Genomic DNA, 111,781 nt, shown 5'->3' on the forward strand with positions numbered 1-111,781 from the left:
CGCGGTCGCCGCCGCGACCCTCGCCCTCAGCGGCTGCTCGTCGGCCGTCGAGGTCTCCGCCGCACCGAAGGCGTCAGATCCGTTGTGCGCCAAGGCTGCTCAGCAGTGGCCGGCCTCCGTCTCCGGTGAGGAGCTGCGCGAGGTCAGCGTCGACTCCCCCACCGTGCGCGCCTGGGGAGACCCGGCGATCATCGCCCGCTGCGGCATGACCTCCCCGGCCCGACCACCAACGACTGCATCGGCGTCTCCGGGGTCGACTGGGTCGCTCGCAAGCTCAGCGACGGCATGGCGTTCACGACGTACGGCCGCGAGCCCGCCATCGAGGTCCTCGTCCCGAAGGACTACGCGCCCGAGCCGTTGGTGCTCGGCGCGTTCACCGAGGCCGCCCAGCAGATCCCCCAGGGCCCACGCCGCTGTTCGTGACTTTTTGGCCTCAGCTCCTCCTCCGGCACCCGTCGCACGCTCCGGTCTGCCGGCATCGTCGCCGAGGCGTCCGTCCCGGGCAGAACGGGTCGATATCGACCCCACATGACCCGCGAACGGCCCGATTCGCGGGCAGAACGGGTCGATATCGACCCCAGACGTACGCCCACCCCGGCCGACCCGGGCCAGTCGCGTCAGCGCAGGCCGGTGCGGCGGTCCAGCGCCAGCTCGATCAGCTCGGTGATCAGCTGCGGGTAGTCCAGGCCGCTGACCTTCCACACCTGCGGGAACATCGAGCTGGGCGTGAAGCCGGGCAGGGTGTTGATCTCGTTGAGCACGAGCCGGCCACCGGGCTGGTAGAACCAGTCGACGCGCGCCAGACCCTCGCAGCCGGCGGCGTCGAACGCCTTGACCGACAGCTCCTTGACCTCGGCCGCGACCTCCGCCGGGATGTCGGCGGGGCAGGTGAGGCGGACGTCCTCGGCGTCGATGTACTTCGCCTCGAAGTCGTAGAAGTCGTGGTTGGAGACGACCTCGATCTCGCCGATCTCGCTGGCCCGCGGGAGGCTGTCGCCGCGACCCTCGAGCACGCCGCACTCGATCTCGCGACCGTCCACCGCGGCCTCGACGATCACCTTGGGGTCGTGCTCGCGCGCGGCCTCGATCGCCGGCCGCAGGTCGTCGAACCGCTCGACCTTGGAGATCCCGACGCTGGACCCGGCGCGCGCGGGCTTGACGAAGACCGGCCAGCCCAGCGCCGGCACGGCGTCCATCGCGAGCTCGGGGTCGCGGCGCCACTGCTTGTCGGTGATGACGACGTAGGGCCCCACCGGCAGCCCGGCGGCGGAGAAGACGACCTTCATGAGGTGCTTGTCCATCATCACCGCCGACGCGGCGACGCCCGAGCCGACGTAACGCACGTCGGCGAGCTCGAGCAGGCCCTGCAGCGTGCCGTCCTCGCCGAACGGTCCGTGCAGCAGCGGCAGCACCACGTCGACGCCCGCGAGCTCGGTCGGCGGCTGCCCCGGCTCGCGCACGATGAGGTTGCGCGGCCCGGACCCCGCCGGCACGACCACGTCGGTGTCGCCGGTGACCTCGGGGCGGTTGGTCGCCGTGAGCCGCAGCGGCTCGGGGTCGTCGGCCATGAGCAGCCAGCGGCCGTCGCGGGCGATGCCGATCGGCACCACCTCGAACCGCTCCCGGTCGATCGCGCGCAGCACGCCGGCCGCGGTCGCGCACGACACGGCGTGCTCGGAGGACCGGCCGCCGAACACGATGGCCACACGGGTCTTGGGTGCGCCCTGCTCGGAGCCCGTCGGGGCCGGCGGTGCGGCGTTGCTCTCAGTCATCGTGGTCGAGGGTAATGCCCGGATCCTGGTGCCCGGCGCAGGCTGCGCCGCGGCCGTGCGACGCTGCGACCATGCCCGACCTGCCCCTGTCCCCCGCCACCCGGCTCGTCGCCGGCGGCCGCCCCGCCCACCAGCCGGGCGCCTCGCTCAACGCACCGGTCGAGCTGACCTCGACGTACGTGGCCGGCGCCCCCGTCAACTACGCGCGGGTCGACAACCCCACCTGGCGGGCGTTCGAGGAGGTCCTGGGCGAGCTCGAGGAAGGGTCCGCGCTGGCGTACGCCTCCGGCATGGCGGCCATCTCGGCCGCCCTGTCCCTGGCACCGGTCGGGGCGGTGGTGGTGGCGCCGCACCACGCGTACAACGGGACGGGGGCGCTGCTCGCCGAGCTGGCCGAGCAGGGCGCTGTGCAGGTGCGCCGGGTCGACATCGCGGACACCGACGAGGTGCTCGCCGCCCTCGACGGCGCGGCCCTGCTGTGGACCGAGTCGCCGACCAACCCGATGCTCGAGATCGCCGATCTGCCAACGCTTTTCGCTGCTGCTCGCGAGCGCGACGTGGTGTCGGTCTGCGACAACACCTTCTCCACGCCGCTGCTGCAGCGCCCGCTCGAGCTCGGCGCCGACGTGGTGGTGCACTCGGTCACCAAGTTCCTCTCCGGCCACTCCGACGTGCTGCTCGGCGCCGCGATCACCGCCGACGAGGGCCTGCGCGAGCGGCTGCACACGCACCGCACGCTGCGCGGTGCGATCCCCGGCCCGATGGAGACCTGGCTCGCGCTGCGCGGGCTGCGCACCCTGCACCTGCGGCTGGAACGCTCGTGCGCCAACGCGGCGGTGCTGGCCGAACGGCTGCGCGAGCACCCCGCGGTCCAGCGGGTGCGTTATCCCGGCACGGGCGCGATCGTGGCGATCGAGCCGGTCGGTGGCCGCGACGCGGCCGAGCGGGTGGAGCAGGCGGTGCGCGTGTGGACGCCCGCGACCAGCCTCGGCGGCGTGGAGTCGCTGCTCGAGCGCCGTCGCCGCCACCCGGCAGAGCCGCCGACCGTGCCCGAGCAGCTGGTGCGGCTCAGCGTCGGGGTCGAGGACGTCGAGGACCTGTGGCGCGACCTGGACCGGGCGCTGTCCGACTGATCGCGACCGGGCGCTCGGCCCGCGTCAGCTGCGCTCGTGCTTGCGGCTGCGCGACATGAGCTGCTCGACGACGTCGGCGGGACGGCGCCCCTCGAACACCACGGCCGCGACGTTCTCGACGATCGGCACCTCGGCGCCGACGCTGGTGGCCAGCTCGAGGATCGACCGGCACGACTTCACGCCCTCGGCGGTCTGCTTGGTGCTGGCCTGTACCTCCTCCAGCGTCTGCCCCTGGCCGAGCTTGAAGCCGAACGTGTAGTTGCGCGACAGCGGCGAGGCACACGTCGCCACCAGGTCGCCCACGCCGGCGAGACCGAGGAAGGTCTGCGGGTCGGCGCCGAGCCGGATGCCGAAGCGCGCCGTCTCGGCGAGCCCCCGGGTCAGCAGGCTGGCCATGGTGTTGTCGCCCATCCCCATGCCCTTGGCCATGCCGACGGCGAGCGCGATGACGTTCTTGACCGCACCGCCGATCTCGACGCCCACGACGTCGCCGTTGGTGTAGGGGCGGAAGTACGGCGTGGCCGACGCCTCGGCCACCCTGGCCCGGGCCATCGCGTTGGTGGAGGCGACCACCGCGGCCGCCGGCTGCTTGGCCGCGATCTCGCGCGCCAGGTTGGGCCCCGACACGACCACGATGCGCTCGGGGTCGACCGACGCCGCCTCGGCGATGACCTCGCTCATCCGGCGGGTGGTGCCGAGCTCGATGCCCTTCATCAGCGACACGACGTAGGCATCGTCGCCGATCGCGTCGCCCCACTGCGCGAGGTTGTCGCGCAGCGTCTGCGAGGGCACCGCCAGCACCGCGACCTGCGCGCCCTCGGCCGCCTCGCGCGGGTCGGCCGTCGCGCGCACCGCGTCGGGCAGCTGCAGGTCGGGCAGGTAGCCACCGTTGCGGCGGGTGCTGTTGATCTCGTCGGCGACCTCGGGCCGGCGGCTCCAGATCGTCACGTCGCACCCGGCGTCGGCCAGGATCGCGGCGTACGCCGTCCCCCAGCTGCCGCTGCCGAAAACCGTTGCGCGGGTCATGATCTCGCCTCTCCGTCCGCGCGTCCGGGACCGGCCGGGCGGAACCGCTCGGCAGGTGCCCGCTCGCCGCGGATCGTCTCCAGCTGGGTGGTGATGGCCGCCATCAGCCGCTCGGTCGCGGTGCGCAGGGTGGCACTGTCGTACGGCCGGGCCAGGTCGGACAGGTCGACCGGCGGACCAGCCTGGATGCGGATCGTCTTGCGCGGCAACAGCTTCGGGACCTTGCCGCGATAGGGCCACAGCAGGTCCTGGGTCCCCCACATCGCGACGGGGATCAGCGGGCAGTCGGTCTCGAGCGCGATGCGCGCCGCGCCGGTCTTGCCGGCCATCGGCCACAGCCCGGGGTCGCGGGTGAGCGTGCCCTCGGGCATCACCACGACGCAGGCGCCCTCGCGCACGGCCTGGATCGCTGCGGTCAGGGCGTCGACCGCGCGCACGGTGTTGCGATAGACGGGGATCTGCCCGGTGCCGCGGATGACGTGCCCGAGGCCCGGCACGTCGAGCAGGCTGGACTTCGCGAGGTAGTGCGGGGCGCGGCCGTGGTCGACCAGGAAGTGCCCGAGCGTGAGCGGGTCGGTGTAGGAGACGTGGTTGGCGGCGAGCACGAACCCGCCCTCGCGCGGCAGGTGCTCGCCCCCGCTCCACTCCTGGCGCGTGACGCCCTGCATCACCGGGCGCAGACCGCCGATGATGCGTCGGAACAGGGGCGTGATCTCCTCACGCATCGGCTCTCGGGGCACCGGTCTCCTCCACGTGGCGGCGGGGTCCCGGTCATCCTGCCACGCGGCGCGCCGCCGGACCGGCCGCCTCGGACATACCCCTGCGTGTGTGTCGTCGGCAGGCTGTCACCGGGCGATGAGACGATGGCCGCGTGAGCGTCTCGCCCCCGACCGCCGCCCGCACCTCGACCTGGCACGTCGTCGTGCCCGTCAAGAGCCGGTTCCGCGCCAAGTCGCGGCTGCACGCGCCCGCCGGCGTCGACAAGCCCGGCCTCGCGCTGGCCCTCGCGCTCGACACCCTCGACGCCGTGCTCGACGTCGTGCGCGCCGACCGGCTGATCGTCGTCACCGAGGACGACCTGGTCACCGCCCACCTCGCCGAGCGCGACGTGCGCACCGTCCCCGACCCGGCCCGCGGTCTCAACCCGGCCGTCCAGGCGGGTCTCGCCGAGGCCGTCCGGCGCGACGCGGGCCTGCCCACCGCCGTGCTGCTCGGCGACCTCCCGGCGCTGCGCCCGGCCGAGCTGCTCGCGGGCCTGCGCGCGTGCGCCGCGACCGAGAGCGCCCTCGTGCCCGACCACGACGGGCACGGCACCGTGCTGCTGACCCATCACGACCCGCGCGCGCTCGCGCCCCGGTTCGGTCGCGGCTCGGCCGCGCGCCACGCCCGGCGCTGCACGGTGCTCGACCTCGACCTGCCGACGCTGCGGCACGACGTCGACGACCTCGCCTCGCTCGACCGGGCCGCCGAGCTCGGTCTCGGCGAGCACAGCGCCGCGGCGCTCGGTGCCGAGCGACGGAGCGCCTGACGTGCAGGCCACCGTGCACACCTTCGACCTCGACACCGCCTCGGGCTCGGTGCTCATGGACAACGGGCGCGAGCTGCGCTTCGGGCAGACGGCCTTCGCCGCGAGCGGGCTGCGGCACCTGCGCCCCGGCCAGCGGGTCAGCGTCGAGATCGGCTCCGACGGCGGGGTGTCCCGGCTGTGGATCGTCGGCATCGGCGCGGGTCAGATCATCCGCTGACCTGACCTGACCTGACCTGACCTGACCTGACCAGCCGGGGCGGCGCACCCGGACTCACCTCGGGCACCCGGACACGCCACGAGGGCGGCCCCATCGGGAGCCGCCCTCGCTGACGTACGGGGTCTGTGCCGCGCGCTCAGCGCTTGGCGGTGCGCGTGGTCTTCTTCGCCGGGGCCTTCTTGGCCGTGCTGCGCGTCGTCGTCTTCTTCGCGGTGCTGCGCGCCGGCGTGGCCTTGGTCGTGGCCTTCTTGGCGGTCGACTTCTTCGCCGCCGTGGTGCCGCTCGCCTTCTTGGCGGTGGACTTCTTGGCCGCGGTGGACTTCGTCGCTGCACCCGTGGACTTGGCCGCGGACTTCTTCGCCGCCGTGGTGCCGGTCGCCTTCTTGGCGGTCGACTTCTTGGCCGCGATCTTCTTGGTGGCGGCCTTCTTCGTGGTGGTCGACGAGCCGGCCGCGGTCGCGCGGCCGCCGGCGTTGCCGGTCTTGGGCAGGCTGCGCGGGTCGGCGACGACGGTCTTGAACGCGGTGCCCGGCTTGAACTTCGGCACCGCAGTCTTCTTGATGCGCACGCTCTGGCCGGTGCGCGGGTTGCGACCGGTGCGGGCCGCACGGGACACCTTCTCGAAGGTGCCGAAGCCGGTGATGCCCACCTTGTTGCCCTTGGCCACCTCGCGGATGATCACGTCGAAGACCGCCTCGAGGGCGTCGTTGGCCGCCTTCTTGCTGCCGAGGCGACCCTCGAGGTTCGCGATGAGTTCTGCCTTGTTCACGATCCCAACCCTCCGGGGATTCTGCCGGCGCCACCGCCGGACTCTCACACTGCCGGGCAGGTGCTCGGCTTGACATCAGACGGTATGACCGCGCGAGGCGCACGTCCACTACATCGCGCCGGAGATTCGTTGTGGCCGAACGACTTTGGGCGCTCGAGGCTGGGCGCCGCCCGACGGCAGCCCGCGCACCGACCGGTCCGCGTCGGCCCGACGCCCCCGGCTCCGACCCCGCACCGGCGGCTGCGGCGACGGGCGCGCGGAGGCGGCGAGGGCGTACGGCGGGGGATGCGAAAGCCCGGGTCCCGTTGCGGCGCAACGGAACCCGGGCTTCGGTGCAGAGTCGGTCAGCCGGCGACCGTGGTGGTCGGCTTCCACGGGTGGCGCTGCGACTCGTAGTCGTCGATGGCGTCGGCGTGACGCAGCGTGAGGCTGATGTCGTCGAGCCCCTCGAGCAGGCGCCACCGCGTGTAGTCGTCGATCTGGAACGGGACGGTGAGGTCGCCGCCGGTGATCACCCGGCCCTCGAGATCGACCGAAAGCGGTGTGCCCGGGTGGTTCTCGAGCAGCTTCCACAGCAGCTCGACGTCCTCCTGAGCGACCTGCGCGGTGAGCAGACCGGCCTTGCCGGAATTGCCGCGGAAGATGTCGGCGAAGCGCGAGGAGATGACCACGCGGAAGCCGTAGTCCATCAGCGCCCACACCGCGTGCTCGCGCGAGGAGCCGGTGCCGAAGTCGGGCCCGGCGACGAGCACCGATCCCTGGGCGTAGTCGGGGTTGTTGAGCACGAACGACTCGTCGCCCCGCCAGGCGGAGAACAGCCCGTCCTCGAAGCCGGTGCGGGTGATCCGCTTCAGGTAGACCGCGGGGATGATCTGGTCGGTGTCGACGTTGCTGCGCCGCAGCGGGACTCCGACGCCGGTGTGGGTCTCGAACTTGTCCATCGTGGGCTCCTCCTACAGGTCCGCCGGGCTGGACAGCGTGCCGCGCACCGCGGTCGCCGCCGCGACGAGCGGGCTCACCAGGTGGGTGCGGCCGCCCTTGCCCTGGCGGCCCTCGAAGTTGCGGTTCGACGTCGAGGCGCAGCGCTCCCCCGGCGTCAGCTGGTCGGGGTTCATGCCGAGGCACATCGAGCATCCGGCGAGGCGCCACTCGGCGCCCGCGTCGGAGAAGATCCGGTCGAGCCCCTCGTCCTCGGCCTGCAAGCGGACCCGGGCCGACCCGGGGACGACGAGCATGCGCACGCCCTTGGCGACCCGGTGGCCGCGGATGACGTCGGCCGCCGCGCGCAGGTCCTCGATGCGCCCGTTGGTGCACGACCCGAGGAAGACCGTGTCGACCGCGATGTCGCGCAGCGGCGTGCCCGGCTCCAGACCCATGTACGTCAGCGCCCGCTCGGCGTCCTCGCGGTCACCGTCGTCGCCGAAGGACTCCGGGTCGGGCACCGTCGCGCCGAGCGGCAGGCCCTGGCCGGGGTTGGTGCCCCAGGTGACGTACGGCGTCAGCTGGGTCGCGTCGATGCGCACCTCGTGGTCGAACTCGGCGTCGTCGTCGGTGCGCAGCTCGGTCCAGGCGGCGACGGCGGCGTCCCAGTGCTGCTCGTCCGGAGCGTGCGGGCGGCCCTTGAGGTAGTCGAACGTCGTCTGGTCGGGCGCGATCATGCCGGCGCGGGCGCCGGCCTCGATCGACATGTTGCACACGGTCATCCGCGCCTCCATCGAGAGCGACTCGATGGTGCTGCCCCGATACTCCAGCACGTAGCCCTGGCCACCGCCGGTGCCGATCTCGGCGATCACCGCGAGGATGATGTCCTTGGCCGTGACGCCCTCGGGCAGCTCGCCGTCGACCGTGATCGCCATGGTGCGGAACGGCTTGAGCGGCAGCGTCTGGGTGGCCAGCACGTGCTCGACCTCGCTGGTGCCGATGCCGAAGGCGAGCGCGCCGAACGCGCCGTGCGTCGAGGTGTGGCTGTCGCCGCAGACGATCGTCATGCCGGGCTGGGTAAGCCCCAGCTGCGGACCGATGATGTGCACGATGCCCTGCTCGGCGTCGCCCATCGGATAGATCGGCACCCCGAACTCCGCGCAGTTCTGCCGCAGCGTCTCGACCTGGGTGCGGCTCACCGGGTCGCTGATCGGCCCGGCCGTGGTCGGGACGTTGTGGTCCTCGGTGGCGAGGGTCAGCTCGGTGTGACGCACCCCGCGACCGGCCAGGCGCAGCCCTCGAACGCCTGCGGGCTGGTCACCTCGTGGAGCAGGTGGAGATCGATGTAGAGGAGGTCAGGCTCGCCCTCGACCCGGCGCACCAGGTGCTCGTCCCAGACCTTCTCGGCCAGTGTGCGTGCCATGACCCCTCCCGGAATCCGCTCTTCGTGCTGCGTCCGCCACATGGTGCGCCGCTGTTTTTGCGGTTGAACTTGCGTCTCGTCCTCTGAGACGGCAGTATCAACTCATGGACAAGTCTAGCGGTGTGGGCGTCCTGGACAAGGCGGCCATCGTTCTCTCGGCCCTGGAAGCGGGTCCCTCGACCCTCGCCCAGCTCGTGGCGTCGACCGGTCTGGCGCGCCCCACGGCGCACCGGCTCGCCGTCGCGCTCGAGCACCACCGACTCGTCGCACGCGACATGCAGGGACGCTTCGTGCTCGGCCCGCGCCTGGTCGAGCTGGCCTCGGCGGCGGGCGAGGACCGCCTGCTCGCGGCCGCCGGCCCGGTGCTCGGCGCGCTGCGCGACCACACCAACGAGAGCGCCCAGCTCTTCCGCCGGCAGGGCGACCAGCGCATCTGCGTCGCCGCGGCGGACCGCCCGGTCGGCCTGCGCGACTCGATCCCGGTCGGCGCGACCCTGTCGATGCAGGCCGGGTCTGCCGCGCAGATCCTGCTCGCCTGGGAGGAGCCCGAGCGGCTGCACAAGGGGCTGCAGGGCGCGAAGTTCACCGCGACGATGCTGTCGGCCGTGCGCCGCCGCGGCTGGGCGCAGAGCGTCGGCGAGCGCGAGGCCGGCGTCGCGTCGGTGTCGGCCCCGGTGCGCAACCCCGCCGGCAAGGTCATCGCGGCCGTGTCGATCTCGGGCCCCATCGAGCGCGTGTCCCGCCAGCCGGGTCGGCTGCACGCCGCGACCGTGATCGCCGGCGCCAACAAGCTCACCGAGGTGCTCGCCCGCGCCCAGGCCCCGGTCATCCGCCACGAGAGTGCGTGAGCCGCGCCCGACGTACGCCATCGGCCGGCACCGCACGCCCGCTCACTCCTGCGGGTCGAACACGTCCTCGATCGTGACGTCGAACTCGCGCGCGATGCGGAAGGCCAGCGGCAGCGAGGGGTCGTAGCGCCCCTTCTCCAGCGAGATGACCGTCTGCCGCGAGACGCCCAGCGCCGCGGCGAGGGCGGCCTGCGAGAGCCCGCGGTCGCGGCGCAGCTGCGGGATCCGGTTGCGCACTCAGGCCTCCGCGCGCCGGGCCTGGAGGTAGGCCAGGCCGAAGCTCGCCCCGGCGAGCAGCAGCACGTGCACGATCGTCACCGGCGCCAACCAGTCGACGCGCAGCGCCCGGCCCAGACCCTCGAAGAGCAACGCGCCGCCGATCGTGCAGCAGAACGCCGTCGACGCCGCGCGCTCGAACCAGGACCGCTCCACGTCGTCGCGCCCCGCCCGGTCGGTGGCCGCGACCTCGGCCCGCCCGAGCCACAGCATCCACGCCAGCCCGGCGACCGCCGGGCCGCACACGAGCGCGAACACCACCACCCACAGCACGGTCGCGTCGTCACCGCCGCCACGCACCGCCGCGAGCAGCCCCAGCAGCCCGCCGCCCAGCAGCCCGATGCCGCCGGCCACCGCGACGCGTGCGGTCCGTGTCATGCCCTGGTTCATCGTGCCCCCCGAAGTAGTCAAGCGTGCTTTACGCCGCCACCCTGCACCGCGGGCCCCGACATGTCAAGCGTGCTTGACTACGCCGCGAGCACCTCGTCCAGCCGCTCCGGGGTCCACGTGGGTCGCACGCCGGGCGCCGGCAGCAGGTAGTCGCGGATCTGCGGCGTCGACAGGCCGTGCGCCTCGCGCAGGCCGGCCGCGATCATCGCGAGGTAGGCGCCGCTCGGCGCGTTGACGGCCGGCCGGGCGTCGTCGTCGGGGCAGGTGAACGTGACCACCGGCTCGCCCTCGAGGTCAGCGACGACGGCGAGCGTCTCGTACCGGCCCGGCCCGAGCACCAGCCGCCGGGCGCCGATCAGCTCGTCGACGTCGAGCGCGTCGCCGGGGTCGCGGTGCATCTCCTGCGCGACGACGTCGGCGAGCTGCTCGTGGGTGATGCGGTACGCCCGCACCAGCGCCTCTCCCCCGGCGGCGAGGTCGAGGAACGCGATGCCGCCACCACCCCAGGTCGGTGAGTCCCAGCCGAAGAAGATCTCCCCGGGCACGTGCAGCGCGCGGTCCGCGACCGGCGGCGTGGCGTCGCGCGCCCCGGGGTAGGTCCGGCTCGCCCCGGGCGGGCGGCCGCCGGACAGGTAGAACCCGAACCGGGCGGCCGACAGGTTCGAGCCGTAGGAGGCGTACCAGATGTGGTCGGTGGTCATCAGGGGCAGCATGCCAAACACACGAAGAAGCCCGGACCCTCCGAGAGGGTCCGGGCTTCTCGCGATACGTAGCCCCGACGGGATTCGAACCCGCGCTACCGCCTTGAGAGGGCGGCGTGCTAGGCCGCTACACAACGGGGCCGCACGTGGTGCTGATCGAGATCAGCGGAGAGAACCATACCGCGAGGAGTGGAACTTCTCCGAATCGCCTGAGCCGGAACGGCTTTCGGCGACTCGCTGGGGTACCAGGACTCGAACCTAGACTAACTGAACCAGAATCAGTCGTGCTGCCAATTACACCATACCCCAAGGGGTATCACTCCATGCGCGCCGGGAACCGGCCTTCATGGGGTGAACCGAGGAGAAACCTTACCGGCCGCCCCCGCGTGGGCCCAAATCGGGGTGGCCCGTCGAGGCGCGGCTCACAGCTGGTCGCGCAGCGCCCGCAACCGGGTCATGGTCGAGTGCTTGCCGAGGATCTCCATCGACTCGAACAGCGGGGTCGAGATCTTCTGTCCCGCGATCGCGACGCGCAGCGGACCGAACGCGAGCCGCGGCTTGATGCCGAGCCCGTCGACGATCGCCTCGCGCAGCGCGGCCTCGATGCGCGGGGCCAGCCACTCCACCCCGGTGCCGTCGGGGTTGCCGATGCCGCCGTCGATCGGCTCCAGCGCCGCGATGGCCGCGTCGAGCACGTCGGCCGCGCCGTCCTTGAGCGTGGCGCGCGCGTCGTCGGCGATCTCCAGCTCGTCGTCCGCGACGTAGAACGGGCGCACCAGCGGCACGGCGTCCTGCAGCGTCGTGATGCGCGTCTGCACCTGCTCGGCGACCAGCTTGAGGCGCCCCAGCTCGGGCAGCGTCGGGTGCGAGCCGACGAGCCCCTCGGCGTGCAGGAACGGGATGAGCCGGCTCGCGAGGTCGCCCGCGTCGAGCTCACGGATGTAGTGCCCGTTGAGCCAGTTGAGCTTGTCGAGGTTGAACACGGCACCAGCCTTGTTGACCTTGGCCCACTCGAAGCGCTGCGTGAACTCCTCGAACGTGAAGACCTCGCGCTCGGTGCCGTCCGCCTCGACGATCGGCGGATACCCCTGCAGCGCAAGGAAGTTCAGCAACGCCTCGGGCAGATAGCCCTGCTCCTGGAACCAGGTGAGCCGGGCGGCGGGGTTCTTGCGCTTGGAGATCTTGGCGCGCTTCTCGTCGCGCAGCAGCGGCATGTGCGCGAAGCGCGGCGCCGGCACCTCGAGCCACTTGTAGAGGAGCAGGTGCTTGGGCGTGCTGGAGATCCACTCCTGGCCGCGCACGACGTGGGTGATCGCCATCTCGTGGTCGTCGACGACCACGGCCAGGTGGTACGTCGGGAAGCCGTCGGCCTTGAGGATCACCTGGTCGTCGGGCCGGGGCGCGCTCGTGCGCCCCATGATCAGGTCGTCCCACTCCAGCTCGACGTCGTCGGGGATCAGCATGCGCACGACCGGCTTGTCGCTGAAGCCGGGCAGCGCGGCCCGCTCCTCCTCGGTCTTGCCGTAGCAGAGCCGGTCGTAACCGGTCGGCTGCTTCAGCGCCTGCTGCTTCTCGCGCATCTCCTTCAGCCGCTCCGCGGAGCACCAGCAGTAGTAGGCCTTGCCCTCGGCCAGCAGCTTGTCGACATAGGGCTGGTAGGTGTCGAGCCGCTCGGACTGCCGGTACGGCGCGTACGGACCGCCCACGTCGGGCCCCTCGTCGTGGCTCAGCCCGAGCCAGGCGAGGGTGTCGTAGACCTGCTGCTCGCTGCCCTCGACGAACCGCGCGCGGTCGGTGTCCTCGATGCGCAGCACGAACTGGCCGCCGTGCTTGCGGGCGTACGCCAGGTCGAACATCGCCATGTAGGCGGTGCCGACGTGCGGGTCGCCGGTCGGCGACGGCGCGACGCGCAGCCGCGGCGGGGCCACCGGGGCGTCGGGGTCGGGTGAGGAGGCAGCAGCAAGGGTGTCGGACGCGCTCATGATGCGGCGATCGTACCGAGGCGCCGACGGCGCGACCTCAGGAGAACAGCTTGCCCGGGTTCATGACCGCCTGGGGGTCGACGGAGCCCGCGGCGGCGCGCAGCAGCCGGATGCCCAGCTCGCCGACCTCGTCGGGCAGGTAGGCCTGGTGGTCGACGCCGACGGCGTGGTGGTGGGTGATGGTGCCGCCGCGCTCGACGATCGCGCGGCTCGCGGCCTCCTTGGCCCTCCCCCAGCGCCCCAGCGGGTCGTCGCCCGCCTCCCCGATGACGGTGAGATAGAGCGAGGCGCCGGTCTCGTAGACGTGCGACACGTGGGTCTGCACGACGCAGCGGGTGCCGTCGGCGACGAAGGCGTCGCTGATGGCGGTGCGCACCGCGGCGGCGAGCGGCACCAGGTTGCTCCAGCCCGTCGCGGTCTCGAGGGTCTCGACCAGCACACCGCGGCGCAGCAGCTCGTCGCGCAGGTAGGGCGCGCCGAACCGGTGCGCGGCCCAGGCGCGGGCGACGGCGCCGGGCAGCCGGCGGCCGTGGTGGGCGGTGAGCGCGGGCCGGGCGGCGGCGGCGCGCGCGTCGACGGTCTTGCTGTCGGGGCCGTCCCACAGCAGGATCACGAGGCACGGGTCGCCGAGGCGGCGCAGCCGGGTGAGCCCCGCAGCGCGGCGCCCGACCGGCCCGCCATCCGCAGGGTCACCCGGGTCTCCTCGGCGTCGGAGGCGCGGCAGACGTCGGGCAGGGTGCGCGACTGCGCGAGCTGGCGCAGCGCGGCGGTCGCCTCCTCGAACGACGCGAACGCCCAGGCCTCGTGCCGGGTGGCCGCCGGGCGAGGGCGCGCGCGCACGGTCACGTCGGTGATCACGCCGAGCCGGCCCTCGCTGCCGAGCACGAGGTCCAGCAGCGCCGGCCCGGCCGCGGTGCCGGGGAAGCCGCCGACCCGCAGCTCGCCCTCGGGCGTCACGACGGTCGCGGCGAGCACCATGTCGTCGAAGCGGCCGTAGCCGGAGGACGCCTGGCCCGAGGACCGGGTCGCGGCGAACCCGCCGAGCGTCGCCTGCTCGAAGCTCTGCGGGAAGTGGCCGAGCGTGAGGTCGTGGGCGGCCAGCAGCCGCTCCGCCTCGGGGCCGCGCACGCCCGCCCCGAACGTCGCGGTGCGCGACACCGGGTCGAGGTCGACGAGGCCGGCGAGGCGGCGCAGGTCGAGCGTGACGACGCCCGCGTGGTCGCCGCGCAGCGCCTGCACGCCACCGACGACGGAGGTGCCGCCGCCGAACGGCACGACGGCCAGGTCGTGCTCGGCGCAGACGCGCAGCACCTGCGCCACCTGGTCCGCGTCGGCCGGGAGCACGACGGCGTCGGGCGCCTCGTCGGCGTCGCCGCCGCGCGCCCGCACCAGGTCGCGATAGCTCTTTCCGCCGGCGTGCTCGACGCGCGCCTCGGCGTCGGTGCGCACGTGCTCCTCGCCGACGACGGCGGCGAGCGCCGCCCGGGCCGACGGGGCGAGCGGACGGTCGGGTAGGCGTACGGCGGGCAGGTCGACCGGCGGCTCGTCGACCGCGTCGACCGGCCGGCCGAGCTCGCGACCGAGCAGCGCCAGCCCGGCGCCGGACAGGCTCCGGTCGGCGTCGGCGGCACCCCAGCCCCACCAGACGGAACGGGGCGGGACGGGAGGCAGCTCAGACGTCATGTGTGACACAGTGTCACATGTTGTAACATCGCCACAACCGAGCTGGAGGTGTCATGGCGAAGCAGGCAGCGCAGGACCCCACGTCCGACGCGCCCGAGGCGCACGCCCCCGAGACGCTGGCTCCGGAGGCCGACGCCTCCGAGGTCGCGGCACCCGACCGCGCCGCGCAGCTGGTGCAGGCCGCGCGCGAGGAGGTGCTGGCCTACGGCGTACGCCGGGCGACCGCCACCTCCATCGCCCGCCGGGCGGGCGTCTCGCGGATGACGGTCTATCGCCACTCCGGCGGCATCGAGCAGCTGGTGCTGGAGGCGCTGTACGGCGAGTTCGAGCAGCTGGTCACCGCCTCCGCCGAGGGCGCCGACCTCGAGGCGTCGGCGCGCCCGCAGATCGTGCGCCGGGTCACCTCGGCGCTGCACCAGATCCGCCGCTCGCCGCTGGTGCAGGCGCTGCGCCAGCACGACCCGGAGCTGCTGCTGCCCTATCTGATCGACCACCTCGGCCGCGGTCAGGAGCTGATGCGCACGTTGCTGCGCGAGGGCATCGAGCTCGGGCAGCGCGACGGGTCGGTGCGCCGCGTCGACCCCGACGTGGCCGCGATCACCCTGCTCATGGCGCTGCAGGGGTTCGTCGTCTCCGCCACCGTCGTGGCCGATCTCGCCGACGAGCGCGCGATCGACGACGAGGTGGCGCTGCTGGTCGACCGCTACCTCGCCCCGAGGCTCGGGGCATGAGCGCGCCGAGCCCGGCCGGCGGGCGCGGCCCGCTCAACCGGACCCAGCGCCGGGGTGCGCTGGAGCGCGCGGCCGAGCGGACGTACGACGTCGTGGTCGTGGGCGGTGGTGTCACCGGCTGCGGGGTGGCGCTCGACGCAGCCAGCCGCGGGCTGAGCGTGCTGCTGGTCGAGCAGCACGACCTCGCCGCGGGCACCAGCCGGTGGAGCTCGAAGCTGGTGCACGGCGGGCTGCGCTACCTCGCGTCGGGGCACGTGGGCGTCGCGCACGAGTCGGCCCGCGAGCGCCACCTGCTGATGACCCGGATCGCGCCGCACCTGGTCGCGCCGATGCCCACGCTCGTGCCGCTCGGGCGCGACGTCGGCCGGCGCCAGGGGGCGCTGATCCGGTTGGGCGTGACGGCCGGCGACGTGCTGCGGCGCAGCGCGCGCACGCCGTCCTCGCTGCTCCCCGGCCCCGACGGATCGGCGCCGCCGCCACGCTGCGGCTCGCGCCGGGGCTCGCCGCCGACGGGCTGCGCGGCGGGGTGCTGTCGCACGACGGACGGCTCGAGGACGACGCGCGCCTGGTCGTCACGCTCGCCCGAACGGCCGCCGCGGCCGGGGCCGACGTGGTCACCCGCGCGCGGGTCGACGAGCTCGACGCCGAGCGGGTCACGCTGACCGACACGCTGACCGGCGAGCGCCTCACCGTGCGCGCCCGCACGGTCGTGAATTCCACTGGTGTCTGGGCGGATCGGCACGACGACCGGATCACTGTGCTGCCCAGCCGCGGCTCGCACCTGGTGCTCCCGGCGGCCGCCGTCGGGTCGCCCCGGGCGGCGCTGACCGTGCCGCTGCCGGGCAGCACCAGCCGGTTCCTGCTGGTGCTGCCGCGGCCCGACGACCAGGTGCTGGTCGGGCTGACCGACGAGCCGGCGCCCGGTGTCGACCCGCTGGAGCCGCCGGTGCCCGAGGCCGACGAGCAGCTGCTGCTCGAGGGCGTCTCGCGGGCGCTGCGCTCCCCCGTCACCTCGGCCGACGTGGTCGGGCGCTTCGCCGGGCTGCGGCCCCTGGTCGTGCGCGACGACAAGCCGTCCGCCGACGTGTCGCGCGAGCACCTGCTGCTCGACGAGCCGGGGCGGCCGCTCACCATCGCGGGCGGCAAGCTGACGACCTATCGCCGGATGGCCCAGGACACCGTCGACGCGGTCGCGCGGCGGCTGGGGCGCGGCGGGGAGTGCCGCACGGCGACGCTGCCCTGCTCGGTGCGGCCGAGGCGGCCGACCTCGCCCACGTGGCGGCGCCGGCCCGGCTGGTGCGCCGGTTCGGCACGCTCGCGCCCGAGGTGGCCGCCCTGTCGGCGCGCCACCCGTGGCTTGCCGACCCGATCGCTCCGGGGAGCGCGACCACGGGGGCCGAGCTGGCGTACGGCGTGCTGGAGGAGGGTGCGCTGACCGTGGACGACCTGCTGGCCCGGCGCACCCGGACCACGTTCGACCCGGCGGCCGCGGCCGCCGCCGTGCCGGTCGCCGAGCGGGTGCTGGCGACCTTCGACACGGAGGTCACCGCAGCAGCGCCTGGGCGACCGACTCCTGGAGCCAGGTGAGCAGGTCGTAGATCATCGCCGCCATGACGGCGGGGTCCTCGAAGTCGTCGGCCTCGGCGACGATCTGCTCCAGGCGGGCGGAGTCCTCGTCGGTGCGCAGGCCGAGGCGCTCGCCCAGCACGAGGCGCACGTCGGACAGGGCCATCATCAGCGCCTGCGCCTGACCGAGGTCGAGCTCGACCTTGTCGGAGGTGGCGCTGTCGAGCGCAGCGATGGCGGCGGTGATCGTGGCGACCTTGCGGCGGCGCAGCGAGTCCTCGGTCAGCGCGCGGAAGTCGCGCGCGAGGTCGTCGTCGTCGCGGCTGGCGGGGGCAGCAGCCGGCGCAGCGCCGGGTCGCGCTGCTCGACCTCCTCGGGCGTGGCGGTCGGCGCGTCGAGCTCGCGGCGCAGCCGCTCCAGCGGGTCGGCGGACTCGTCGGTGTCACCGGTCTCGTCGGCGTCGGGGTCGAGCAGCTCACGGGTGCTGGAGAGCAGCCCGGCGACGATGCCGCGCTCCTGCTCGTCGAGCCGCCCGACCACGCGAGATCCCTTGCGGCGGAATGCCGTTGCCACTCACTCGTCCTTCTGGAAGGTGGCCCACAGGCTGTAGCCGTGCATGGCCTCGGTGTCGCTCTCCATCTTCTCCCGCGTGCCCCGCGAGACCACGGCGCGCCCCTCGTGGTGGACCGCCAGCATCAGCTGCTCGGCCTTGTCACGGGAGTAGCCGAAGTAGCTCTGGAAGACCCAGCTGACGTACGACATGAGGTTGACGGGGTCGTTCCAGACGATCGTCACCCAGGGCTGGTCGAGCTGCTGGGCGAGGTCTTCCTCGAGGCCGACGTCGGTGACGGCATCGGGCGTCGCTTGATCAGGTGGGGCCACGGACACGCCTCAACCTTAGGGTGGCGGCGTGACCTCGCAGAGCCCCTCTCCCGCCGCCACCGCCTCGACCGCGCTGCTGACCGACCACTACGAGCTGACGATGCTGCAGGCGTCGTTGCGCAGCGGCGCCGCGCACCGCCGGTCGGTGTTCGAGCTGTTCGCGCGCCGGCTGCCCGACGGCCGCCGCTACGGCGTGGTCGCCGGCACCGGGCGCTTCCTGGAGTCGCTGCGCCACTTCCGGTTCGAGGAGGCCGAGCTGGAGCGGCTGCGCTCGGCGAAGGTCGTCGACGACGCGACCGTCGACTGGCTCGCCGACTACCGCTTCTCCGGCGACGTGTGGGGCTACGCCGAGGGCGAGGCGTACTTCCCCGGCTCGCCGCTGCTCATCGTGGAGTCCTCGTTCGCCGAGGGCGTGATCCTGGAGACGCTGGCGCTGTCGATCTTCAACCACGACAGCGCCGTCGCGTCGGCGGCGTCGCGGATGACCTCGGCGGCCGACGGGCGCCCGTGCATCGAGATGGGCTCCCGGCGCACGCACGAGTGGGCGGCGGTCGCGAGCGCGCGGGCGGCGTACGTCGCCGGGTTCGCGACGACGTCGAACCTCGAGGCGGGGCGGCGCTACGGCGTGCCGACCGCCGGCACGGCGGCCCACTCGTTCACCCTGCTGCACGACGACGAGCGGGCGGCCTTCACCTCCCAGGTCGAGTCGCTCGGCAAGGACACCACGCTGCTGGTCGACACCTACGACGTGACCGCGGCGGTCGAGCTCGCCGTCGAGATCGCCGGCCCCGAGCTCGGCGGGGTGCGGCTCGACTCCGGCGACCTGCTGGTGCAGGCGAAGGAGGTGCGCCAGCAGCTGGACGAGCTGGGCGCGACCAAGACCCGCATCGTCGTGACCAGCGACCTGGACGAGTACGCCATCGCCGCGCTGCAGGCCGCCCCGGTCGACGTCTACGGGGTCGGCACGAGCCTGGTCACCGGGTCCGGGGCGCCGACGGCTGGCATGGTCTACAAGCTGGTCTCCCGCGCCGACGACTCCGGCGAGATGATCGGCGTCGCCAAGGCGAGCAAGGACAAGACCAGCGTCGGCGGGCGCAAGTACGCCCTGCGCAAGATCAGCCCGCGCGGCCTCGCCGAGGCCGAGGTGATCGGCATCGGCGAGCGCCCGTTCGACGACGGCAACGACCGTGAGCTGCTGGTGCCGCTCGTGCGCGGCGGCGAGATCGTCGGCGAGGAGCCGCTCGAGGCCGCCCGCGACCGCCACGCCGCCTCCCTCGCCGAGCTGCCCCGCAAGGCCCACCAGCTCTCCCGCGGCGAGCCGGTGATCCCCACGGTCTACCTCGACGACCAGCCCTGAGCGTTAGCGTCGGACCATGACGAGCGCACTGGTGATCGTGGACGTGCAGAACGACTTCTGCGAGGGCGGTTCGCTCGCGGTCGAGGGCGGCGCCGAGGTCGCCGGCCGGATCAGCACGTACGTCGGCAGCGGCCTGGGTGGGTACGCCCACGTCGTCGCCACCGCCGACTGGCACGTCGACCCGGGCGACCACTGGTCGGACGAGCCCGACTTCACCGACAGCTGGCCGGTGCACTGCAAGGTCGGGACCGCCGGCGCCGACTTCCACCCCAACCTCGCGCCGGCGCTGGAGCAGGTCGAGACGGTGTTCCGCAAGGGTGAGCACGAGGCGGCCTACTCCGGGTTCGAGGGCGCGGCCGAGGACGGCACCGGCCTCGCCGACTGGCTGCGCGAGCGCGGCGTCGAGTCGGTCGACGTCGTGGGCCTGGCCACCGACTACTGCGTGCGCGCCACCGCCCTGGACGCCGTGCGCGCCGGGCTCAGCACCCGGCTGCTGACCGACCTGGCCGCCGGTGTTGCGCCGGAGACCACGAAGGCTGCGCTGGCGGAGCTGGCCGGCGCGGGCGTACAGGTCACCACCGCGAGCTGACCGCCCGCGCGGCGGGCTCAGGCGTCGCGACCGCCCACCCAGCTCCAGGCGTACTTCCCGTCGTCCACGGCGACGCCGGCCTCGCCGAGGTCGAGCGGGCGGAAGGTGTCGACCATGACGGCGGTCTCGTCGAAGTAGTGCACGCCCACCGAGGCCTCGTAGGCGCCGGGCTGCGGGCCGTGCGCGTGCCCGCCCGGGTGCACCGAGATCGAGCCGCGCCCGATGCCCGAGCCCTTGCGCGCCTCGTAGTCGCCGGCGACGTAGAACATGATCTCGTCGCTGTCGACGTTGGAGTGGTAGTACGGCACCGGGATCGACCGCTCGTGGTAGTCGACCTTGCGCGGCACGAAGTTGCAGACCACGAAGTTGTGGCCCTCGAACACCTGGTGCACGGGCGGCGGCTGGTGCACCTTGCCGGTGATCGGCATGTAGTCGGCGATGTTGAAGGCGTAGGGGTAGAGGCAGCCGTCCCAGCCCACGACGTCGAGCGGGTGGTAGGGGTAGGTGTAGATGGTGCCGACCACGCCGCCGGGCCCGTTGCCGCGGTGCTTGATGTAGACCTGGGTCGGCTCGGTCGCGTCGGCGCCGACGTCCTCGGCCAGCAACGGCCCCTGCGGCCCGCGCAGGTCGCGCTCGCAGTACGGCGCGTGCTCCAGCAGCTGCCCGAAGCGGGACAGGTATCGCTTGGGCGGGGTGATGTGCGAGCTCGCCTCGATGCAGTACGCCCGGAGCGGCTCGACGAAGTCGTCGTCGCCCTCGACGAGCGGGAGCCAGCGGTGGGTGGTCGCGCGCGGGACGACCAGGTAGTCGCCCTCGCGCACGTCGAACGCCCCGAACACGGTCTCGACGCGCGCGCCACCGCGCTCGACGTAGATGCACTCGTCGCCGATCCCGTTGCGATACCACGGACTTGGCGCATCGGCCTTGACGTAGAGCAGCCGCACGTCGGCGTTGCCGAGCACGAGGCGACGCCCGGTGACGACGTCGCGTCCGGTCTCGTCGTCGGGGAACAGGTCGTGCAGCTTCAGGTGGCGCGGCACGAGCGGGTGGTTGGGCGTGGTCGCCATCGAGTTGCCGAGGTTCCACACCTGGGCGTCGGTGATCGCCGACGGGAGCCCGCGGTGGTAGAGCAGCGAGGAGTCGGAGGAGAAGCCCTCCTCGCCCATCAGCTCCTCGTAGTAGAGGCCGCCGTCGGGCCGGTCGTGCATCGTGTGCCGGTGCCGGGGCACCGAACCCATCGCCTGGTAGTACGCCATCGCAGCCTCTCCTCGCGAGTGCCGATCCGCGTGCGCCAGGCGTCCGATTTTCGGACGTCGGCGTCTCATCGGCGCGACGAGGATGCAGTAGCGTGACGGGCATGTCAACGCCCTCCAGCGTGCCCCCGCGCGCCCTTTTCGCGGGCCTCATCGATGACGCGGCGGTCTTCCCGCCCGGAAACTTCCCGCTCGACGAGGCGATCTCGCGCCGGGTCGAGCGGCGCGGCAGCTCGATCAGCGACCTGGTCGGTCCGCTGCTGCTGCCGCCCACCCTGGTCAGCGAGGCGGTGGCCGGCTCCACCCCGGTCACGGTGTCGGTCGTCGGCCGCAGCGACGTCACGCTCAACCAGCTGCTCACCGCCGCCCAGCTGCTCGTCGACGCCGACGGCCACTCCCTCGCCGGGCTGGAGCTGACCTACTCCCCGACTGGCGCGCGGCGCTCGAGCTCGGGGTGCCGGTCGCGGTCGAGGTGACCCCGAGCAGGCCGTCGACGAGCCGATGGCCGACCTCGCCTCGGAGGGGTCGGAGCAGGTGCGCGCCAAGCTGCGCACCGGGTCGACGCCCAGCAACGCCGTGCCGAGCGCGTCCGCCCTGGGCGGCTTCATCGCCTCGGCGACGGGCCAGGGGCTGTCGTTCAAGCTCACCGGCGGCCTGCACCGCGCGGTCTCCCACCGCACCAGCACCGCCGACGGCGGGGAGGACCAGTTCGGCTTCCTCAACGTGCTGCTCGCGACCGACCAGATCCTGCGCGGGTCCTCGACGGCCCAGGCCGTGACGCTGCTCGAGCAGCGCGACAGCGACGTCATCGCCGGCCTGGTGCGCGAGCTCGACGACCCGCGGATCGCCAGCGTGCGCAACGCTTTTCACTCCTACGGCTGCTGCGACGTGCTCGACCCCATCCATGACCTGTCCGATCTCGGCCTGATCGAGGAGAACCTGTGACGAGCAGCTGGCTCGACCTGCCCGCCGACCACCCGTACGGCATCACCGCGCTCCCCTACGGCGTCTTCTCGGGCGCCGACGGCGTGCGCAGGGTGGGCGTGCGGGTCGGCGACCAGGTGCTCGACCTCGGCGCGGCGGCGGGTTCGACCGGCAGCGGCACCGCGCGGCTGTGGCAGCAGCCGTCGCTGAACGCCCTTCTGGCAGAAGGGAAGCCGGCGTGGGAGTCGGCTCGCGCCTGGATCGTCGGGCTGCTCTCCGACCCCGAGCTCCGCGCGGCCGTCGAGCCGCACCTGCACCACCTGTCCGACGTCACGCTGCACCTGCCCGTCGAGGTCGCCGACTACGTCGACTTCTACGCCAGCGAGCACCACGCCACCAACGTGGGCCGGATCTTCCGACCCGACGGCGACGCCCTCACGCCGAACTGGAAGCACCTGCCGATCGGCTACCACGGTCGCTCCGGCACGGTCGTGGTCAGCGGCACCGACATCCGTCGCCCGATGGGTCAGCGCAAGCCGCAGACCGAGGACCAGCCGGTCTTCGGCCCCAGCGTGCGCCTCGACATCGAGGCCGAGCTCGGCTTCGTGGTGGCCGGCGCGACCGAGCTCGGCAGCCGCGTCTCGGTCGACGAGGCGAGCGAGCACCTGTTCGGCGTCCTGGCGTTCAACGACTGGAGCGCGCGTGACATCCAGGCCTGGGAGTACGTCCCGCTCGGCCCCTTCCTCGGCAAGTCCTTCGCGTCCTCGGTCGGCGCGTGGGTGACACCCATGGAAGCGTTGCAGGCGGCGAAAACCCCTCTGCCGCAGCAGGATCCGCGCCCGATGGACTATCTGCTGGGCGATGACCTGTTCGGTCTCGACATCGCCATCGAGGTCGAGCTGAACGGCTCGGTCGTGGCGCGCCCGCCGTACTCGACGATGTACTGGTCGCCCCGCCAGATGCTCGCGCACCTGACCGTGAACGGCGCCTCGCTGCGCGATGGCGACCTGTTCGCCTCAGGCACCGTGTCGGGTCCGGAGGCCGACCAGCGCGGCAGCCTGCTCGAGCTCACCTGGAGCGGCGAGCAGCCGATCACCCTGCCCGACGGCTCGACGCGCACCTTCCTCGAGGACGGCGACACCGTCACCATCCGCTACTCCGCACCCGGCGCCGACGGCACCCGGATCGGCCTGGGCGAGGTCACCGGCACGATCCTCCCGGCCGACTGATCAGCCGGTGCCCTGCTGGCGCGCACAGGGCCCGGTGAAGATCTGCGCGCACCGCTGCTCGATCACGGCGGAGGCCCGCCGGCGAGCCTCCGCCGAGCCGCGTCCGCGCGCGAGGTAACCCGCTCGCGCCAGGCCGCGAACCGTCGCGACCAGCCCCGTCGCCGCGACGTCGACGTCGAGCCCGGGCTCGACCTCGCCGCACTCCTTGCCGTTCACGACCGCCTCGCGCACTCGCTCGGTCAGATGCGCCTCGGAGCCGCGCAGCGCGGCCAGCAGCCGGGGGCTGTCCAGCGCCAGCCCGGTGAACGTCAGGTCCAGATAGACCTCCTCGCGCCGAGCCTTGTCGAGCGGGAGGAGCTGGTGCAGCGCCTCGCCCAGGATGTGCTCGATGCGGGCGTGCTTGCGCTCGGCGCGGGCGATCCCGGCGTCGACCCGGGCGTGCATCTGGTCCAGCAGCTGCTCGTAGACCGCGACGACGAGGTCGTCCTTGCTGGCGTAGTAGTGCTGCACGAGCCCCACCGAGATGCCGGCTGCCTCCGCCGTGCGCGCGATGGTCACCGCCGCCAGCCCGTCGCTGACCGCGACCTCGCGCACCGCGTCCCGGATGAGTGCGCGACGGGCGTCGTGGTCGGCGGTGCGAGGCATGCCGGCACCCTAGACGACGCCCCTCATTTTCATACGACTATATGGTTATCGGCATGCGCACCCGCCTGGCCGTCGCCGCGTCCGCACTGCTCGCCCTGCTCACCACGCTCTGGGTGCCGCCCGCCTGGCCGGCCGCCGACCCGGCTGTCGCGCAGCAACGAGCGGTGCAGCCGCTGCGCGACCTCGACGTCCCGGGCTGGACCGCGGTGATCGTGCAGGGCGACCGGGTGGTCGCCCGGTTCGCCGAGGGGCGAGCCGGTGGCCGCCCGGTCAGCGGCAGCACACCGTTCCTCGTCGGGTCGGTGTCGAAGTCGTTCACCGCGGCCCTCGTGCTGAACCTCGTGCAGGAGGGGCGGCTCAGTCTTGACGACCGGGTGGACCGGCGGCTGCCCGACCTGCGGGGCGCCCCCAACGGCCTCGGCGCGGTCTCGGTGCGCCAGCTGCTCACGCACACCAGCGGTCTCACCCGCAGCGCGGGACTGGAGCGGGCCGACGTGGTCGACGACCGGCCCGAGGCCCTGCGCCGCCTCGCCTCGTCGCTCCGAGAGGTGACGCTCGCGTCCGAGCCCGGGACGACGTACGCCTACTCCGACGCGAACTACCTCCTGCTCGGCGCGATCGTCGAGCAGGTCACCGGCACCGGCTTCGGTCGGGCGCTGCGCGAGCGCGTCACCGACCCGCTGGGCATGTCCGGCGCGATCACGACGAGCGCCCAGGCCGACGCGTCCGGCGTCGGGGCCGGGAACCGGCTGCCGTTCGGTCGCGCGCGCCCGTTCGACCGCGGCTACTCCCAGAGCGGGGTGCCCTACGGCTACGTCGGCGCCACCCCCGACGACCTCGTGCGCTACGCCCGGTTCCAGCTCGGCGTCGCCCCGAACACCTCGGTGCTGAGCAGCTCCGGGCTGGCCACGATGCAGCGGGCGCAGGTGCGCACGTCGGCGACCCAGTCGTACGGATTCGGTTGGCGCACAACGCAGCTCGACGGTCTCCCCCGCCCCGTCGTCGAGCACACCGGGGCCACCCCGGGCTTCTTCACCCACGTGCTGCTCGACCCGGCGAACGACCGCGCGGTCATCGTGCTGGCGAACGCCTACTCCGAGGCGGCGGCGCCGGCGCTGGCCGGGGTCGGGCCCGACCTGCTGCGCGCCGCGGCGGGAGTCCCGCAGCAACCGATATCCCCCGACCCGGTCCTGTCCGCCGCGCCGTGGGTCGCGGTGGCGCTGGCCGCGGCGGGCCTGGTCTGCGCCGCGCTCGCGGTGCGCGCCGGGCTGCGCCGCGACCGGCGCCGACGGGCGGCGCTCACCGCCCTCGCCGTGCTCGGGGTCGTCCTGGTCGCGCTGGCCGCGCTCACCCCGCGGCTGGTCGGCTACGGCTGGCGAGAGGTCCGGCTGTGGGCACCTGACCTGGCGCTCGGCCTGGGCGCGAGCGTGGTCGCCTGGGGCGCTGTCGCTGTCACCGCGGCGGTCGCCGTCGTGGTGCGCACCCGCCGTGGCCGGGCCGCCCCGCCCGGGTAGACGCCGGAGGGTGGACCCGCCGGGCGCGAACTAGATTGGCGTCCATGGCATCTCAGGATCCGCGCGAGGAGCGGGTGCGGCAGGCGTACGACACCGTCGCGACGGAGTACGCCGCGGCCATCCGCGACGAGCTCGCCGGCAAGCCGCTCGACCGCGCGCTCCTGGCCGCCGTCGCGGAGATGGCCGCGGGCGGCACCGTGGCCGACATCGGCTGCGGCCCCGGCCACGTCGCCGCGCACCTGGCCGGGCTCGGCGCCGACGTCGTGGGCATCGACCTGTCGCGCTCGATGGTCGAGATCGCGCGCGCCGACCATCCGCAGGTGCGCTTCGAGGTCGCCTCGATGACCGACCTGCCGCAGGCCGACGGCAGCCTCGCGGCCGCGGTGCTGATGTACTCGATCATCCACCTCGGACCCGCCGACCGGGACCGCACGATCGCCGAGCTGCGCCGGGTGCTGCAGCCGGGCGGAATCGCGCTGCTGGCCTTCCACATCCGCAGCGAGGAGTTCCAGCCCGGCGACGTCAACCGGCTCACGACCTGGTTCGGGCACAGCGTCGACGTGGAGGGCTACTTCCTCGAGCCGGAGGTCGTGCTCGACGACCTCGAGCGGCACGGTCTCGACATCGTCTCGGTCATGACCCGCATGCCGCACCCCCAGGTCGAGCTGCCCAGCGAGCGCGCGTACGTCCTCGCCCAGCGACCCGTGTCGTGAGCCGGTCCGTCGTGCGCCCGTGGGACCAGTTCGCCACGGCCGCAACGTTTCTCACGCGGCTCCCGGTGCCGGCCCGCCCGGCGAAGGACGCCGACGAGCACGCCGCCCGGCTGCACGCCTCGGTCGGCTGGTTCCCGCTCGTCGGTGCCGTGGTGGGCGCCGCCTGCGCCGGCACGTTCTGGCTCGCCGGGCAGGTCTTCCCGCCCCTGGTCGCCGCGGTGCTCGCGGCGGTCGTTGGTGCGCTGGTCACCGGCGCCTTCCACGAGGACGGGCTCGCCGACACCGTCGACGGCCTCTGGGGCGGGTGGAGCCAGGAGCGGCGGCTGGAGATCATGCGCGACAGCCGCATCGGCACCTACGGCACGCTGGCCGTCGTGCTGTCGTCGCTGCTGCTGGTGACGACGCTCGCGTCGCTGCCGATGGCGTACGCCGGGCGCGGGTTGGTCGTCGCCCACCTGGTGAGCAGGTTCGTGGTGCTGCCGATGCTCGCGCTGGTCCCGCCGGCACGCGACGACGGGCACGGCGCGTCGGTGGCGCGCCCGCCGACCGCGGCGTCGTGGCTGGTCGCCGCGCTGACGGTCGTGGTGGTCGGCGCGGGCCTGCTCGGGTGGTGGTCGGCGGTCGTGCTGGTCGCGGCGCTGCTCACGGCGGCGGGGGTGTCGGCCGTCGCGCGGCGCAAGGTCGGCGGCGTCACCGGCGACGTGCTGGGCGCGGCCAACCACCTCGCCATGCTGGTGGGGCTGCTCGTCGTGCTGGCCCTGGTCGGGCAGGGCGCGCCGGGCCCGTTCGGCTGAGCCCGTCCGGCTCCCGACGGAGCCCGCGCCTCAGCGCTCGGCCTGGCCGAGCCCCGCCCAGAGCGCCTGCGGGGTGTCGGCGACCACGAGGCTGCCGCGCACCTTCAGGCTGAGGAAGCCGGCGTCGACCATGCCGTCGAGGGCGCGCAGCAGCGGCGTCCAGTAGCCGTGGATGTCGTAGAACGCGACCGGCTTGTCGTGCAGCCCGAGGTGCTGCCAGGTCCAGACCTCGAAGATCTCCTCGAGCGTCCCGATGCCGCCGGGGAGCGCCACGAACGCGTCGGCGCGCTGGGCCATCACGGCCTTGCGCTCGTGCATCGAGTCGACCTCGATCAGCTCGGTCAGGCCCGTGTGCGGGACCTCCTCGGAGAACAGCGAGCGCGGGATGACCCCGACGATCTCGGCCCCCTCCTCGATAGCGATGTCGGCGACCGCGCCCATCAGGCCGACCGACGCGCCGCCGTAGACGATGCCGGCGCCCTGGCGCACGAGGTAGCGGGTGACCTGCGTCGCGGCCTCGTGCCAGCGCTGGTCGGCCCCGTCGGAGGAGCCGGTGAAGATCGCGACCCGCATCACTGCATCCCTCCGTAGGGCGGTTGCGGGTACTGACCCGGGTACTGGCCGGGCGGCGTCGCCGCGGGGGCGCCCTCCGGCGGTCCGACGACCACCAGGCTCTTGCCGACCTTGTCGTGGATGGCCTGCTTGCGCGAGTCGCCGAGGGGCCACAGACCGTCGACCAGCGTGAAGATCGTCGCGAGGCCGCCGATCGCGGGAATCACGTTGACGATGCTGGAGATTCCCTTCACGAGGAACCGCTGCGCGGCCTCGGCGAGGGTGAGCTTGCGGGGGCGTCGACCGACCGCACGCTGATGCCGGTGAGCATCTTGCCGAGCGTGCGACCGCGCCAGACCACCATGGCGATCTCGTAGACCGCGTAGACCAGCGCGACGGCCAGCGCCAGCTGCACCGGCATGACCGCGAGCTCCTCGGGCACCGGCGGCGCCTGGCTCGACCCCGACGCCGCGGCGTCCATCGCGTCGTTCCAGTAGCTGCGGTATCCGGCGAACCAGTCGCTCGCCCACGGCAGCGCCAGCAGCGCGCCCACGACGAACACGACGATGCCGTCGACGAACCACGCGAAGAACCGGCGCCACCAGCCGCTCAGCCGCTGCCCCTCGGGCGTGAACGCACCGCGGGCGACCTGCTGCTGCCAGCCGGGCTGGGCGTACTGCTGCGGGACGGGCTGCCCCGGCCCGCCGTACGTCTGGTGCGGCGGAGTCTGCGCCGGCGGCACTCCCGGGCCCGCATACGGGTCGCCGGGGTTGCCGAAACGGGAGCCGCCCACGGTCGTGCCGGGCGCGGCGGCCTGCTGCTGCTCGGCCGGGTCGGGGTAGGCGCTGGGGGTGCCGATGCGCGAGCCGTCGAGGCCGGGCTTGACCTTCGGCGTGCGCCGCTCGGTCCACAAGATCCCGTCCCAGTAGCGCAGCTGGGTCTCGTCGTCGGGATCGTCGTACCACCCGGAGGGCCGTGCCGTCATGGGGCCAACCCTCCCATGCGCGCCTTCAGGACCCGTCGGCGCGGGCGAAGGTCAGCGTCTCGCCGCGCGCCCCGCCCATCCACACGTCCTGGCACGCGGCGACCATCTGCTCGTAGCCGTCGGTGATCTCGGCGAACACGTTGCCGGGCACGTAGCCCTGGTCGCCGTTGATCAGCAGGTTGTTGCGGCCGTAGAAGATCGCCAGGTCCACGATGCGCCCGGCGGCGCGATGCTCGCCCTCGGCCTCGAAGCCGTACGCCGGGTTGCCGAGGTCGTCGCCGCTGAAGCTGAACCAGCACACGTCGCGCGGGATCGGCGTGATCGTGGTGTTCTCCGGGCCGGGCTCGGCCGCCGCACAGTCGGTGACGAGGCCGTAGACCTCGTTGCGGGCGTACTTCCCGTGGAAGGCGGGCGCGGTGACCGGCAGCGCGTCCCAGACCGCCGCGCAGGTGCGCGGGGCGACCTCGTCGAGCAGCCGGGCGGTGCACGAGACCTGCCGGCGGTCCAGAGTGATGGTGATGAGGCGGGGCACGGTTCCTCCTGCGCGGGGTCAGCGGGTGCGGGGCGGGTGCCGGGTGTGCCAGGTGGTCGCCAGCTCGAACGCCCGGCCCACGCGCAGCGCCGCGGCGTCGTCGTGCCGCGCGGCCACGACCTGCAGCCCGATCGGCAGCCCGTCGCCGGTGAAGCCGCACGGCACGGTGAGCGCCGGCTGCTGGGTCATGTTGAACGGGTAGGTGTAGGGAGTCCACGAGGTCCACAGGGGCGAGGGCCAGCCGTCGGGGGCGGGTTGACCGGCGGGGAACGCCGCGATCGGCATGGTCGGGGTCAGCAGCGCGGCGTACGTCGTGTGCAGCTCCCCCATCACCCGCCCCAGGTCGGCGCGCACCGCCACCGCGTCCAGGTAGTCCGCTGCGGTGGCCCGGTCGCCGAACTCCTCCATGGCAGAACGCAGTCCGGGGTCGATGCGCTCGCGCGCGCCCGGCCCGTACGCGTCGATCACCTTGGCTGCGCCGGTGAACCACAGCGTGTGGAACGCCGCGACCGGGTCGGCGATGCGCAGGTCGATCTCGTCGACCTGCGCGCCCTGGTCGCGCAGCACGTCGACCGCTGCCCGGACGGCGGCCTCGACCTCGGGGTCGTTGCGGCCGATGCCGAGGTCGGGCGAGAAGGCGATCCTGGTGCCGGAGACGCCGGAGTCGAGCCCGTCGAGGTAGGAGCCGGGGTGGGTGGGCATCGCCGACCAGTCGCGCGGGTCGGGCCGGGCGATGACGTCGAGCAGCAGCGCGCAGTCGGTGACCGAGCGGGTCATCGGGCCGATGTGCGACAGCGTGCCGTAGGGGCTCGCGGGATAGATCGGCACCTGGCCGTAGGTCGGCTTGAGAGCGACCACCCCGCTGAACGCCCCTGGGATCCGGACGGATCCGCCGCCGTCGGTGCCCACCGACCAGGTGCCCATGCCGAGCGCCGTCGCGGCCGCCGCGCCACCGCTCGACCCGCCGGAGGTGCGGCCGGGGTCCCACGGGTTGCGGGTGACGCCGTGCCGCAGCGAGTCGGTCACGCCCTTCCACCCGAACTCCGGCGTGGTGTTCTTCCCGAAGATCACCTGCCCCGACTCGCGCAGCCGCGCGACGAACGGTGCGTCGACGTCCCACGGGCCGGTGTCGTCGACGAGGTTGCTGCCGCGATAGGTCGGCCAGCCGCGGGTCGGCACCATGTCCTTGACGGTGAGCGGCACCCCGTCGACCGGGCCCACCGGCTCCCCCGCCCGCCAGCGCCGCGCGGACAGCTCCGCGGCTCCCCGGGCCGCCGGCTCGTCGAGCATCGTGATGGCGTTGACCGCGCCGTCGAGCCGACGCACCGCGTCGAGCGCCGAGTCCAGCGCGTCGACGGGCGTCCATGTGCCGGAACGGAATCCGGCGACCAGCTCGTGCGCGCCGAGCATCGACAGGTCAGTCATCGCGCACCCGTGGCGACGAACCCGCCCTGCTTGTCGACGGCGTACGGCAGGGGTTCGTCGGCGAGCCAGCGCTCGGCGAGGTCGACGAACTGGTCGGCGAGCCGGTCGCGCCAGCCGACGACGTCGCCCGACATGTGGGCCGAGACGTGCACACCGGGCAGGGTCCACAGCGGGGAGTCGGGCGGCAGCGGCTCGGTCTCGAAGACGTCGAGGGAGGCGGCGCCGACCTGTCCCTGCTCGATCGCTTGCACCAGGTCGGCCTCGACCAGGCTGCGCCCGCGTCCGACGTTGACGACGTGGGCGTGCGCGGGCAGCGCGGCGAAGACCGTCGCGTCGAGGATGCCGGTCGTCTGCGGGGTCAGCGGCGCGGCGTTGACCAGGTGGTCGACGTCGCCGACGTGCCGGGCCAGCTCGCCGCTCGCGACGATGCGGTCGAAGTCGTCGTCGCCGTCGCGGGCGGTGCGACCGGCCCCGGTGACCCGCATGCCGACGGCCCGCAGCAGCCGGCCGGTGGCCCGGCCGATCCCGCCGGTGCCGACGACCAGGGCGTGCGACCCGGCGGTCTCGCGCGGCTCGCGGTGGCGCCAGGTGCGCTCGCGCTGCAGGTCGGCCGAGGCGTGCAGCAGCTTGTCCTGGGCGAGCACGCTGGCCAGCACGAACTCGGCGATCGGTCGGTCGAAGACGCCGCGCGCGTTGGTCAGCACCACGTCGGAGTCGCGCAGCCCGTCGAACAGGATCGCGTCGACGCCGGCGGCGGCCACGTGCACCCAGCGCAGCCGGTCGCGCCGCGGCCAGGCGGCCTCGAGCGCCGGGTTGAAGAAGTCCCACAGCAGCAGGGCGTCGGTGCCGGGCAGCGCGTCGGCCAGGCCGTCGCTGTCGCACACCCGGACGTCGAAGCGGCCCGCGAGCCGGTCGAGCCGGTCCGGGGCGTCGCCGCCGGACTCCACGAGAACAGTCAGCACCGGGGCAGCCACGGCGGCCACGCTAGGAACGCGGCCGAGAGATTGTCAACAATCTTTGGGCGCGTGGCCGTCGGGTGGCGGGCGCATCGTTCAGCCCGCGGCCGCCACCTCGCGGACCATGACGCAGTTGCCCTTCCCCTTGGGGCGGTCGTAGACGAAGCCGACGCGCTCGTACATCCGGCGGGTGCCGTTGTAGACGAACGACGCCGACATCCGGCGCCCGTCGAGGTCGTGCGGATATCCCTCGACGACGCCTCCCCGGCCGCGGCGATCAGCTCGACCGCGCCGCGCAGCGCGAGCTCGGCCACCCCGCGCCGCCGATATCGCCGGTCGACGAAGATGCAGGTCACCCGGAAGTCCGGCGGTTGCTGCTGCTCGGCGAGGTACTGCTTGCGGTGGTGCAGGTTCGGCAGCTCCTCGGGCGGCCCGAACTCGGCCCAGCCGACCGCCTCCTCCCCGTCCAGGACCAGCGCGGCGTGCGTCGCGTCCTCCTCGACCCAGCGCTGCTTCAGCGCCCGGTTGCCCTCGTAGGACTGGCGTTTCTCCGGGCAGTCGGGCCCAAAGAAGGTGCACCAGCACCCGCCGAAGATCCCGTTGTGCCGCTCGACCAGGGCGGCGAACTGCGGCCAGGTCGAGACGTCCAGGGCCGCGATGCGCAGCCCGTCGAGGTCGGGCTCGACGGCTGCTCGTGGCTGCTGGCCCCGCTTCTTCCCCGTGTCCTTCTGCTTGGTGCTCATGCGGCCAGCCTGAACCCGGTCCCGGTCGGAACGCGGACGGAACCGGGCGCAACTCGCGATCGGCAAAAGATTGTCAACAATCCACATCGGGATGCACCATGGGCGCATGCTCCCCAGCCACCCCGCCGTGCCCGACCCGGGCGACGTCGGTCTGGACCTGCCCGACGAGGCGCCGGTGGGGTCGGTGGGCATCGGGGTGGTCGCGCCCTACGACTTCGCGCTGGACCGCGAGCTGTGGCGCTGGGTGCCCGAGCAGGCCGCGCTGCTGCTGACCCGCACGCCCTTCTCCTCGCTGCCGGTGAGCGTCGAGCAGGCCACGACGGTGGGTGACCCCGACACGGTCGCCGCGTGCACCTCGAGCCTCATCGCCACCCGTCCCGAGGTGGTCGCCTACGCCTGCACGTCGGGCTCGTTCGTCGGGGGCGTCGCGGGTGAGCACGCCCTGGTCGCCTCGATGCTCGCGTCGGGCACGCCCGCGGCGGTGACGTCCAGCGGCGCGCTGCTGATGGCGCTGCGGCACCTGGGGATCCGGCGCCTCGCGGTGGCCACGCCGTACGACCAGCGCATCACCGACCGGCTGCGCGCCTTCCTGTCCGCCTCGGGCATCACCGTCACCGCGAGCACCCTGCTGCAGCTGCGCGGCCTGATCTGGCGGGTGCCCTACGGCACCACCGTCGAGCTGGTGCGCGAGGCGGTCGCCCGGGACGACTGCGAGGCGGTCTTCATCTCCTGCACCAACCTCCCGACGTACGACCTCATCGCCCCGCTCGAGCGCGAGCTCGGCATCCCCGTGCTCACCGCGAACCAGGTGACGCTGTGGGCCGCGCTGCGGCTGGCGGGCATCGCCGCGATCGGCGAGCAGCAGCGACTGCTCGCCGTGACTCACCACAGGCCGGCCGCGTGACGACGAACACCCTTCGGCCGCAACCCTTTCCGGCCCAGGAGTATGTCGCTCGCCTGCAGGCGGTGCAGCGCCGGATGGCCGAGCGCGACCTCGCCTCGCTGGTGGTCGTCGACCCGGCGAACCTGTACTACCTGACCGGCTACAACGCGTGGTCGTTCTACACCCCGCAGTGCCTGGTCGTCCCGGTCGAGGGGCCGCCCCACCTGTTCGCCCGCGCGATGGACGCCCAGGGTGCGCACCACACGGCGTCGCTGCCGCGCGAGCAGGTGCACGGCTACCCCGAGCGTCTCGTGCACCGGCCCGACGTGCACCCCTACGACTGGATCGCCGCGCGGGCGCTGGAGATCGGCGTGCTGCGCGACGACCCGGGCAGCCAGGTCGCGGCCGAGATCGACGCGCACTACTTCTCCCCGCGTGGCTTCTTCGCGCTGCACGCGCGCCTGCGTCACGCCGCGCTCGTCGACAGCCACGAGCTGGTCAACTGGGTGCGGCTGGTCAAGTCGCCGCTGGAGCAGGAGACGCTGCGCGCGGCCGGCCAGGTGACCGAGCGCGTCATGCGCATCGCGATCGAGCAGATCGAGGTCGGGCGCCGCCAGTGCGACGTGGTCGCCGAGATCCAGCACGCGCAGGCGCTCGGCGCCCACCAGATCGGCGGCGACTACCCCGCGATCGTGCCGATGCTGCCGACCGGCGAGACGGCCGGCACACCCCACCTGACCTGGTCGGACCTGCCCCTCGTCGCCGGCGAGGCGACGACGATCGAGCTGGCGGGCGTACGCCATCGCTACCACGCGCCGCTGGCGCGCACCGTCGTGCTCGGCCGGCCCCCGCACCGGCTGTCGTCGTGCGCCGACGCGGTCAGCGACGGGATGCTCGCCGCGCTGGAGCAGCTGCGACCGGGGCGCACCGGTCGCGAGGTGCACCAGGCGTTCGCCTCGACCATCGCCCGCGCCGGGCTCAGCAAGGAGTCGCGCATCGGCTACTCCATCGGCATCGGCTACCCGCCCGACTGGGGCGAGCGCACGGTGAGCCTGCGCGCCGAGGAGGAGACCGAGCTGCGGGCCGGCATGGCCTTCCACGTGATCCTCGGCATGTGGATGGACGGCTGGGGCTACGAGACCTCCGAGTCGGTGCTGGTGACCGACGACGGACCCGAGCTGCTGGCGCACGTACCCCGCGGACTGACGATCAAGGAGTGAGCGCATGACCACCACCCCGACGACCCCGATCCCGCTCGCGTCGCGAGCCTCGGACCTGGTCGGCTCGGTGATCGACTCCAGCACCTCGCTGCTGGCGCGGCAGACGCACGACATCGTGCGCTTCGCGATGGGTTCGCCTGCGCCAGAAGCGATTCCGACGCACACGTTGGCCCAGGTCGGGATCGCGGCGATGGGCGCGGAAGCACCCGACGCGTTCGACTACGCCGCGACCGAGGGCGACCCCGCACTGGTCGAGGCGCTGCTCGCGGAGCTGGCCGGCACCACCGACGCCACGACCGCCGAGCGGCTGTTCATCACCTCCGGCGGGATGCAGGGGCTCGACCTGGCGTTCAAGCTGCTCGTCGACCCGGGCGACCTGGTCGTCGTCGAGTCCCCCACGTACACCAACGGATCCGCGACCGCGCTGTCCTACCAGGCCGAGCTGCTGGAGGCCCCGGTCGACGCCGACGGGCTCGACGTCGAGCAGCTGGAGCGGCTCGTCGAGCGCGCGGGACGCACCCCCAAGGCGCTGTACGTCATCCCCACCTTCCAGAACCCGTCCGGCGCGACCCTGACGCTGGAGCGGCGGCAGCGGCTGCTGGAGCTGGCGCGCCGGTGGGGCAGCGTGGTGATCGACGACGACCCGTACGGCATGCTGCGGTTCGCCGGGGAGCCGGTGCCGTCGCTGCACGAGCTCGCTGGCGGTGACCCGCTGGTCTTCTCGGTGCGCACGTTCTCGAAGATCATCGCGCCGGGTCTGCGGGTGGGGTGGGTCGACGCCGACCCGAGCCTGCAGCCGCTGCTGATCAACGCCAAGCAGGCGATGGACACCTGCACCAACCTGCCGCTGCAGCGCCTGGTGGCCGGCTTCCTGCGCGAGGGCCACCTGCAGGACCACCTCGTGACCCAGCGCGCGTCGTACCGCGTGCGCAAGGAGGCGATGCAGGCCGCGCTCACCGAGCACCTGGGCGACCAGGCCCGCTGGACAGACCCCGAGGGCGGCTTCTTCCTGTGGGTCAGCTTCGACGAGTCCGTCGACACCGAAAGGCTTTTCGAGGTCGCCCTCGCCGAGGGCGTCGCCTACATCCCCGGCAACGCCCTCTCCCCGGGCGCCGCTTCCCGCACGACCTGCGGCTGTGCTTCGCCTCGATGCCGCCGGAGCGCATCCACGAGGGCGTGCGCCGGCTGGCCCGCGCCGTCGAGCGGGTGCGCCGATGAGCGCGCAGACCGCACCCCGCTCACGGCGGTCGAGCAGGCGCTGCTCGACCGGATCGACACCGACCGCATCGTCGCGGCGACGCAGCGGCTGGTGCGCGCCCGCGGGGAGAACCCGCCGGGCCAGGAGGCCGAGACCGTCGCCACGCTCGCGGCCGTCTGCCGGGAGCGCGACCTGGGCGTGCGCACCGAGGCCGCGGAGGCCGGCCGCGACAACCTGTTCGCCCGCACCACCGGCGACGCGGGCGGTCCGGCGCTGCTGCTGCTCGGCCACACCGACGTCGTTCCGGTCGGCGAGGGCTGGACGCGCGACCCGTTCGGCGGCGAGGTCGACGGCGGTCGCGTCTTCGGCCGCGGCACGACCGACATGAAGGGTGGGCTCGCCGCGGCCGTCGAGGCCATGGCGGCGGTGCAGGAGCACGCCCGCGCGACCGGACGCACGCTCACCGGCGGGGTCGAGCTGGCCGCGACGGTGGACGAGGAGCAGGGTGGCGTCGGCATCAGGGCGTGGGTCGCGCAGCAGCCCGCGAAGGCGTACGTCGGGTGCGTGACGGCCGAGCCCACCGACCTGCAGACCGTGATCGCGGCGCGCGGCGACGCCTACCTCGACATCCGGGTGCACGGCACGGCGGCGCACAGCGGGCGGCCCGACGACGGCGCCAACGCGATCTACGGCGCGGCCCGGATCGTCACGGCGCTGCGCGACTGGCACACCGAGCTCGCCGCCGCGCCGCACCCGCTCGCGGGTCCGGCGACCTGGAGCGTCGGCGTCGTCGAGGGCGGCACCGGCACCTCGATCGTGCCGGCCGAGTGCCGGGTGCTGGCCGACCGGCGGCTGCTCCCCGGCGAGGACGCCGAGCAGGTGCTGCGCGAGGTGGTCGCGCGCGTCGACGCGCTCGGGCTGGAGCGCGACGGGCTGCGCGTCGAGATCGACCTGCCGATGTGGATGCCGGGGTTCGAGACCGCCTCGGACAACGCGTTCGTCACCGCGGTCGAGTCGTCGCTCGGCACGGCCGGCGGCCCGGGCCTCGGGCTCGGCGGCTGGACCGCCGCGTGCGACGGCGGTTTCGTGGCGCGCGACCTCGGCGTGCCGGTGGTCGTGCTCGGCCCCGGGTCGGTCAACGAGCAGGCGCACCGGCCCGACGAGTCGGTCGGCGTCGACGAGCTCACGGTGGCCGCCCGCGCGTACGCCCTCGCTGCCTGGCGCCTCCTCGCACCGGACAGCACGGCCGGCGCCGCGCCCGACGCACCGGACGGCTCCGCGCTCGAGTTCCGTTCTCCCGGCGCAGGATCGGAGGCCTGACCGTGCCCACCGTCGGACTGCTCTACCCCGGCTACAGCGCCGAGGACGACTACCCCCGGTTCGTCGCGCGGCTGCGCGAGGCCGGCGTACGCCCGCCCGATCTGCCCCTGGTGCACACCCGGATGGACGAGGACGCCCACCGCGTCGACGCGCTGCTGGAGATCGGGCGCGCCGACCATCTCGCCGCCGGTGGTCGAGAGCTGGTCGCCGAGCACGGCGCGGAGTCGGTGATGTGGGCGTGCACGTCCGGCTCGTTCGTCTTCGGGTGGGAGGGGGCCCGCGAGCAGGCCGAGCAGCTGGCGGAGGCGGTCGGGCGGCCGGCGTCGTCGACGTCGTTCGCGTTCGTCGACGCCTGCCGGCACCTCGGGATCGAGCGGGTCTCGGTCGCGGCGTCCTACCCGCAGGACATCGCCGAGGCGTTCGTGGCGTTCCTCGGCGCGGCCGGCATCGAGGTGGTCGCGATGGGCAGCCACGGCATCGTCACCGCGGCCGAGGTCGGCACGCTCGGGCGCGAGCAGGTGCTCGCCGTGGTGCGCGGCGCCGACCTGTCCGAGCGCGTGCAGGCGGTGCTGGTGCCCGACACCGCGATGCACACGCTGGAGTGGCTCTCCGACGCCGAGGCGGAGACCGGACGGCCCGTCCTCACCGCGAACCAGGTCACGATCTGGAAAGGTCTGCAGCTGTTGGGAGTCCGGCCCTCGCTGCCTGGCTCCGGTCGCCTCTTCGCCCAGGAGCGTTGATCATGTCGAACGTGTCCCGCCTGACACCGCTGGTGCAGGAGTCCACCGCGAGCATGGTCGCGCGCACCGTGCGCGAGGCCATCGCGCGGGGCGACATCGGTCCGGGCGAGCAGCTCGGCGAGGTCGAGCTCGCCCGCCAGCTGGGCGTCAGCCGTGGCCCGCTGCGCGAGGGCCTGCAGCGCCTCACCCAGGAGGGGCTCGTCGAGTCCTACCGCAACAGAGGGCTGTTCGTCATCGAGATGACGCCCGAGCGGGTGCGTGACACCTACCTCGCCCGGCAGGCCGTCGAGCGCGGCGCGGCCGAGCACCTGCACGACACCGGCACCGCCGCGACGGCCGGCGGCTCGCTGCTGCGCGTCGTCGACACCATGGAGCGCGCGGCCGCCGACGACGACCGCGAGGCCGTGACCGACGCCGACCTCGCCTTCCACGAGCAGCTGGTGCGCGAGTCGGCCAGCCCCGGCTCGTGTGGATGCACCAGACCCTGCTGACCGAGACCCGCATGTGCCTCAACGCCCTCGAGCCGACCTACGACTCCAACGAGGACCGGGTCGCCGAGCACCGTGCCATCGCCGAGGCGCTGCAGGCCGACGACCCGACCGCCACCGACCGGCTGCTGGTCGCCCACATGCGCGACGGCGTACGCCGCCTCGTCCCCGAACCCGTCGAACCCCCGCCTGACCACGCCGCGGCAACCTCGGGTCGATACCGACCCCATCTGCCCGGAGAACCGGCCTGAACCGTGCCGTTCCGGGTCGATACCGACCCCATCTGCCCGGAGCAGCCGTACGCTCGCCGCCCCCACCTGACCAGGCCGGGCGGGGCAGGTCCGTAGGGCCGTGGACGGGTCTGGCGGGAGGCCGAGCCTGCGAGGCCGGATGGTTGGCCCGTAGGACCTGCCCCGCGTGACCAGGCCGGGCGGGGCAGGTCCGTAGGGCCGTGGACGGGTCTGGCGGGAGGCCGAGCCTGCGAGGCCGGATGGCTGGCCCGTAGGACCTCCCCCGCGTGACCAGGCCGGGCGGGGGCAGGTCCGTAGGGCCGTGGACGGGTCTGGCGGGAGGCCGAGCCTGCAAGGCCGGATGGCTGGCCCGTAGGACCTGCCCCCGCCCGGCCGGACCCAACCGGCCCGCCGCGCGTCACATCGCGATTCCGACGTACTTGATCTCCAGGAACTCCTCGATCCCGACGCTGCCGCCCTCGCGACCGAGACCGGACTCCTTGATGCCGCCGAACGGCGCGGCGGGGTTGGACACCACGCCCTGGTTCAGCCCGACCATGCCCGACTCGAGCGCCTCGGCGACGCGCAGCCCGCGCCGCAGGTCATTGGTGAAGACGTAGGCGACAAGGCCGTACGGCGTGTCGTTGGCGGCGGCGATCACCTCGTCCTCGCTGCTGAACGGGGTGAGCGGCGCGACGGGGCCGAAGATCTCCTCGTGCGCCATGCGCGCCTCGCCGGGCACCCCGGTGAGCACCGTCGGCGGGAAGAACCAGCCGGGCCCGTCGGGGGCCTCGCCGCCGGTCAGCACGGTGGCGCCGCGGCCGGTGGCGTCGGCGAGCAGGTCGATCACCTTGCGGCGACCGGCCTCGTCGACCAGCGGCCCGACCTGCACGCCGTCGTCGGTGCCGCGTCCGACCTCCAGCTGCGCCATCGCGGCCGACAGCTTCTCGCCGAACTGCTGAATCACGTTGTCGTGCACGTAGATTCGGTTGGCGGCGGTGCACGCCTCCCCCATGTTGCGCATCTTCGCCTGCATCGCTCCCGCGACGGCCTCGTCGAGGTCGGCGTCGTCGAACACGAGGAACGGCGCGTTGCCGCCGAGCTCCATCGACGTGCGCAGCACCTTGTCGGCGCACTGCTCGAGCAGCACCTTGCCGACCTTGGTGGAGCCGGTGAACGAGAGCTTGCGGGCGTCGCCGGAGCGGATCAGCGGCTCCATCACCCCGCCGGCGTCGCGGCAGGCCACGATGTTGACCACGCCGTCGGGCACGCCGGCGTCCTGCAGCACCTGCCCGAGCGCGAGCATCGACAGCGGCGTCTGGTGCGCGGGCTTGACGACGCTCGTACAGCCGGCAGCCAGGGCCGGGCCGATCTTGCGGGTGCCCATCGCCATCGGGAAGTTCCACGGCGTGATGAGCAGGCACGGGCCGACCGGCTGCTTGGTCACGAGGAACCGCGCGCCACCGGCCGGCGCGGTCTGGTATCCGCCGTCGATGCGCAGCGCCTCGCCCGAGAAGTGCCGGAAAAACTCTGCGGCATAAGCGATCTCGCCCTCGCCTCCGCGAGCGGCTTGCCCATCTCGAGCGTCATGAGCAGCGCCAGGTCGTCCTGCCGCTCCATCAACAGCTCATGCGCCCGCAGCAGCAGATCTGCCCGCTCGCGCGGTGTCGTGCGCGCGAAATCGGCCTGCGCCGCGACCGCGGCGTCCAGCGCCCGCCGTCCGTCGGCCGGGGTCGCGTCGGCGACCGAGGCGATCACCTGCCCGGTCGCGGGGTCGTCGACCTCGAACGTCGCGCCGCCCTCGGCGTCGACCCACCGGCCGCCGACGAGCAGCCTCTTCTCGACCTGGTCGACCACCTGCTGCTCGCGGCCGGAGAGGCCGCCCTGGGTCTGCGTCTGCGCCGCCGCCTGCGTGTCCGTGCTCATCCGCCGGTCATCCCTTCCGGTTGTTCGCGGGCCATGCCCTAGGCTGATTGTCGACAATCTATCAATCATGGATGGAGGCGACGATGGCCCAGCTGTCCCCCGTGCTCAAGCAGGCGACCCCGGTCGTGGCGACCCGCGGCGAGGGCGTCTATCTGTTCGACGCCGACGACCGGCGATATCTCGACTTCACGGCCGGCATCGGCGTGACCAGCACCGGCCACTGCCACCCCACCGTGGTGGCGGCGGCGCAGGAGCAGGTCGGCCGGCTGATCCACGGGCAGTACACAACGGTGCTGCACGAACCGCTGCTGCGGCTGGTCGACCGGATGGGCGAGGTGCTGCCCGAGAGTCTGGACCGGATGTTCTTCACCAACTCCGGTTCCGAGGCCATCGAGGCAGCCCTGCGCCTGGCCCGGCAGGCGACCGGCCGTCCCAACGTGATCACCTTCCACGGCGGCTTCCACGGGCGCACCGTGGCGGCGGCGTCGATGACCAGCTCCGGCACCAAGTTCAAGGCCGGCTTCGCCCCGCTCATGGCCGGCGTCCAGGTGTCGCCGTTCCCCGACCCCGGCCACTTCGGCTGGAGCCAGGACGAGGCGACCGCGTTCGCGCTCAAGCAGCTCGACTACACCCTGCAGACGCTGTCCCAGCCCGACGACACCGCCGCGTTCTTCGTCGAGCCGGTGCTCGGCGAGGGCGGTTACGTCCCGGCCTCCACCGAGTTCCTCGCCGGCCTGCGCGAGCGCGCCGACCGGCACGGGATCCTGCTCGTCGTCGACGAGGTGCAGACCGGGTGGGGGCGCACCGGAAAGTTCTGGGGCGGTGAGCATTTCGGCGCCCGGCCCGACATCCTCGTCACGGCCAAGGGGCTCGCGTCGGGCTTCCCGCTCTCGGGCATCGCGGCCTCGAACGCCCTGATGGAGAAGGCCTGGCCGGGCTCGCAGGGCGGCACGTACGGCGGCAACGCCGTCGCCTGCGCCGCGGCCGTCGCGACGCTCGACGTCATCGAGAGCGAGGGCCTGGTCGCCAACGCGGAGCAGCGCGGCGCCCAGCTGCGCCAGGCGCTCGAGAAGGTGGCCGGGCAGCACGACGCCATCACCGACGTACGCGGGCTGGGGCTGATGCTCGGCAACGAGTTCCGCGACGCCGAGGGCAAGCCGGACGGCGCGGCGGCCGCGCGGGTGCAGAGCAAGGCGGCCGAGCTCGGGCTGCTGCTGCTCACCTGCGGGCCGTGGAGCCAGGTGGTGCGGTTCATCCCCGCGCTCGTCGTGGACGAGCAGCAGGTCGACGACGCCGCGCAGCTGTGGGCCGAGGCGGTCGACGCGGCGCTCTGAGAGCCGAATCCCCTTCTGCCGACGACACGTTCGCGCCCACCTCGCGAGAAGCGGGGTGGGCGCGAACGTGTGCGGGCAGGCCGCTCAGCCCTCGGACTTCGCCAGCGCCTCCTGCTCGCGGTGCGCCTCCTCGGTGCCCGGGATCTCCGTGCCACGCAGCGACTCGCCCTTGGTCTCGATGAGGAAGAACGCGGCGATCAGGCCGATCACGCACGCCCCGACCATGTACCACGCAGGGAACAGGTCGTTGCCCGTCGCGTTGATCATCCGGTCGTTGATCGCACCCGAGGTGCCGCCGAACAGCGACGTCGCCACGTTGTAGCCGATCGCCACGCCGGCGAACCGCACGATGGTCGGGAACATCGCCGGGAAGGTCGCCGAGATCGTCGCCAGCTGCGGCGCGTAGAGGATTCCCAACACGGCGAAGGCCACGATCGCCATGCCCAGGCTCTGCGACATCAGCTGGTACATCGGGACGCACGCGATCAGCAGCGCCGCGCAGGAGAACAGCCACATCGGTTTGCGTCCGATGCGGTCGGACAGCATCCCGAAGAACGGCAACGACACGGCCATCGCGATCTGCCCGAAGAACGGCACGAGCAGCGCGTCGGACTCCTCCATGTCGAGGTTGTTCTGCAGGTAGGTGGGCATGTAGCTCAGCAGCGTGTAGTTCACGACGTTGAGCGCGATGACCAGGCCGAACAGGGTGAGGATCGGCCGGAGGTACTTGGTTAGCAGCTCCTTGTAGACGCCCTTGACCTCGTCCTCGGTCTCGTCGCGGTCCTCCAGCTCGCGGAACACCGGGGTGTCCTCGATGCGCGAGCGCAGGTACATACCGATCAGGCCGAGCGGTGCGGCGATCAGGAACGGGATGCGCCAGCCCCAGCTCTGCAGGTCGTCCGCGCTGAGCACGTTCACCAGGATCAGCGCGATGCCGTTGCCGAGGGTGAACCCGACCAGCGTCCCGACCTCCAGGAAGCTGCCGTAGAACCCGCGCTTGCGGTCGGGCGAGTACTCCGCCATGAAGGTCGCGGCCCCGCCGTACTCGCCACCGGCCGAGAAGCCCTGGACGATGCGCAGCAGGTAGAGGATCACGGGGGCCGCGATGCCGATGGTCTCGTAGCTCGGGATCAGCCCTACGCACAGCGTGGCGGCCGCCATCAGCAGGATGGTCATGGCCAGCACGCGCTTGCGGCCGATCTTGTCGCCCAGCGGGCCCCAGAACATGCTGCCGATGGGCCGGATCAGGAAGCTGATCGCGAACCCGACCAGGGTGAAGAACACCGCGTTGTCACCCTCGGGGAACAGCGCCGCCGCGATGTGGGTGGTCATGTAGGCGTACACGCCGTAGTCGAACCACTCGACCGCGTTGCCGATCGCGGAGGCGCCGATCGCCCGATGAAGCACCTTCTTGGGAACTTCGGGCTCTCCGGTGTGCTGTGTCGTCGGACTCGAACTCATCTGCCGGCCTCCCGAGGGGCTTCGATTGGATCGTAGTTTTGTCGACAATCAGACAGGCTACCGCGACGTACGTCGGCGCCGTGCGGAATCAACCTCTATCAGAGCGATCTGTTCAGCGCGAACTCAGCAAACTGCGCACAGCGCCGCGCCCGGCACACCTGGTGGGGTGTGCCGGGCGCGGCGTCGCCGGGGCCGGCGCGTGAGGTCGCGGCGAGCGACTACAGGTTCCCCCTGCGCTCCTGCTCCCGCTCGATCGCCTCGAACAGCGCCTTGAAGTTGCCCTTGCCGAAGCCGAGCGAACCGTGCCGCTCGATCAGCTCGAAGAACACCGTGGGACGGTCACCCAGCGGCTTGGTGAAGATCTGCAGCAGGTAGCCGTCCTCGTCGCGGTCGACCAGGATGCCGCGCTTCTGCAGCTCCTCGACCGGCACCCGCACCTCGCCGATGCGCGCGCGCAGCTCGGGGTCCTCGTAGTAGGAGTCGGGGGTGTCGAGGAACTCGACACCGTTGGCGCGCAACGCATCCACGCTCGCGAGGATGTCGCCGGTCGCGACGGCCAGGTGCTGGGCGCCGGCCCCGCGGTAGAACTCGAGGTACTCGTCGATCTGGCTCTTCTTCTTGGCGATCGCCGGCTCGTTGAGCGGGAACTTCACCCGGTGGTTGCCGTTGGCGACGACCTTGGACATCAGCGCGGAGTAGTCGGTCGCGATGTCGTCGCCGATGAACTCGGCCATGTTCACGAAGCCCATGACGCGGTTGTAGAACGAGACCCACTCGTCCATCTTCCCGAGCTCGACGTTGCCGACGATGTGGTCGAGCGCCTGGAAGAGCCGCTTCGGCTGCCCCTCGCGCTTGACCAGCGTGGAGCTCTGCGGGACGTAGCCGGGCAGGTAGGGGCCGGTGTAGCGGCTGCGGTCGACGAGGGTGTGCCGCGTCTCGCCGTACGTCGCGATCGCCGCGATCCGCACGGTCCCGAGCTCGTCGGTCACGTCCTCGGGCTCGCGCACGACGGTCGCCCCCGCACGGCGGGCCTGCTCGATGCACTTGTCGACGTCGGGCACCTCGAGCGCGATGTCGACGACACCGTCACCGTGCTTGCGGTGGTGCTCGACCAGCGGGCTGTCGGGGTCGACCGCGCCGTTGATGACGAACTTGATCGAGCCGGACTTCAGCACGAACGACTTGTGGTCGCGGTTGCCGGTCTCGGGGCCGGAGTAGGCGACCAGCTCCATCCCCCAGGCGGACTGGTAGTACAGCGCCGATTGCGTGGCGTTGCCCGAGACGAAGACGATCGCGTCCCAGCCGGTGACGGGGAACGGGTCCTTGTCGCCGTCGTACTCCACGAGGCCGACCAGCTGCTTGAGCTGATCGAGGTCGAGGTCTGCGTCGCGCTCGGTCTCGGTGAGGTTCACGGTGTCCGTCATGCCCGCCACTGTGGCCCCGCTCACGCCACCGGGCAACACGACGCCGTACGTCTGCGCAACCTGTGCAGAGTGCGCGGGCTTGACGCCCGCTCGCCATACACTTTGTCCATGCCCGCGCCGATCGACGACCTGGACTCCCGCCTCCTGGCCCTGCTCACCGAGCGGCCGCAGATCGGCGTGCTCGGCGCCTCGCGCGAGCTCGGCGTCGCGCGCGGCACGGTGCAGGCCCGCCTGGACCGGCTGGTCCGGCGCGGCGTGATCAGCTCGTTCGCCCCCACGGTCGACCCGCACTCGCTGGGCTACCCGGTGACGGCGTTCTGCACCCTCGCGATCCGGCAGCAGGAGGGCCACGAGCCGCTGCTGGAGCACCTGCGCGGCATCCCCGAGGTGCTCGAGGTGCACACGATCACCGGTGACGGCGACCTCATGGTGCGGGTCGTGGCCCGCGACAACCCCGACCTGCAGCGGGTCATCGACTCGGTCGTGAGCACCGGCATGGTGACCCGCACGAGCACCGTCATCGCCCTGGCCGAGCTGCTCCCCCGCCGCACCGGGCCGCTGGTGCAGGCCACCGGCGCCGGTCGCGCCACCCCGGCCCCTGCCGACCGCCGCCGCGGTTAGCGCGAGACCGCTCAGCCACCGGCGGACCCACCCGACGCCGATTCACTGCAGCGCCAACGAGATCCGCTCGGCGGTCGAGGTCACCAGCGGCCCGACGCTCGCCGGGTCGAGCGGGTGCAGCGCCACCACCCCGACCGACGCCTCCAGCCCGGGCGTGCCGCGCACCGGCGCCGCGAGGCCGTGCGCACCGGGCTGCAGCTCGGAGTCGGTGACGACGACGTCCTCCCCGACCGGTCGGCGCGCCCGAGCAGGATCGCCCGCCCGGCGGCACCGGCCTCGAGCGGGTGCCTCGACCCCACCCGGTAGGCCACGTGCAGGTCGCTCACCGTCGGCTCGACCACGGCGACGGCCAGCGCCTCGCCGTGCTCGGCGAGCGTGAGGTGGGCGGTGGCGCGCACGGTGTCGGCGAGCCGGCGCAGGTGCGGCACCGCCGCCTCGACGACCAGCGGGCGCACGGACACCGCGAGCCGCAGCAACCCCATGCCCGGCCCGACCCGCCCGTCCGCGCGGCGAGCGACCAGGTCCTCACGGGCCAGCGACGCGAGCAGCCGATAGACCACCGGCCGGCCGACGCCGAGGTCGGTGGCCAGCTCGGTGACGGTCGCGCCCTGCGAGCGGCTCGTGGTGAGCAGCCGCAACAGCGCCAGACCGCGGTCCATCGTCTGCGACGTCTCGCCGCCGAGGTCGGCCGGCTCGCTCTGAGGGCTCGGGCTCATGGAGCGCCACGCTAGCGCCGAGGCCGGATCGCTACGGTCGACCCGTGACTCGTGCGGCGCGCCCCGACCTGACCCCCTGCTGCGGCACGGCTGCCCTCCCGGTCCGCACGACACGATCACCGACGTGGCCGGTGTGCGCGTGGGCCACACCGACGTACGTCTTGGGCCGGCTCCCGACGGCGCGCACGACGTCGTCACCGGGGTCACGACCGTCGTCTTCGACCAGCTGTCGGGCGAACGTCGTTCCCTCCCAGCCAATCTCGCGGTGGGCAACGGTCACGGCAAGCTCGTCGGCGCCACCCAGCTGGTCGAGCTCGGCGCGCTCGAGACGCCGATCGTGCTGACCTCGACGCTGTCCACGTTCGCCGCCGCCGACGCCCTGGTCGACTGGGTGCTGCGCCGCCCCGGCCAGGAGGCCACGACGACGCTCAACCCGCTCGTGGCGGAGTGCAACGACGGGTGGCTGTCCGACATCCGCGCGCGGGCGATCACGGCCGACCACGTGCACGCCGCGCTCGACGGCGCGCAGGGCGGTCTCCCGGCCGAGGGGGCGGTGGGCGCGGGCAGCGGCATGGTGTGCCTCGGCTACAAGGGCGGCATCGGCACGTCGTCGCGCATTGCCCGGCTGGGTGACGACGCGGTGACCGTCGGCGCGCTCGCGCTGACCAACTTCTCGGGCGACCTGCGGGTCGGCAGCCTCGACCTCGCGGCCGGCGCGGTGCTGGGTGCGGGCGGCCCCGACGACGCGCACGGCCGAGCATCGGCGGCCACGAAAGAGCCTCACACGCAAGGAAACTCGTGCATCGTGCTGCTCGTCACCGACGCCGCTGTCGATGCGCGCCAGCTGCGCCGCGTCGCGCAGCGGGGGTGCTCGCGATGGGCAGGGTGGGCGCGGCGTTCACGCACGGCAGCGGCGACTACGGCCTCGCCGTGTCGACGGCACCGCCGGCGCCGGCCCGCCCCGACCACGAGCTCGACCCGCTGCTCGCGGCCTCGCTCGAGGCGGCCGAGGCGGCCCTGGTGCGGTCGCTGCTCGAGGCGACGACGACCCGCGGCCAACGGGGGCGGGTCGCCCAAGCGCTGCCCTGGTCGGCCCTCGGCCTCGAGCGCTGAGCGAGGCTGCCCGCCAGCCGCCCCAACCGCCGGCCGTCGTCAACCGCCCAACCGCGGTCAGCCGCGCAGGTGCGCGACCTCGGCCCAGCCCGGGTCGTCGTCGGTGCGCACCCGCGCGGTGCCGCCCCACCCGCGCACCGCCTGCTCGACGCGCGGCACGGCGTCGGTGGCGGGGTCGACGTACAGGTGCAGCCGGCGTACGCCCGCGCTGGACTCGTGCGCGACGACTCGCCCGTCGGGGCCGGCGGCCCGGCGCAGCTCCTCCTCGAGCTCGCGCAGCTCGGTGAGCGAGGGGTCGAGCGGCAGGCCGGCCTCGTTGCGGTGGCCGTAGGCCGCCTCGACGAGCACGTGCTCGGACAGCGCCGGGTTCATGGCGGCGGCCAGCGGCACCTCGGCGGCGGCCAGGACGGGCCCCATCGGTCCGTTCCCCTCCATCAACGCCCACGCGGGTTCGCCTGTGTCCGTAGTGAACTCGGCTGCAAGGTCGCGCACGACCGCGCGCAGCCCGGTCAGCCCGAAGCCGTCGAGCGGCGGCACCTCGCTGGCCGTCAGCTCGCCGATCCAGGTCTCAGTCTGCTGCTCGCCCAGGGTGACGTCGAGCATCAGGAACATCACCTGGGTGCGCACCTGCTCGGGCACCTCGGGGAACAGCGGGTGGTGCAGCACGACGTCGACGCGCGACCCGCGCCGCTGCACCCCGACCACGACCTGGCCGCCCTCGAAGCGCCGCTCGTCGATCACCAGCGCGTGGTCCTGCGGGTCGGCGACCGGCGGGCGGGAGTCGGCGTAGGACCAGACCAGGTCGGCCTCCGGCGCGGCGTCCCGCCAGCGGCGCGCGACCGCGCGCAGCTCCGGGTCGCCCTCCGGGCTCACGACCAGCACGTGCATCGACTCCGAGCCGGCCGCGGTCTCCCAGGACAGCCCCGGGTCGATGGCGTGCACCCGGCCGGACAGGTCCTCCACCGCCGCGTCGGGGATGGCGCCCTCACCGACCAGGTTGGCCCAGTTGCGCGACCCCGACTCCTGCCACCACTGCCAGAAGTCCTGGATGGCTCCCGCCTGGCGGCGCCGCGCCTCGCTCCTGCCCTGACCCTTGCCTCTGCCGAAGATGCCCACGGCGCCATTGTGTCGCCCGCCCCCGGGTCTCGATACACCGCTCGTCCCCCCACTCACGCTCGTCGAGTGCCGACGAGGCGCTAGCCGAGCCGGTGTATCGAGACGATCCGGCGCACCTGGTCTCGATCCGCCGCATCTGGTCTCGATACACCGCTCGTTCCTCGCGGCACTCGACCAGCATGGCCCCGCGGCACTCGACCAGCGTGGCCTCGCGGCACTCGACCAGCGTGGCCCCGCGGCACTCGACCAGCGCGGTTCAGCGCCGGCCGACGAACCAGTTGCGGATCTTGGCGATCCGGGCGGCGACCTCTTCGCTGCTGGCGCGGTCGAGGGTCGGCCCGCCGCACTGCTGGCGCAGGTCGTTGTGGATCACCGCGTGCGCCTGGCCGCTCTTGCGGGCGTACGCCGCGACCAGCGAGTTCAGCTCCTTGCGCTGCGCGGCGAGCGCGCGGTGGGCGGCGACCGGCTCGTCCTGCCCGCGCCGCTTGCGCCCGCTGCTGGCCTGCTTGGTCTGCCGCTCGCGCAGCAGGTGGCTCACCTGGTCGGGCTCGAGCAAGCCCGGCAGCCCGAGGTAGTCCTGCTCGTCCTCGCTGCCGACCTCGGCACCCAGCCCGAACTGCTGGGAGTCGAACAGCACGTGGTCGAACTCGGCGTCGGACTCCAGCGCCTGGAACGACTGCTGCTCCAGCTCGCCCGAGGCCTTCTCCTCGCGGTTGGCCTCGGCGAGCAGCCCCTCCTCCTCGGCCCACACGGCGTCCTCGCCGGCCGGGCCCGGGCGGTCGAGGGCGTGGTCGCGCTGGCGCTCCAGCGACGCCGCGTGGTCGAGGATGACCGGCACGCTGGGGAGGAAGACCGACGCGGTCTCGCCGCGGCGCCGCGCGCGCACGAACCGGCCGACCGCCTGCGCGAAGAACAGCGGCGTCTGGGTCGAGGTGGCGTAGACGCCCACAGCCAGGCGCGGCACGTCGACGCCCTCGGACACCATGCGCACGGCGACCATCCACCGCGCGTCCGACCCGGCGAAGTCCTCGATGCGCGCCGACGCGCCCGCGTCGTCGGACAGCACGACCGTGGGCTTCTCGCCGCTGATCGCCTCGAGGAGCCGGGCGTACGCCCGCGCACTGGTCTGGTTGGACGCGATCACCAGGCCGCCGGCGTCCTCGACGTGCCGCCGCACCTCGGTGAGCCGCTGGTCGGCCGCGCGCAGCACCGACGGGATCCACTCCCCTGCGGGTCGAGCGCGGTGCGCCAGGCCGCGGCGGTCGCGTCCTTGGTCATCGCCTCGCCCAGCCGGGCCGCGACCTCGTCACCCGCGCGGGTGCGCCAGCGCATGCTCCCGCCGTACGCCATGAACAGCACCGGCCGCACGACGCCGTCGCGCAGCGCGTCGGCATAGCCGTAGGAGTAGTCGCTCGCCGAGCGCCGCACGCCGTCGGCGCCCTCGTCGTAGCGCACGAACGGGATCGGGTTGGTGTCGGAGCGGAACGGCGTGCCGGTGAGGCTCAGCCGCCGGGTCGCCGCGCCGAACGCCTCGCGCAGCCCGTCACCCCACGACCGGGAGTCACCGCCGTGGTGGATCTCGTCGAGGATCACGAGCGTGCGGCGCGCCTCGGTGCGGCGGCGGTGCAGCTCCGGGCGGCTCGCCACCCCGGCGTACGTCAGCGCCACCCCGTCGAAGTCGGTCGCGTGCTGCTCCTGGGCGTTGGTGAAGCGCGGGTCGAGGTTGATGCCGACCCGGGCCGCAGCGTCGGCCCACTGGGTCTTCAGGTGCTCGGTCGGGGCGACGACGGTGACCTGCTCGACCACGCCCGCACCCAGCAGCTCGGTGGCCACCCGCAGCGCGAAGGTGGTCTTGCCGGCGCCGGGGGTCGCGACCGCGAGGAAGTCGCGCGGCGCCTGCTCGGCGTAGGACTGCAGCGCCTCGGCCTGCCACGCGCGCAGCTTGTCGGCGGTGCCCCACGCAGCACGCTCGGGGAACGCGGGAGACAGGTTGGAGGCAGCCGACGTAGACATCGCGGGCAACCTTAACCGGGCCCGGTGACAGGCTGGCCAACGCAGGTCGAGGGCCCCGCCACCAGCGGTGACGGGGCCCTCGATCGAGTGGGTGACGCGGCGCGTCAGGCGCGGTAGGTCACCCACAGGTTCTGCATGCGGGTCACCTGGCCGGGCGTGAACTCGTTCATGCACGCGTCGGCGGTGTAGTCCATGTAGTTGCGGATCGGGTCGAGGCCGGGAGCGGTGCAGGTGTCGCGACCGACGGGGCAGCCGGTGGCCGGCGAGGCCTCGGCCGGGGTGTCGGCGACCTGGTCGCCCTGGCCGCCGCAGCCGCCCTGGAAGGTGTGGTAGAGCCCGAGCCAGTGGCCGACCTCGTGGGTGGCGGTGTCGCCCTCGTTGTACGGCGCGGCCGTGCCGCCGGGCAGGCTCTCGTCGAGGATCACGACGCCGTCGTTGCTGCTGGTCTTGCGCGTCGGGAAGGTCGCCCAGCCGAGCAGGTCGTTGCCGAGGTCGGCGGTGTAGACGTTGAGGTCACCCTGGTCGCCCTTGCGCAGCGCCGACTTCATGGCCTGCTCCTGCGGGCCGGAGACCAGCCCGTTGTACCAGGACGCGTTGTTGGTGCTGTCGCTCGAGACGAGGCGGAAGGAGAAGCCCGAGCCGGCGTACGCGTTGTTCAGCACGGTGATCTGCGAGGCGATCTCGGCGTCGCTGATGGCCCCGCGCGTGCCGTCGGTGATCGTGTGCCAGTAGACGTCGATGACGACGGGCGTGAACGCCGTGGGGCTGCCCGGCTTCTTCGCGAGGCGACCGTCGGAGCGCTTCGTCAGGCCCTTCGCGGCGGCGTCCTTGCCGAACGCCTTCTCGCGCGCGTCGAGCTGGGCCTGGCTCAGCGCGTTCGGGTCGTGCTTGGAGGAGGACCCTCCGCGGACCTTGGCGCTGGCGGGGGCGTCGTCGGCGCAGCTGCTCGCGGTGGCGGACTTCCACCCCGAGCCACTGTCGGCCAGCTGCGCGGCCTGGCTCGACGGACCGGCGATCGCGGCCCCGCCGGTGGCCAGGGCGACAGCGGCGAAGAGCGGCATGGTGCGACGAATCATGAGTCTGTAGACCTCCATCGGGAGCCCACGGGGAGGGGGCTCGTCCGCGCAACGTATGGCACCTGCACCACGGCGTGGGGCGTTGCGCGCGCCGAATCTTGGGAGCTTCGTCCGCGCAGGTGCGCCCGGGCCGCCCGACCTACACTGGAGGGCATGTCCTCTCCGCTGAACGAGCCCACCGACCCCGGCCAGGTCCCCGAGCCCGAGCCGCTGGGGCCGAGCACCACCACCGCCGTGCTCGAGCGGGAGCAGGTCGAGGAGCAGAAGCAGGAGCCCGGCGACCACGAGCGCTTCTCGCACTACGTCCGCAAGGAGAAGATCCTCGAGAGCGCGCTGTCCGGCGAGCCGGTCACCGCGCTGTGCGGCAAGGTCTGGGTGCCCGGGCGCGACCCGAAGAAGTTCCCGGTCTGCCCCGTCTGCCAGGAGATCTACGAAGGGCTCCGGCCCCCGCAGGACGGCGGCGACGACCAGGGCTGAGCCCACCCCGACGTACGCCCTCGCCGCCTCGCGCGACGACGCTCAGTTCAGCGACGGGTCGGCCGGGAAGGTCGACACCAGCGCTAGCGTGCTGCGCTGGCGGCGCAGCACCGCGGTCCACAGCGCGTCGGGCTCGCGGCTGAACGCGTCGCCGGCCTCGGCGGGGACCACGAACCAGGCGCCCTCGCGGATCTCGCGCTCGAGCTGGTCGCCATCCCAGCCGGAGTAGCCGGCGTAGATGCGCAGGCCGGCGACCTCGGGCATGACGACGACGGGCGGCGCGTCGAGGTCGACCAGCCCGACCGACCCGAACAGCCGCTTGATGCCGATGGTCGTGTCGTCGCCGGGGATCGAGACCAGGCCGAGCGCGGAGTCCAGCTGCACCGGACCGCCCTGGAACAGCCGGCCGGGCTTGCTCACGTGCGGCTGCCACCCGAGCAGCACGGCGTCCACGTCGGCGTCGAGGGGCCGGTTGAGCACCAGCCCGTGCGCGCCGTCCTCGTCGTGGTGCAGCAGCAGCACCACGCTCCGCTCGAACATCTCCCCCATCCCCGGCTCGTCGTCCGGGTGTGGGACCGCCACGAGCAGACGCCCCGTCAGGTTCTCCACCGCAATACCTTTACCGGCTCGGCCGCGGTTGCGCGAGACCCCTGGGGAGGGGTCTCGCGCTCAGGCGTCGCGGCGCGGGCGGTGCGGACCGCGCGAGCGGCCACCGTCGTAGCGTCGCTCGCCGTCCCGGCGGGGGCCACCGCGGCGACCGCCGCCGTAGCCGCCGCCACCACCGGACCCGCCGTAGCCACCGGACCCGCCGTAGCCACCGCGGCGCGGGCCACCCCGGCCGCCGCGGCCGGCCCGGCCCCGGTTGGGCGTCAGCAGGCGGTAGAGGTCGTCCTCGCTGACCTGCTCGCCGCTCGGCGTGCTGCCGCCGGCCTGCGCGATCACGTCGTCGCCGGGCTGGGCCCGCACGAGCGTGGTGTCCACGCCGGCCTCGTCGAGCAGCCGCTGGACGACCTTGCGCTGGTGCGGCAGCGCCAGCGTGACGACCGTGCCGCTCTCACCGGCCCGGGCCGTGCGGCCCGCGCGGTGCAGGTAGTCCTTGTGGTCGGCCGGCGGGTCGAGCTGCAGCACCACGCCCACGTCGTCGACGTGGATGCCGCGCGCGGCGACGTCGGTCGCGACGAGCACGGGCACCCGCCCGTCCTTGAACGCCGACAGCACCTTGTTGCGCTGGCCCTGGTTGAGCCCGCCGTGCAGCGCGGCCGCGACGACACCGAGGTCGCGCAGCTCTCGCGCGACGCGGTCGGCGCCGAGCTTGGTGCGGCAGAACACGACCGTACGTCCGGGCCGGTTCGCGACCTCGGCCGTCACCACCTTCTTGTGCTGGGGGTCGATGAGCAGCGCGTGGTGGCTCATCGTCGCCACGCTGGCGGTGCCGTCGTCGGTCGAGTGGGTGACCGGGTCGACGAGGTAGCGGTCGACCACGGTGTCGATGCCCCGGTCCAGCGTCGCCGAGAAGAGCAGCCGCTGACCGCCCTCGGGGATCTGGTCGAGGATCTCGGTGATGGCCTCGAGGAAGCCCATCTCGGCCATGTGGTCGGCCTCGTCGAGGATCGCGATCTCGACGCGCGACAGGTCGGCGGCACCACGCTCGATGAGGTCCATCAGCCGGCCCGGCGTGGCGACCAGCAGGTCGACGCCGCGCTGCAGCGCCTGCAGCTGCGGCTCGTACGGCATGCCGCCGGCGACCAGCTTGTGCCGCAGCCCGATCACGTGGACCAGCGGCATGAGCGCGTCGCTCACCTGCATCGCCAGCTCACGGGTCGGCGTCAGCACGATCGCGCGCGGCTGGTGCGGGCGGGCCTTGCCGCCGGCCGCGAGCCGAGCCAGGGTCGGCAGGCCGAAGGACAACGTCTTGCCCGAGCCGGTGCGACCGCGGCCCAGCACGTCGCGCCCGGCGAGCGCGTCGGGGATGGTCGCCGCCTGGATCGGGAAGGGCTTGGTGATGCCGTCACGGGCGAGCCGCTCGACGATCAGGTCGGGCAGGCCCAGCGCGGCAAAACCGTTGTCCTGCATGTCGATCGGCTCGTTGCTGGATGCGGCCGGCGTCTCGACGGGAGCGGTCTGCGCGGCCGGGGCCTCTCGCTCCTCTCGGCGGGGGCGCGGTCGTCGCGACGCTGCGGGCGGTCCTCGCGCTGGAAGCGGTCGCGGCGGTCGAACCGGTCGTCGCGGCGGTCGCGTCGCTCGTCACGACCGAACCGGTCACCGCGCTCGTCGCGGCGGTCACCACGGCGGTCGTCGCGGTTGAACCGATCACCGCGATCGTCCCGCTCGAACCGGCGCGGGCGCTCGTCCCGGTCGAACCGCCGCTGCGGGCGGTCGTCCTCTCGACGGTTGCTGCGCTGCGGACGCTCGTCGCGCTCGAAGCGGCGCGGCCGGTCGTCCCGGCCGGACCGGTCATCACGCTCGTCGCGGCGGTCACCACGGCGGTCGTCCCGGTCGAACCGGCTGCCACGCTCGTCCCGCTCGAACCGGCGCGGGCGCTCGTCCCGGTCGAACCGCCGCTGCGGGCGGTCGTCGTCGCGACGGTTGCTGCGCTGCGGACGCTCGTCCCGGTCGAACCGGCGCTGCGGCCGGTCGTCGTCGCGACGGCTGTCGTCGCGGCGGTACCCGTCGCGCCGGTCCCCCGCGGGGGGCGACGGTCGTCGCGGGCTGCTGACCGACGTACGTCGTCGCGGCGGGTGTCGTCACGTCGCGGCTCGTCGCGGCGGGCGTCGTCGCGGTCGCCCGGGCGACCGCGCACCTGCTTGCGCACCTTGGCGCGCTGGGCCTCGAGCTTCTGCGCCCGGGTCCACCGGGCCTTCTTCGGGGCAGCCTTGTGCCCACGATTGGAGGACTTCACTGATCTCTCGCTTCGTGTCTTGAGTACCGGCCGCGTCGTGGGTCGGAGCGCTGCAGGGAGGCAGTCGGCTCAGGCGGCAAAGATCTCGGCGCTCAACTGAAGGAAGACAGGAAACGAACGCAAGATCGCGTACTGGGGTGTCACCAGCCTAGCGGCGCACGGGCCACCGGCAGAAATCGAACGGGGCCGATGTGTGGCGGCCCACACCGCTCAGGACTCGGCGGGCTCGCCCTTCGCGGCCGCCTCGACCGCCTCGGCGACCGACGCCGAGAGGTTGGGGTGGAACACGCTGGGGATGATGTACGCCGCGTTGAGCTCCTCGCGCGGCACGGTGTCGCTGACCGCCTTGGCGGCTGCGAGCAGCACCTCGTCGGAGACCTCGTCGGCGTGCGCGTCGAGCAGCCCGCGGAAGACGCCGGGGAAGACCAGCACGTTGTTGATCTGGTTGGCGAAGTCGCTGCGCCCGGTCGCGACGACCGCGGCGTGCTGCGCCGCGGCGGCGGGGTCGACCTCGGGCACCGGGTTGGCCAGCGCGAAGACGATCGAGTCCTCGGCCATGGTCGCGATGTCGTCACCGGTCAGCAGGTTCGGGGCGGAGACCCCGATCAGCACGTCGGCGCCGCGGATCGCGTCCTTGAGGTTGCCCTGCAGGCCGCGCTCGTTGGTGTGCTCGGCGATCCACTGCAGGTGCGGGTTGCTGCCGGTGCTCACGTCGGGTCGCTCACGGTGGATGACGCCGTTGATGTCGGTGACGACGACGTCACGCGCTCCGGCCTTGATGAGCAGCTTGAGGATCGCGGTGCCCGCGGCGCCGGCACCGCTCATCGCGATGCGCACGCCCTCGAGCTCCTTGCCGACGACGCGCAGCGCGTTGCGCAGCGCGGCCAGCACCACGATCGCGGTGCCGTGCTGGTCGTCGTGGAAGACGGGGATGTCGAGCTCGTCGCGCAGCCGCTCCTCGATCTCGAAGCAGCGCGGCGCCGAGATGTCCTCGAGGTTGATGCCGGCGAACACCGGCGCGATCGCCTTGGCGGTGCGGATGATCTCCTCGGTGTCGTAGGTGTCGAGGCAGATCGGGAAGGCGTCGATGTCGGCGAAGCGCTTGAACAGCGCGGCCTTGCCCTCCATGACCGGCAGCGCGGCCAGCGGGCCGATGTCACCGAGACCGAGCACGGCGGAACCGTCGGTGAGCACGGCCACCGTGTTGCGCTTGATCGTGAGATTCCTTGCGTCCGAGGGCTTCTCGGCGATCGCCATGCACACCCGGGCGACACCCGGGGTGTAGATCAGCGACAGGTCGTCGCGGTTGCGGATCGGGACCTTCGGCTTGACCTCGAGCTTGCCGCCGAGGTGGACCAGGAACGTGCGGTCGGACACCTTGCCGATGACGACGCCCTCGACCGAGCGCATCGCGTCGACGATCTGGTCGCCGTGGTCGGTGTCGCGCGCGTTGAGCGTGACGTCGACCTGCATCCGGTCGTTCGAGGAGGAGGTGATGTCGAGAGCGGTGACGAGCCCGCCGGCACGCTCGACGGCTCCGGACAGCTCGCTGACGGCGGTCGGTCGCCCGGGGAGCTCGAGGCGGACGGTCAGGGAGCTGGAGATCGACGGACTGGTCATGCCCTCATCTTCTCGGGTTTCGCGGGTCGGCGTGCACGCTGCGGAGACGTCCGCGGCGCAGGATCAGCAGGGAGATCAGCGCGGGAACGACGAGGAAGGCGCCGATGAAGATCAGCGAGGTCCACCCGGCGGCGGCGCCCACGACGAGCACCACGACCCCCAGCAGCAGCCACGCGATTCCGTCGCCCAGAGCACGCCGGTCATGCCGGTCGGAGGAGTCCACGGTCGCGGGAGGCACGAGGAGATTGTGTCAGTCACTGATCAGGGCGACGCGCCCGGCCGTGGATGGTGGAGGTGGCGGGAATCGAACCCGCGTCCGCTGACGGCGATGAAGGGCTTCTCCGGGTGCAGTGCGCTGTGGATTTTCTCGGCCCCAGGGCTCGCACGCACACGTTCCCTGACAGGCCCAGCCGAGTAAGAGTCCCGCGCCGCCCCTCGGCATGGCGGCGCAGCAAGCTCCCTAGCTGACGCCAGGCACTGAGTCGGAAGCTAGCTCAGGCTGACGGACTTCGAGGCTCGCTCAGGCGGCGAGGGCGAAGTCGGTGCGCTTGGAATTGGCACCTATTGGGTTTGCACGGAGCGTTGACGAGATGACCGTGCGTCCTCGACCCGCTTCCCCTGCAACGGCGATCAGCGTCGAAACCGATCACCCCCGCGAGGCACGGGCGCGTCACCACTGTTCAGTTTGTTGTCGCCTCTGCTCCTCCGCGCGGGCTCACAGGCTCACCCGCTCGGCATCGTCGAGGACGACGTCCTGCATGCTACTCGCCACAACCACGTGGGCTCGACGGATACTTCGCCGGCCGCTGGCAGGATGCGGCCCATGACCTCGCCCGCTCCGGCTCCGCCCGGTCCCTCACCGCTCACCTCGCTGCGCATCACGATGGGCGCGCTCCTGGTCAGCCCGGTGATCCTCACCCTCATGATCACGTTCGTGCTCTGGCCCAACCGTGACCCGCTGCCGTGGTGGCCGGTCCTGGCGGTGTTCGCCGCCACAGCCGCCGGCTTCCTGCTCGCGCAGCTCATGGGCTACACCAAGCGGCCGGTCGCCGGAAAGACCCCCGAGGAGCGGGGTCGCGCGTCGCTCGAGAGGTTCCGGGCCGAGCTCATACTCCGGTTCGCCCTGACCGAGACGCCGATCGTCATCTCCATCGTCCTCGCGTTCATCGTGCGCAACCCGATCCCGCTGTACGCCGGCGCTTCCCTGGGCATCCTGTCGCTCGTCTGGCACGCGTGGCCGGCCACGCGACTCATCGACGAGGCAGACGCCCGCTACTCCGCCGCCGACGGTCGACCGGCGTACCTCAAGGACGCCCTGGCCGGCCGCGCCGTCACCGCCACCTGACCCGCGCAGCCCGCCGTGCCTCACACCCCGAAGTCGGGCCGCAGCGGGTAGTCGCCCGAGCCGTCGGGCGCCAGCTTCTCGCCGAGCACCTGGTGCAGCTGGACGACGTTGCGGCGGAAGCCGAGCGAGGACCCGGCGAGGTAGAGCCCCCACACCTTGGCGGTGGCGAGCCCGGCCTCCTCGACCGCGTCGTCCCAGCTGGCGCTGAGGTTGCGCGCCCAGGCGCGGCAGGTGCGGACGTAGTGCTCGCGCAGGTCCTCGACGTGCCGCACCTCGAAGCCCTGGTCCTGCATGCGCGACACGATCGTGCCGACGCCGGTGAGCTCCCCGTCGGGGAAGACGTAACGGTTGATGAAGCCGCCGCGCGGCACCCCGTCGTGCTGGGTGTCGGGGCGGGTGATCGAGTGGTTGAGCAGCCGGCCGCCGGGGCGCAGCTTGGCGTGCAGGAACGCGAAGTAGTCGGGGTAGTTCTTGACGCCGATGTGCTCGGTCAGCCCGATCGAGCTGATCGCGTCGAAGTCGCCCTCGGCCACGTCGCGGTAGTCCAGGTGGCGCACCTCGGCGCGGTCGTCGAGCCGGTCGTTCTTGATCCACTGCTGGGCGTACGTCGCCTGCTCGCGCGACAGCGTGACGCCCAGCGCGGTCACGCCGTAGTGCTGCACCGCGTGCCGCACCATGCCACCCCACCCGGCGCCGACGTCGAGCATTCGCATGCCCGGCCGCAGCCCGAGCTTCTTGCACACCAGGTCGAACTTGTGCGCCTGCGCCTCCTCCAGGCTCGCGTCCTCACGGGGGTAGCAGGCGCACGTGTAGGCCATCGACGGCCCCAGCACCAGCTCGTAGAAGCTGTTGCTCACGTCGTAGTGGTGGTGGATCGCCTGCGCGTCGCGGCGCCGCGAGTGGCGCAGCCCCTCCAGCGCCCGGCGCCACCCCGGCACCGCCTCCACGGTCGGCAGCGGCGGCGGCACCAGCGAGCGAATCCCCAGGTCTCGCAACAGGTTCGGCAGCTCACTGAGCGCCGGACGCTGCACCTGGATCTGCTGCGGGAGCGCGTCGAGCAGCGCGGTCGGGTCGCCCATGTCGAGCCCCGGCACCTCGAGGTCGCCCTGGACGTACGCCCGCGCCAGCCCGAGCTCGCCCGGCGCCGTGACCAGGTATCGCAGCCCCCGCTCGTTGAGCAGCCGGAACACGACGGGGGCGTCAGCGCCCCCGCCGCTGGAGCCGTCGTACGCCTCGAGCCGGAAGGGTGCGTCGGCCCCGAACAGCCGGGTCGCCAGCTCTCCGATCGTCGTCGTCATCGTCGTCCCACCGCCTTCGCGTAGAGGTCGGGAAGCCGGCCGTCGGGATCGTACTTGCCCTTCACCTGCTCGTAGGTCCGGCCGCCGTAGAGCGACCAGAAGGTCTCTTCGTCGTAGTAGGCGTCGGAGTAGAGCGACTTGTGACCGCCGAGGTCGGCCACCTCGCGCTCGATCGCCCGGTTCGCGTCGCCGTCGACGGCCGGCGGCTCGATCGGCACGCTCGACCAGAACCCGACGTTGACGTACGTCTCCCCCACCTTGAGCGGATAGAGCGGCCACGGCTGCTCCCCGTGCTCGGTGTCGCGAACGGCCAACGGGCACAACCAGATCGGCTCGATCGGCACCTCGCGCAGGAACCACTCGACGAACTCGGTCGTGCGCTCGATCGGGATCTCGACGTCCTGCACGACGCGCTCGCGGGGTGGCCTGCCGCGTCGCTCCTCCAGGGCGGCCCACCAGCCGTGCCGGTTCTCGAAGCGGATCACCTTGCCGTAGGTCTCGCTGCGCAGGAACCGCCGCGGCACCGCCCGGCGCACCAGCGGGTTCTGCACGAACAGCGCCCGCGAGCACCAGAACCAGTCGGTGTCCCAGCGCCACAGGTAGTCCTTGACCGTGAGGTGGTCCTCGCGCCGCTGCTGGATCGAGCGGTAGAAGATCTGCTGCCCGGTGTAGTCGCTCGTGCGCGGCGCCTCGTCGACGAACGACGCCAGCACGAGATATGCCTCGGTCTCCGAGAAGACGACGCCATCGACGAAATCGACTGTCTCGCCTGCGTGCTCACGCTCCACCACCACGCGCTGCAGCTCCTGCACCAGGGCCGCGACGCTGGTGAACGGCGCGTGGCGCAGGTGCACGAACGGCTGCACGGGTGCCAGGTCGATCTGCACCCGGGTCGCGTAGCCGAGCGACCCGTAGGAGTTGGGGAACGCGCGGAACAGGTCGGCGTGCTCGCTGTCGCTGCAGGTCAGCAGGTCGCCCGCGCCGGTGATGACGTCGAGCTCGCGCACCGACTCGTGCGGCAGCCCGGCCCGGAACGAGGACGACTCGATGCCGAGCCCGGTCACCGCTCCGCCGAGCGTGATGGTGCGCAGCTGCGGGACGACGTACGGCATGAGCCCGTGCTCGAGGGTCGCGTCGACGAGGTCCTCGTAGCGGCACATGCCCTGCACGTCGGCGACGCGCCGGTCCGGGTCGATGGCGATGACGCCGTCGAGCGCGGACACGTCGAGGCCCGGGCGGCCGGTCGCGGCGCGCGGTCGGAACAGGTTGGACGACGACTTCGCCAGCCGCACCGGCTCACCGGCGGGGATCGCCTCCAGCTGCGCGCGCAGCTGCTGCTCCGCGGCTCGGTGACGCTCCCAGCCGATGACCTCCACCACGCCCCCGCACCTCCCGGCTCGCTTTCCGGCAATTCTCAGCCTGCCCCGAACCTCTTTCGCCCGCTAGGGGTTTCCCGCGGTGTGACCCACCAGACACGGGGGTGAGCGGTCAGGACGAGCGCCCCAGCCGGGCCAGCAGCCGCTGCTGCCGGTCGGCCCCTCGGGTGCGGTGACGCCGGGCTTGCAGATGCCCTCGGCGTACAGCTGATCGCCGAATCCCTCGACCGAGGTCTCCAGCGCGCCGAGCTCGTCGTCGGTGAACCGCTCGTCACGGCCGGCGGCCTGGGCGAGGTCCCACCGGTGCACCCTCAGGTCGAAGCCGTAGAACGTCGTCAGCGTCTCCCCCACCGTCGTGCGCCCGAAGTACCCGTCGAACTCGCGCTCGCCGACCGCATCGTCGGCGAGCGCGGACCGCACGTCGCGGTCGTGCTGGCGCCAGGCCGCGGCCGGATCGGCGAGGTCGGGTGCGTCACCCAGGTCCACGTCATGGCTGCCGAGGAACTCCCGCTGGGTCTGGACGACGTGCCCGAGCACGTCGCGCGCGGACCAGCCCGCGCAGGGCGAGGCCGCGTCCCAGTCGGTCACCTGCCCGACGACCGCGCCGAAGGGGTCGGCGAGTCGGGCGTACTGCTGCTGGTGGGTGCTGCTGTCGGTGGTCATGGTCGCGCTGCCTCTCGTCCGTGGTCGTCGGGTCGGCACGACGCTAAGGACGCGGCGGCGGCGCGGTCTTGTACTTCTCCGACAGCTCGCCGCCGCGCTGCGTAGGCTCCCCGGCGTGGACCACGTCGACCGCGCGCACCTGCGCGACCCCGACGACGACACGTTCACCATGAGCCGGTACGCCGTCGCGGACGACCTGAGCGACCTCGCCCGACGCTTCTGGATCCCGACCTGGGTCGTGCCGCCCGGGCGCGAAGCGCCCCAGCGGGTGCTGCAGTACCCCGTGTGCCTCGTGGTCGTCTCGAACACCTACGCCCGGCTCTACGGCGTGACGCCCGGCCTCGGCGGCACCACGCTGGTGGGTCGCGGGTGGGCCGTCGGCGTGATGCTGCAGCCGGCCGCCGGCGCGCTCCTCGCGACCGGCCCGGTGCCCGACCTCAACGACCGGCACGTGCCGCTGCAGAGCGTCGACGGGTTCGACGACGACCTGGTCGAGGCGGTGCGGGCGGCGATGGAGCCCGACCCCACGTCGGCCGGGTGCCACGCGCGGGCGCGCACGCTGCTCGAGGAGGCACTGCGGACACGGCTGCCCGTCGACGACGAGGGCCTGCTGGTCAACGAGATCGTCGCGGCCGTCGAGGACGACCCGCAGATCCTGCGGGTGCACCAGGTGTGCGACCGGTTCGGTCTCTCCGAGCGCGCCCTGCAGCGGCTCACCCGACGGCGGATCGGGCTGTCGCCGAAGTGGCTGATCCGGCGCCGACGGCTGCACGAGGCGTCGGGACGCCTGCGCGAGTCCGGCACCGAGCTGGCCGACCTGGCGGCCGACCTCGGCTACACCGACCAGGCCCACCTGACCCGCGACTTCCGCTCCGCGACGGGCCTCACGCCGGGGGAGTTCGCCGGCCGCTTCCGCTCCGTGGCCGGGCCGCGCACGGCTGACCCGACGGGGTGAAGTCGGTTAGGGTCCGAGCCGTGGCTTTCTCCGACAAGCTCCGCTCCGGTGTCGTCCAGCACGTCAAGCCGCTGCTCTCCGACGAGGGATGGGCCAAGCTGCGCGGCCTCGACCCCACATCTCGCACGCGCGACGTCGACCGGATGCGCGTCCAGCGCGACGAGGCCCGGGCCCGGGCCGTCAAGGCCGAGGCGATCAACCAGGCGCCGAACCACACCACCCGGCGCACCGAGGCGAGCGACGCGGCCGACCTGCGCAGCCTCGCGGGGAAGTACCGCACCGACAAGTGGAGTCACCAGCACCGCTACACCCCGCACTATGCGCGGCACATCGGCTACCTGCGCAACGAGCCGTTCACCCTGCTCGAGGTCGGCATCGGCGGCTACGCCCGCGAGCTCGACGGCGGTGCCTCGCTGCGCATGTGGAAGGAGTTCTTCCCCCGGGCGACGATCGTCGGCCTCGACATCGAGGACAAGAAGTTCGTCGACGAGGACCGGATCATCAGCTATCAGGGCAGCCAGGTCGACCCGGCGATCCTCGACCGGATCCTCGCCGACCACCCCGACATCCGGGTCATCATCGATGACGGCAGCCACGTCAACGAGCACGTCGTGGAGACCTTCCGCCTGCTGTTCCCCCGGCTGCACCCGCAGGGGCACTACGTCATCGAGGACACCCAGACGGCGTACTGGCCGCGCTACGGCGGCTCGCCCGACCTCCTGGCGACGCACACCTCGATGGCGCTCGGCAAGCGGCTGGCCGACGACATCAACTTCCAGGAGTACACCGACGCCGACCACGAGCCGACCTACGACCAGGCCAACGTCGTGGGCGTGCACTTCTACCACAACCTGATCTTCGTGGATAAGGGCAGCAACGACGAGCCGCGAACGTCGTTCCCGCACAACTGATCTCGCCGCCAACCTCACCTGACGCCATGCCCCAGCCCGACACCGTCGCCGTGCGATCCCCGTTCGCCGGGGAGCTCACGCTGCAGGTGCGCGCCGGCGACCGGGTGGCGGTCGGCGACCCGATCGGCACCGTCGAGGCGGTCAAGATGGAGGCTGCCGTGCGCTCCCCCGTCGCCGGTCGCGTGCGCGCCGCGATGACCGAGCTGCACGTGCGCGGCGGCGACCCGCTGGTGTGGGTGGAGACGACCCGGGTCGAGCCGACGCCGGACCGGACCGACTGACCGGAGCTGGCCGAGGACGTACGTCAGCGGCAGCTCCCCTGCCGGCGGTACCGGCTGCTCGGCGGCTCAGCCGCCGCGCTTGAGCCGCACCTGCATCGCCCGCTGCGCCTCGCGCTCGTCGGTCTGCCGGCGCAGGGTCTCGCGCTTGTCGTACTGCTTCTTGCCCTTGGCGAGCGCAAGCTCGACCTTGACCCGGCCGTCCTTGAAGTACAGCTGCAGCGGCACCAGCGTGTGCCCCGCCTCCTGGCTCTTGCGCACCAGCTTGTCGATCTCGTGCCGGTGCAGCAGCAGCTTGCGGCGGCGCCGCGCGGCGTGGTTGGTCCAGGTGCCCTGGAGGTACTCCGGGATGTGCACGCCCTCGAGCCACAGCTCGCCGTCGCGCTCGCTGGCGTAACCGTCGGTGAGGGTGGCGCGGCCCATGCGCAGCGACTTCACCTCGGTGCCCATCAGCGCGAGACCGGCCTCGACGGTGTCCTCGATGAGGTAGTCGTGCCGGGCCTTGCGGTTGGTCGCGACGACCTTGTTGCGCTGGTCCTCGACGGCCGGCTTCTTCTTCTTGCTCTTGGCCACGACTGCCTCCTCTCGTGCGGTGCGGGTGCCGGGCAGCGGCTCAGCCTACCCGCGCAACGACCGCGCCCCCGAACGGATTCCGCGCCGGCCGGCCGGCCGTCCCGGGCACCCCGCCCACCGCCACCCTCGCGCTCAGATCGTGCGTTGTCGTACGAAATGCAGCAGCGCCCCCGGAATCCCGCGGGCCGCCTCCTCAGATCGTGCGTTGTCGTACGAAATACGGCCTCCCGCCCCGGAATCCCGCCGGCCATCTCCCCAGATCGTGCGACAACGCACGAAATGCAGCCCCCGGCCGAGTTCCGCGCGCCGGAATCCCGCAGGCCCGGCCCCCGCCTCTCGGGCGACGATGCCGCGCGGGGGAGCCTGCGAGCTCGCGCGGAGGAGGAGCCGAGAGAAAGATCAACCGATGTAGTCGGCGGGGTTCACGTAGTTGCCGTCGGCGAGCACGATGAAGTGCAGGTGGCAGCCGGTCGAGCGGCCGGTGGTGCCGGCATAACCGATCAGCTGCCCCTTCTTCACCGTGCCGCTGCGCACCGCGAACCGGCTGAGGTGGTCGTACTGCGTCGCGAGGCTCTTGCCGGCGACGTCGCCGTGGTCGAGCACGATGCTGTTGCCGGAGATCGCGTTGGTGCTGGCCGAGACGACCTCGCCCGGGCCGGCGGCGTAGACCGGCTGGCCGCAGCCGAAGGAGAAGTCGGCGCCGCCGTGCAGCATCGGCCGGTTGAGGATCGGGTGCATCCGGTAGCCGAACGGCGAGGTGATGTTGGCCTTCGGCTCGGGACCGGTGAGGAAGAACCCGTCGTTCGCCGGGCGCGGAGCCTCGGCCGCCTGGGCGGGCGGCGGCTGCTTCTTGCGGGCGGCCGCGGCGCGGGCCTTGGCGCGCGCCGAGGCCCGGGCGCGCAGGATGTTGCCGAGGCGCACCGACTCACCCTTGAGCCACTTCAGGTCGCCCTCTTCCTTCTTCTTCTGCTTGCTGAGCACCCCCGCCGCGGTGCGCTGCGCGCGTTGCAGCCCCTCCAGCGACGTCTTGGCCCGGCGCGCGCCGTCGCGGGCCTTGGTCGCCCGGGTCACTCCGCTCTCGGCCTGCTTCTTCAGGCCGGCGACCTGCTTGCGCACGGCCCCGAGCCGGGTGCTCTGCGAGGTGGCCGTCGACTTCTGCCCGGCGAGCGTGCGCAGGACACCGCTCTGCTGGCGTACGACCACGTCGGCGAGCGCGAGGTCGTCGGTGACGTCGGGGCCGTCGGCGGTCAGCACGTTGAGCGTCAGCTGCAGCTGGCCGAGACCACCCTTCATGTAGCTCTCGCGCGCGATGCCTCCGACGAGGACCTTGGTGCGGGCCTGGGCGGTCGTGGTGGTGCTCAGCGACTTGCGGATCTTGGTCTCGGCCGCCTGGGCGGTCTTGAGCCGGCCGCCGACGTCCTTGTTGTAGCTGTTGGCCTTGCGCAGCTCGCCCTCGGCCCTGGTGAGCGTCTTCTTGGCGGCGTCGACGCGCTTGGTGGTGTTCGTCAGGTTCGTCTGGGCGGTGCGCAGCTCGCGCGAGGTGCCGTCGAGGTCCTTGCTGGTCTGGGTGATCCGGCCGTCGATCTTCTTCTTGCGGTCCTCGGGGTCGTCGGCGAGGGCGGTGCCGCACAGCCCGGTCGTGAGCGTCACGACGAGGGTGCCGGCGAGCAGCCGGCAGGCGCGCTCGCGGCGCGTGCTCTCGGGCATGGCTTCTCCTCGTCCTTGGTCAGACCTTGAGGTGGCGGCGCAGCGTGAGCCAGGAGGTGGCCAGCGCCACGACGAACCCGCCGACGGCGAGCCACGGGGCGACGGCCCAGACGTCGGAGACGCCGATGAGGCTGACCAGCCCGCCCTGCTCGCCGGACAGCAGCTGGGTGAGCCCGAAGTTGACGGCCGCCCACAGCCCGAGCACCGCGAGCCCGGCGCCGAGCAGCACGGCCAGCACGGTCTCGACGAGGAACGGCAGGTGCACCACGGTCGCCGAGGCGCCGACCGAGCGCATGATCCCGACCTCGCGACGACGGGTGTAGGCGACCTGGCGGATGGTCGTGGTGATCAGCAGCACCGCGCACAGCAGCATGATCAGCGCCAGGGCGACCGACCCGATGGACAGCACCCGCAGGAACGTGAAGAACGTGTCGAGCACCTTGCGCTGGTCGCTCACTGCCTCGACGCCGGGCGCCCCGTCGAGCGCGGAGATGATCTCGCCGACCCGGTTGGGGTCGGACAGCTTCACCCGGAACGACTCGGGGATCGAGGCGGGGCTGACGGTGGTCAGCTCGGGGCTGTTGCGGAACTGCTCCTTGAACCGGGCGTACGCCTGTGCCGACGTCTCGTGGCTCACCTGCTCCACGAGGGGCTTGAGGCTGAGCAGGTCCTGGCGGATCTGGTTGCGCTGCGTGGGGGTGACCGCTCCGTCGGCGCACGAGGGGGTGTTGCCCGACTGCGGGGTGCACAGGAACACCGAGACCTGGACCTTGTCGTACCAGTAGCCCTTGGCCAGGTCGACCTGGCGCTGCGCGAGCAGGCCGGAGCCGAGGAAGAACATCGACACCATCGACACGAGCACGACCGACACGACCATCGACACGTTGCGGCGCAGGCCGCCGAAGATCTCGCCGAGCAGGAACTGCAGGCGCATCAGCCGGCCACCCTCCGCGGCACGACGCCGTAGCCGCTCTGCTCGTCGTCGCGCATGACCAGCCCCTCGGACAGCTCGATCACGCGCTTGCGGAACTCGTCGACGATGGTGTGGTCGTGGGTCGCGACCACGACGGTGGTGCCGGCCTTGTTGATCCGCTCGAGCAGCTCGACGATCTCGGCGCTGTTCTCGGGGTCGAGGTTGCCGGTGGGCTCGTCGGCGATGACGATCGCCGGCTTCTTGACCACGGCCCGGGCGATCGCGACGCGCTGCTGCTCGCCGCCCGAGAGCTGGTGGGGGCGCCGGTTCCCCTTGTCGCGCAGGCCGACCAGCTCCAGCGCCTCGGGCACCAGCTGCTTGATCTCGTGCCGCTTGCGGCCGAGCACCTGCAGCACGAACGCGACGTTCTGGGTGACGGTCTTGTCCTCGAGCAGCCGGAAGTCCTGGTAGGCCACGCCGATGTCGCGCCGCAGCGCAGGCACCTTGCGGTCGGGCAGCGTGCGCAGGTCGCGGCCAGCGACCCACAGCTCGCCCGCGGAAGCGATCAGCTCGCGGGTCATCAGCTTCAGCAGCGTCGACTTGCCCGACCCGGAGGCGCCGACGACGAACGCGAACTCGCCGCGCGCGATCTCCAGGGAGACCTCGTCGAGGGCGGGCTCGGGCTCCTTGGCATACCGCATCGTCACGTCTTCGAAGCGGATCATCGTGGGGGCGCTACCTCAAGGTCGGCGATCGGGTGCCCAGCAGGCGGTTACACGGTAGGTCGCCAGCCGGGCTCCCGGGCCTCGCCACGCCGCGAAGGACGTACGACGGGGGTCGGGTCAGGCGTCGGCGCGCTCCTGCGCGCGCTTCCAGCGCACCCCGGCCTCGATGAAGTCGTCGATGTCGCCGTCGAGCACCGCGTCGGTCTTGCCGACCTCGTGCTCGGTGCGCAGGTCCTTGACCATCTGGTAGGGGTGCAGCACGTAGGAGCGCATCTGGTCGCCCCAGCTGGCCTTGATGTCGCCGGCCAGCTCCTTCTTCTCCGCCGCCTCCTGCTCGCGGCGCAGCAGCAGCAGCCGCGACTGCATGACGCGCAGCGCGGCCGCCCGGTTCTGGATCTGGCTCTTCTCGTTCTGCATCGACACGACGGTGCCGGTCGGGATGTGCGTCATGCGCACGGCGGAGTCGGTGGTGTTGACCGACTGGCCGCCGGGACCGGAGGAGCGGAAGACGTCGATCTTCAGCTCGTTCTCGGGGATGTCGATGTGGTCGGTCTGCTCGATGAGCGGCACCACCTCGACCGCGGCGAAGCTGGTCTGGCGGCGGCCCTGGTTGTCGAACGGGCTGATGCGCACCAGCCGGTGGGTGCCGGCCTCGACCGCGAGGTTGCCGTACGCGTACGGCACGTTCACCTCGAACGTCGCCGACTTCAGGCCCGCCTCCTCGGCGTAGGAGGTGTCCATGACCTTGGTCGGATACCCGTGCCGCTCCGCCCAGCGCAGGTACATCCGCAGCAGCATCTCGGCGAAGTCGGCGGCGTCGACCCCGCCCGCGCCGGCCCGGATCGTCACGACCGCCTCGCGCTGGTCGTACTCCCCGCCAGCAGCGTGCGCACCTCCAGCTCGCTGACCGCCTTGCGCAGCGACGCGAGCTCGCGGTCGACCTCGGTGAACGTCTCGGCGTCGTCCTCCTCCTGCGCCATCTCGACCAGCACCTCGACGTCGTCGATGCGCGAGTCCATGCCCTCGACGCGCTCCAGCTCGGAGTTGGCGCGCGACAGGCGGCTGGTGACCTCCTGGGCGTGCTCGACGTCGTCCCACAGGTCGGGGGCGGCCGACTCCTGCTCCAGCTCGGCGATCTGCGAGCGCAGGGTGTCCAGGTCGGTCACGTCGCGGACCGAGTCCATCGTCGTGCGCAGTGCCTTGATCTCGGCGGGATAGTCGTGAGCCACGGGAGGCAAGGGTACGCGCGTGCCCGGCTTTCCCCCGCATCCCCGGCAGGATGGGTGCATGGGTGCGGAGCGTGCGGGTGCCACCGTCGGCCTGCTGCTCGCCGCCGGCGCCGGCCGCCGGATGGGCGGCCCGAAGGCGCTGGTGCTCCTCGACGGGCAGCCGCTGGTGCGGCGCGGCGTGGACCTGCTGCTCGACGGCGGGTGCGCCGAGGTGCTGGTGACGGTCGGGGCTGCCGCCGATGACGTACGCCGGGCGCTGGGTTCGCCCGAGCACGTCACCGTGGTCGACGTGCCGGGCTGGGCCGAGGGCATGGGCGCCTCGCTGCGCGCCGGCCTGGAGGCGGCGCTGCGCGGCGAGGCCACGGTGGCCGTCGTGAGCCTGGTCGACCTGGTCGACCTGGACGCGCGGGTGGTGCGCCGCCTGGTCGACACCGCCGGTGGTGACGCGGGCGCGTTGGTGCGGGCGGCGTACGGCGGGGTGGCGGGTCACCCGGTCGTGCTCGGCCGGGCGCACTGGCCGGGCGTCGTCGAGGTGGCGACCGGCGACCGCGGCGCCCGCGACTACCTGCGCGCCCACCGCCCGCTGCTGGTCGAGTGCGGCGACCTCGCGAGCGGCCGCGACGCCGACACCCCCGCCGACCTGCCGCACAACCCCGGCATCGGCCGCACTGACAGCCCCGCGCGCCTCAGCACCGTCACAACCCCCGACATCGGCCGCACGGGCCGAGGCCGAATGCCTGTGCGCGGCGCGCGCGTCGGCGATGCTGGTCGGATGCAGGACGTTCTCGCCGACGTCGACCAGGTGCGGAAGGTGCTCGCCGGCACCGGATACCTGGCCGACGAGGCCGTCGCCACCGTCACCTTCCTCGCGAGCGCGCTCGACCGTCCGCTGCTGCTGGAGGGTGAGCCCGGCACGGGCAAGACGGCGCTCGCCGAGGCGCTCGCGGCCGGGCTGGACGTCCCGCTCGTGCGGCTGCAGTGCTACGAGGGCATCGACGCCACGCAGGCCCTGTACGACTGGGACTTCCCGCGGCAGATCCTGCACCTTCGCGCGGTCGAGGCGCTGTCGCCCGGCGCGCGCGGCGACGGCGGGTCGGCCGAGGCGGTCGCGGCCGCGGAGGCCGAGCTGTTCGACGAGCGCTTCCTGCTCGACCGGCCGGTGCTGCGCGCGCTGCGCACCGCTCCGTGCGTGCTGCTGGTCGACGAGATCGACCGCGCCGACGACGAGTTCGAGGCGTTCCTGCTCGAGGTGCTCTCGACGTGGAGCGTGAGCATCCCCGAGGTCGGCACGGTGCGCGCGGCCGAGCCGCCGCTGGCGGTGCTCACCTCCAACCGCACCCGCGAGCTGCACGACGCGCTCAAGCGACGCTGCCTCTATCACTGGATCGACCACCCGAGCCTGACGCGCGAGCTGGAGATCGTGCACAGCCGCCTGCCGGAGGTGTCCGACGCGCTGGCCGAGCAGGTCGTCGCGCTCGTGCACCGCATCCGCGACCGCGGCGACCTGATCAAGTCGCCCGGCGTCGCCGAGACGCTCGACTGGGCCCGCTCGCTGCACGCGCTCGGCACCGACACCCTCACGGTCGAGACGGCCGCGGCGACGCTCGGAGCGGCCGTGAAGTATCGCGAGGACGCCGAGCAGGTCCGCCAGGCCCTCGACCGGATGCTGTCGTGACCGGCTCCTCCCGCACCTCCGCCCCGCTGCGCGACCCCGACCCGCTGCTCGAGGGAGCCGGGCCCGCCACCGAACCCTCCCCCACGACGGTGCTGCTCGGGTTCGCCCGGGCGCTGCGCGCCGCGGGGCTGCGGGTGACCGGCGACCGCGAGCGCACGTTCCTGCTCGCCGCGGCCGCCGTCGGTCTCGCGGAGCGCGAGCAGGTCTACTGGGCCGGCCGGGCAGCCCTGACGTCCGGACCGAGCGACGCGACGACGTACGACCGGGTCTTCACGGCCTGGTTCGGCGCGGCCGGTCCGCGGCCGGTCGTGCGCGACGAGCGCCCCCGGCCACCGGTCGTGCAGGCGTCGCTCGCGACCGGTGACGACGTCGACGGCGGGGACGGGCCGGACAGCCTGCTCGGCACCGCCGCGAGCGACGCCGACGTGCTGCGCCACCGCGACGTCGCCACGCTGGCCCCGAGCGAGAAGGCTTATCTGGCAAGGCTTTTCGGCTCCCTTCCGTTCCACCCGCCGACCCGGCCGTCGCGTCGCCGCACCCACCGCCGCACGGGCGCGGTCGACGGTCGCGCGACGCTGCGCGAGCAGCTGCGCAGGCTCGGCGAGCCGGGACAGGTGCGTCGGTCGCGCCGCCGCGTGCGCCCGCGCCCGGTCGTGCTGCTCATCGACGTGTCCGGCTCGATGGAGCCCTACGCCGACTCGCTGCTGCGGCTCGCGCACGCGATCACGCGCCGGGGTCGGGAGGCAGGAGGCCGGGTCGAGACGTTCACGCTGGGGTCGCGGCTCACGCACGTCACCCGGGCGATGCACGAGCGCGACGGCGACCGGGCGCTGATCACCGCGGGTGACCTGGTGCCCGACTGGTCCGGCGGCACCCGGCTCGGTCAGTCGCTGCAGGTCTTCCTCGACCGGTGGGGGCGGCGCGGCACCGCCCGCGGAGCGGTGGTCGTGATCTTCAGCGACGGATGGGAGTGCCAGGACCCGCAGCTGCTGGGCGAGCAGGCGCGACGGCTGAGCTCCGTTGCGCACCAAGTGATCTGGGCCAACCCGCACCGCGGCCGACCGGGGTACGAACCCGTGCAGGCGGGCATGGCGGCGGCCCTGCCCCACGTGCACGCGCTGGTCGCGGGCCACTCGTGGGCCGCGTTCGAAGAGCTGGGAGAGGTGATCGGCGATGCGTGACGTCCTTCGGGAGCTGGTGGGTTGGTGGCGCGAGGGACGCACCGTGCACCTCTACCCAGGGACAAAGTCATAAACCGGTCCGGGACCGACGCCGCACCGCGGCGGCCTTGCTTTCTCTACCGATTCTTCATAACTGTTGAACGACTGAAACGGCCCTAGCCTTAACCCGGTTTCTCGGACGGTTTCGGTTGGGGTGATCATGCCGCGGTGCTCGTGGCGGCGTGAAGGGTTTCGTACTCGGCCGGGGACAGGTAGCCCAGGGCGGAGTGCCTGCGGTGGGGTTGCACCAGGCTTCGATCCACTCGAAGATCGCCTTGGCGAGGTCGTCCTGGGTGGGTCAGTCGCGCCGGTCGAGCAGCTCGATCTGCATCGAGCCGAAGAAGGATTCCATCAACGCGTTGTCGTAGCAGGACGCGATCCGGCCCATCGATCCCAGCAGTCCGGCCTCGCGGAGCCGGTTGCCGAACAGCCACGACGTGTACTGGACAGGTTCAACCAGTCGATGCAACACCGGGTTGTTGAAGTGAGCGTAGTTGCTCCTGGAAGACCTCGGCCGGGGTCTCCACCCGAGGACTTTCCGGGGTCGGTTGTTGAGTGCGTAAGCGACGGCCTCGAGGTCGTCTGCGGACCAGCGCGACAGGTCCGTGCCTTTGGGGAAGTACTGGCGCAGCAGGCCGTTGGTGTTCTCGTTGGTCGGGCGTTGCCACGGCGCGTGGGGGTCGGCGAAGAACACCTGTGTCCCGGTGTCCATGGCGAACACTGCATGTCCGGAAAGCTCCTTGCCGCGATCCCGGGTCAGCGTCTTGCGAAGCTGCTCGGGCAGCTGGGTCATCGATGCCGTCAGAGCCGTGTTCATCGCGACGGCCCCGTAGCCACCCAGCGAGGGACCGTTCTTCACCCGCGGGGTCTCGCCCCAACCCTCCAGTCGCGGCAGATGGACCAGCAGCGTTGAGCGGCTGCTGCGCTCGACGAGCGTGCCGATCGCGGACCGTCCGGTTCCGATGATCAGGTCCCCTTCCCAGTGGTCAGGGACGGCACGGTCATCGGCCTCGGCCGGGCGCTGGCTGAGGACGACGTCGGCGGTCACGTGCCCCTTCGCCTTGTTCCTCGACCGCTCCCGAGGTGCTCGCAACGCACGCCCTGTGCGCAGACAGGCGACGAGCTCACGCTGGAGCGCGCCACGGCCTTCGATGAACAGCGATTGGTAGATCGCCTCGTGGCTGATGCGCATGGACTCATCATCTGGGAAGTCGATCTTCAACCGGTTGCTGATCTGTTCCGGGCTCCACGCCGTCGACCACCGACGGTCAGCCCGGTGGGGCTTGTTCAACCCCTTCCACGGCGGCGGCTTCGGCCCGGGCACGATCGCGCCGTCGGGCCGGCGCACGTTCCCGGCGAGCCGGTCCTGCACGTACTCGCGCAGCTGCGGGTTCTCCACGAGCTTGGCGGTCTTGGGCCGCTTGGCAGTCTGCTGCGCCTTCCACTGCGCCACCAACGCCCGGTACTCCAGCTTGCCGCCACGAGTAGCAGCGTTACGACGCAGTTCCCGTGAGATGGTCCCCGGGTCGCGCCCGATCGCGCGGGCGATCTCACGCACACCCTTGTCCTGGGCGCGCAGGATCGCGACCTCCTCACGCTCCTCGAAGGACAGGTAACGGCCCGTGGGCTCGGCCAACGAGATCGGCGGCATGCCGCCAGCGTGACGAAACCAGCGGGTTCCCACGGGCACGGACACGCCCACCTTCAGTGCCGCCTCCGCCGTGGTGATGCCGGTGGCGATCCACCGCCAGAACTGCCGCTGCACCACCCGCGACGGATCAGGCCGCCCCGGTGAACACATCGCCGGCCTCAGCGCCCGATCAGCACGCCACTGCCGGCGAACCCCCTCAGGTGCATCGCTGGTCTTCCTACTCCAGTCCCTCGTCGCCATCCTCGAACACCTCCACCATCAAGGTGTTGCGACGACCAGCTGAATCCACCGCCACCCGATTAAGACTCCGCAGCCTCCCCAATAGCGTCCCGTCCCTTACGAATAGCTCGGCGGGCAGCGTCCGCAGCCGCCGGGGCGAGATCACCCAAGGCGCGCTGAATCTCTCTCTGGGCAGACTCTAACGCAGCATCTGCCTCTCGGAGAGCCTCGTTCCTCTCGGACCGCAAACGCACTTCGGACATGTTATCATTCATCGCACTACCTCTCTCTCAGAGACGGGCCCCCGCCAATCGCGAAAGCCCACGAAAGCCGTGACCATCAAAATAATCCTGAGCCTTGCCTCTCAGGGAAGCCGAAACATCACCCCCTCAACACCCTCAAACAAAGCCGCCAGGCAAAGGCCGCGTAGACACCTAGCAGTAAGGTCACACCTGCGTGGGATTCCATAATCATACTGCCGCCGCAGGTGCCGGCCTCAAACTAAGGATTGCGGCTAGGTGCATTTCGTTCCCCCTCGCGCGACTTACCCCCGCAGAGCGCCGCGTACTACCAACTCTACTTGCGTCTATGCGAGAACCTTGGCGCTCTGACTGATAGCTGGACTGTAGTCGGACGACCTCCTCGTCCGATCGTTCCGAGCAAATGCTTTACGAAGTCTTTAACATTAGGTGGTTCTCCGTCCGACATACGTGCCCGGCTCGCGGCCGGCCAGGATCGGTGCGGACGACACCCTGGTCGCTGTCCGGCTCCCGGAAGGTCCGGCATGCCCTCAGCTCCGACCTACGCATGTCGGCCGGAGGGTCCGCGAGGGACGTGGGGTTAGGTTGATGCAACGCCGGCTTTCGCGCTGAGCTGCGGCGTCCCTGTCTGTTGGCCGAGATGGGGTGGCCATGCTCGATGTGTAACGAGGAGGCAGCATGAAGATGGCCGCGTCCGTGGTCGAGCCTTGCGCTTCACATCAGAGACACCGCGGACTCAAGACCGCGGGCTCAAGTAGGAAGGCGCTGGCTCTCCCCATCGTACGGATGGAGACTCTCGCGTTCGGAGAGCTGGGAGAGGTGATCGGCGATGCGTGACGTCCTGCCGGAGCTGGTGGGTTGGTGGCGCGAGGGGCGCACCGTGGGGCTGGCGACGGTGATCGCCACCTGGCGCTCGGCACCGCGCCAGCCGGGCGCGGCGATGCTGCTCGGGCCGCAGGGCGAGGCGGTCGGGTCGGTGTCCGGCGGCTGCGTCGAGGGAGCGGTCTACGAGCTCGCCGGCGAGGTGGTCGAGACGGGCGCGCCGCAGCTGCAGCGCTACGGCGTGAGCGACGACGACGCCCTGTCGGTCGGCCTCACCTGCGGCGGCATCCTCGACGTGCTCGTCGAGTCGGTGTCGCCGGAGTCCTTCCCCGAGCTCGGCGAGCTCGCCGACCTGGTCGACGCGGGCGAGCCGGTGGCGCTGGCGACCGTCGTCGAGCACCCCGACCCCGCGGTCGTCGGCCGGCGGGTCCTGGTGCGGCAGGACGAAGCCGACCAGCCGACCGCCTCGCTCGGCAGCGCGCGGATGGACGCCGCGATCGTCGACGACGCCCGCGGCCTGCTCGAGGCGGGGCGCAACGCGACCCTGGAGTACGGCCCCGACGGCGAGCGCCGCGGCGAGGGGATGCGGGTGTTCGTCAGCTCCTTCGCCCCCGCGCCGCGCATGATCATCTTCGGCGCGATCGACTTCGCGGCCGCGGCGGCACGCATGGGCTCGTTCCTCGGATACCGGGTGACCGTGTGCGACGCCCGCCCGGTCTTCGCGACCAGCACCCGCTTCCCCGACGCCGACGAGGTCGTCGTCGACTGGCCGCACCGCTATCTCGAGGCCGAGGCCGAGGCGGGACGCGTCGACGGGCGCACGGTGCTGGCCGTGCTCACCCACGACCCCAAGTTCGACGTCCCGCTGCTGGAGGTCGCCCTGCGCCTGCCCGAGGTCGGATACATCGGGGCGATGGGCTCGCGCCGCACGCACGACGACCGGGTCGCCCGGCTGCGCGAGGCGGGCGTGAGCGAGGACGAGATCGCCCGGCTGGCGAGCCCGATCGGGCTCGATCTCGGGGCGCGCACGCCCGAGGAGACGGCCGTGTCGATCGCGGCCGAGATCATCTCGCGCAGGTGGGGCGGGAAGGGCGCTCCGCTCACGCGTACGGCCGGTCCGATCCACCACGAGCACGCGTCGCCGGAGTGACCTACCCGATCGGGTCGGCTTGACCGGAATCTCTTGAAAGGTGATCTAGGTCACGCGAGGATCAGAACCCCACCAAGGCGCAGGAGGTCCTCCGCATGGCCAAGATCACCGTCCGCGTCGACGGGGTCGAGAACGTCGACGACGTCGAACCTCGCACCCTGCTCGTCCACTACCTGCGAGAGACGCTCGGGAAGACCGGGACCGTCGTGGGCTGCGACACCAGCAACTGCGGAGCCTGCACCGTGCACCTCGACGGACGCAGCGTGAAGTCGTGCAACGTGCTGGCCGTGCAGGCCGACGGGCACGAGGTCACCACGATCGAGGGCCTCGCCGAGGACGGCGAGCTGCACCCCATGCAGCAGGCCTTCCACGAGCACCACGCGCTGCAGTGCGGCTACTGCACGCCGGGGATGATCATGCAGGCGCTCGACGTGCTGCGCGACAACCCGCGACCCGACGAGCGGGAGATCCGCGACGGCCTCGAGGGCAACCTGTGCCGCTGCACCGGCTACCAGAACATCGTCAAGGCGGTGGCCTCCGTGGCCGAGTCCGGTGCCGCCGCAGGGGGTGAGCGCAAGTGACCACCACCGAGGCTCCCCGCAGGAGCAGCAGGGCAAGCCGAGCGGCGAGGTCGGGCAGGCCCGCCGCCGCAAGGAGGACCAGCGGCTGATCACCGGTCGCACCCGGTGGACCGACAACATCGTGCTCCCCGGCATGGTGCACATCGCGATGGTGCGCAGCCCGTTCGCCGCGGCGACGATCAGCAGCATCGACGTCGACGAGGCCAAGAAGAGCCCGGGCGTGGTCGGCGTCTGGACCGGGCGCGACCTCGCCGACGAGCAGGGCGGCCTGCCCTGCGCGTGGCCGATCACCGAGGACCAGAAGGCCCCGGTGCACGCCTCCGTCGCCGTCGACCGGGTCGCGTACGCCGGTGAGATCGTCGCGGTCGTCGCGGCACGCACCCCGGCCCAGGCTCGGGACGCGGCCGAGCTGGTCGACGTCGACTACGACGAGCAGGAGCCGGTGCTCGACCTGCGCCAGGCGGCGGCCGACGAGGGCGGCCTGGCCCACCCCGACCTCGGCACCAACGTCAGCGCCAACTGGGTGTTCGACTCGGCCGAGGCCGGCACGGGCGGCGACGTCGAGGAGGCCATCAGCAAGGCCCGCGACGGCGGCATCGTCATCGAGCGGGAGTACCGCCAGCAGCGGCTGGTGCCGGCCTTCATGGAGCCCCGCTCGGTCGCGGTCGACCCGACCGCCGAGCAGGTCGTCATGTGGTCGGCCACCCAGGTGCCGCACATCCTGCGCCTCATGCTCGCCATGACGCTCGGCATCGACGAGTCCAAGATCCGGGTCATCGCCCCCGACGTGGGCGGCGGCTTCGGCGGCAAGCTGCAGGTCACCCCCGAGGAGATCATCACCCTGCTCGTGGCCCGCCGCACCGGCAAGCCGGCCAAGTGGACCGAGACCCGCAGCGAGTCGCTGCTGTCGGCCCACCACGGGCGCGACCAGTGGCAGAAGCTCACGCTCGCGGCCGACAAGGACGGCACCGTCACCGGCCTGAAGGTCGAGCTGCTCGCCGACATGGGCGCCTACCTCGGGCTGGTGACCCCGGGCGTACCCATCCTCGGTGCGTTCATGTTCAACGCGATCTACAAGTTCCCGGCCTACCGGTTCGACTGCACCAACGTCTTCACCAACAAGACCTGGACCGACGCCTACCGCGGGGCCGGGCGCCCCGAGGCGACGTTCGCGATCGAGCGGCTGATGGACGAGCTGGCCGCCGAGGTCGGCGTCGACCCGCTGGAGATCCGTGAGAAGAACTGGATCAAGCACGAGGAGTTCCCGTTCACCACGGTGTGCGGGCTGGAGTACGACTCCGGCAACTACGAGGCCGCCACCGACCGGGCGAAGGAGCTGTTCGACTACGACGCGCTGCGCGCCGAGCAGCAGCAGCGCCGCGAGCGCAAGGACCCGGTGCAGCTGGGCATCGGCGTCTCGACGTTCACCGAGATGTGCGGCCTGGCACCCTCCCGCGTGCTGGGCTCGCTCAACTACGGCGCCGGCGGCTGGGAGTACGCCCAGGTGCGCATGCTGCCGACCGGCAAGGTCGAGGTCGTCACCGGGTCCAGCGCCCACGGCCAGGGCCACGAGACCGCCTGGAGCCAGATCGTCGCCGACCAGCTGGGCGTCGGGTTCGACGACGTGACCGTGCTGCACGGCGACACCACCAGCAGCCAGAAGGGCATGGACACCTACGGCTCGCGCTCGCTGGTCGTCGGCGGCCAGGCGGTGATCAAGGCGTCGCAGAAGGTCATCGAGAAGGCGCGCCCGATCGCGGCGCACATGCTCGAGGCGAGCCCGGACGACATCGAGTTCGAGCGCGGCACGTTCTCGGTCAAGGGCGCCGGCGAGGGCGCCAAGACGGTCGGCATCGGCGCGGTCGCGCTCGCGACGTTCGCCGCGCACGACCTGCCCGACGGCGTCGAGCCGAGCCTCGACTCCGACGCGACGTTCGACCCGGTCAACTTCTCCTTCCCGCACGGCACCCACCTGTGCGCCATGGAGATCGACACCGAGACGGGCGAGTCGACCATGCGCTCGTACGTCTGTGTCGACGACATCGGCAACATCGTCAACCCGCTCATCGTCGAGGGGCAGATCCACGGCGGGCTCGTGCAGGGCATCGCGCAGGCGCTGTGGGAGGAGGCGGTCTACGACGAGTCGGGGACGCTGGTCACCGGGTCGTTCGTCGACTACACGCTGCCGACCGCGGCCGACACGATCAGCTTCGTCACCGACAACACGGTCTCCCCCGCCACCTCCAACGACCTGGGCGCCAAGGGTGTCGGCGAGGCCGGCTGCATCGCCTCGACGCCCGCGGTGGTCAACGCGGTGGTCGACGCGCTGCGCCCGCTCGGCATCCACGACGTGCAGATGCCGTGCACGCCCGAGCGGGTCTGGCGGGCGATCCAGGAGGCCGAGCAGTCCGGGGCGCAGGCTGCCCAGGGCGCCGGCACCGTGGCCGGCGACGAGCCGACCACGCCCGACGCGCAGCCGCACTTCGAGGGCTCCGCACCCAACCAGGACACCCCGACCCCGGGCCCTCCGGTGGCGGGCCCACCGGCGATACCGGCTCTGCCGACCAGGGAGGTCAGCGATGATCCCGGCCACGTTCGACTACGTCGCTCCGGCCACCCTCGAGGAGGCCCTGGCCGCGCTTGCCGAGCACGGTGACGACGCCAAGGTGATCGCCGGCGGACAGTCGCTGCTGCCGATCCTGCGGATGCGGCTCAACGCCCCCGAGGTGCTCGTCGACCTCGGCAAGATCACCGACCTGCAGGGCGTCACCGACGACGGCGACGCGGTCGTGGTCGGGGCGATGACGACGTACGCCGACCTGGTCCACGACCCGCTGCTGCGCGAGCACGCGGCGGTGCTGCCCGACGCCATCGCCGAGGTGGCCGACCCGCAGATCCGCCACCGCGGGACCATCGGCGGCGCGCTGGTGCACGCCGACCCGGCCGGTGACGTCGGTGCCCCCGTGCTGGCGCTCGACGCCGAGCTGGTCATCGCCGGACAGGGCGGCGCCACGCGCACGGTCGCGGCCACCGACTTCTTCGAGGACCTGTTCACCACCGCAGTGGGAGACGACGAGCTGCTCACCCAGATCCGCATCCCGAAGCACACCGGGTGGGGCGCGCACTACGAGAAGTTCGTGCGGGTCAAGCACCAGTGGTCGATCGTGGCCGTCGCGGCCACCGTGCGCACCGAGGGCGACACCATCGCGGAGGCCGCGATCGGGCTCACCAACATGGGATCGACCCCGCTGCGCGCGACCGCCGTCGAGCAAGCGCTGGTCGGCAGGGCCGCCACCGACGACGCGATCCGCGAGGCCTGCGCGCAGGCCGCCGACGGCACCAACCCACCGTCCGACCTCAACGGCGACTCCGACTACCGCAAGCATCTCGCCGGCGTGCTCACGCGTCGCGCCGTGCTCGCGGCCGCGAAGGGATGACCCCATGCAGCTGACGCACACCTTCACCGTGCCCGCCCCCGTCGACCGGGTCTGGGAGACGTTCACCGACCTGGAGCAGGTCGGCGGGTGCTTCCCGGGAGCGACGATCACCGAGGCCGACGGCGACGCCTTCAGCGGCAGCGTCAAGGTCAAGCTCGGCCCGATCGCGTTGGTCTACAACGGTTCCGGGCGGTTCGTCGAGCGCGACGACCAGGCGCACACCGCGCGCATCGAGGCCAAGGGCAAGGACAAGCGCGGCAACGGCACCGCCGGCGCCGACGTCAACGTCACGCTCACCCCCGACGGTGACGGCACCCGCGCCGAGGTCGTGACCGACCTGGCGATCACCGGCAAGCCGGCCCAGTTCGGACGCGGCGTGATGCAGGACGTCAGCGACAAGCTGCTGCAGCAGTTCGTCAGCTGCATCGAGCAGCGCCTCGCCGACTCCGGCGCGGCCTCCGACTCCGGCGCCGGCGAGGCTGCTGGCGGGGCTGGCGCCGACCGGTCGACCACCGGGGCCACCGGGACCGCTGCCGCGGGAAGCACCGACGGCGCGGCCGCCAAGACGGCGACCGCCGGCTCGTCCGGCGCCGGCGGCACGGCATCGGTGGCTGACGCCGCCGACGACGGCTCCAGCACGCCCGCCGACGCCGCCCGTGCGGCCGCAGCGGCCACGGCCGCCGGTGAACGTGCCCCCGCGGCCGCCGCACCCCGGGCCACCCCGCCCCCGCCCAAGCACGCCGCCCCGCCGGCCGACGACGCCATCGACCTCGGCAACGTCGCGCTGCCGATCATGCTGCGCCAGCTGGCGCCCTACGTCATCGGAGGCAGCCTCGGCATGCTCGCCGCGGCCGCGTTCCTGCGCCGCCACGCACGCCGCCACGGGGGCCACTGACTCAGGCGACGCGCTCCGCAGATCGTGCGACGACGTACGAAATGCAGCCGCGCGCCCCGGAATCCCGGCGACGCCTCGCTCAGATCGTGCGACGACGTACGAAGTGCAGACGCCCGCCCCGGAATCCCGGCGACGCCTCGCTCAGATCGTGCACCAACGCACGAAATGCAGACGCCCGCCCCGTAAACCCGGCGACGCCTCGCTCAGATCGTGCACCAACGCACGAAATGCAGACGCCCGCCCCGTAAACCCGGCGACGCCTCGCTCAGATCGTGCACCAACGCACGAAATGCAGACGCCCGCCCCGTAAACCCGGCGACGCCTCGCTCAGATCGTGCACCAACGCACGAAATGCAGCCGCCCGCCCCGGCACCCCGGCGACGCCTCGCTCAGATCGTGCACCAACGCACGAAATGCAGACGCCCGCCCCGGAATCCCGGCGACGCCTCGCTCAGATCGTGCACCAACGCACGAAATGCAGACGGCGCACGCCGGAGGCACCCAGCGGCCGACGTACGCCCGGGCTCAGACCAGCGTGACCTCGACGCCGAGCTCGCGGATGCGCTCGACCTCCTCGGGGTCGGCCGTGTCGTCGGTGATGAGCTCGTGCACGTCGACCGTGGGGCAGATGCGGGCCAGGCTGCGGCGGCCGACCTTGGCACCCGCGCCGACCACCACCACCCGCTCGGCCGCGCGCACCATCTCGGCGTTGATCGACGCCTCGCCGAGGTGCCGGCAGGACACCCCCGCCTGCGCCGAGACCGCGTCGACACCGAGGAAGAGCCGCTCGACGAGCAGGTCGCGCAGGACCATCGAGGCGTACGGGCCGTGCAGCTCGTACGACTCCGGCCGGGCCTCCCCGCCGATGCAGATCGTGCGGATGTAGGGCCGCAGCACCAGCTCGGTCGCGATGTTCAGCGCGTTGGTCACCGTGGTGACCCCGCCCTCCTGCAGCTCCGCGCGCTGCGCCACGTGCCGGGCGACGGCGCTCGTGGTCGTGCCGCCGTTGAAGCCGATGACCGAGCCCGGGGTCACCGACGCGGCGGCCGCCCGGGCGATGCGCTCGCGCGGGTCGTCCTCGGCGAGGCGGTATCGCGCGGGCAGCTCGTAGGCCACCGAGGTCGCGACCACTCCCCCGTGCGTGCGGGTGGCCAGCTGCCGCGCCGCGAGCTCGCGGAAGTCACGCCGCACGGTCGCCGCGGACACGCCCAGCAGCTCCGATCCCTCCTTGACCGACAGCCGCTGCCGCACGGCGAGCACGTCGAGCAGCTGGCGCCAGCGGGTCTGCTGGTCGGGCTCGTTCGGACCGGGCACGCCGGGTGCGTCGGGCTGGGCCGGGGTCATGACGCCTCCACGGGGTCGTCGCGGGACATCCGGAAGTCGAGCCGCTCGGGCACCGCCGTGCCCGGCGAGACCTGCCACCAGAGCTCGGCGGTCGCGTTGTCGCCCTCGGCCAGGTCGGCGACCTCGAGGTCGTCGAGCACGGCGCGGGCCCGGTCGGTGGCGCCGAGCCCGGCGAGCGCGGTGGCGAGGAGCAGTCGCGTACGTCCGTGCCGGCGGATCTCGTCGGGCAGCGCGACCTCCACGTCGAGCACGCGCGTGAAACGGCCTGCGGCCACGAGCTTTTCGAGCCGCTCGGTCACGAGTCTGCGCTCGTGCGGCGCCAGCTCGAAGGCGCGCCGCAGGAGGTCGTCGGCCTCGTCGACGTCGTCGCTGAGCAGGGCCAGCCCGCGCAGCGCGACGGCGCTCGGCGTCACCGCGAGGCTGCGGCGATAGCCGTCACGAGCGCGCTCGGTGTCGCCGTCGAGGTGCGCGTGCACCGCCTCGGCGAACAGCGGCCACCAGCCGGCGTCGGGCCGCCCGGCCAGCGCCGAGACGGCCGACCGCCACCGGTTCGACACCCCCGGCAGCGGCGGGCGCAGCGGGTCGGCGTCGACCGGCTCGCCGTCCGCGAGCGGCAGCAGGGTCGCGCTGTCGTCGTCACCGGCACCGCGCGCGCCGGAGGCGGCTGCCGGGAACGGCATCCCGACCGGCGCCGAGGACCCGCGGAGCGTGAGCTCCGTTCTCCCCCAACCGGATCCGACGTGCAACGACTCACCGGGCTCGGCCTCGGCGACCTCGCGCAGCCACGTCGCGTGCAGCTGCTCGAGGCGCTCCGGGGAAGCCTGCTCGTGCACCGCGGCGCGGGCCGCCTCGCTCGCCGCGGCATAGTCGCCGGCCACCACCTCGGGCGGCAGGTCGACCCCCGTGAAGCACTCGGTCCAGCTGATGCTGCCGCCGCCCGGCAGCAGGTCGTGCTCGAGCTGGGTGGCGCACACGCCGGCCTGGATCTCGGCGTAGCGACCGGCGTCGCCCCCGAGGTGGCGCTGCCAGCGCCGGCCGCCAGGCCCCCGCCCCCACAGGAACAGCTTGCGTCCGCGCAGCGCGGCGGTGGAGGTCTGGGCGAACCCGCGCCCGTCGGGCTCGAACGCGGTGACGATCCGGCCGACCTGGTCCTCGACCTCGAAGAAGTAGTCGGCGGCGAAGTGCGACGCCGCCGGCCGGCTCACGTCGGTGTCGCCGAGGTCGCCGCCCGGCTGCGGCACCGGCACCTGGCTGAGCACCCCGCGGTAGTCGGTGCGCCAGGCGTGCGTGGCCGGCACCAGCACCCGGGTGCCGTCGGTCTCGGGCACGGCGATGTTGGTCCACCAGTACAGCGGCTTGTCCTCCGGGTCGAGGTTGACCAGCCGGGTCGCGGCCATCAGCCGCGGCCCGTCGAGCCACAGGTCGACCGAGAACGGGACGTCGCGGGTGCGCTCCCAGTCCCACAGCCGTACGCCCTCGCCGGACCCGTCCGGCGCCGGCACCACCGCCGCGTGCATCGGCTCGGTGGTCAGCGTGGTGTGCCCGAACGACCCGAAGTTCCACTCGATCCCGCCGGCGAACCAGGCGTCGGACAGGCCGAACGCGGCGAACCGCAGCTGGTCGGGGACGTACAGCAGCTCACGGCCGCGGGTCAGATCCACGAACGACCAGACGCGGCCGCCGAGCGTCGGCAGGATGGTGACCCGCGCCTGGTCGTTGGCCAGCACGACGCCCGGGAGTCGCAGCGGGTGCGCCCCGCGGTCGTAGTCGCTGCGCAACCCGTAGGGCAGCGGGGTGGCGAGTCGCCCGCGCGCCACGCGCTCGCGCATCTGCGGCGGGGCGGCGGCGTCGACCTGCGGGAACGGCCGCGGCCGCACCGGCGCGTAGGCCGGCAACCGGCTCGGCGGGCCGAGCTGGGCGCCGGTGAGGCCGACTGTCGTGGCGCGCGCCGAAGCCTCCGTCATGTCACGAAACCTGATCGTTTCTGCGCGTTTTGTCAATGTCGTTGACAACTTCGATCACCCTAATCAGCATGGGTTCACCCCTGTGAGTTGGATCACAGCAGCCCCGTCCCGGGGCTCGTGACTCACCCGGGCGCACGAGACGAGGAGACCTCGATGACCGTTCCTGGCAAGCACACCGACCGGCGCACCGTCCTGCGGCTGGCCCTGGCGACGGGTGTCGCGGTGCCCGCGACCGGGGCGCTCGCCTCGTGCGCCACCAGCGGAGGCGGCGAGGACGCGTCGTCCTCGCCGGCCCCGGGCGCCAGCGGCTCGGCCGACGCGAAGAACCCCTTCGGCATCGCCAAGGGCGCGACCGGCGAGGCGGTGATCTTCAACGGCGGCTACGGCTTCGACTACGTCACGTTCGCGGCGAACATCTTCAACCGCACCCACTCAGGCAAGTTCGGGGTCAAGCCCTCGACGCAGATCGCCCAGCAGCTGCAGCCGCGCTTCGTCGGCGGCAACCCGCCCGACCTGATCGACAACTCCGGCGCCAACTCCATCGGCCTGAACACCATCGTCGACCAGCTCGAGGACCTCTCCGACGTGTTCGAGGCCAACAACCTCGAGGGCACCAAGATCAAGGACACCCTCTACCCCGGGGTCGAGGCTCCCGGCACGGTCGGCGACAAGTTCGCCGCGATCAACTACGTCCAGACCATCTATGCGCTGTGGTACTCCGCGAGCCTCTTCGAGGCCAACGGGTGGACTCCCCGAAGACCTGGGAGGAGGCGTACGAGCTCGGCGGCAAGGCCAAGTCGAAGGGCAAGTTCCTGTTCCTGTGGGGCAAGGAGGCCGCGACCTACTACCAGACCCTCGTCATCGGCTCGGCCATCAAGGAGGGCGGCGACGAGGTGCGCCTGGCGATGGACAACCTCAAGGAGGGCTGCTGGTCGCTGCCCGCCGTGCAGGGCGCCATCAAGGGCCTGGAGAAGATCGTCAAGGCCGGCTACGTCAAGCCCGGCGGCGGCGGCACCGCGTTCACCGCCGCGCAGGCGCAGTGGAGCCAGAACCAGGACGCCCTGCTCTACCCCTCGGGCTCGTGGATCGAGAACGAGATGAAGAAGCAGACCAAGGCCGACTTCAAGATGACCGGCTTCCCGGAGCTGACCGTGTCGAGCAGCCCGAAGATGCCCTACGAGACCTTGCACGCCGCGGCCGGCGAGCCGTTCATCGTGCCGAGCCAGGGCAAGAACAAGGCGGCCGGCAAGGAGCTGCTGCGCATCATGCTGTCCAAGGAGGCGGCGACCAACTTCGCCAAGACCCGCCTCGCGCCCACCATCGTCAAGGGCACCGTCCCCGACGACGGGTTCGGCTCGACCGCGCTGCAGTCGCAGACCAAGATGCTCACGGCCGCCGGCGACAACGTCTTCACCTGGAACTTCGTCGACCTCTACGGCACCAACCAGGACATGTTGGTCCCGTGGAACGCCTTCCTGTCCGGGCAGATCGATGCCGCCGCGCTCACCAAGCAGCTGCAGGGCATCACCGACAAGGTCCGCAAGGACCCCTCGGTGAAGAAGGTCGAGGTCAAGTGACGTCGCGCGCCCGGTCGCGCTCCCCGAGCCGGCCGGGCGCCGCCGTCCCCGCAACTCCCGAGGGGGCAACCACACATGAGCGGTGCGCTCGTCCCGCCGCCACAGGCCACCGGCAAGGCGATGGGTCGCCCCGGCCGCACCCGGATGAAGCCCGGCCGGCTCGGCTTCGTCCTGGTGACGCTCGGCATCCCGCTGCTGTTCTACGTCGGTCTCGTCGTCTGGCCGTTCATCCAGGCGTTCGGCTACTCGCTGACCGACTGGCAGGGCTTCTCGCCGGAGTTCCGGTTCATCGGGCTCGACAACTACGTCGCGCTGTGGAACGACGAGACCTTCCGAAAAGCGTTCCGCAACAACGTGATCCTGGCGATCGTGGTCCCGCTCGTCACGATCGTGCTGTCGCTGGCGCTGGCCACGATGCTCACCGTCGGCGGCTCCAGCTCGGGCTCGGTGCGCGGGCTCAACCGGTCCTCGTTCTACCGCGTGGTGTCGTTCTTCCCCTACACGATCCCCGCCATCGTCATCGGCCTCATCTGGGCGCAGAACTTCGACCCGTCCAACGGCCTGATCAACGCCTTCCTGACCACGATCGGCCTCGACGGGTTCGAGTCGTACGCCTGGCTCGGCGAGGTGCGCTCGGCCATGCCGGCGTCGATGTTCGTGATCATCTGGGGCTTCGTCGGGTTCTACACGGTGCTGTTCGTCGCGGCCATCAAGGGCATCCCGTCCGAGCTGTACGACGCCGCTCGCGTCGACGGCGCCGGCCGGTTCCGGATGACCACCACGGTCACCCTGCCGATGATCCGCGAGACCATGCAGACGGCGTACATCTATCTGGGGGTCCTGGCCCTCGACGCGTTCGTCTACATGCAGGCGCTCAACCCCAGCGGCGGCCCGCAGAACTCCACCCTCGTCATGCCGCAGGTGCTGTTCAACACCGCGTTCAAGAAGGGCCAGTTCGGCATGGCGAGCGCGATGGGCGTGGTCCTCGCAGTCACGACGCTGCTGTTCGCGGCGCTGGTGTTCCTCGCGTTCCGCCTGATCCGTGGGAGGTCCGACCGATGAGCCTGACCACCGACCGGCAGACCGGTTGGCCCGTCACCGAGGAGCAGCCGCCGAAGCGGCGGCAGGGCCCGAGCGGCAGCGACCGCGCCGTGACGATCACCTCGCACGTGATCCTCGCGCTGTGGTCGGCCATCGTCATCCTGCCGATGCTGTGGGTCTTCCTGTCCTCGTGGAAGACCACGAGCGAGATCTTCGAGTCGCCGCTGTCGCTGCCGAGCACGCTGTCGTTCGACAACTACGTCTCCGCCTGGAACGACTCCAACGTCGGTCGCTACATGCTCAACTCGGTGATCGTGGTCAGCTGCGCGCTGGTGCTGGTCATGATCCTGGGCTCGATGGCGGCGTACTCGCTGGCCCGGTTCGACTTCCCCGGCAACCGGTTCATCTACTACCTGATCCTCGCCGGCAACACGTTCCCGATCTTCCTCGCGATCGTGCCGCTGTTCTTCGTGCTGCGGAACATGGGGCTGCTCAACACCCTGCCCGGGCTGATCCTCGCCTACGTCGCGTTCGCCTTCCCGTTCACCGTGTTCTTCCTCTACCCGTTCTTCAAGGGGCTGCCACACGAGATCTCCGAGGCGGCCGAGATGGACGGCGCCGGCGAGTGGCGCACGTTCTTCCAGGTGATGCTGCCGATGGCGCGGCCGGGCATCGCGGCCGTCGCGATCTTCAACTTCCTCGGCCTGTGGAACCAGTTCCTGCTGCCGGTCGCGCTCAACACCAACGAGCGCAACTACGTGCTCTCCCAGGGCATGGCCGGGTTCGCCTCGTCCGCGGGCTACGCCGTCAACTTCGGTGCGCTGTTCGCGGCCGTCGTCATCACCGTGGTGCCCGTGCTCGTCGTGTACGTCATCTTCCAGCGACAGCTGCAGGGCTCGCTCTCCCAGGGGATGCTGAAGTAACAAGCCGGTCGAGTAGCCGCGAGGAACGAGCGGCGTATCGAGACCCCGCCCTCACCACCACTGGTGGAAGTGGTGCACCGGCCCGGAGCCGTGACCGATCTGCAGGTCGCGCCCGGCCTCGAGCCCAGCGGTGAGGTAGGCACGCGCGTCGGCGACCGCCCGCACCCAGTCGCCGTCGCGCTGCGGCAGCAGCGCCGCGATCGCGGCCGAGAGCGTGCACCCGGTGCCGTGCGTGTGCGGGGTGTCGACCCGCGGCTGGCGCAGCACGTGCTGCCCGTCGGAATCGGCGTAGACGTCGACCGCCTCCGGACCCGACCCGTGACCACCCTTCACCAGCACCCGCGGGATGCCGAGCTCGAGCAGCGAATCTGCCTGTCGCTGCTGGTCTTCCAGCGACTCGGCGACCTCTGTGCCGAGCAGGACCGCCGCCTCGTACAGGTTAGGGGTGACCAGGTCGGTGTGCGGTGCCAGACGGCGTACGGCATCGACCGCGTCGTCGTCGAGCAGCCGGCTCCCGCTCGTGGACACCATGACCGGGTCGAGCACGACCGGGCAGTCGAGCAGGTCGTCGACCGCCGCCGTCACGGCCTCGACGATCGGCGCGCTGGCCAGCATCCCGATCTTGGCGGCGTCCAGCCGCACGTCGTCGACGAGCGTCGCGACCTGCTCGCGCACGAACTCCGGCGGCACCGGGTGCACGCCCGTCACGCCCTGGGTGCTCTGCGCCGTGAGCGCGGTCAGCACCGCGCAGCCGTAGGCACCCAGCGCGCTGAACGACTTCAGGTCGGCCTGGATCCCGGCGCCGCCCGACGGGTCGCTCCCCGCGATCGTCAGCGCGACCGGCGGACGCGAACCACCCTCGCCCGCACCCTGCGCTGCGCGCTCCTCGCCGCTCACATTGTCTGTCGCGCTCGGTCGCACTCCGCTCCGGGCGCGTGCTCGTCCCTCGCCCGCACCCTGCGCTGCGCGCTCCTCGCCGCTCATAGCGCAATCCCTGTCTCCCACGCCGCGCGCAGGCGGGTCGCCTCGCCGCGCGGGTCGAGGCGGCCGCAGATCGCGCTGACCACCGCGACGCCGGAGATGCCGGACGTGCGCAGCTGCGGGACCTCGTCGACCCCGATCCCCCCGATCGCCACGCTCGGCAGCTCGGTGGCCTGGGCGATCGTGCGCACGCCCGCGGGCAGCAGCGGCGGCACCGTCACCTGCTTGGTGGCCGTCGGCCAGGCCGGGCCGATGCCGAGGTAGTCGACCTCGCCCGACTCCGCTGCGGCACGGGCCTGCTCGACGGTCTGCACCGACTGCCCGAGCCACCGGTCGGGGCCGATCAGCTCGCGCGCCTTGACCGGGTCGAGGTCGTCCTGACCGACGTGCGCCCCGGCCGCGCCGATCTCCTCGACCAGGTGCACCCGGTCGTTGATCAGCAGCGGCACCCCGGTCGGGGCGAGCGCCGCGACCAGGTCGCGGCCGAGGGCCACGACGTCGGCGTCGGACGCGTCGGGCTCACGCAGCTGCACGAGCGACACTCCCCGGTCGTCGCCGCCACGACGGTGTCGACGAGCCGCCCGCGGCCGGTCAGCTCGCTGCTCGTGACCAGATACAGCGACAGGTCGGGGACCCCGCGCCCGCTCACGCCAGCACCACGCGGTCAGCGAGCGCGTCGGGCTCGAGCGCGCTGAGCTCGTCGAGCAGGTTGACCGCGAACGACCCTGGGCCGCTTGCGGATTCGGCTGCGACGTCAGCGGCGACGGTGAGCGTCGCGGTCGCCGCGACGGCGGCGACGAACGGGTCGTCGGTGACACCGGCGTACGCCGACATCAGCGCACCCAGCGCGCAGCCCACTCCGGTCACCCTGGTCATCAGCTCGTTGCCGTTGCGCACGCGCGCGAGCCGGTCCTCGTGGACGATGTGGTCGACGGCGCCGCTGACCGCGACGACCGGGCCGGACAGCGACAGGCCGCGCGCGGGCAGGGTCGCCTGCTCCGGGGCATCGAGCGAGTCGACCCCGCGGCCGCCTCCCCCGCCGGCCACCGCGAGCACCTCGCTGGCGTTGCCGCGGACGATGGCGGGCTTGCCCGACGACAGCAGCTCGTGCACCAGCGACGTGCGCCAGCGCAGCGAGCCCACCGCGACCGGGTCGAGCACCCAGGGGTGCCCGCCTCGTCGGCGGCCCTGGCCGCCACCTTCATCGCCTCGGCGGTCGACTCGGTCAGCGTGCCGACGTTGATCAGCACCCCGTCGGCGACCGCGGCGAAGTCGCCGGCCTCGCGCGGGTTGTCCACCATCGCCGGCGCGGCGCCGACGGCGAGCAGCACGTTGGCGGTCCAGCCGGTGACGACGGAGTTGGTGAGGCACTGCACGAGCGGCGCCCGCTCGCGCAGCGCGGCGAGCGCCTCGGCGAGGTCGGCTGGGCCGACGTCCGCGCGGGTCGTGGTGGGCTCGGACTGGGTGGTCGACATCGTTGACGTCCCTTCGCTAGTACGACCTAGATCAGGTGCGACGGGTGTGATCTCAGCCGTGCCGAGCCGAGGCTCTCGCCTCTCCGTCCCTGGCACAGCACCCCGCGTCGTGTGTCCTCGACCCTAACCCGGGGGTGCGGCCTGCGCCTCACCCCCGGGTGGTCGTCCCACCGCTCAGACCGCGGTGCGCACCCAGGCGGTGGCCTCGCCCGGCAGCCGGCCGTCGACGAGCGGACGGGTGGTGAGCACCACCTCGCCCGCGGGGAGCTCGGCCGGCTCGGTGCCGAAGGTCGTCACCACGTGCCAGCCGCCGGGGCGCGAGAAGTGCAGCACCCCCTCGGGCGCGGGCTCCCAGGTGAGCTCCTCGTCGGTCTGCAGCTGCGCGCGCAGCGCCAGGGCGCGGCGGTAGAGCTCCAGCGGAGCCTCCGGGTCGCCCGACTGGGCCTCCACGGAGACCGCCCCGAACGACTCCGGCTGGGGCAGGTGCGCGGCCGAGCTGCCGAAGCCGTACGACGGGCCGGTGGTCGACCACGGCAGCGGCACCCGGCAGCCGTCGCGGCCGATCTGCTCGCCGCCGGTGCGCAGGAAGGTCGGGTCCTGGCGCCGGTCCTGCGGGATGGCCGCGACCTCCTCGAGCCCGAGCTCCTCGCCCTGGTAGAGGTAGGCCGAGCCGGGCAGCGCGAGCATGAACGCGGTCGCCGCGCGGGCCCGGCGCGCCCCGACCTGCGGGTCGATGGCCGGCGTGGTCCCGCCCGAGCGCAGCCACTCGTTCGCGAAGCGGACCATCACGTCGGCGCTGGCCGCGGTGTCCTTGCCCTGCAGCGCGTAGCGGGTGGGGTGGCGCACCACGTCGTGGTTGGACAGCACCCACGTGGTCGACGACCCCGAGGCCGCCGCCTGGGCCAGGTTGTCGGTGACGACCTCGCGGAAGGCCGTGGCGTCGAAGTCGGCCTCGAGCAGGTCGAAGTTGAACGCCTGGCCCAGCCCCTGCGGGCTGGCGTAGCGCGCCCGTCGCTCCGGCGTGGCGACCCACGCCTCGGCCACGGCCGTGCGCGGCGGGTCGTAGCTGTTCAGCACCTGCCGCCAGTCGGCGTAGATCTCGTGCACCTCGTCGCGGTCCCACATCGGGTGCTCGCCGGTGCCGGCCTCGAGCGCGAGCAGCTCGGCGTGGGTGGGCAGCTGCTCCGGCAGGTCCTTGGCGAGCCCGTGCGCGACGTCGACCCGGAACCCGTCGACCCCGCGGTCGCTCCAGAAGCGCAGCGTCGTGAGGAAGTCCTCGCGCACCTCCTGGTTGGCCCAGTTGAGGTCGGGCTGCTCGGGGGCGAAGTAGTGGTGGTACCACTGCCCGTCGCCCATCGGGTGCCACGCGGGGCCACCGAAACCGGACTCCCAGTCCGACGGCGGCAGCTCGCCGTCCTCGCCGCGCCCGTCGCGGATGACGTAGCGGTCGCGGGCCGGCGACCCCTTCGGCGCGGCCAGCGCCTCCTGGAACCAGGCGTGCCGGTCGCTGGTGTGGTTGGGGACGATGTCGACGATGACCTTGATCCCGGCTGCGTGCAGCGCGGCGACCAGCTCGTCGAACTCCTCCAGGGTCCCGATGGTGGGGTCGACGTCGCGGTAGTCGTCGACGTCGTACCCGCCGTCGGCGAGCGCCGAGGGATAGAAGGGGCTCAGCCACACCGCGTCGATGCCGAGCGTCTGCAGGTAGGGGACGCGGTCGATGATGCCGCGCAGGTCGCCGATCCCGTCACCGTTGGCGTCGGCGAAGCTGCGCGGGTAGATCTGGTAGACGCTGGCCTGGCGCCACCAGTCCCGGTCGCGGGGTCGCTGCGGGGTCGGCGCGGGGGCGGTGAGGGTGTCGGTCATGGACGGGCACGTTCCTTTCGGGTCGGACATGGTCGGTCGAAGGGGGCTACTTGATGGCGCCGCGCATGACGCCGGCGATGATCCAGCGCTGCCCGACGAGATAGCCGACGACGGCGGGGATCATGGCGAGGGCGTACGACGCGAAGGCCACGTTGATGTCGAGCGTCAGCGAGTTCTGGTAGGACGCCTGCACCACCGGCAGGGTCTGCTTCTCGACGTCGGAGATGATCAGCGACGGCATCATGTAGTCGTTCCACGAGCCGAGGAACGAGAAGATGCCGACCGTCGCGGCCATCGGCAGCAGCAGCGGGAAGACGATCTTGCGGAACACCTGGAAGGGCGTCGCGCCGTCCAGCGCCGCGCTCTCCTCCAGCTCCTCGGGCAGGTTGCGGATGTAGGCCGCGAACAGCAACGAGTTGAACGACAGCCCGAACATGATGTGCAGGATCGCCACGCCGAGCGGATTGTCCAGACCGAGCGCCGACATGAGCTTGATCTGCGGCAGCACGAGCACGACGAACGGGATGAACATCGCGCCGAGCAGGCTGATGAAGCACAGCCGGAAGAAGCGGAACTCCCAGTTGCGCACCACCGCCCAGGCGAACATCGACGGCAGGAAGATGTTGCCGGCGACCGCGATCGCGCTGATGAACACGCTCCAGCCGAAGGCCCGCGGCGCGTTGACCAGCTCCCAGGCGGTGGCGAAGTTGCCGAACGCCGGGTCGGTCGGCAGCGCGAACCCCGCGCCGGCGTCGCTGTTGGCGCCGGACTTCAGCGCCATGGCGAGCACGAAGTAGAGCGGGACGAGCACCACCAGCGACCCGATCGCAAGGACCGTCGTCGGCAGCAGGCGGTACGGCCGTGGCGGGGCGAGCGGGGGCGGCTCGGTCCGCGCGTGGTCGGGACGCTCCAGCGTGGTGGTCATCTCTTGTCTCCCATCAGCTTGACGACGCCCAGCTGCAGCAGCGACAGCACGACGGTGACCAGGAAGAAGACCATGGCGTTGGCCGTGCCGTAGGCGATGTCGCTGGCCTCGACGGTGCGCACGATGCTCATCGCGATCGAGGTGGTGGCGCCGCTCGGGCCGCCGCCGGTGAGGCCGACGATGATGTCGTAGGCGTTCAGCAGGTTCTTCAGCCCGAGCACCGTGTTGATCACGACGAACGGCGCCAGCAGCGGCAGCGTCAGGTGGCGGAACTTGCCGAGCTCGGTGGCGCCGTCGAGCTCGCCCGCCTCGTAGACGTCGGAGCCGATCGAGGACAGCCCGGCGAGGTAGATGATCACCGTGCCCGGGAACGACGCCCAGACGGTGACCAGGACCAGGCCGGTCCACGCCCAGGTCTCGTTGGTCAGCAGCCCCTCGCCGAGCGGGCCCCAGGTGATGATCTTGGGGATCGACTGGTTGAACAGGTACTGGAAGCAGTAGGCGACGACCAGCCCGGACAGCACCATCGGGATGAAGTAGATGCCCTTCCACAGGCCCGGCCAGCGCACCTTGGAGGTCAGCAGCACTGCGAGGTACAGCGAGACGGCGTTGAGCAGCAGGGTCGCGGTCGCCGCGTAGAGGAACGTGAACCGGTAGGACTGCTGGATGTTCGGGTCCTGGAACATCGAGACGTAGTTCGCGAGGCCGATGAAGCGCCACTCGCCGTAGCCGGCGTAGTTGGTGAAGCTGTAGAACGCGCCCTGCACCGCCGGCACGACGATGAACAGCCCGAACAGGATCATCGGCGGCACGACCATCAGGTAGTGCGTGAGCGAGGGCTTCTTGCGCGGCAGCTGCGGGTCGGCGTCGGGCAGCTGCGGCCGGGCCAGGTCGTCGGGGGTGATGGTGCTGGAGGACGTCATCGTGTCTGATCCCTCCTCGGGTCAGGCGGACAGCCGGATGGCCAGCCGCTTCCAGTCACGGTCGAGCTTTCCGAGGAAGGTCTCGACGTCGCCGCCGTAGATGTATTCCTGCAGATAGCGGCGGGCGGGGATCGCGGTCGGGATGTACAGCTCCGGGCCCTGGGAGTAGCGGCCGGAGAGGACGTACGGGTTGAGCCCGGAGACGAGCGGGCTGGACTGCTCCGGGGCCGCCTTGTCGGGCGAGAACGCGAGGTTGTCGGCGTTGTAGCGGTGCACGATCTCGGGACGCATGAGGTAGTCCATGACCGCTAGCCCGCCCGCGCGCTCGGCGCCGGTGGCCGAGGCCGGGGTCCACACGACCTGGTCGAGGTTGATCGTCGCGGTGGTGTCGGCGGGGTCGTCGGTCATCGGCAGCGGGAACATCCCGCCCTTGAACTGCGGGTTGGCGCCCAGCACCCCGGCGTACGCCCACGGCCCCTGGAACATCATCGCCGCCCGGCCGGCGGCGAACTCCCGGTTGCCCTGGTCGTACGCGATCGTGCGGGCGTTGCTGTTGAAGAAGGGCAGCAGCTGCTTGATCTGCACCAGCGGCTCGCGGAAGTTGCTGCTGAACGACTGCGGCGACGCGGGGCTGAGGTCGTCGCCGACGGCCTCCAGGTCGCGGAAGAACTTCGCGACGTCGAGCATCCCGACGACGGAGTAGTTGAACATGCCCTGGCCGAGCGTCCAGTCGTCGGCGAACGTGCCGAGCAGCGGGGTGATGCTGCGCGACTGCAGCCGCCGGCAGACCTGCAGGAACTCGCTCCAGGTGGTCGGCACCCGCACGCCCGCGCGGGCGAACAGGTCACGGTTGTAGAGCACGCCCTGCCCCGCGATGGAGTAGGGCACCGCGCCGATCTGGTTCCGATAGGTGCCGTACGCCTGGACGAACTCGACCATGTCCGGCCGGATCGTGTCGAGCACCGGGTTGTCGCGCTGGTCGGCGAGCACGCCGCGGCGCATGTAACCGCCGAAGGTGATGTCGAAACCGTTGATGCCGACCGCCACCGGGGAGCTGCGCACGAAGTCGGCGATGACCCGGGTGTTGTCGTTGTTCTCCAGCTCGGCGGTGACCCGCGACTGGCTGCGGTTGAAGCCCTCGGTCACCCGCTGGAAGTAGGTGATGGTCTCGCGCTTGTTGGCTGCGAAGCGCACGGTCGTACGTCCGTCGGACGAGCCGCACCCGGCCAGTCCGCCCGTGCCCGCGGCCGCGACGGCCAGCGCGCCGGCACCGCGCAGGAGCGTGCGACGGTCCACCAGGGCGGGCATCTCAGACCGCCTCCGCGCCGGCCGCCACGACCTCGCGGTCACCGTCGTAGTCGGGCAGCCGCTCGCCGGTCTCGGCGTCGAACAGGTGCATGGCCGAGCGGGCCGGGCGCAGCGTGATGCCCTCGCCCACCGTGTGCCGGGCGCCGGCCGGGCGGCGCACGGTGATCTTCTTGGGCTCGGCCTCCTCGGTGGACAGGTAGATGTAGACGTCGTTGCCGAGGTTCTCGACCACGTCGACCCGGGCGTGCACACCGGGCTCCCCGTGGCCGAGCACGCGGAAGCCCTCGGGCCGACTGCCGACGACGACCTTGTCGCTCGTCAGCGCCGCCTGCTGGGTGCGGGTGAGCTGGATGTCGAAGGTGCCGTAGCGCACCTGGCCCTGCGCCCCGACCGGGGCGGTCAGCAGGTTCATCGACGGGGACCCGATGAACCCGGCCACGAAGACGTTGGCGGGGCGGGCGTACATCTCCTCGGGCGGGGCGTACTGCTGCAGGACGCCGGCCCGCAGCACGGCGATGCGGTCGGCCATGGTCATGGCCTCCACCTGGTCGTGGGTGACGTACATCGTCGTGACGCCGAGGCGGCGCTGCAGCTCGGAGATCTGAGTGCGCGTCTGCACCCGCAGCTTGGCGTCGAGGTTGGACAGCGGCTCGTCCATGAGGAAGACCTTCGGGTGGCGCACGATGGCCCGGCCCATCGCGACGCGCTGACGCTGGCCGCCGGAGAGGTTGGCGGGCTTGCGGTCCAGGAACTCCTCGAGGTCCAGCAGCGCGGCGGCCTCGCGCACCCGGCGACCGATTTCCTCCTTGGGCGTCTTGTTCAGACGCAGGTGGAAGCCGATGTTGTCGGCGACGCTCATGTGCGGGTAGAGCGCGTAGTTCTGGAAGACCATGGCGATGTCGCGGTCGCGCGGCGCCACGGCCGAGACGTCCTCGCCGCCGATGTAGACGCGGCCGCCGGTGATGAACTCCAGGCCGGCGAGCATCCGGATCGTGGTGCTCTTGCCGCAGCCGGACGGGCCGACGACGCAGACGAACTCGCCGTCCTCGACCTGCAGGTCGAGTCGGTCGATGGTCGGTGCGTCCAGGCTCGGATACTGCAGGGTCGCTTGGTCGAAGACGACGTTGGCCATGCCGGATCCCTCGCTCGGTCTCGCCGCTGGTGCGGGCACCCATTTTGGAAAGGTGCTTAAGTAAAGGTGATTGCTATGATTCGGGTCACATCGCCGCCCTGTCAAGAGGAGTCTTGAATGCCCAGTCACGCACCCGGCCCCGCCGCCCGGCTGGCCAACCAGGTCGCGGTGCTGCGCGCCCTGCACGCGCTGGACGAACCCACCGTCACCGAGCTGATGGAGCGCACCGAGCTGTCCCGCCCCACGGTGCACGCGGTGTGCGACCAGCTGACCGAGGCCAACCTGGTGCGCGAGGTCGAGCCACGCGTCCTGCCCGCCACCCGCGGGCGGCGTCCGCGCTCGTTCGCCCTGAACACCCGGGCCGCGCACCTCGTGGGCGTCGACCTCGGTGTGGCCTCGGTCCGGGTGGTGGTCACCGACCTGCGTGGGGAGACGCGGGGCGAGGCGCAGGCCGAGGGACTGACGTACGACACGCCCGCCCGCGAGCGGATCGCGGCGGCCCACGCGTGCATCGACGAGGCGCTCGGGATCGCCGGCATCACCCGCGACGCGGTGCTGACGGTCGGCGTCGGCCTGCCCGCGCCGGTGCGGCCCGACGGCCGGCTAGCGGCGACCGGCGGCTATCTCGCCGACCTCCCCGAGCTCGACGTCGCCGCCGAGATCGCCGGGGACTCCGGGTGGACGGTGCTGGTGGAGAACGACGCCAACCTGGCCGCCCTGGCCGAGCTGCGCCAGGGGGCCGCGCAGGACGCCCAGCACCTCGTCGCGATCCTCGCCGGCGAGCGGCTCGGCGCCGGGATCATGGTCGACCGCCGCCTCGTGCGGGGTGCCACGGGGGCCACGGGCGAGCTGTCGTTCGCGACGTTGCTGGAGCGGGTGCCCGGGGCGTACGGCGTGGGCACGCTCGCCCGCGAGGCCGCGCTCGGCGCGCTGGCCTCGGCGTCACCGGAGCGCAGCGCGGACCTGCTGGCGCGGTGCGACGGCGACCCGGCGCAGCTGACCGGCAAGCACGTCTTCGACGCAGCTGCGGCGGGAGACCCGCTGGCCCGGGAGGTCATGGACGAGGCGGCCGAGCCGATCGCCCGGCTGATCGTCGTGCTGCAGCTGCTGCTGGACCCCGGCACGATCGTGATCAGCGGTGCCGTGGCGAACGCGCCCGGCCTGCTCGAGGCCGTGCGCCGGCACCTGCCCGACCTCCCGGAGAACGCGGTGCACCCGGCGACCATCGTCGCCTCGACGCTGGGCGGCCGGGTGGTGGCCACGGGCGCCGCGGTGCTCGCGATCGACGACTTCTGGCACCGCCTGTCGACCGACCCGCACTCGGTGGTGCCGCGGCTGCGCGCCCCCGCCTCCTGAGCCGGTGCTGCCGGACGCGGGCGCTGGCGCTGGGGCTCCGGGCTCGGAGCTCGGACTCCGGGCTCGACGTGCGGGGCCGCCCGCTCAGGGTGAGACGTCGGCGCGGGCGCGCGACTCCACGGTCACCGGCACGTCGCCGAGGAAACCGAGCAGACCGCCGGTGATCGGCGGGTCGACGTTGCCACGCAGGATCACCACCGCCGTACGCCCGTCAGGACTGCCCGTGCCCGGCTGCAGCCCCCACGACGTGACGTGGGTGGGCAGGGTCTGCCGCCCCAGGTTGGTGCCGGCCACCTGCTGCACCGAGCCGTCGGTGAGCGTGAGCTCCTGCCCGACCCCGCGGCCGTAGATCGCGCCCTCGTCGATCGCGTCGGCCGCGTCGGACGCCGCGGAGTCGGCGGCGTCGATGATTCGCATCCGCGCGAGCTGCACGGCGGTCACGTCGACCGCCCCGAGGATCAGCAGCGCCAGGATGCCGAGGAGGCCGGCGATGAGCACCGAGATCCGGCCGTCGTCGCGCCCCCGCCATGCGCGACGACGGCGGCTGGTCCCCGGATCTTGTTGTGCCACAAAGCTTCTCGAGGTCACGGTTGCTCTCCGAACCGGTCGACCGACTCCACGTGGCGGGCGGTCACGGTGATGGCGGTCGGCACCACGTCGGACACGAACCCCGGGACGAACGGCAGCGGCACCTCGAGCGTGGCCTGGGTGCCCACCTGCGCGTCGCGGGTCAGGCACGGGGCAGCGCTGCAGGTGATCGCCACCTGCCCCTGGCCGGGGAAGCCCTGGTCGGCGAACGCGATGGCGGCCGCTGACCGGGCCCGCGCGGGGGCCGCCCCCGAGGACTCGGCGGTGACGAACGTCCGCCCGGCCTCGCGGCTGGCGGCCGACACGGCATAGGCACCGGCCTGGAGCCGGGCCAGCGCGACGACGAGGTAGAAGACCGGAAGGGTCACCAGCACCCCGAGGAAGACGAACTCGACGATCGCGCTCCCCGCTCGCGCCGGCGGCGGCGCAGCCGCTGCAGGAGCGTTGCAGCCAGCACGGTCACTGGTCCTCCGCGTAGGCACGGCCGCTCACCGTGAGCTCGCGCCCCGGACCGAACGGACCGATGATCGGCAGCGGCGCGACGACCTGCACGCGCACCACCGCCACCCCGCCCTCGCTGCCGCGGGCGGCGCTGACGTCGCGCGCGTAGGAGTCGCGCAGGCTGGTGCGGATCAGGGCGCGGGTGCGGTCGGCCCCGGCCGCGGGCGAGCTGTCGGCGCGGGCGCCGTAGCGAGCCCCTCGGCTGCGTGCGCGATGAGCGTGTTGCGCACGTGCAGCGCGAAGCCGAGCTGGAACGCGGCGAGGAACAGCACGATCACCAGGACGCTGACCATGGCGTACTCCGCCACGGCCGACCCCTCGTCACCGCGCCGGCGGCCTCCCGGTCGCCCGGGAGGCCGGATCACGGACCGCTGACCCCGTTGATCGCCTGGGTGAACATGTCGCGCAGCGCGGGCCCGGCGACGCTCCACAGCAGCGTCACGATGCCAGCGGTCATGAGCGTGATGAGCACCCAGCCGGGCACGTCGCCGCGGTCGCGCTGAGCGGTGAGCCGGTGCTGGGCGCCGACCATGGCGCGCAGCACCCGGCGGGCAAGCGTCTGGTTGGTCGTCATGGTGTTCTTCTCCTCTGGTGACGGTTCACGAATCTCGTGAGGTGACAGGCGGTTTCGGACATCAGGGGCCTCCGAGCTGGAGGACGGACAGGCCGGGGAAGACGGCGAAGAGGATCGTGACGGGGAGCACGAGGAAGACGACCGGGACCATCATCGCGATCTCACGACGGCCGCCCTCCTCGAGCAGCAGCTGCTTGCCCGCGTCGCGCGCGTCCTGGGCCTGGGCACGCATCACGTCGGCGAGCGGGGTGCCGCGCTCGACCGCCACGACGATGCCGTCGACGAACCGGGCGAGGCTGGGGATGCCGGTGCGGTCGGCGAGCCCCTGCAGCGCCTCGGGCAGCGAGGCGCCGGCGCGGGCGTCGGCCAGGCAGCGACCGAGCTCGCCCGACAGCTCACCGCGGCTGAGCTTGGTGACCCGCTCGAGGGCGGCCGCGGCGCCCTCGCCCGCGGTGATCGCGAGCGCGAGCATCTCTGCGACAGAAGGGAACTCGGCGAGAATGCGCTCCTCGCGGCGACGCGCGTCGCGGGTCAGCTTCTGGTCCCTGGCCACCACGCCGGCCATGACGGACAGCAGGATGAGCAGCACGGCCACCGGGATCGACGTGCCCGAGCGCAGCACCCGCGTGGTCGCGAAGACGATGCCGCCCAGGCCGGCGAGCACTCCCCACAGGGCCTGCTGGGCACGGAACCCCTCGACGTCGGTGGGCTGCCCGGCCCGCTCCAGCCGCCGGCGTACGGACGTGGCGCCACCGAGCAGGTGGTCGACCAGCGCGCCGAGCCGGCCGAGGACCGGCCGCAGCAACCGGTGCACGCTGAGGTCGGCGGTCGGCTGCAGCAGCCGCGAGGGACGCGGCTTGTCGCTGACGTAGGGCCCCACCCGGTCGGCGAGGTCGGGGCGTCGCCCGGCCGGGATCCCGCGCAGCACGAGCAGCAGCCCGACGCCGACGACCGCACCGAGCACGGCACCGGGCCAGCTCCAGGTGAGCGCTTCGAGGCTCATCGCATGATCCGGACTTCTTCGGGCAGCCGGCCGATGCGGCGCATGATCCGGTAGGCCAGCAGCGAGACCGCTCCCCCGAACGCCAGCACCAGCACCCCGGCGGGCGTGCGGTAGGCGTCGAGCGACTGGCCGTTGGTCGCCAGCATGAGCAGCACGATCCACGGGGCGCACAGCGCCAGCCGCGCGGCGTTGACCGTCCAGCTCTGGCGGGCCTCGAGCTCGGCGCGGGTGCGCGCGTCCTCGCGCAGGAAGGTCGACAGGGTCCGCAGCAGCCGGCCGAGGTCGGTGCCGCCGACCTCGCGAGCGATGCGCAGCGACTCGATGAGCCGGTCGGCCACCGGGTCGCTCAGCCGGGTCTTCAGCGCGTCGAGGCAGTCGTGGAACCGGCCGGTGGTGCGGTAGTCCTGCGCGAAGTCGGCGAAGACCGGGCGCAGCTCCTCCGGTCCGCGCACCGACAGCTGGGCCAGCGACTCGGGGAGAGCCAGGCCGGCGCGCACGGCCGAGGCGATGTGGTCGACCACGTCGGGCCAGACGTCGCGCAGCTGCTTGCGCCGCCGCCGGGCGCGCGCCCGCAGCAGCGCGATCGGGGCGTAGCCGGCACCGCCGGCCGCGAGCAGACCGAGGGCCGGTACGCGCGTCAGGCCGAGCACGAGCAGCCCGCCGCAGACGCCGAGCAGCACGCACGCGGTGAGCAGCCGGCCGACGGTGACGGCGGACCACCCGGCCTGGGCGATGTCGTCGCGCAACCGGTCGGCGCGGCTGGGCCGGCCGGCGTCGACCGGCTCCTCGGTGCGCGGCCAGAACGACCACCAGACGCAGAACAGCCCCAGCCCGAGCGTGAGCCCGAGGGCTGTGCCGGTCATCCGTGGCTCCCGAGCAGCTCGTTGACGTCGAAGCCCGCGCGCTCGAACTGCTCGACGTGGGGCGGGAACCCGTCGCCACGCTCGAGCGACCGGCCGCGCGAGACGAACAGGTCGGACAGCTCGACGACGTCGCCCTCGGCGCGACCGGGCAGGGCGACGATCTCGCGCACCCGGCGGCGGCCGTCGCGCTCGAGCACGACGTGCACGACCACGTCGATCGCGCTGGCCACGGTCGGGACGACGAACGTGCTGCTCACGTTGGAGCCGGCGAGCAGCGGCAGCGTGCACATCTTGATGACGGCCTCGCGAGCGCTGTTGGCGTGGATGGTGCACATGCCGGGCAGTCCGCTGTTGAGCGCGATCAGCAGGTCGAGGCTCTCCTCCTGGCGCACCTCGCCGACGATGACGCGCGAGGGCCGCATGCGCAGCGCCTCCTTGACCAGCCGCCGCAGCGGGATCTCACCGGTGCCCTCCAGGCTGGCCTGCCGGCACTGCAGCGCGGCCCAGTCGCGTAGCGGCAGCTTGAGCTCGAAGACCTCCTCGCAGCTCACGACCCGCTCGTGCGAGGGGATCGCCGAGGCGAGGCAGTTGAGCATGGTCGTCTTGCCGGCCTGGGTGCCGCCGGAGACCAGCACGTTGAGCCCCGAGGCGATCGCGGCCGACAGGAAGCGCGCCGCCTGCTGCGGCATGCTGCCCATCGACACCAGGTCGTCGAGGGTGTGCGCCCGCACGACGAACTTGCGGATGTTGACCAGCCACTGCTGCCGGGTGACGTCGGGGATCGCGACGTGCAGCCGCGAGCCGTCGGGCAGGGCCGCGTCGACGAACGGCGAGCTGAGGTCGACGCGGCGCCCGGACGGCTTGAGCATCCGCTCGACGAGGGTCTTGACCTGCTCCTCGGTGAGGATGGTCGGCGTGAGCTCGGGGACCCCGGACCGGGCGACGAACACGCGCGCCGGCTCGTTGATCCAGATCTCCTCGATCGTGGGGTCGTCGAGGTACTGCTGCAGCGGGCCGAGCCCGGCCACGGCGTCGAGCACCGAGCGCGTGGCGGCGTCGCGGTCGCCGAGCGGCGCCAGGCCGCCGTGCAGCGAGCGCTCCTCGTAGTCGCGCACGACGTCGTCGACCAGACCCTGCAGCACGTCACGGTCGCTCGCGGGATCGAGCCGCTGCCGACGGATCAGCTCGCGGACCTCGCCCTCGATGACGTGGATGCCCTCCATACCCCTGCCTCGTCCCTCTGCGACGAGAGGCGCCGACCCCCGACGGCGACTCCCGGGCCGGATGACCCGGCACGAGGAGTCATGAAAGCCAACCGGGAGGGGCTGTGGCGGTATCCACAGCAATCTTTAACAACTCCATACCTACGGGTACGTCAGTCGCCGCCTTGTCCACAGGCGCGCCCCGCGCTCCCGGCGAGCAGGCCCGCTCCCGCCGCATACTCCGGCCGTGAGCACCAAGCCCGCACGACCGGAGCCGATCAGCATCGCGGTCACGCTCGTCCCGACGTCCGGCGGCGAGCCGACGAGCGTCGTGGTCACCGGCGACAGCGCCACCACGTTCGGCGAGGTCCGTCCGCTGCTGCCGGGCCGCTGGCCCGCCACCCCGCTGTACGCCGGCGCCACCGAGGTCGACGACGCCCACCTGCTCGGCCGGTCACCGCTGCTCCACGCGACCCAGCTCACCGACCGCCCGTCAGCGGCCGGGCGCCGCCCGCTGCTGGAGCTCGCGGTCGCCGAGGGGCCGGCGGCCGGCTCGCTGCACCCGCTGACCGCCGGCGGGGTGCTGGGTCGCGACCCCGCGTGCGACATCCCGCTGCTCGACCCGTCGCTGTCCCGCGCGCACGCGCGCCTGCAGCTCGATCACGGACGGGTGCAGGTGCACGACCTCGGCTCGACCAACGGCACCGCCGTGGACGGCCGCCCGGTGCGCGAGGCACCGCGCGAGCTGCAGGTCGGTCACCGGCTGCGCACCGGGAGCACGGTCAGCAGGCTCACCGCGCCGTCGAGCCCTCGACCGCTGCCGACGCGAGCCGGCCGGCTCGCGCTGTCGCGCCCGCCGCGCCAGGTCCCGGAGCTGACCAGCCACGAGCTCGACCGGCCGCACCCGCCGCACGACCACGAGTTCTCGCTGCCCTGGTTGATGCTGCTGCTGCCGATCCCGGCCGCCCTCGTGCTGGCCCTGGTCCTGCGCAGCCCGATGTTCCTCGCGTTCGCCGCCTTCAGCCCGTTGATGATGCTCGGGCAGTACCTCCACGACCACCGCACCGGACGCCGCTCACGTCGAGCTCAGCGCGCCGAGTTCCGTTCGCGCACAGAGGTTCTCGAGCGCAAGGTGCGCGAGCACCTCGATCGCGAGCTGCGCGACCGGCGGCGCCTCGCACCCGACCTCGCCGAGCTGCTCGCCCAGGCCCGCGAGGGTCGGTGCTGGGCTCGTCGCCCGGGCGACCCCGACCACCTGCTGTGGCGGGTCGGCACCGGCAGCCTGCGCTCGTCGGTGACCGTGCGCGCCACCGACGGCTCCCGCGAGACGCACGACCTCGCCGAGTGCCCGATCACCGTCCCGATCGCCGACCACCGGGTGGTCGGCCTGGCCGCCCGGTCGACCTGCTCGGCCGCGCCGTCGACGGCCTCCTCGGGCAGCTCGTGGCCACCCACTCCCCTGCCCTGCTGCGCATCCTGGTGCTCACCGAGCGCCCCGGCGCGACCGAGCGCTGGGGCTGGCTCGCCTGGCTCCCCCAGCTGCGGGCCGAGCCGGTGTCAGCGCCGACGGTGCTCGACCCCGACGACGACCTGACCACCGCCCTGCTCGCCCCCTGGGCGCGCGAGCGCGAGGAGCGCAGCCACCAAGCGCCGGCCGTCCACACGGTCGTCCTGCTCGACGGCGACGGACCCGGGCGCCGTCCGCTCGTGCACGACCTGCTGCAGCACGGACGCGACCACGGCGTCGCAGTCGTCGCGACCGGCAGCACCCTCGCCGAGCTGCCGCCCGACTGCGAGGTCACCGCGGTCATCCACTCCGCGTGCGAGGCTGCGGTGCTGCACGGTGACGACGAATCCCGTTGTGTCCCAGACCTTCCCGCGCCTGGTTGGCGTGACCAGCTCGCCGCCGCCCTGAGCCCGCTCGTCGACGCCACCCCCGGCGCGCGCGGTGGCGAGCCGCCCGCGCAGGTGCGGCTGCTCGACCTGCACGACGAGGCACCCGCCGCCCCCGCCGTACGCCGCCGCTGGGCCGCCCGGCGACGCTCCACGGAGATCCTGCTCGGCCTGGGCGCCGACGGCCCGGTCACCGTCGACCTGGTGCGTGACGGCCCGCACGCGCTGGTGGGTGGCACCACCGGCTCCGGCAAGTCCGAGCTGCTGCAGACGCTCATCGCGTCGCTGGCCCTCGGCAACCGGCCCGACGAGCTGACCTTCCTGCTGGTCGACTACAAGGGCGGCGCCGCGTTCAAGGACTGCGTCGACCTGCCGCACACCGTCGGGCTGGTCACCGACCTCGACCCCTTCCTCACCCGCCGGGCGCTGGAGTCGCTCGAGGCCGAGATCAAGCGCCGCGAGCGGCTGCTCGGCGAGGTCGGCGCCAAGGACCTCGAGGACTACCAGGCCCTGCGCGGCGACCACGCCACCGTGCCCCGGCTGGTCCTGGTCATCGACGAGTTCCGGGTGCTGGCCGAGGAGCTGCCCGACTTCATCGACGGGCTGGTGCGCATCGCCGCGGTCGGTCGCAGCCTCGGCATCCACCTGGTGCTCGCGACCCAGCGGCCGGCCGGGGTCGTCACCGCCGACATCCGGGCCAACGTCAACCTGCGCATCGCGCTGCGGGTGCGCGAGGCCGGCGACTCCGAGGACATCATCGAGTCGCCGGACGCGGCCCGGATCAGCACGCACACCCCTGGCCGCGCGCTGCTGCGCACCGGCTCGACCCCGCCGGTCGCGGTGCAGACCGCACGCGTCGGCGGCCCGGCCGACCGGGGGCGCACCGTGCAGGTGCTCCCCGTCGATCCGGCCACCGGTCGCGTGCGCGCCGCCCCGGCCCCCGCGGCCGCCGTCGACGACAGCGACCTAAGCCGGGTCGTGACCCTCCTCGACGACGCGAGCCACGACATCCCGCGCCAGCCGTCGCCGTGGCTGCCGACGCTCCCCGCCCGCGTCTCTGCGTCCGAATCTACCTGTGCCGAAAAGGTTCTCGGCGACACACCGGCCGACCCCGACGTCCCTGTGGCGGTCCTCGGCCTGCTCGACCTCCCCGCCGAGCAGACGCAGACCACGCTCGGCTGGAGCCTGCCCAGCGGCCACCTGGCCGTCGTCGGCGGACCCCGCAGCGGACGTACGACATCGGCCCGGACCGTCTGCGCGAGCCTCGCGAGCGCGTGGTCGCCGGACGACCTGCACGTCTATGCCATCGACCCGTCCGGGGCGCTGTCCGCGCTCGCCGCGCTGCCCCACGTCGGCGCCGTCGTCGGCGGGCAGGACCCCACCCAGACCGGCCGGCTGCTGGCCTTCCTCGCCGAGGAGGTGACCCGGCGCCAGCAGGTGCTCGCGGCCGGCGACCACAGCGACCTCGCCGAGCAGCGACGCGACCCCGGCGCGGGCGACCCGCTCCCCTACGTCCTGCTCGTGCTCGACGGGTGGGACGCCTTCCACGAGGAGTACGAGCTGCACGACCCGGCCGTCGTCGACGCCGTGGTGCAGGTGCTGCGCGACGGCGCCGGCGTCGGCGTCGCGGTCCTGCTGACGGGTGGGCGCGCGGCGCTGTCCGGACGGGTGGCCGGGGCGATCACCCACCGCCTCGTGCTGCGGATGGCCGACGAGATGGACCTCGTGATGGCCGGCCTGCGGCCCACCCAGGTGCCCCGCGAGATGCCGCCCGGCCGTGCGCTGGTGCTGCCCGACGCGCACGAGCTGCAGGTGGCCGCGCCCGCCGAGGGTGCGGGCGGCGCCGAGCAGTCGGCCGCGCTGCGCCGGGTCGCCGCGAGCGCCCCGCCCCCGCAGCGGTTCCGCCCGCGCCGGTTCTCCGGGCTGCCCGACCGCCTGGCGTGGGCCGCCCTGCCCGCGCCCGGCCCCACGGACCACGAGCACCCGTCCGGCCTGCTGCTGGGACTGGGCGGCGACGTCGCCGAGCCCGTACGCCTGCAGCCAGACCCCGTGCACGGCCGGGTCGCGCTCGTGGCCGGCCCGCCCCGCAGCGGGCGCACCAGCGCGTTGCTCACCCTGGCCCACCAGCTGCGCGCCGAGGGTCCGGTGCTGTGGCTCGGGTGCGCGGGCGCCCCCACCGGACTGCCGCCGGGGATCGAGCCGGCCGACGCCGACTCCCCCGACGCGCTGTGGCAGCGGCTCACCGAGCGGCCCGCGACGCTGGTCGTCGACGACGTCGAGCTGCTCGGCGACGGCCCGCTCGACGAGCTGGCGCGCACCTGGCTCACCTGGTGCGCCCACGGTCACGGGTCGCTGCTGGTCGCCGGCACCACCGCCGACCTGGTGGCCGGCTTCCGCGGGGTCGCCCACGACCTGCGCCGGCGGCAGACCGGGCTGCTGCTCCAGCCCGGCCGCAACGACGGCGACCTGCTCGGCACCGTGGTGCCGGCCGCGCGGCGCCTGCTCCCGGGCCGCGGGGTGCTGGTGCAGCGAGGTCGTCCGCTGGAGGTCCAGGTGGCACTGCCGCCGTGACGTCCACGACGCCCGCACGCAACTCGCCCCGCCCGACACCCGCGCGGGAGGCGGACGCCGGTCCAGTGTGCGAGGGGGCGGCGGGTGCCTCCCGACACCCGCACGGGGAGGGGGCCGGATCGTCGCCCGCTCACGGCATACTGACCTGGGGGCACCGCAGGGGTGACCTCCTGGCCGAGGAGGACGACATGACGGGCAGCCGGCGCCGCGCCGCGCGCACCACGCGTCTGCTCGCCGGGGCCGCGACCCTGGCCGTCGCGCTCACCGCCTGCGGCGACGGCGACGAGCAGGCCCAGCAGACGCCCACCGAGGCCCCCACCGCCTGGACCACCGCGGGCGCGGCCAACCCGTCCGACAAGCCCGGCGAGACCGGCGACCGGGGGCAGGCCAAGGTCGGGAAGCTCGATGCGCTCCAGGTGAGCCTGCCCGAGGGCGGCAAGTCGGCGATGGTCGACCCGAACACCTGGCCCGACATCCAGACCCTGCTCAACAGCGACCAGCTCAAGGGGATCTTCCCCAGCCTGTCGCTGGGCAACCCGCGGCTGTGCGCGTTCGGCACCTACAACAGCGTCGGTGGCCTGACCCCGAAGAACACCCAGTGCAGCTGGGAGGTCAAGCGCGGCGTCATCGGCTCCGACGCCGCCCGGTTCCGGCTGCAGCTGCGCGGCATCGGCGCCGACAGCGAGGTCGTGAAGTCCTGGGACGGCGTGCGCCAGACCTACCGCGGCGAGAACGCCGCCGGCGACAACTTCTACGTCGACGGCACCTACGGCGCCCGCCGGGTCCTGCTGCGGCAGAGCGGGCTGGGCTCGTTCGTCGTCTCCGACGGCCAGGTGGCAGCGTGGTTCGACGTGTCGATGGACGACAACCTGCTCAACCAGGACGACCCCGCCAAGAACAACGAGGCGGTGCGCACCCAAGCCTTCCCGACGCTGGTCGAGACGTTCGTGACCCTCCTCCCCAGGAAGTTCTGATGCCCTCATCCCGACGGATCGCGGTCGCCGCCGGCGTCGCGACCGCCATGCTCGTCGCCGTGCCGTCGTACGCCGTCGTCCGCTCTCCGCAGACCGATTCGGCCCAGCCCGCGGCGACGCCGAGCCGCATCTCGACCAACGCCCCCGCGGCCCCGGGCGCGACCCCCACGTCGGCGCCCGGCGCCTCGGCCACCGCGACCGGCGGAGCGTCCACCGCCCCGGGCGCGACGTCGAGCACCGGCCCGACGGGCAGCGCGACCAGCAGCGTCCGGCCGGCCCCGTCGACGACCTACGCGCCGCCCGCGCTCGGCTCCGACGCACCCGCCCCGGTCGCGCGCAACCTGCAGGTCGAGCGCCCCTTCGACGTGCAGCCCGCCCCCGCCGGGGGCTCTCGCCGGACAGCTCCTGGCCCGACGCCGGACAGCTGTTCACCGAGACCGAGCTCGCCCAGGTCGTCCCCGGCCTGTCGGGCGTGCGCGCCTCCGACTGCCAGCCGGGGCAGCTGCCCGGGGGCGGCAGCACCGCCCGCAACGCCACCTGCACCCTCACGCTGACCTTGCGCGGCGAGCCCGCCGAGGACGCCAGCCGCCTCGTGGTCAGCATCCGCAGCATCGGCGCCCCCGACGCGGTCGGGCGCAGCTGGTCGTCCACGCTCGCCGCGCAGCGCGCCCGGTCGGGCGAACGACCGGGGCTCTACACCTTCTACCGCAACGGGGTGCTCGGGGCCTCCTCGGCCTACACCGACGGCACCACCACCCGGGTGCTCGTGCAGCGGCCGGGCCTCGCGGCCGAGGTCTGGTTCAGCGGCATCGGCTTCACCCGGCTCAAGCCGACCTACGAGGCCTCCCGCGAGGCGTTCCGCACCGAGGTCTCCCCCGGCGTCATCCAGCTGCTCGCCGGCAAGATGGCCCGGGCCCAGTAGCCACCGCGCCCCGGCCGACCGCGCCCCGGCGGACCGGGCACCGGCCGACCGGCCGCGACGCCTGGTCAGCTCGTCCGGTCGACGTATCCCTCGGGCAGCTCGCTCGGTGCGCGGTCGATGACGGTGTCGTCGTCGACGTCGCACTGCTCGACGAAGGTGATCGTGGCGGCCTCGTCGAGCAGCTCCAGCGGCGCGACCGGACCCTGGTCGCGCAGGGCGTACATCTCGTCCAGGTGCTCGTTCTGGAACAGCGCCGTGCGCGCGGGGTCCTGGTGCACCCACTGGGCGAAGAAGATGGCCCCGTGCACCCAGCGGTCGGCCAGGTTGACGACGAGGCTGACGCAGGTGCCGGTGGGCTCGTTCCAGGACACCGTGAACACCTGCTCGCCCAGCCGGCTCAGCTGGACGGGCTGCCCCTTCACCCAGCGGCCGGCGACGTCGCCGGAGTGGATCCGGTAGTCGATCTCCCCGGCGTTCTTCACGAACAGCTCGTAGCGCCAGCCGTTGGCGTAGGTGTAGATCAGGTGCTTGCCCTGCAGGCCCGTGGTGTCGTCGTCGGGCGCGGGGAGCAGTGCTGCGCTCATCTCGTCTCCTTCGTCGAGGGGTGTTCGCCTACACCCTCGACGTTAGGCGCGCCGGCACCGCCCGGACGCAGGGGGCCCGGTCACCTGGGGCGAGCGGGCGGGGCCGCTCAGCCCTCGGCGTCCTCGAGATCGACCGAGGGTGCGCGCCAGACGAACACGATCGTCACCAGCGCGAGCAGCAGCACCGCCGACCCCAGCGGGATCTGGCCGGCGCCGAGCATGGAGAACGCCACCGGCAGCAGCATCAGGTTCCAGACCAGGCTCGGGGTGCGGGCCCAGCCGCGGCCGCTGAGCAGCCCGGCCGCGAGGGCGAACGCACCGGCCGCGAAGACGACCAGCAGCGCGATCTCGGTCCAGGCCTGGGTGGCGTCGCCGACGTCACCGCGCGCCAGGTCGACCCCGAGCACCACGCCGAGCCCGACCAGCACCAACCCCTGGGCCGCCATCAGCACTGCCGCCGTGCGGCCGGTCGAGTCGGGGACTGCGGGCTGGTCGGTCACGCCCCGAGGTTAGACGAGGGCGTACGACCGCCGTCCGCCTGGTGAACACTGTGACCAAGGACTCACCCTTCGGTATCGAAAATCTCAGGTGAACACCTTGTGAAGGCGTTCACGATCTGTGAGAGTGGATGAGCAGTTTGTGCCGGGAGATGCTGCGCGACTTCGCCCCAGCAGGTCTACCGGACGCGTACCGTCCCGACTGAGACTTTCCCTTGCACGACTGCTTGGTGGCGCACCGTTGCCGCCGCAACCGACTCAAGAACGAGGAGCACCACGCATGGATTGGCGCGACCGCGCTGCCTGCCTCGAGGAGGACCCGGAGCTGTTCTTCCCCATCGGGAACACCGGCCCCGCGATCCAGCAGGTCGAGGACGCCAAGGCCGTCTGCCGACGCTGCGAGGTCATCGACACTTGCCTGAAGTGGGCCCTGGAGACCGGTCAGGACGCCGGGGTCTGGGGCGGGTTGTCCGAGGACGAGCGCCGCGCCCTCAAGCGCCGCAACGCCCGGGCCCGCCGCGCCGGCTGACCCACAGCCGCACCTTCTCACAGGCCCCCGCAGCCACCGGCTCCGGGGGCCTCGTCATGCCCGGCCGCGGTCGCCGTCGTCGGGGTCGCCGTCGGACGGCGCCTCGCCCGCCCCGTCCTCGGGGTCCAACGGCTCCATCGGCCGCAGCCGCGCGTGGAAGCGCACCACCGTGCCGCCCGCGGGGTCGTCGGCCCAGGCGATCTCGCCGCCCAGGTCATCGACCAGCGACAGCACGATGCGCAGCCCGAGCCCGCCCTGGCCGGGCTCGAACCCCGCCGGCAGGCCCGGCCCGCCGTCGCGCACCTCGACCTCGAGCCGCTCCCCCGCCGGGTCGGGGCTCCCGTCCGCGGCGAGCCGCCGCGCCTCGACCTCGACGACGCCGCCGTCCTCGCCCAGCCCGTGCTCGACGGCGTTCTGCACCAGCTCGGCGAGCACCATCGCGAGTGGTGTCGCGTCGTCACTGCGCATCTGCCCGAACGCCCCGCGCAACCGGCCGCGGGCGCGCGCGTCGCTGCGGTTGGCCACGTCGATCGCGGCCTGCAGCCCGCGCTGGGCGATGAGCCCGAAGTCGATCGTGTCGTCGAGCCGGTGGCTGAGCGTGTCGTGCACCAACGCGATGGTCGCGACCCGGCGCCCGGCGTCGTCGAGCGCGGCCCGGGCCATCGGGTCGGCGAGGCGCCGCCCCTGCAGCCGCAGCACCGCCGCGACCGCCTGCAGGTTGTTCTTCACCCGGTGGTGGATCTCGCGGATCGTGGCGTCCTTGGTCAGCAGCTCGCGCTCGCGGCGGCGCAGCTCCCCCACGTCGCGCACCAGCAGCACCGCACCGGTCCGCCGTCCCGCCTCCGACAGCGGGATCGAGCGCACCGTCATGCTCGCGCCGCGGTTGCGCACCTCGGTCGCCCACGGCAGCTGCCCGCTGAGCACCGGCACCTGCTCCTCGTCGAGCCCGTCGACCAACGGCGCCAGCACCTCGGCGAGGCGCGCGCCGACGACCGCCCCGGTGTATCCCAGCCGGTGCACGGCCGAGACCGCGTTGGGGCTGGCGTACAGCACCGCGCCGTCGGACCCCAGCCGCAGCACGCCGTCACCGACCCGGGGCGCGCCGCGTCGCCGGCCGGTCTGCCCGGCCTGGGTGGGGAAGGCGCCGGTGGCGATCATGCGTACGAGCGCGTCGGCCGTCGCGAGATAGGTCACCTCGAGCCGGCTCGGCGTGCGCATCGAGGCGTGGCTGGTGTGCCGGGTCACCACGGCGACGGGCTGGGTCGCGCCGCGCGGGCGGACCGGGATGGCCTCCTCGCGCACCGGGGCGTCGCCGTGCCAGACCGGGTGCCCGCCCGGCACCAGCCGGCGCTCGGTGAACGCCTGCTGGATCATCGGCAGCCGCTCGTGGTCGGCCACCCGCCCGACGAGGTCGTCGACGAAGATCCCGACCCCGGTCGTGGGGCGCACGTGCGCCGCGGCCACCCACTGCTCGTCGGGTCGGCGCACCCACAGCACCAGGTCGCCGAACGACAGGTCCGACAGCAGCTGCCAGTCCCCGACGAGGTCGTGCAGCCACTCGGTGGCTGCGTCGTCGAGTCCGGTCTGCTCGTCGAGCACATCAGCCAGCGTCGGCATGACCTGAGCCTAATTCTTCGGTCTCAGCTCCTCCTCCGGGCGCCGCTTGCTTCGCTGCGCGCCGCCCGGCATCGTCGCCGAGACGTTCGCGCACCGTCGCCGCGACGCATCTTCGCCGAAACAACCAGGAATCAGGACGCGGAGCCCGAGCGGATCACGGTGCGGAGGGTGCGCAGCGCCACCGACAGCGCAGCGAGCGTGGGCTCCTCCAGGTCGGCGAGCCCGTCGAGGGCCTGCTGGCCCCGGCCGATCGCGCCCTCGTTCTCGCTGGACCAGCCGTCGACCCGGGCCTGTGCGTCGGTGCCGGGCTCGGTGCCGGCGAGCACCGTGCCGGTGAGGCTGTCGAGCACGGAGTAGAGGTCGTCGCGCACGGCGCCGCGGGCGAGGAGTCCCAGCGGTCCTCGCGCGGCAGCTGCGACACGGCGCCGAGCAGCCGGTCGATGCCGAGCCGCTCGCTGAGCACGAAGTAGACCGCGGCCACGTCGGCGACCGGCTCCTCGCGCTCGCGCGCCTGCTCCACGATGTCCAGCAGCGAGAACGTGTCGAGCAGCGCGGCGCCCCGCTCGGCGAGCTCGCGCGGCAACCCCTCGCCCAGCAGCTGCTCGACGGACCGCTCCCAGCGCTCGCGCTCGGCCCCGCTGAGCATGTCGGGCACCTTCGGGCTGAGCTCGCGCACCGCGGGCCGGAAGCGCTCGATCTCGCTGCCGACGTCCAGGTGGGCCGGCCGCGAGTGCAGCAGCCACCGGGTGGCGCGGTCGATGAGCCGGCGGAACTCCAGGTAGAGCTCGGTCTGCGCCTGGGTCGAGACCTTGTTGTCGAGCGCCTCGACCT

The 111,781-nt window shown here is 72.6% G+C and carries 101 protein-coding genes, 2 tRNA genes, 1 other RNA gene, 13 pseudogenes and 1 riboswitch (2 of these 118 running past the window's edge); of the genes and pseudogenes, 49 read left to right on the forward strand and 68 right to left on the reverse strand.

Annotation, left to right across the window (positions count from 1 at the left end; translation table 11 throughout):
• Positions 1–175, forward strand: a pseudogene (locus QUE40_RS19700) (hypothetical protein); its annotated part reaches 29 nt to the left of the window's first position; the annotation flags it as partial.
• A 110-nt stretch (positions 176–285) separates the two neighbouring features.
• A complete protein-coding gene (locus tag QUE40_RS19245) occupies positions 286–423 on the forward strand; it encodes a hypothetical protein (protein ID WP_350226952.1) in 138 nt (45 codons plus the stop codon).
• Between the two features lie 194 nt (positions 424–617).
• Here the strand turns inward: QUE40_RS19245 and QUE40_RS11425 are convergent, their stop codons facing one another.
• A complete protein-coding gene (locus tag QUE40_RS11425) occupies positions 618–1,772 on the reverse strand; it encodes a D-alanine--D-alanine ligase family protein (protein ID WP_289231031.1) in 1,155 nt (384 codons plus the stop codon).
• A 71-nt stretch (positions 1,773–1,843) separates the two neighbouring features.
• On the opposite strand from QUE40_RS11425, the gene QUE40_RS11430 reads away from it, so the two are divergent.
• Positions 1,844–2,905 carry a trans-sulfuration enzyme family protein gene (locus QUE40_RS11430; protein WP_289231032.1) on the forward strand — a complete coding sequence of 354 codons (1,062 nt, stop codon included), beginning with the start codon at positions 1,844–1,846 and terminating at the stop codon, positions 2,903–2,905.
• A 24-nt stretch (positions 2,906–2,929) separates the two neighbouring features.
• Here QUE40_RS11430 and QUE40_RS11435 read toward each other — a convergent pair whose 3' ends face one another.
• Together QUE40_RS11435 and QUE40_RS11440 are read right to left on the reverse strand one after the other, a co-directional pair.
• The gene (locus tag QUE40_RS11435; protein WP_142005750.1) at positions 2,930–3,931 is read right to left on the reverse strand and encodes an NAD(P)H-dependent glycerol-3-phosphate dehydrogenase; all 1,002 of its coding nucleotides are present in this window, start codon (positions 3,929–3,931) and stop codon (positions 2,930–2,932) included.
• Positions 3,928–4,671, reverse strand: coding sequence for a lysophospholipid acyltransferase family protein (locus QUE40_RS11440; protein ID WP_338070563.1), 744 nt, complete (start codon positions 4,669–4,671; stop codon positions 3,928–3,930). The genes QUE40_RS11435 and QUE40_RS11440 overlap by 4 nt, the downstream gene beginning before the upstream one ends.
• A 131-nt stretch (positions 4,672–4,802) precedes the next feature.
• On the opposite strand from QUE40_RS11440, the gene cofC reads away from it, so the two are divergent.
• The gene (cofC, locus tag QUE40_RS11445) at positions 4,803–5,459 is read left to right on the forward strand and encodes a 2-phospho-L-lactate guanylyltransferase (protein ID WP_289231033.1); all 657 of its coding nucleotides are present in this window, start codon (positions 4,803–4,805) and stop codon (positions 5,457–5,459) included.
• A gap of 1 nt (position 5,460) precedes the next feature.
• Complete coding sequence (locus QUE40_RS11450) at positions 5,461–5,676, forward strand: cold-shock protein (protein WP_142005752.1); 216 nt, start codon at positions 5,461–5,463, stop codon at positions 5,674–5,676.
• A gap of 136 nt (positions 5,677–5,812) precedes the next feature.
• On the opposite strand, the gene QUE40_RS11455 is transcribed toward QUE40_RS11450, so the two are convergent.
• The 3 genes and pseudogenes from QUE40_RS11455 to leuC all read right to left on the reverse strand — a co-directional run bounded on the left by QUE40_RS11455 (position 5,813) and on the right by leuC (position 8,789).
• Positions 5,813–6,445: an HU family DNA-binding protein gene (locus tag QUE40_RS11455; protein ID WP_289231034.1), complete on the reverse strand. Its 633-nt coding sequence runs from the start codon at positions 6,443–6,445 to the stop codon at positions 5,813–5,815.
• Between the two features lie 344 nt (positions 6,446–6,789).
• A complete protein-coding gene (gene leuD, locus QUE40_RS11460) occupies positions 6,790–7,386 on the reverse strand; it encodes a 3-isopropylmalate dehydratase small subunit (RefSeq protein ID WP_289231035.1) in 597 nt (198 codons plus the stop codon).
• Between the two features lie 12 nt (positions 7,387–7,398).
• A pseudogene (gene leuC, locus QUE40_RS11465) lies at positions 7,399–8,789 on the reverse strand (3-isopropylmalate dehydratase large subunit).
• Between the two features lie 104 nt (positions 8,790–8,893).
• On the opposite strand from leuC, the gene QUE40_RS11470 reads away from it, so the two are divergent.
• Positions 8,894–9,637, forward strand: a complete 744-nt coding sequence (locus QUE40_RS11470; protein ID WP_142005756.1) for an IclR family transcriptional regulator — start codon at positions 8,894–8,896, stop codon at positions 9,635–9,637.
• 42 nt (positions 9,638–9,679) lie between these two features.
• On the opposite strand, the gene QUE40_RS11475 is transcribed toward QUE40_RS11470, so the two are convergent.
• The 8 genes from QUE40_RS11475 to QUE40_RS11510 form a co-directional block, all read right to left on the reverse strand.
• A complete protein-coding gene (locus QUE40_RS11475; RefSeq protein WP_289231036.1) occupies positions 9,680–9,874 on the reverse strand; it encodes a helix-turn-helix transcriptional regulator in 195 nt (64 codons plus the stop codon).
• Complete coding sequence (locus QUE40_RS11480; RefSeq protein ID WP_289231037.1) at positions 9,875–10,291, reverse strand: hypothetical protein; 417 nt, start codon at positions 10,289–10,291, stop codon at positions 9,875–9,877.
• Between the two features lie 89 nt (positions 10,292–10,380).
• Positions 10,381–11,004, reverse strand: coding sequence for a histone deacetylase (locus QUE40_RS11485; RefSeq protein ID WP_289231038.1), 624 nt, complete (start codon positions 11,002–11,004; stop codon positions 10,381–10,383).
• Between the two features lie 69 nt (positions 11,005–11,073).
• Positions 11,074–11,146, reverse strand: a tRNA-Glu gene (locus QUE40_RS11490).
• A 95-nt stretch (positions 11,147–11,241) separates the two neighbouring features.
• Positions 11,242–11,313 (reverse strand) — tRNA-Gln (locus tag QUE40_RS11495).
• 113 nt (positions 11,314–11,426) lie between these two features.
• Positions 11,427–12,986, reverse strand: coding sequence for a glutamate--tRNA ligase (gene gltX, locus QUE40_RS11500; protein ID WP_289231039.1), 1,560 nt, complete (start codon positions 12,984–12,986; stop codon positions 11,427–11,429).
• Positions 12,987–13,023: 37 nt separating this feature from the next.
• Complete coding sequence (locus QUE40_RS11505; protein WP_289231040.1) at positions 13,024–13,599, reverse strand: FAD-linked oxidase C-terminal domain-containing protein; 576 nt, start codon at positions 13,597–13,599, stop codon at positions 13,024–13,026.
• Positions 13,596–14,669: an FAD-binding oxidoreductase gene (locus QUE40_RS11510; RefSeq protein ID WP_289231041.1), complete on the reverse strand. Its 1,074-nt coding sequence runs from the start codon at positions 14,667–14,669 to the stop codon at positions 13,596–13,598. The genes QUE40_RS11505 and QUE40_RS11510 overlap by 4 nt, the downstream gene beginning before the upstream one ends.
• Before the next feature lie 53 nt (positions 14,670–14,722).
• On the opposite strand from QUE40_RS11510, the gene QUE40_RS11515 reads away from it, so the two are divergent.
• The 4 genes and pseudogenes from QUE40_RS11515 (at position 14,723) to QUE40_RS11530 (ending at position 16,987) form a co-directional block, all read left to right on the forward strand.
• The gene (locus tag QUE40_RS11515; protein WP_142005761.1) at positions 14,723–15,400 is read left to right on the forward strand and encodes a TetR/AcrR family transcriptional regulator; all 678 of its coding nucleotides are present in this window, start codon (positions 14,723–14,725) and stop codon (positions 15,398–15,400) included.
• Positions 15,397–15,675: pseudogene (locus QUE40_RS11520) on the forward strand (FAD-dependent oxidoreductase); the annotation flags it as partial. The gene QUE40_RS11515 and the pseudogene QUE40_RS11520, both read left to right, overlap by 4 nt.
• Positions 15,603–16,835, forward strand: a complete 1,233-nt coding sequence (locus QUE40_RS11525) for an FAD-dependent oxidoreductase (protein ID WP_289231042.1) — start codon at positions 15,603–15,605, stop codon at positions 16,833–16,835. The pseudogene QUE40_RS11520 and the gene QUE40_RS11525, both read left to right, overlap by 73 nt.
• Positions 16,727–16,987 carry a glycerol-3-phosphate dehydrogenase C-terminal domain-containing protein gene (locus QUE40_RS11530; RefSeq protein WP_289231043.1) on the forward strand — a complete coding sequence of 87 codons (261 nt, stop codon included), beginning with the start codon at positions 16,727–16,729 and terminating at the stop codon, positions 16,985–16,987. Before QUE40_RS11525 ends, QUE40_RS11530 begins: the two co-directional genes overlap by 109 nt.
• Here the strand turns inward: QUE40_RS11530 and QUE40_RS19250 are convergent.
• Both QUE40_RS19250 and clpS read right to left on the reverse strand, forming a co-directional pair.
• Positions 16,944–17,539, reverse strand: a pseudogene (locus tag QUE40_RS19250) (DUF2017 family protein). The gene QUE40_RS11530 and the pseudogene QUE40_RS19250 sit on opposite strands and share 44 nt — an antisense overlap.
• Positions 17,540–17,854: an ATP-dependent Clp protease adapter ClpS gene (gene clpS, locus QUE40_RS11545; RefSeq protein WP_289231045.1), complete on the reverse strand. Its 315-nt coding sequence runs from the start codon at positions 17,852–17,854 to the stop codon at positions 17,540–17,542.
• A 94-nt stretch (positions 17,855–17,948) separates the two neighbouring features.
• Here clpS and QUE40_RS11550 point away from each other — a divergent pair, with 94 nt between their 5' ends.
• Together QUE40_RS11550 and QUE40_RS11555 are read left to right on the forward strand one after the other, a co-directional pair.
• Positions 17,949–19,205, forward strand: a complete 1,257-nt coding sequence (locus QUE40_RS11550) for a nicotinate phosphoribosyltransferase (protein WP_433997083.1) — start codon at positions 17,949–17,951, stop codon at positions 19,203–19,205.
• A 16-nt stretch (positions 19,206–19,221) separates the two neighbouring features.
• The gene (locus tag QUE40_RS11555) at positions 19,222–19,794 is read left to right on the forward strand and encodes an isochorismatase family protein (RefSeq protein ID WP_142005766.1); all 573 of its coding nucleotides are present in this window, start codon (positions 19,222–19,224) and stop codon (positions 19,792–19,794) included.
• A 17-nt stretch (positions 19,795–19,811) separates the two neighbouring features.
• Here the strand turns inward: QUE40_RS11555 and QUE40_RS11560 are convergent, their stop codons facing one another.
• Entirely contained in the window at positions 19,812–21,050 is a 1,239-nt protein-coding gene (locus QUE40_RS11560; RefSeq protein WP_142005767.1) for a homogentisate 1,2-dioxygenase, read from the reverse strand.
• A gap of 101 nt (positions 21,051–21,151) precedes the next feature.
• On the opposite strand from QUE40_RS11560, the gene QUE40_RS11565 reads away from it, so the two are divergent.
• From QUE40_RS11565 to fahA, 3 genes are read left to right on the forward strand one after another with little or no spacing between them, the layout of a single operon-like run.
• A complete protein-coding gene (locus QUE40_RS11565; protein WP_289231047.1) occupies positions 21,152–21,523 on the forward strand; it encodes a hypothetical protein in 372 nt (123 codons plus the stop codon).
• Positions 21,524–21,548: 25 nt separating this feature from the next.
• The gene (locus QUE40_RS11570; RefSeq protein WP_289231048.1) at positions 21,549–21,992 is read left to right on the forward strand and encodes a hypothetical protein; all 444 of its coding nucleotides are present in this window, start codon (positions 21,549–21,551) and stop codon (positions 21,990–21,992) included.
• Entirely contained in the window at positions 21,989–23,200 is a 1,212-nt protein-coding gene (fahA, locus tag QUE40_RS11575; protein ID WP_289231049.1) for a fumarylacetoacetase, read from the forward strand. Before QUE40_RS11570 ends, fahA begins: the two co-directional genes overlap by 4 nt.
• Here the strand turns inward: fahA and QUE40_RS11580 are convergent, their stop codons facing one another.
• Entirely contained in the window at positions 23,201–23,845 is a 645-nt protein-coding gene (locus tag QUE40_RS11580; RefSeq protein ID WP_289231050.1) for a TetR/AcrR family transcriptional regulator, read from the reverse strand.
• 53 nt (positions 23,846–23,898) lie between these two features.
• Here QUE40_RS11580 and QUE40_RS11585 point away from each other — a divergent pair, with 53 nt between their 5' ends.
• The 3 genes from QUE40_RS11585 to cobS are packed head-to-tail and all read left to right on the forward strand — an operon-like array spanning position 23,899 to position 26,866.
• A complete protein-coding gene (locus QUE40_RS11585; protein WP_289231051.1) occupies positions 23,899–25,359 on the forward strand; it encodes a serine hydrolase domain-containing protein in 1,461 nt (486 codons plus the stop codon).
• A gap of 44 nt (positions 25,360–25,403) precedes the next feature.
• Positions 25,404–26,072 carry a class I SAM-dependent methyltransferase gene (locus QUE40_RS11590; protein WP_142005772.1) on the forward strand — a complete coding sequence of 223 codons (669 nt, stop codon included), beginning with the start codon at positions 25,404–25,406 and terminating at the stop codon, positions 26,070–26,072.
• Complete coding sequence (gene cobS / locus QUE40_RS11595; RefSeq protein ID WP_289231052.1) at positions 26,069–26,866, forward strand: adenosylcobinamide-GDP ribazoletransferase; 798 nt, start codon at positions 26,069–26,071, stop codon at positions 26,864–26,866. The genes QUE40_RS11590 and cobS overlap by 4 nt, the downstream gene beginning before the upstream one ends.
• A gap of 30 nt (positions 26,867–26,896) precedes the next feature.
• Here cobS and QUE40_RS11600 read toward each other — a convergent pair whose 3' ends face one another.
• Genes QUE40_RS11600 through QUE40_RS11630 form a run of 7 tightly spaced genes read right to left on the reverse strand, consistent with a single transcriptional unit; the run spans position 26,897 to position 32,059 of the window.
• Positions 26,897–27,439, reverse strand: coding sequence for an LOG family protein (locus QUE40_RS11600; protein WP_142005773.1), 543 nt, complete (start codon positions 27,437–27,439; stop codon positions 26,897–26,899).
• Positions 27,439–27,645 (reverse strand): RDD family protein, encoded by a 207-nt coding sequence (locus QUE40_RS11605; RefSeq protein WP_350226953.1) that lies wholly within the window; start codon positions 27,643–27,645, stop codon positions 27,439–27,441. Before QUE40_RS11605 ends, QUE40_RS11600 begins: the two co-directional genes overlap by 1 nt.
• Before the next feature lie 23 nt (positions 27,646–27,668).
• Positions 27,669–28,403: an RDD family protein gene (locus QUE40_RS11610; protein WP_289231054.1), complete on the reverse strand. Its 735-nt coding sequence runs from the start codon at positions 28,401–28,403 to the stop codon at positions 27,669–27,671.
• Between the two features lie 25 nt (positions 28,404–28,428).
• Positions 28,429–28,935 carry a DUF3830 family protein gene (locus tag QUE40_RS11615; RefSeq protein ID WP_289231055.1) on the reverse strand — a complete coding sequence of 169 codons (507 nt, stop codon included), beginning with the start codon at positions 28,933–28,935 and terminating at the stop codon, positions 28,429–28,431.
• Between the two features lie 18 nt (positions 28,936–28,953).
• On the reverse strand, positions 28,954–30,360 hold the full coding sequence (locus QUE40_RS11620) for an amidase (RefSeq protein WP_289231056.1): 1,407 nt from the start codon (positions 30,358–30,360) through the stop codon (positions 28,954–28,956).
• A complete protein-coding gene (locus QUE40_RS11625; RefSeq protein ID WP_289231057.1) occupies positions 30,357–31,334 on the reverse strand; it encodes a D-2-hydroxyacid dehydrogenase in 978 nt (325 codons plus the stop codon). Before QUE40_RS11625 ends, QUE40_RS11620 begins: the two co-directional genes overlap by 4 nt.
• Complete coding sequence (locus tag QUE40_RS11630; protein ID WP_289231058.1) at positions 31,316–32,059, reverse strand: GNAT family N-acetyltransferase; 744 nt, start codon at positions 32,057–32,059, stop codon at positions 31,316–31,318. Before QUE40_RS11630 ends, QUE40_RS11625 begins: the two co-directional genes overlap by 19 nt.
• A gap of 106 nt (positions 32,060–32,165) precedes the next feature.
• On the opposite strand from QUE40_RS11630, the gene QUE40_RS11635 reads away from it, so the two are divergent.
• From QUE40_RS11635 to QUE40_RS19705, 6 genes and pseudogenes are all read left to right on the forward strand, one after another.
• On the forward strand, positions 32,166–32,963 hold the full coding sequence (locus QUE40_RS11635) for a maleate cis-trans isomerase family protein (RefSeq protein ID WP_211344572.1): 798 nt from the start codon (positions 32,166–32,168) through the stop codon (positions 32,961–32,963).
• Positions 32,960–34,162, forward strand: a complete 1,203-nt coding sequence (locus QUE40_RS11640) for a M24 family metallopeptidase (RefSeq protein ID WP_142005779.1) — start codon at positions 32,960–32,962, stop codon at positions 34,160–34,162. The genes QUE40_RS11635 and QUE40_RS11640 overlap by 4 nt, the downstream gene beginning before the upstream one ends.
• 4 nt (positions 34,163–34,166) lie before the next feature.
• Positions 34,167–35,380: pseudogene (locus QUE40_RS11645) on the forward strand (aminotransferase-like domain-containing protein).
• 316 nt (positions 35,381–35,696) lie between these two features.
• Positions 35,697–36,680, forward strand: a pseudogene (locus QUE40_RS11650) (M20/M25/M40 family metallo-hydrolase); the annotation flags it as partial.
• A gap of 2 nt (positions 36,681–36,682) precedes the next feature.
• Positions 36,683–37,420, forward strand: a complete 738-nt coding sequence (locus QUE40_RS11655; RefSeq protein WP_289231059.1) for a maleate cis-trans isomerase family protein — start codon at positions 36,683–36,685, stop codon at positions 37,418–37,420.
• A 53-nt stretch (positions 37,421–37,473) separates the two neighbouring features.
• Positions 37,474–38,159, forward strand: a pseudogene (locus tag QUE40_RS19705) (GntR family transcriptional regulator).
• Between the two features lie 397 nt (positions 38,160–38,556).
• Here the strand turns inward: QUE40_RS19705 and QUE40_RS11670 are convergent.
• Positions 38,557–40,064 (reverse strand): annotated as a pseudogene (locus QUE40_RS11670) (NAD-dependent succinate-semialdehyde dehydrogenase).
• 83 nt (positions 40,065–40,147) lie between these two features.
• Between QUE40_RS11670 and QUE40_RS11675 the strand changes: the two are divergent.
• Positions 40,148–41,398 carry an aspartate aminotransferase family protein gene (locus QUE40_RS11675; RefSeq protein ID WP_289231060.1) on the forward strand — a complete coding sequence of 417 codons (1,251 nt, stop codon included), beginning with the start codon at positions 40,148–40,150 and terminating at the stop codon, positions 41,396–41,398.
• A gap of 84 nt (positions 41,399–41,482) precedes the next feature.
• On the opposite strand, the gene QUE40_RS11680 is transcribed toward QUE40_RS11675, so the two are convergent.
• Positions 41,483–42,805: an MFS transporter gene (locus tag QUE40_RS11680; protein ID WP_289231061.1), complete on the reverse strand. Its 1,323-nt coding sequence runs from the start codon at positions 42,803–42,805 to the stop codon at positions 41,483–41,485.
• Between the two features lie 272 nt (positions 42,806–43,077).
• A complete protein-coding gene (gene hppD, locus QUE40_RS11685; protein WP_142005786.1) occupies positions 43,078–44,283 on the reverse strand; it encodes a 4-hydroxyphenylpyruvate dioxygenase in 1,206 nt (401 codons plus the stop codon).
• A 108-nt stretch (positions 44,284–44,391) separates the two neighbouring features.
• Between hppD and QUE40_RS11690 the strand changes: the two genes are divergently transcribed.
• Positions 44,392–44,904: an Lrp/AsnC family transcriptional regulator gene (locus tag QUE40_RS11690; RefSeq protein WP_289231062.1), complete on the forward strand. Its 513-nt coding sequence runs from the start codon at positions 44,392–44,394 to the stop codon at positions 44,902–44,904.
• Between the two features lie 80 nt (positions 44,905–44,984).
• Here QUE40_RS11690 and QUE40_RS11695 read toward each other — a convergent pair whose 3' ends face one another.
• Positions 44,985–45,620, reverse strand: coding sequence for an IclR family transcriptional regulator domain-containing protein (locus QUE40_RS11695; protein ID WP_289231063.1), 636 nt, complete (start codon positions 45,618–45,620; stop codon positions 44,985–44,987).
• On the opposite strand from QUE40_RS11695, the pseudogene QUE40_RS11700 reads away from it, so the two are divergent.
• A pseudogene (locus QUE40_RS11700) lies at positions 45,619–46,733 on the forward strand (P1 family peptidase). The gene QUE40_RS11695 and the pseudogene QUE40_RS11700 overlap by 2 nt on opposite strands.
• Before the next feature lie 57 nt (positions 46,734–46,790).
• On the opposite strand, the gene QUE40_RS11705 reads toward QUE40_RS11700, so the two are convergent.
• The 3 genes and pseudogenes from QUE40_RS11705 to QUE40_RS11715 all read right to left on the reverse strand — a co-directional run bounded on the left by QUE40_RS11705 (position 46,791) and on the right by QUE40_RS11715 (position 50,938).
• A complete protein-coding gene (locus QUE40_RS11705; protein ID WP_289231064.1) occupies positions 46,791–47,849 on the reverse strand; it encodes a DUF695 domain-containing protein in 1,059 nt (352 codons plus the stop codon).
• A 256-nt stretch (positions 47,850–48,105) separates the two neighbouring features.
• Positions 48,106–49,862 (reverse strand): annotated as a pseudogene (locus QUE40_RS11710) (DEAD/DEAH box helicase).
• 104 nt (positions 49,863–49,966) lie between these two features.
• The gene (locus QUE40_RS11715; protein WP_289231065.1) at positions 49,967–50,938 is read right to left on the reverse strand and encodes a zinc metalloprotease; all 972 of its coding nucleotides are present in this window, start codon (positions 50,936–50,938) and stop codon (positions 49,967–49,969) included.
• Positions 50,939–51,091: 153 nt separating this feature from the next.
• Between QUE40_RS11715 and QUE40_RS11720 the strand changes: the two genes are divergently transcribed.
• Complete coding sequence (locus QUE40_RS11720) at positions 51,092–51,415, forward strand: DUF3039 domain-containing protein (RefSeq protein WP_289231066.1); 324 nt, start codon at positions 51,092–51,094, stop codon at positions 51,413–51,415.
• 42 nt (positions 51,416–51,457) lie between these two features.
• Here the strand turns inward: QUE40_RS11720 and QUE40_RS11725 are convergent, their stop codons facing one another.
• Positions 51,458–52,024 carry a YqgE/AlgH family protein gene (locus tag QUE40_RS11725; protein ID WP_289231067.1) on the reverse strand — a complete coding sequence of 189 codons (567 nt, stop codon included), beginning with the start codon at positions 52,022–52,024 and terminating at the stop codon, positions 51,458–51,460.
• Between the two features lie 60 nt (positions 52,025–52,084).
• Positions 52,085–53,488, reverse strand: a complete 1,404-nt coding sequence (locus tag QUE40_RS11730) for a DEAD/DEAH box helicase (RefSeq protein ID WP_289231068.1) — start codon at positions 53,486–53,488, stop codon at positions 52,085–52,087.
• A gap of 20 nt (positions 53,489–53,508) precedes the next feature.
• Here QUE40_RS11730 and QUE40_RS11735 point away from each other — a divergent pair, with 20 nt between their 5' ends.
• On the forward strand, positions 53,509–54,414 hold the full coding sequence (locus QUE40_RS11735; protein ID WP_289231069.1) for a hypothetical protein: 906 nt from the start codon (positions 53,509–53,511) through the stop codon (positions 54,412–54,414).
• Positions 54,415–54,524: 110 nt separating this feature from the next.
• On the opposite strand, the gene QUE40_RS11740 is transcribed toward QUE40_RS11735, so the two are convergent.
• The 3 genes from QUE40_RS11740 to ssrA all read right to left on the reverse strand — a co-directional run bounded on the left by QUE40_RS11740 (position 54,525) and on the right by ssrA (position 56,588).
• Entirely contained in the window at positions 54,525–55,934 is a 1,410-nt protein-coding gene (locus QUE40_RS11740; protein ID WP_289231070.1) for an NAD-dependent malic enzyme, read from the reverse strand.
• Positions 55,935–55,938: 4 nt separating this feature from the next.
• Positions 55,939–56,172 carry a hypothetical protein gene (locus tag QUE40_RS11745; protein ID WP_142005803.1) on the reverse strand — a complete coding sequence of 78 codons (234 nt, stop codon included), beginning with the start codon at positions 56,170–56,172 and terminating at the stop codon, positions 55,939–55,941.
• 48 nt (positions 56,173–56,220) lie between these two features.
• Positions 56,221–56,588, reverse strand: a transfer-messenger RNA (tmRNA) gene (gene ssrA, locus QUE40_RS11750).
• A gap of 169 nt (positions 56,589–56,757) precedes the next feature.
• Here ssrA and QUE40_RS11755 point away from each other — a divergent pair.
• Positions 56,758–57,279, forward strand: a complete 522-nt coding sequence (locus QUE40_RS11755) for a hypothetical protein (RefSeq protein ID WP_289231071.1) — start codon at positions 56,758–56,760, stop codon at positions 57,277–57,279.
• Between the two features lie 20 nt (positions 57,280–57,299).
• Here the strand turns inward: QUE40_RS11755 and QUE40_RS11760 are convergent, their stop codons facing one another.
• The 3 genes from QUE40_RS11760 to QUE40_RS11770 form a co-directional block, all read right to left on the reverse strand.
• Positions 57,300–58,577: an SAM-dependent methyltransferase gene (locus QUE40_RS11760; RefSeq protein ID WP_289231072.1), complete on the reverse strand. Its 1,278-nt coding sequence runs from the start codon at positions 58,575–58,577 to the stop codon at positions 57,300–57,302.
• Entirely contained in the window at positions 58,574–59,956 is a 1,383-nt protein-coding gene (locus tag QUE40_RS11765; protein ID WP_289231073.1) for an FAD-binding oxidoreductase, read from the reverse strand. The genes QUE40_RS11760 and QUE40_RS11765 overlap by 4 nt, the downstream gene beginning before the upstream one ends.
• 63 nt (positions 59,957–60,019) lie before the next feature.
• Positions 60,020–60,616, reverse strand: coding sequence for a maleylpyruvate isomerase N-terminal domain-containing protein (locus QUE40_RS11770; RefSeq protein ID WP_289231074.1), 597 nt, complete (start codon positions 60,614–60,616; stop codon positions 60,020–60,022).
• Between the two features lie 115 nt (positions 60,617–60,731).
• On the opposite strand from QUE40_RS11770, the gene QUE40_RS11775 reads away from it, so the two are divergent.
• Genes QUE40_RS11775 through QUE40_RS11785 form a run of 3 tightly spaced genes read left to right on the forward strand, consistent with a single transcriptional unit; the run spans position 60,732 to position 62,763 of the window.
• Positions 60,732–61,571 carry a helix-turn-helix domain-containing protein gene (locus QUE40_RS11775; protein ID WP_289231075.1) on the forward strand — a complete coding sequence of 280 codons (840 nt, stop codon included), beginning with the start codon at positions 60,732–60,734 and terminating at the stop codon, positions 61,569–61,571.
• A gap of 20 nt (positions 61,572–61,591) precedes the next feature.
• On the forward strand, positions 61,592–62,482 hold the full coding sequence (locus QUE40_RS11780) for a class I SAM-dependent methyltransferase (RefSeq protein WP_289231076.1): 891 nt from the start codon (positions 61,592–61,594) through the stop codon (positions 62,480–62,482).
• Between the two features lie 26 nt (positions 62,483–62,508).
• Positions 62,509–62,763 carry a biotin/lipoyl-containing protein gene (locus QUE40_RS11785; protein WP_289231077.1) on the forward strand — a complete coding sequence of 85 codons (255 nt, stop codon included), beginning with the start codon at positions 62,509–62,511 and terminating at the stop codon, positions 62,761–62,763.
• A 66-nt stretch (positions 62,764–62,829) separates the two neighbouring features.
• On the opposite strand, the gene smpB is transcribed toward QUE40_RS11785, so the two are convergent.
• The 5 genes from smpB to prfB all read right to left on the reverse strand — a co-directional run bounded on the left by smpB (position 62,830) and on the right by prfB (position 67,862).
• A complete protein-coding gene (gene smpB / locus QUE40_RS11790) occupies positions 62,830–63,333 on the reverse strand; it encodes an SsrA-binding protein SmpB (protein ID WP_142005810.1) in 504 nt (167 codons plus the stop codon).
• Between the two features lie 399 nt (positions 63,334–63,732).
• Complete coding sequence (locus QUE40_RS11795; RefSeq protein WP_289231078.1) at positions 63,733–65,040, reverse strand: M23 family metallopeptidase; 1,308 nt, start codon at positions 65,038–65,040, stop codon at positions 63,733–63,735.
• 19 nt (positions 65,041–65,059) lie between these two features.
• Positions 65,060–65,974, reverse strand: a complete 915-nt coding sequence (gene ftsX, locus QUE40_RS11800) for a permease-like cell division protein FtsX (protein WP_142005812.1) — start codon at positions 65,972–65,974, stop codon at positions 65,060–65,062.
• Complete coding sequence (ftsE, locus tag QUE40_RS11805) at positions 65,974–66,678, reverse strand: cell division ATP-binding protein FtsE (protein ID WP_289231079.1); 705 nt, start codon at positions 66,676–66,678, stop codon at positions 65,974–65,976. The genes ftsX and ftsE overlap by 1 nt, the downstream gene beginning before the upstream one ends.
• Before the next feature lie 117 nt (positions 66,679–66,795).
• Positions 66,796–67,862 (reverse strand): peptide chain release factor 2 gene (gene prfB / locus QUE40_RS11810; protein WP_433997084.1). Its coding sequence is split into 2 segments (ribosomal slippage): positions 66,796–67,556 and positions 67,556–67,862, totalling 1,068 coding nucleotides; the frame shifts between segments, so codons are not numbered across the junction.
• 103 nt (positions 67,863–67,965) lie between these two features.
• On the opposite strand from prfB, the gene QUE40_RS19710 reads away from it, so the two are divergent.
• Positions 67,966–69,582, forward strand: a complete 1,617-nt coding sequence (locus tag QUE40_RS19710) for an NTP transferase domain-containing protein (protein ID WP_433997000.1) — start codon at positions 67,966–67,968, stop codon at positions 69,580–69,582.
• Positions 69,579–70,763 (forward strand): vWA domain-containing protein, encoded by a 1,185-nt coding sequence (locus QUE40_RS11825; RefSeq protein ID WP_289231081.1) that lies wholly within the window; start codon positions 69,579–69,581, stop codon positions 70,761–70,763. Before QUE40_RS19710 ends, QUE40_RS11825 begins: the two co-directional genes overlap by 4 nt.
• A gap of 337 nt (positions 70,764–71,100) precedes the next feature.
• Here QUE40_RS11825 and QUE40_RS11830 read toward each other — a convergent pair whose 3' ends face one another.
• Together QUE40_RS11830 and QUE40_RS11835 are read right to left on the reverse strand one after the other, a co-directional pair.
• On the reverse strand, positions 71,101–71,274 hold the full coding sequence (locus QUE40_RS11830) for a hypothetical protein (protein ID WP_289231082.1): 174 nt from the start codon (positions 71,272–71,274) through the stop codon (positions 71,101–71,103).
• Positions 71,255–72,693, reverse strand: a pseudogene (locus QUE40_RS11835) (IS30 family transposase). Before QUE40_RS11835 ends, QUE40_RS11830 begins: the two are co-directional and overlap by 20 nt.
• A gap of 1,068 nt (positions 72,694–73,761) precedes the next feature.
• Here QUE40_RS11835 and QUE40_RS11840 point away from each other — a divergent pair.
• The 5 genes from QUE40_RS11840 to QUE40_RS11860 all read left to right on the forward strand — a co-directional run bounded on the left by QUE40_RS11840 (position 73,762) and on the right by QUE40_RS11860 (position 79,817).
• Positions 73,762–74,904, forward strand: a complete 1,143-nt coding sequence (locus tag QUE40_RS11840) for an XdhC family protein (RefSeq protein WP_289231083.1) — start codon at positions 73,762–73,764, stop codon at positions 74,902–74,904.
• A gap of 95 nt (positions 74,905–74,999) precedes the next feature.
• Positions 75,000–75,485 (forward strand): (2Fe-2S)-binding protein, encoded by a 486-nt coding sequence (locus QUE40_RS11845; protein WP_289231084.1) that lies wholly within the window; start codon positions 75,000–75,002, stop codon positions 75,483–75,485.
• Positions 75,472–78,141 carry a xanthine dehydrogenase family protein molybdopterin-binding subunit gene (locus tag QUE40_RS11850; RefSeq protein ID WP_289231085.1) on the forward strand — a complete coding sequence of 890 codons (2,670 nt, stop codon included), beginning with the start codon at positions 75,472–75,474 and terminating at the stop codon, positions 78,139–78,141. Before QUE40_RS11845 ends, QUE40_RS11850 begins: the two co-directional genes overlap by 14 nt.
• Positions 78,065–78,922 carry an FAD binding domain-containing protein gene (locus QUE40_RS11855; RefSeq protein ID WP_289231086.1) on the forward strand — a complete coding sequence of 286 codons (858 nt, stop codon included), beginning with the start codon at positions 78,065–78,067 and terminating at the stop codon, positions 78,920–78,922. Before QUE40_RS11850 ends, QUE40_RS11855 begins: the two co-directional genes overlap by 77 nt.
• A gap of 4 nt (positions 78,923–78,926) precedes the next feature.
• Complete coding sequence (locus QUE40_RS11860) at positions 78,927–79,817, forward strand: SRPBCC family protein (RefSeq protein WP_289231087.1); 891 nt, start codon at positions 78,927–78,929, stop codon at positions 79,815–79,817.
• A 525-nt stretch (positions 79,818–80,342) separates the two neighbouring features.
• Here the strand turns inward: QUE40_RS11860 and QUE40_RS11865 are convergent.
• Entirely contained in the window at positions 80,343–81,161 is an 819-nt protein-coding gene (locus tag QUE40_RS11865; protein ID WP_289231088.1) for a DeoR/GlpR family DNA-binding transcription regulator, read from the reverse strand.
• Positions 81,158–83,125 (reverse strand): DUF5107 domain-containing protein, encoded by a 1,968-nt coding sequence (locus QUE40_RS11870; RefSeq protein ID WP_289231089.1) that lies wholly within the window; start codon positions 83,123–83,125, stop codon positions 81,158–81,160. The genes QUE40_RS11865 and QUE40_RS11870 overlap by 4 nt, the downstream gene beginning before the upstream one ends.
• 743 nt (positions 83,126–83,868) lie before the next feature.
• Here QUE40_RS11870 and QUE40_RS19255 point away from each other — a divergent pair.
• From QUE40_RS19255 to QUE40_RS11885, 3 genes are all read left to right on the forward strand, one after another.
• Positions 83,869–84,702 (forward strand): extracellular solute-binding protein, encoded by an 834-nt coding sequence (locus QUE40_RS19255; protein WP_350226955.1) that lies wholly within the window; start codon positions 83,869–83,871, stop codon positions 84,700–84,702.
• A 75-nt stretch (positions 84,703–84,777) separates the two neighbouring features.
• Positions 84,778–85,764 (forward strand): carbohydrate ABC transporter permease, encoded by a 987-nt coding sequence (locus QUE40_RS11880; RefSeq protein ID WP_392423927.1) that lies wholly within the window; start codon positions 84,778–84,780, stop codon positions 85,762–85,764.
• Positions 85,761–86,666, forward strand: coding sequence for a carbohydrate ABC transporter permease (locus QUE40_RS11885; protein WP_142005825.1), 906 nt, complete (start codon positions 85,761–85,763; stop codon positions 86,664–86,666). Before QUE40_RS11880 ends, QUE40_RS11885 begins: the two co-directional genes overlap by 4 nt.
• 51 nt (positions 86,667–86,717) lie before the next feature.
• On the opposite strand, the gene thiD is transcribed toward QUE40_RS11885, so the two are convergent.
• The 8 genes and pseudogenes from thiD to QUE40_RS11925 all read right to left on the reverse strand — a co-directional run bounded on the left by thiD (position 86,718) and on the right by QUE40_RS11925 (position 95,276).
• The gene (gene thiD, locus QUE40_RS11890) at positions 86,718–87,563 is read right to left on the reverse strand and encodes a bifunctional hydroxymethylpyrimidine kinase/phosphomethylpyrimidine kinase (protein ID WP_289231090.1); all 846 of its coding nucleotides are present in this window, start codon (positions 87,561–87,563) and stop codon (positions 86,718–86,720) included.
• A gap of 83 nt (positions 87,564–87,646) precedes the next feature.
• Complete coding sequence (gene thiE / locus QUE40_RS11895; protein ID WP_289231091.1) at positions 87,647–88,180, reverse strand: thiamine phosphate synthase; 534 nt, start codon at positions 88,178–88,180, stop codon at positions 87,647–87,649.
• Positions 88,181–88,292: 112 nt separating this feature from the next.
• Positions 88,293–89,122: pseudogene (gene thiM, locus QUE40_RS11900) on the reverse strand (hydroxyethylthiazole kinase).
• Positions 89,114–89,237, reverse strand: a riboswitch (TPP riboswitch). Its footprint overlaps the pseudogene before it by 9 nt.
• 59 nt (positions 89,238–89,296) lie before the next feature.
• Positions 89,297–90,988, reverse strand: coding sequence for a glycoside hydrolase family 13 protein (locus tag QUE40_RS11905; protein WP_289231092.1), 1,692 nt, complete (start codon positions 90,986–90,988; stop codon positions 89,297–89,299).
• A gap of 46 nt (positions 90,989–91,034) precedes the next feature.
• Positions 91,035–91,913, reverse strand: coding sequence for a carbohydrate ABC transporter permease (locus QUE40_RS11910; RefSeq protein ID WP_142005829.1), 879 nt, complete (start codon positions 91,911–91,913; stop codon positions 91,035–91,037).
• Positions 91,910–92,836, reverse strand: a complete 927-nt coding sequence (locus tag QUE40_RS11915; protein WP_142005830.1) for a carbohydrate ABC transporter permease — start codon at positions 92,834–92,836, stop codon at positions 91,910–91,912. Before QUE40_RS11915 ends, QUE40_RS11910 begins: the two co-directional genes overlap by 4 nt.
• Before the next feature lie 21 nt (positions 92,837–92,857).
• Complete coding sequence (locus tag QUE40_RS11920) at positions 92,858–94,144, reverse strand: ABC transporter substrate-binding protein (RefSeq protein ID WP_289231093.1); 1,287 nt, start codon at positions 94,142–94,144, stop codon at positions 92,858–92,860.
• Between the two features lies 1 nt (position 94,145).
• Positions 94,146–95,276 carry an ABC transporter ATP-binding protein gene (locus QUE40_RS11925; RefSeq protein ID WP_289231094.1) on the reverse strand — a complete coding sequence of 377 codons (1,131 nt, stop codon included), beginning with the start codon at positions 95,274–95,276 and terminating at the stop codon, positions 94,146–94,148.
• 117 nt (positions 95,277–95,393) lie between these two features.
• Here QUE40_RS11925 and QUE40_RS11930 point away from each other — a divergent pair, with 117 nt between their 5' ends.
• Positions 95,394–96,632, forward strand: a complete 1,239-nt coding sequence (locus QUE40_RS11930) for an ROK family transcriptional regulator (RefSeq protein ID WP_289231095.1) — start codon at positions 95,394–95,396, stop codon at positions 96,630–96,632.
• Positions 96,633–96,716: 84 nt separating this feature from the next.
• On the opposite strand, the gene QUE40_RS11935 is transcribed toward QUE40_RS11930, so the two are convergent.
• The 7 genes from QUE40_RS11935 to QUE40_RS11965 all read right to left on the reverse strand — a co-directional run bounded on the left by QUE40_RS11935 (position 96,717) and on the right by QUE40_RS11965 (position 101,384).
• Complete coding sequence (locus QUE40_RS11935; protein WP_289231096.1) at positions 96,717–97,130, reverse strand: hypothetical protein; 414 nt, start codon at positions 97,128–97,130, stop codon at positions 96,717–96,719.
• 86 nt (positions 97,131–97,216) lie between these two features.
• On the reverse strand, positions 97,217–97,588 hold the full coding sequence (locus QUE40_RS11940) for a pilus assembly protein (RefSeq protein WP_289231097.1): 372 nt from the start codon (positions 97,586–97,588) through the stop codon (positions 97,217–97,219).
• A 264-nt stretch (positions 97,589–97,852) separates the two neighbouring features.
• Positions 97,853–98,029, reverse strand: a complete 177-nt coding sequence (locus QUE40_RS19260) for a TadE/TadG family type IV pilus assembly protein (protein ID WP_350226957.1) — start codon at positions 98,027–98,029, stop codon at positions 97,853–97,855.
• A gap of 53 nt (positions 98,030–98,082) precedes the next feature.
• A complete protein-coding gene (locus QUE40_RS11950; protein ID WP_142005836.1) occupies positions 98,083–98,295 on the reverse strand; it encodes a hypothetical protein in 213 nt (70 codons plus the stop codon).
• Between the two features lie 61 nt (positions 98,296–98,356).
• Positions 98,357–99,298, reverse strand: coding sequence for a type II secretion system F family protein (locus tag QUE40_RS11955; protein ID WP_142005837.1), 942 nt, complete (start codon positions 99,296–99,298; stop codon positions 98,357–98,359).
• On the reverse strand, positions 99,295–100,161 hold the full coding sequence (locus QUE40_RS11960; RefSeq protein ID WP_142005838.1) for a type II secretion system F family protein: 867 nt from the start codon (positions 100,159–100,161) through the stop codon (positions 99,295–99,297). The genes QUE40_RS11955 and QUE40_RS11960 overlap by 4 nt, the downstream gene beginning before the upstream one ends.
• On the reverse strand, positions 100,158–101,384 hold the full coding sequence (locus QUE40_RS11965; RefSeq protein WP_142005839.1) for a TadA family conjugal transfer-associated ATPase: 1,227 nt from the start codon (positions 101,382–101,384) through the stop codon (positions 100,158–100,160). Before QUE40_RS11965 ends, QUE40_RS11960 begins: the two co-directional genes overlap by 4 nt.
• A gap of 226 nt (positions 101,385–101,610) precedes the next feature.
• On the opposite strand from QUE40_RS11965, the gene QUE40_RS11970 reads away from it, so the two are divergent.
• The 4 genes from QUE40_RS11970 to QUE40_RS11985 all read left to right on the forward strand — a co-directional run bounded on the left by QUE40_RS11970 (position 101,611) and on the right by QUE40_RS11985 (position 107,723).
• Positions 101,611–102,957, forward strand: a complete 1,347-nt coding sequence (locus QUE40_RS11970; protein ID WP_289231098.1) for an FHA domain-containing protein — start codon at positions 101,611–101,613, stop codon at positions 102,955–102,957.
• 374 nt (positions 102,958–103,331) lie between these two features.
• Positions 103,332–105,827, forward strand: a complete 2,496-nt coding sequence (locus tag QUE40_RS11975; protein ID WP_289233078.1) for an FtsK/SpoIIIE domain-containing protein — start codon at positions 103,332–103,334, stop codon at positions 105,825–105,827.
• Positions 105,828–106,015: 188 nt separating this feature from the next.
• Positions 106,016–106,801, forward strand: a complete 786-nt coding sequence (locus tag QUE40_RS11980) for a hypothetical protein (protein ID WP_142005841.1) — start codon at positions 106,016–106,018, stop codon at positions 106,799–106,801.
• 472 nt (positions 106,802–107,273) lie between these two features.
• Positions 107,274–107,723 (forward strand): hypothetical protein, encoded by a 450-nt coding sequence (locus tag QUE40_RS11985; protein WP_289231099.1) that lies wholly within the window; start codon positions 107,274–107,276, stop codon positions 107,721–107,723.
• Between the two features lie 65 nt (positions 107,724–107,788).
• Here QUE40_RS11985 and QUE40_RS11990 read toward each other — a convergent pair whose 3' ends face one another.
• Positions 107,789–108,307 carry a phenolic acid decarboxylase gene (locus QUE40_RS11990; RefSeq protein ID WP_142005843.1) on the reverse strand — a complete coding sequence of 173 codons (519 nt, stop codon included), beginning with the start codon at positions 108,305–108,307 and terminating at the stop codon, positions 107,789–107,791.
• A gap of 107 nt (positions 108,308–108,414) precedes the next feature.
• Positions 108,415–108,807 carry a hypothetical protein gene (locus tag QUE40_RS11995; RefSeq protein ID WP_289231100.1) on the reverse strand — a complete coding sequence of 131 codons (393 nt, stop codon included), beginning with the start codon at positions 108,805–108,807 and terminating at the stop codon, positions 108,415–108,417.
• Positions 108,808–109,084: 277 nt separating this feature from the next.
• Here QUE40_RS11995 and QUE40_RS12000 point away from each other — a divergent pair, with 277 nt between their 5' ends.
• A complete protein-coding gene (locus QUE40_RS12000) occupies positions 109,085–109,333 on the forward strand; it encodes a WhiB family transcriptional regulator (RefSeq protein WP_142005845.1) in 249 nt (82 codons plus the stop codon).
• 54 nt (positions 109,334–109,387) lie between these two features.
• On the opposite strand, the gene QUE40_RS12005 is transcribed toward QUE40_RS12000, so the two are convergent.
• Together QUE40_RS12005 and QUE40_RS12010 are read right to left on the reverse strand one after the other, a co-directional pair.
• Positions 109,388–110,950: a sensor histidine kinase gene (locus tag QUE40_RS12005; RefSeq protein WP_289231101.1), complete on the reverse strand. Its 1,563-nt coding sequence runs from the start codon at positions 110,948–110,950 to the stop codon at positions 109,388–109,390.
• Positions 110,951–111,081: 131 nt separating this feature from the next.
• Positions 111,082–111,781: pseudogene (locus QUE40_RS12010) on the reverse strand (NAD-glutamate dehydrogenase) (it continues 4,146 nt past the right edge of the window).

Source organism: Barrientosiimonas endolithica (assembly GCF_030296655.1).
Classification (GTDB): Bacteria; Actinomycetota; Actinomycetes; order Actinomycetales; family Dermatophilaceae; genus Barrientosiimonas; species Barrientosiimonas humi.

What these genes read in the sequence shown, in the direction of transcription:
- QUE40_RS19245 (WP_350226952.1), top strand. Translation starts at nt 286, where the DNA reads ATGGCGTTCACGACGTACGGCCGCGAGCCCGCCATCGAGGTCCTCGTC.
- QUE40_RS11425 (WP_289231031.1), bottom strand. Translation starts at nt 1,772, where the DNA reads ATGACTGAGAGCAACGCCGCACCGCCGGCCCCGACGGGCTCCGAGCAG.
- QUE40_RS11430 (WP_289231032.1), top strand. Translation starts at nt 1,844, where the DNA reads ATGCCCGACCTGCCCCTGTCCCCCGCCACCCGGCTCGTCGCCGGCGGC.
- QUE40_RS11435 (WP_142005750.1), bottom strand. Translation starts at nt 3,931, where the DNA reads ATGACCCGCGCAACGGTTTTCGGCAGCGGCAGCTGGGGGACGGCGTAC.
- leuD (WP_289231035.1), bottom strand. Translation starts at nt 7,386, where the DNA reads ATGGACAAGTTCGAGACCCACACCGGCGTCGGAGTCCCGCTGCGGCGC.
- QUE40_RS11470 (WP_142005756.1), top strand. Translation starts at nt 8,894, where the DNA reads ATGGACAAGTCTAGCGGTGTGGGCGTCCTGGACAAGGCGGCCATCGTT.
- QUE40_RS11480 (WP_289231037.1), bottom strand. Translation starts at nt 10,291, where the DNA reads ATGACACGGACCGCACGCGTCGCGGTGGCCGGCGGCATCGGGCTGCTG.
- QUE40_RS11485 (WP_289231038.1), bottom strand. Translation starts at nt 11,004, where the DNA reads ATGACCACCGACCACATCTGGTACGCCTCCTACGGCTCGAACCTGTCG.
- gltX (WP_289231039.1), bottom strand. Translation starts at nt 12,986, where the DNA reads ATGAGCGCGTCCGACACCCTTGCTGCTGCCTCCTCACCCGACCCCGAC.
- QUE40_RS11510 (WP_289231041.1), bottom strand. Translation starts at nt 14,669, where the DNA reads ATGACGTCTGAGCTGCCTCCCGTCCCGCCCCGTTCCGTCTGGTGGGGC.
- QUE40_RS11515 (WP_142005761.1), top strand. Translation starts at nt 14,723, where the DNA reads ATGGCGAAGCAGGCAGCGCAGGACCCCACGTCCGACGCGCCCGAGGCG.
- QUE40_RS11550 (WP_433997083.1), top strand. Translation starts at nt 17,949, where the DNA reads ATGCTGCAGGCGTCGTTGCGCAGCGGCGCCGCGCACCGCCGGTCGGTG.
- QUE40_RS11555 (WP_142005766.1), top strand. Translation starts at nt 19,222, where the DNA reads ATGACGAGCGCACTGGTGATCGTGGACGTGCAGAACGACTTCTGCGAG.
- QUE40_RS11560 (WP_142005767.1), bottom strand. Translation starts at nt 21,050, where the DNA reads ATGGCGTACTACCAGGCGATGGGTTCGGTGCCCCGGCACCGGCACACG.
- QUE40_RS11565 (WP_289231047.1), top strand. Translation starts at nt 21,152, where the DNA reads ATGTCAACGCCCTCCAGCGTGCCCCCGCGCGCCCTTTTCGCGGGCCTC.
- QUE40_RS11570 (WP_289231048.1), top strand. Translation starts at nt 21,549, where the DNA reads ATGGCCGACCTCGCCTCGGAGGGGTCGGAGCAGGTGCGCGCCAAGCTG.
- QUE40_RS11580 (WP_289231050.1), bottom strand. Translation starts at nt 23,845, where the DNA reads ATGCCTCGCACCGCCGACCACGACGCCCGTCGCGCACTCATCCGGGAC.
- QUE40_RS11585 (WP_289231051.1), top strand. Translation starts at nt 23,899, where the DNA reads ATGCGCACCCGCCTGGCCGTCGCCGCGTCCGCACTGCTCGCCCTGCTC.
- QUE40_RS11590 (WP_142005772.1), top strand. Translation starts at nt 25,404, where the DNA reads ATGGCATCTCAGGATCCGCGCGAGGAGCGGGTGCGGCAGGCGTACGAC.
- QUE40_RS11600 (WP_142005773.1), bottom strand. Translation starts at nt 27,439, where the DNA reads ATGCGGGTCGCGATCTTCACCGGCTCCTCCGACGGGGCCGACCAGCGC.
- QUE40_RS11610 (WP_289231054.1), bottom strand. Translation starts at nt 28,403, where the DNA reads ATGACGGCACGGCCCTCCGGGTGGTACGACGATCCCGACGACGAGACC.
- QUE40_RS11620 (WP_289231056.1), bottom strand. Translation starts at nt 30,360, where the DNA reads ATGACTGACCTGTCGATGCTCGGCGCGCACGAGCTGGTCGCCGGATTC.
- QUE40_RS11630 (WP_289231058.1), bottom strand. Translation starts at nt 32,059, where the DNA reads ATGAGCACCAAGCAGAAGGACACGGGGAAGAAGCGGGGCCAGCAGCCA.
- QUE40_RS11635 (WP_211344572.1), top strand. Translation starts at nt 32,166, where the DNA reads ATGCTCCCCAGCCACCCCGCCGTGCCCGACCCGGGCGACGTCGGTCTG.
- QUE40_RS11675 (WP_289231060.1), top strand. Translation starts at nt 40,148, where the DNA reads ATGGCCCAGCTGTCCCCCGTGCTCAAGCAGGCGACCCCGGTCGTGGCG.
- hppD (WP_142005786.1), bottom strand. Translation starts at nt 44,283, where the DNA reads ATGACGGACACCGTGAACCTCACCGAGACCGAGCGCGACGCAGACCTC.
- QUE40_RS11690 (WP_289231062.1), top strand. Translation starts at nt 44,392, where the DNA reads ATGCCCGCGCCGATCGACGACCTGGACTCCCGCCTCCTGGCCCTGCTC.
- QUE40_RS11695 (WP_289231063.1), bottom strand. Translation starts at nt 45,620, where the DNA reads ATGAGCCCGAGCCCTCAGAGCGAGCCGGCCGACCTCGGCGGCGAGACG.
- QUE40_RS11715 (WP_289231065.1), bottom strand. Translation starts at nt 50,938, where the DNA reads ATGATTCGTCGCACCATGCCGCTCTTCGCCGCTGTCGCCCTGGCCACC.
- QUE40_RS11720 (WP_289231066.1), top strand. Translation starts at nt 51,092, where the DNA reads ATGTCCTCTCCGCTGAACGAGCCCACCGACCCCGGCCAGGTCCCCGAG.
- QUE40_RS11730 (WP_289231068.1), bottom strand. Translation starts at nt 53,488, where the DNA reads ATGCAGGACAACGGTTTTGCCGCGCTGGGCCTGCCCGACCTGATCGTC.
- QUE40_RS11735 (WP_289231069.1), top strand. Translation starts at nt 53,509, where the DNA reads ATGCGGCCGGCGTCTCGACGGGAGCGGTCTGCGCGGCCGGGGCCTCTC.
- QUE40_RS11740 (WP_289231070.1), bottom strand. Translation starts at nt 55,934, where the DNA reads ATGACCAGTCCGTCGATCTCCAGCTCCCTGACCGTCCGCCTCGAGCTC.
- QUE40_RS11755 (WP_289231071.1), top strand. Translation starts at nt 56,758, where the DNA reads ATGACCTCGCCCGCTCCGGCTCCGCCCGGTCCCTCACCGCTCACCTCG.
- QUE40_RS11760 (WP_289231072.1), bottom strand. Translation starts at nt 58,577, where the DNA reads ATGACGACGACGATCGGAGAGCTGGCGACCCGGCTGTTCGGGGCCGAC.
- QUE40_RS11770 (WP_289231074.1), bottom strand. Translation starts at nt 60,616, where the DNA reads ATGACCACCGACAGCAGCACCCACCAGCAGCAGTACGCCCGACTCGCC.
- QUE40_RS11785 (WP_289231077.1), top strand. Translation starts at nt 62,509, where the DNA reads ATGCCCCAGCCCGACACCGTCGCCGTGCGATCCCCGTTCGCCGGGGAG.
- QUE40_RS11795 (WP_289231078.1), bottom strand. Translation starts at nt 65,040, where the DNA reads ATGCCCGAGAGCACGCGCCGCGAGCGCGCCTGCCGGCTGCTCGCCGGC.
- ftsX (WP_142005812.1), bottom strand. Translation starts at nt 65,974, where the DNA reads ATGCGCCTGCAGTTCCTGCTCGGCGAGATCTTCGGCGGCCTGCGCCGC.
- ftsE (WP_289231079.1), bottom strand. Translation starts at nt 66,678, where the DNA reads ATGATCCGCTTCGAAGACGTGACGATGCGGTATGCCAAGGAGCCCGAG.
- QUE40_RS19710 (WP_433997000.1), top strand. Translation starts at nt 67,966, where the DNA reads ATGGGTGCGGAGCGTGCGGGTGCCACCGTCGGCCTGCTGCTCGCCGCC.
- QUE40_RS11840 (WP_289231083.1), top strand. Translation starts at nt 73,762, where the DNA reads ATGCGTGACGTCCTGCCGGAGCTGGTGGGTTGGTGGCGCGAGGGGCGC.
- QUE40_RS11845 (WP_289231084.1), top strand. Translation starts at nt 75,000, where the DNA reads ATGGCCAAGATCACCGTCCGCGTCGACGGGGTCGAGAACGTCGACGAC.
- QUE40_RS11855 (WP_289231086.1), top strand. Translation starts at nt 78,065, where the DNA reads ATGATCCCGGCCACGTTCGACTACGTCGCTCCGGCCACCCTCGAGGAG.
- QUE40_RS11860 (WP_289231087.1), top strand. Translation starts at nt 78,927, where the DNA reads ATGCAGCTGACGCACACCTTCACCGTGCCCGCCCCCGTCGACCGGGTC.
- QUE40_RS11865 (WP_289231088.1), bottom strand. Translation starts at nt 81,161, where the DNA reads ATGACCCCGGCCCAGCCCGACGCACCCGGCGTGCCCGGTCCGAACGAG.
- QUE40_RS11870 (WP_289231089.1), bottom strand. Translation starts at nt 83,125, where the DNA reads ATGACGGAGGCTTCGGCGCGCGCCACGACAGTCGGCCTCACCGGCGCC.
- QUE40_RS11880 (WP_392423927.1), top strand. Translation starts at nt 84,778, where the DNA reads ATGAGCGGTGCGCTCGTCCCGCCGCCACAGGCCACCGGCAAGGCGATG.
- QUE40_RS11885 (WP_142005825.1), top strand. Translation starts at nt 85,761, where the DNA reads ATGAGCCTGACCACCGACCGGCAGACCGGTTGGCCCGTCACCGAGGAG.
- QUE40_RS11905 (WP_289231092.1), bottom strand. Translation starts at nt 90,988, where the DNA reads ATGACCGACACCCTCACCGCCCCCGCGCCGACCCCGCAGCGACCCCGC.
- QUE40_RS11910 (WP_142005829.1), bottom strand. Translation starts at nt 91,913, where the DNA reads ATGACCACCACGCTGGAGCGTCCCGACCACGCGCGGACCGAGCCGCCC.
- QUE40_RS11915 (WP_142005830.1), bottom strand. Translation starts at nt 92,836, where the DNA reads ATGACGTCCTCCAGCACCATCACCCCCGACGACCTGGCCCGGCCGCAG.
- QUE40_RS11920 (WP_289231093.1), bottom strand. Translation starts at nt 94,144, where the DNA reads ATGCCCGCCCTGGTGGACCGTCGCACGCTCCTGCGCGGTGCCGGCGCG.
- QUE40_RS11925 (WP_289231094.1), bottom strand. Translation starts at nt 95,276, where the DNA reads ATGGCCAACGTCGTCTTCGACCAAGCGACCCTGCAGTATCCGAGCCTG.
- QUE40_RS11930 (WP_289231095.1), top strand. Translation starts at nt 95,394, where the DNA reads ATGCCCAGTCACGCACCCGGCCCCGCCGCCCGGCTGGCCAACCAGGTC.
- QUE40_RS11950 (WP_142005836.1), bottom strand. Translation starts at nt 98,295, where the DNA reads ATGACGACCAACCAGACGCTTGCCCGCCGGGTGCTGCGCGCCATGGTC.
- QUE40_RS11955 (WP_142005837.1), bottom strand. Translation starts at nt 99,298, where the DNA reads ATGAGCCTCGAAGCGCTCACCTGGAGCTGGCCCGGTGCCGTGCTCGGT.
- QUE40_RS11960 (WP_142005838.1), bottom strand. Translation starts at nt 100,161, where the DNA reads ATGACCGGCACAGCCCTCGGGCTCACGCTCGGGCTGGGGCTGTTCTGC.
- QUE40_RS11965 (WP_142005839.1), bottom strand. Translation starts at nt 101,384, where the DNA reads ATGGAGGGCATCCACGTCATCGAGGGCGAGGTCCGCGAGCTGATCCGT.
- QUE40_RS11980 (WP_142005841.1), top strand. Translation starts at nt 106,016, where the DNA reads ATGACGGGCAGCCGGCGCCGCGCCGCGCGCACCACGCGTCTGCTCGCC.
- QUE40_RS11990 (WP_142005843.1), bottom strand. Translation starts at nt 108,307, where the DNA reads ATGAGCGCAGCACTGCTCCCCGCGCCCGACGACGACACCACGGGCCTG.
- QUE40_RS12000 (WP_142005845.1), top strand. Translation starts at nt 109,085, where the DNA reads ATGGATTGGCGCGACCGCGCTGCCTGCCTCGAGGAGGACCCGGAGCTG.
- QUE40_RS12005 (WP_289231101.1), bottom strand. Translation starts at nt 110,950, where the DNA reads ATGCCGACGCTGGCTGATGTGCTCGACGAGCAGACCGGACTCGACGAC.